The sequence below is a fragment of the Salibacter sp. genome (assembly GCF_031581065.1).
Taxonomy (GTDB): Bacteria; Bacteroidota; Bacteroidia; order Flavobacteriales_G; family Salibacteraceae; genus Salibacter.
The window spans coordinates 1-95,253 of sequence record NZ_JAVLBN010000005.1 but is presented as its reverse complement, the minus strand read 5'-3'; the positions used below and the strand labels follow the sequence as shown (position 1 = coordinate 95,253).

Annotated in this window: 85 protein-coding genes; 66 read left to right on the top strand and 19 right to left on the bottom strand. The window is 40.5% G+C overall.

Annotated elements, in window-relative coordinates; genetic code table 11:
- The 10 genes from RI557_RS02665 to RI557_RS02620 form a co-directional block, all read left to right on the top strand.
- Positions 1-2,121, top strand: a 2,121-nt coding sequence (locus tag RI557_RS02665) for a DUF4397 domain-containing protein (RefSeq protein ID WP_310681899.1), incomplete at its 5' end; no start/stop codon positions are given.
- A gap of 269 nt (positions 2,122-2,390) precedes the next feature.
- Positions 2,391-3,959: a hypothetical protein gene (locus tag RI557_RS02660; RefSeq protein WP_310681896.1), complete on the top strand. Its 1,569-nt coding sequence runs from the start codon at positions 2,391-2,393 to the stop codon at positions 3,957-3,959.
- Between the two features lie 83 nt (positions 3,960-4,042).
- Entirely contained in the window at positions 4,043-4,513 is a 471-nt protein-coding gene (rimP, locus tag RI557_RS02655) for a ribosome assembly cofactor RimP (protein WP_310668662.1), read from the top strand.
- A gap of 7 nt (positions 4,514-4,520) precedes the next feature.
- The gene (gene nusA / locus RI557_RS02650) at positions 4,521-5,756 is read left to right on the top strand and encodes a transcription termination factor NusA (protein ID WP_310668661.1); all 1,236 of its coding nucleotides are present in this window, start codon (positions 4,521-4,523) and stop codon (positions 5,754-5,756) included.
- A gap of 65 nt (positions 5,757-5,821) precedes the next feature.
- Complete coding sequence (gene infB / locus RI557_RS02645; protein ID WP_310681893.1) at positions 5,822-8,782, top strand: translation initiation factor IF-2; 2,961 nt, start codon at positions 5,822-5,824, stop codon at positions 8,780-8,782.
- Between the two features lie 207 nt (positions 8,783-8,989).
- Positions 8,990-9,289: a hypothetical protein gene (locus RI557_RS02640; protein ID WP_310668658.1), complete on the top strand. Its 300-nt coding sequence runs from the start codon at positions 8,990-8,992 to the stop codon at positions 9,287-9,289.
- A 34-nt stretch (positions 9,290-9,323) separates the two neighbouring features.
- Entirely contained in the window at positions 9,324-9,899 is a 576-nt protein-coding gene (gene lpcA, locus RI557_RS02635; RefSeq protein WP_310681891.1) for a D-sedoheptulose 7-phosphate isomerase, read from the top strand.
- A gap of 71 nt (positions 9,900-9,970) precedes the next feature.
- On the top strand, positions 9,971-11,503 hold the full coding sequence (locus RI557_RS02630) for a YifB family Mg chelatase-like AAA ATPase (RefSeq protein ID WP_310681888.1): 1,533 nt from the start codon (positions 9,971-9,973) through the stop codon (positions 11,501-11,503).
- 145 nt (positions 11,504-11,648) lie between these two features.
- The gene (locus tag RI557_RS02625; RefSeq protein WP_310667438.1) at positions 11,649-13,631 is read left to right on the top strand and encodes a hypothetical protein; all 1,983 of its coding nucleotides are present in this window, start codon (positions 11,649-11,651) and stop codon (positions 13,629-13,631) included.
- A 93-nt stretch (positions 13,632-13,724) separates the two neighbouring features.
- Positions 13,725-14,477, top strand: coding sequence for a glycosyltransferase family 2 protein (locus RI557_RS02620; RefSeq protein ID WP_310667437.1), 753 nt, complete (start codon positions 13,725-13,727; stop codon positions 14,475-14,477).
- On the opposite strand, the gene RI557_RS02615 is transcribed toward RI557_RS02620, so the two are convergent.
- Both RI557_RS02615 and RI557_RS02610 read right to left on the bottom strand, forming a co-directional pair.
- Positions 14,458-15,483: a glycosyltransferase family 9 protein gene (locus RI557_RS02615; RefSeq protein WP_310681885.1), complete on the bottom strand. Its 1,026-nt coding sequence runs from the start codon at positions 15,481-15,483 to the stop codon at positions 14,458-14,460. The two genes, RI557_RS02620 and RI557_RS02615, sit on opposite strands and share 20 nt — an antisense overlap.
- A gap of 54 nt (positions 15,484-15,537) precedes the next feature.
- Positions 15,538-16,641 carry a PorV/PorQ family protein gene (locus RI557_RS02610; protein ID WP_310667435.1) on the bottom strand — a complete coding sequence of 368 codons (1,104 nt, stop codon included), beginning with the start codon at positions 16,639-16,641 and terminating at the stop codon, positions 15,538-15,540.
- A gap of 68 nt (positions 16,642-16,709) precedes the next feature.
- Between RI557_RS02610 and RI557_RS02605 the strand changes: the two genes are divergently transcribed.
- The 8 genes from RI557_RS02605 (at position 16,710) to RI557_RS02570 (ending at position 22,465) form a co-directional block, all read left to right on the top strand.
- Positions 16,710-17,699: a cation diffusion facilitator family transporter gene (locus RI557_RS02605; RefSeq protein WP_310681883.1), complete on the top strand. Its 990-nt coding sequence runs from the start codon at positions 16,710-16,712 to the stop codon at positions 17,697-17,699.
- A gap of 14 nt (positions 17,700-17,713) precedes the next feature.
- Entirely contained in the window at positions 17,714-18,082 is a 369-nt protein-coding gene (locus RI557_RS02600; RefSeq protein WP_310667433.1) for a hypothetical protein, read from the top strand.
- A gap of 6 nt (positions 18,083-18,088) precedes the next feature.
- Complete coding sequence (locus tag RI557_RS02595) at positions 18,089-18,475, top strand: OB-fold protein (protein ID WP_310667432.1); 387 nt, start codon at positions 18,089-18,091, stop codon at positions 18,473-18,475.
- Positions 18,476-18,478: 3 nt separating this feature from the next.
- On the top strand, positions 18,479-19,024 hold the full coding sequence (locus tag RI557_RS02590; protein WP_310667431.1) for a YceI family protein: 546 nt from the start codon (positions 18,479-18,481) through the stop codon (positions 19,022-19,024).
- Entirely contained in the window at positions 19,021-19,929 is a 909-nt protein-coding gene (locus tag RI557_RS02585) for a DUF5777 family beta-barrel protein (RefSeq protein WP_310667430.1), read from the top strand. Before RI557_RS02590 ends, RI557_RS02585 begins: the two co-directional genes overlap by 4 nt.
- Before the next feature lie 36 nt (positions 19,930-19,965).
- Positions 19,966-20,838 (top strand): CDP-alcohol phosphatidyltransferase family protein, encoded by an 873-nt coding sequence (locus RI557_RS02580; RefSeq protein ID WP_310667429.1) that lies wholly within the window; start codon positions 19,966-19,968, stop codon positions 20,836-20,838.
- Between the two features lie 52 nt (positions 20,839-20,890).
- A complete protein-coding gene (gene purS / locus RI557_RS02575) occupies positions 20,891-21,151 on the top strand; it encodes a phosphoribosylformylglycinamidine synthase subunit PurS (protein ID WP_310667428.1) in 261 nt (86 codons plus the stop codon).
- Between the two features lie 198 nt (positions 21,152-21,349).
- Complete coding sequence (locus tag RI557_RS02570; protein WP_310681881.1) at positions 21,350-22,465, top strand: hypothetical protein; 1,116 nt, start codon at positions 21,350-21,352, stop codon at positions 22,463-22,465.
- Between the two features lie 13 nt (positions 22,466-22,478).
- Here the strand turns inward: RI557_RS02570 and secA are convergent, their stop codons facing one another.
- The 4 genes from secA to RI557_RS02550 form a co-directional block, all read right to left on the bottom strand.
- Positions 22,479-25,874 (bottom strand): preprotein translocase subunit SecA, encoded by a 3,396-nt coding sequence (gene secA / locus RI557_RS02565; protein ID WP_310681879.1) that lies wholly within the window; start codon positions 25,872-25,874, stop codon positions 22,479-22,481.
- Between the two features lie 190 nt (positions 25,875-26,064).
- Complete coding sequence (locus RI557_RS02560) at positions 26,065-26,286, bottom strand: DUF2795 domain-containing protein (RefSeq protein WP_151168724.1); 222 nt, start codon at positions 26,284-26,286, stop codon at positions 26,065-26,067.
- A 95-nt stretch (positions 26,287-26,381) separates the two neighbouring features.
- Positions 26,382-26,933: a cob(I)yrinic acid a,c-diamide adenosyltransferase gene (locus RI557_RS02555; RefSeq protein WP_310667425.1), complete on the bottom strand. Its 552-nt coding sequence runs from the start codon at positions 26,931-26,933 to the stop codon at positions 26,382-26,384.
- The gene (locus tag RI557_RS02550) at positions 26,930-27,625 is read right to left on the bottom strand and encodes an ABC transporter ATP-binding protein (protein ID WP_310667424.1); all 696 of its coding nucleotides are present in this window, start codon (positions 27,623-27,625) and stop codon (positions 26,930-26,932) included. The genes RI557_RS02555 and RI557_RS02550 overlap by 4 nt, the downstream gene beginning before the upstream one ends.
- 114 nt (positions 27,626-27,739) lie before the next feature.
- Between RI557_RS02550 and RI557_RS02545 the strand changes: the two genes are divergently transcribed.
- From RI557_RS02545 to RI557_RS02505, 9 genes are all read left to right on the top strand, one after another.
- The gene (locus RI557_RS02545) at positions 27,740-28,651 is read left to right on the top strand and encodes a DMT family transporter (protein ID WP_310681877.1); all 912 of its coding nucleotides are present in this window, start codon (positions 27,740-27,742) and stop codon (positions 28,649-28,651) included.
- 73 nt (positions 28,652-28,724) lie between these two features.
- Complete coding sequence (gene rplU, locus RI557_RS02540; RefSeq protein WP_310667422.1) at positions 28,725-29,312, top strand: 50S ribosomal protein L21; 588 nt, start codon at positions 28,725-28,727, stop codon at positions 29,310-29,312.
- Between the two features lie 20 nt (positions 29,313-29,332).
- Positions 29,333-29,590 carry a 50S ribosomal protein L27 gene (gene rpmA / locus RI557_RS02535; protein WP_310667421.1) on the top strand — a complete coding sequence of 86 codons (258 nt, stop codon included), beginning with the start codon at positions 29,333-29,335 and terminating at the stop codon, positions 29,588-29,590.
- Positions 29,591-29,708: 118 nt separating this feature from the next.
- Positions 29,709-30,977, top strand: a complete 1,269-nt coding sequence (gene serS / locus RI557_RS02530; protein ID WP_310667420.1) for a serine--tRNA ligase — start codon at positions 29,709-29,711, stop codon at positions 30,975-30,977.
- 4 nt (positions 30,978-30,981) lie between these two features.
- A complete protein-coding gene (locus RI557_RS02525) occupies positions 30,982-31,530 on the top strand; it encodes a hypothetical protein (RefSeq protein WP_310667419.1) in 549 nt (182 codons plus the stop codon).
- A 7-nt stretch (positions 31,531-31,537) separates the two neighbouring features.
- Positions 31,538-33,364 carry a tetratricopeptide repeat protein gene (locus RI557_RS02520; RefSeq protein ID WP_310681873.1) on the top strand — a complete coding sequence of 609 codons (1,827 nt, stop codon included), beginning with the start codon at positions 31,538-31,540 and terminating at the stop codon, positions 33,362-33,364.
- Positions 33,361-33,681 carry a DUF4286 family protein gene (locus RI557_RS02515; protein WP_310667417.1) on the top strand — a complete coding sequence of 107 codons (321 nt, stop codon included), beginning with the start codon at positions 33,361-33,363 and terminating at the stop codon, positions 33,679-33,681. Before RI557_RS02520 ends, RI557_RS02515 begins: the two co-directional genes overlap by 4 nt.
- The gene (rsmA, locus tag RI557_RS02510; protein ID WP_310667416.1) at positions 33,678-34,451 is read left to right on the top strand and encodes a 16S rRNA (adenine(1518)-N(6)/adenine(1519)-N(6))-dimethyltransferase RsmA; all 774 of its coding nucleotides are present in this window, start codon (positions 33,678-33,680) and stop codon (positions 34,449-34,451) included. The genes RI557_RS02515 and rsmA overlap by 4 nt, the downstream gene beginning before the upstream one ends.
- Positions 34,448-35,386, top strand: coding sequence for an NAD(P)-dependent oxidoreductase (locus RI557_RS02505; RefSeq protein ID WP_310681871.1), 939 nt, complete (start codon positions 34,448-34,450; stop codon positions 35,384-35,386). The genes rsmA and RI557_RS02505 overlap by 4 nt, the downstream gene beginning before the upstream one ends.
- 3 nt (positions 35,387-35,389) lie before the next feature.
- On the opposite strand, the gene RI557_RS02500 is transcribed toward RI557_RS02505, so the two are convergent.
- Positions 35,390-36,655 (bottom strand): aspartate kinase, encoded by a 1,266-nt coding sequence (locus tag RI557_RS02500; RefSeq protein WP_310681868.1) that lies wholly within the window; start codon positions 36,653-36,655, stop codon positions 35,390-35,392.
- Positions 36,656-36,767: 112 nt separating this feature from the next.
- On the opposite strand from RI557_RS02500, the gene RI557_RS02495 reads away from it, so the two are divergent.
- A complete protein-coding gene (locus RI557_RS02495) occupies positions 36,768-38,501 on the top strand; it encodes an OmpL47-type beta-barrel domain-containing protein (RefSeq protein WP_310681866.1) in 1,734 nt (577 codons plus the stop codon).
- Between the two features lie 36 nt (positions 38,502-38,537).
- Here the strand turns inward: RI557_RS02495 and RI557_RS02490 are convergent, their stop codons facing one another.
- Positions 38,538-38,993 carry a hypothetical protein gene (locus RI557_RS02490; RefSeq protein ID WP_310667412.1) on the bottom strand — a complete coding sequence of 152 codons (456 nt, stop codon included), beginning with the start codon at positions 38,991-38,993 and terminating at the stop codon, positions 38,538-38,540.
- Between the two features lie 272 nt (positions 38,994-39,265).
- On the opposite strand from RI557_RS02490, the gene RI557_RS02485 reads away from it, so the two are divergent.
- The 11 genes from RI557_RS02485 (at position 39,266) to queG (ending at position 53,777) form a co-directional block, all read left to right on the top strand.
- Positions 39,266-40,555 (top strand): c-type cytochrome, encoded by a 1,290-nt coding sequence (locus tag RI557_RS02485; protein WP_310681864.1) that lies wholly within the window; start codon positions 39,266-39,268, stop codon positions 40,553-40,555.
- Positions 40,556-40,583: 28 nt separating this feature from the next.
- Positions 40,584-43,871: a TAT-variant-translocated molybdopterin oxidoreductase gene (locus RI557_RS02480; protein ID WP_310681862.1), complete on the top strand. Its 3,288-nt coding sequence runs from the start codon at positions 40,584-40,586 to the stop codon at positions 43,869-43,871.
- Positions 43,872-43,908: 37 nt separating this feature from the next.
- Positions 43,909-45,315 carry an NrfD/PsrC family molybdoenzyme membrane anchor subunit gene (nrfD, locus tag RI557_RS02475; protein ID WP_310667409.1) on the top strand — a complete coding sequence of 469 codons (1,407 nt, stop codon included), beginning with the start codon at positions 43,909-43,911 and terminating at the stop codon, positions 45,313-45,315.
- A 13-nt stretch (positions 45,316-45,328) separates the two neighbouring features.
- On the top strand, positions 45,329-45,877 hold the full coding sequence (locus RI557_RS02470) for a DUF3341 domain-containing protein (RefSeq protein ID WP_310667408.1): 549 nt from the start codon (positions 45,329-45,331) through the stop codon (positions 45,875-45,877).
- 3 nt (positions 45,878-45,880) lie between these two features.
- Entirely contained in the window at positions 45,881-46,513 is a 633-nt protein-coding gene (locus RI557_RS02465) for a cytochrome c (RefSeq protein ID WP_310667407.1), read from the top strand.
- A gap of 28 nt (positions 46,514-46,541) precedes the next feature.
- Entirely contained in the window at positions 46,542-47,735 is a 1,194-nt protein-coding gene (locus RI557_RS02460) for a quinol:cytochrome C oxidoreductase (RefSeq protein WP_310681859.1), read from the top strand.
- Positions 47,736-47,752: 17 nt separating this feature from the next.
- On the top strand, positions 47,753-48,961 hold the full coding sequence (locus RI557_RS02455; protein ID WP_310667405.1) for a cytochrome c oxidase subunit II: 1,209 nt from the start codon (positions 47,753-47,755) through the stop codon (positions 48,959-48,961).
- Between the two features lie 19 nt (positions 48,962-48,980).
- Entirely contained in the window at positions 48,981-50,756 is a 1,776-nt protein-coding gene (locus tag RI557_RS02450; protein WP_310667404.1) for a cbb3-type cytochrome c oxidase subunit I, read from the top strand.
- Positions 50,757-50,784: 28 nt separating this feature from the next.
- On the top strand, positions 50,785-51,441 hold the full coding sequence (locus tag RI557_RS02445; RefSeq protein WP_310681856.1) for a hypothetical protein: 657 nt from the start codon (positions 50,785-50,787) through the stop codon (positions 51,439-51,441).
- A 351-nt stretch (positions 51,442-51,792) separates the two neighbouring features.
- Positions 51,793-52,815, top strand: a complete 1,023-nt coding sequence (gene ruvB, locus RI557_RS02440; RefSeq protein WP_310667402.1) for a Holliday junction branch migration DNA helicase RuvB — start codon at positions 51,793-51,795, stop codon at positions 52,813-52,815.
- On the top strand, positions 52,815-53,777 hold the full coding sequence (queG, locus tag RI557_RS02435; RefSeq protein ID WP_310667401.1) for a tRNA epoxyqueuosine(34) reductase QueG: 963 nt from the start codon (positions 52,815-52,817) through the stop codon (positions 53,775-53,777). Before ruvB ends, queG begins: the two co-directional genes overlap by 1 nt.
- Here queG and RI557_RS02430 read toward each other — a convergent pair.
- From RI557_RS02430 to RI557_RS02410, 5 genes are all read right to left on the bottom strand, one after another.
- Complete coding sequence (locus tag RI557_RS02430; RefSeq protein WP_310667400.1) at positions 53,726-54,382, bottom strand: porin family protein; 657 nt, start codon at positions 54,380-54,382, stop codon at positions 53,726-53,728. The genes queG and RI557_RS02430 overlap by 52 nt on opposite strands.
- Complete coding sequence (locus tag RI557_RS02425; RefSeq protein ID WP_310681844.1) at positions 54,379-55,290, bottom strand: Omp28-related outer membrane protein; 912 nt, start codon at positions 55,288-55,290, stop codon at positions 54,379-54,381. Before RI557_RS02425 ends, RI557_RS02430 begins: the two co-directional genes overlap by 4 nt.
- A gap of 3 nt (positions 55,291-55,293) precedes the next feature.
- Complete coding sequence (locus tag RI557_RS02420; protein ID WP_310667398.1) at positions 55,294-56,973, bottom strand: DUF6029 family protein; 1,680 nt, start codon at positions 56,971-56,973, stop codon at positions 55,294-55,296.
- Positions 56,974-57,000: 27 nt separating this feature from the next.
- On the bottom strand, positions 57,001-57,519 hold the full coding sequence (locus RI557_RS02415; RefSeq protein ID WP_310667397.1) for a TlpA disulfide reductase family protein: 519 nt from the start codon (positions 57,517-57,519) through the stop codon (positions 57,001-57,003).
- Between the two features lie 78 nt (positions 57,520-57,597).
- Positions 57,598-59,514: a T9SS-dependent choice-of-anchor J family protein gene (locus RI557_RS02410; protein WP_310681842.1), complete on the bottom strand. Its 1,917-nt coding sequence runs from the start codon at positions 59,512-59,514 to the stop codon at positions 57,598-57,600.
- A gap of 124 nt (positions 59,515-59,638) precedes the next feature.
- On the opposite strand from RI557_RS02410, the gene RI557_RS02405 reads away from it, so the two are divergent.
- Complete coding sequence (locus tag RI557_RS02405) at positions 59,639-60,346, top strand: T9SS type A sorting domain-containing protein (RefSeq protein WP_310667395.1); 708 nt, start codon at positions 59,639-59,641, stop codon at positions 60,344-60,346.
- A 264-nt stretch (positions 60,347-60,610) separates the two neighbouring features.
- Here the strand turns inward: RI557_RS02405 and RI557_RS02400 are convergent, their stop codons facing one another.
- Positions 60,611-62,632, bottom strand: a complete 2,022-nt coding sequence (locus RI557_RS02400) for a T9SS type A sorting domain-containing protein (protein WP_310667394.1) — start codon at positions 62,630-62,632, stop codon at positions 60,611-60,613.
- 53 nt (positions 62,633-62,685) lie between these two features.
- On the bottom strand, positions 62,686-63,375 hold the full coding sequence (locus RI557_RS02395) for an NAD-dependent deacylase (RefSeq protein WP_310681839.1): 690 nt from the start codon (positions 63,373-63,375) through the stop codon (positions 62,686-62,688).
- Between the two features lie 98 nt (positions 63,376-63,473).
- Here RI557_RS02395 and RI557_RS02390 point away from each other — a divergent pair, with 98 nt between their 5' ends.
- The 22 genes from RI557_RS02390 (at position 63,474) to RI557_RS02290 (ending at position 88,786) form a co-directional block, all read left to right on the top strand.
- Complete coding sequence (locus tag RI557_RS02390; protein WP_310667392.1) at positions 63,474-65,744, top strand: NADP-dependent malic enzyme; 2,271 nt, start codon at positions 63,474-63,476, stop codon at positions 65,742-65,744.
- Entirely contained in the window at positions 65,744-66,325 is a 582-nt protein-coding gene (ruvA, locus tag RI557_RS02385) for a Holliday junction branch migration protein RuvA (RefSeq protein ID WP_310667391.1), read from the top strand. Before RI557_RS02390 ends, ruvA begins: the two co-directional genes overlap by 1 nt.
- A 22-nt stretch (positions 66,326-66,347) precedes the next feature.
- Positions 66,348-73,697: a cell surface protein SprA gene (gene sprA, locus RI557_RS02380; protein WP_310681836.1), complete on the top strand. Its 7,350-nt coding sequence runs from the start codon at positions 66,348-66,350 to the stop codon at positions 73,695-73,697.
- 53 nt (positions 73,698-73,750) lie between these two features.
- A complete protein-coding gene (gene gcvH / locus RI557_RS02375; protein WP_310667389.1) occupies positions 73,751-74,131 on the top strand; it encodes a glycine cleavage system protein GcvH in 381 nt (126 codons plus the stop codon).
- Entirely contained in the window at positions 74,131-74,547 is a 417-nt protein-coding gene (locus RI557_RS02370; protein ID WP_310667388.1) for a VanZ family protein, read from the top strand. Before gcvH ends, RI557_RS02370 begins: the two co-directional genes overlap by 1 nt.
- Before the next feature lie 111 nt (positions 74,548-74,658).
- Entirely contained in the window at positions 74,659-75,327 is a 669-nt protein-coding gene (locus RI557_RS02365) for an energy transducer TonB (RefSeq protein ID WP_310667387.1), read from the top strand.
- Between the two features lie 98 nt (positions 75,328-75,425).
- Positions 75,426-76,145, top strand: a complete 720-nt coding sequence (locus RI557_RS02360; RefSeq protein ID WP_310667386.1) for a TonB family protein — start codon at positions 75,426-75,428, stop codon at positions 76,143-76,145.
- Positions 76,146-76,171: 26 nt separating this feature from the next.
- Positions 76,172-77,014, top strand: coding sequence for a deoxyribose-phosphate aldolase (gene deoC / locus RI557_RS02355; RefSeq protein WP_310681830.1), 843 nt, complete (start codon positions 76,172-76,174; stop codon positions 77,012-77,014).
- Positions 77,014-78,498, top strand: coding sequence for a hypothetical protein (locus RI557_RS02350; RefSeq protein WP_310681827.1), 1,485 nt, complete (start codon positions 77,014-77,016; stop codon positions 78,496-78,498). Before deoC ends, RI557_RS02350 begins: the two co-directional genes overlap by 1 nt.
- Positions 78,498-79,979 carry a hypothetical protein gene (locus tag RI557_RS02345; RefSeq protein WP_310667383.1) on the top strand — a complete coding sequence of 494 codons (1,482 nt, stop codon included), beginning with the start codon at positions 78,498-78,500 and terminating at the stop codon, positions 79,977-79,979. Before RI557_RS02350 ends, RI557_RS02345 begins: the two co-directional genes overlap by 1 nt.
- Before the next feature lie 49 nt (positions 79,980-80,028).
- Entirely contained in the window at positions 80,029-80,925 is an 897-nt protein-coding gene (gene cyoE, locus RI557_RS02340; protein ID WP_310681825.1) for a heme o synthase, read from the top strand.
- 4 nt (positions 80,926-80,929) lie between these two features.
- Positions 80,930-81,523, top strand: a complete 594-nt coding sequence (locus tag RI557_RS02335) for a cytochrome c oxidase subunit 3 (protein WP_310681822.1) — start codon at positions 80,930-80,932, stop codon at positions 81,521-81,523.
- Between the two features lie 33 nt (positions 81,524-81,556).
- Complete coding sequence (locus tag RI557_RS02330) at positions 81,557-82,435, top strand: cytochrome c oxidase subunit 3 (RefSeq protein ID WP_310667380.1); 879 nt, start codon at positions 81,557-81,559, stop codon at positions 82,433-82,435.
- 20 nt (positions 82,436-82,455) lie between these two features.
- A complete protein-coding gene (locus RI557_RS02325; protein WP_310681819.1) occupies positions 82,456-82,809 on the top strand; it encodes a cytochrome C oxidase subunit IV family protein in 354 nt (117 codons plus the stop codon).
- Positions 82,810-82,845: 36 nt separating this feature from the next.
- Positions 82,846-83,523, top strand: coding sequence for a hypothetical protein (locus RI557_RS02320; protein WP_310681816.1), 678 nt, complete (start codon positions 82,846-82,848; stop codon positions 83,521-83,523).
- Positions 83,510-84,025, top strand: a complete 516-nt coding sequence (locus RI557_RS02315) for a DUF420 domain-containing protein (protein ID WP_310681814.1) — start codon at positions 83,510-83,512, stop codon at positions 84,023-84,025. The genes RI557_RS02320 and RI557_RS02315 overlap by 14 nt, the downstream gene beginning before the upstream one ends.
- 1 nt (position 84,026) lies before the next feature.
- Complete coding sequence (locus tag RI557_RS02310) at positions 84,027-84,263, top strand: hypothetical protein (RefSeq protein WP_310667376.1); 237 nt, start codon at positions 84,027-84,029, stop codon at positions 84,261-84,263.
- Between the two features lie 113 nt (positions 84,264-84,376).
- Positions 84,377-85,804, top strand: coding sequence for a TolC family protein (locus tag RI557_RS02305; RefSeq protein WP_310681812.1), 1,428 nt, complete (start codon positions 84,377-84,379; stop codon positions 85,802-85,804).
- Positions 85,804-87,129, top strand: coding sequence for an efflux RND transporter periplasmic adaptor subunit (locus tag RI557_RS02300; protein WP_310681810.1), 1,326 nt, complete (start codon positions 85,804-85,806; stop codon positions 87,127-87,129). Before RI557_RS02305 ends, RI557_RS02300 begins: the two co-directional genes overlap by 1 nt.
- The gene (gene tsaB, locus RI557_RS02295; protein WP_310667373.1) at positions 87,126-87,806 is read left to right on the top strand and encodes a tRNA (adenosine(37)-N6)-threonylcarbamoyltransferase complex dimerization subunit type 1 TsaB; all 681 of its coding nucleotides are present in this window, start codon (positions 87,126-87,128) and stop codon (positions 87,804-87,806) included. Before RI557_RS02300 ends, tsaB begins: the two co-directional genes overlap by 4 nt.
- A 42-nt stretch (positions 87,807-87,848) precedes the next feature.
- Positions 87,849-88,016 carry a T9SS type A sorting domain-containing protein gene (locus RI557_RS11730; RefSeq protein ID WP_409079664.1) on the top strand — a complete coding sequence of 56 codons (168 nt, stop codon included), beginning with the start codon at positions 87,849-87,851 and terminating at the stop codon, positions 88,014-88,016.
- Positions 88,013-88,786: a hypothetical protein gene (locus tag RI557_RS02290; protein WP_310681807.1), complete on the top strand. Its 774-nt coding sequence runs from the start codon at positions 88,013-88,015 to the stop codon at positions 88,784-88,786. The genes RI557_RS11730 and RI557_RS02290 overlap by 4 nt, the downstream gene beginning before the upstream one ends.
- Before the next feature lie 61 nt (positions 88,787-88,847).
- On the opposite strand, the gene RI557_RS02285 is transcribed toward RI557_RS02290, so the two are convergent.
- Both RI557_RS02285 and RI557_RS02280 read right to left on the bottom strand, forming a co-directional pair.
- Positions 88,848-89,696, bottom strand: coding sequence for a hypothetical protein (locus RI557_RS02285; RefSeq protein WP_310669082.1), 849 nt, complete (start codon positions 89,694-89,696; stop codon positions 88,848-88,850).
- The gene (locus tag RI557_RS02280) at positions 89,693-91,711 is read right to left on the bottom strand and encodes a thioredoxin domain-containing protein (protein WP_310669081.1); all 2,019 of its coding nucleotides are present in this window, start codon (positions 91,709-91,711) and stop codon (positions 89,693-89,695) included. The genes RI557_RS02285 and RI557_RS02280 overlap by 4 nt, the downstream gene beginning before the upstream one ends.
- Before the next feature lie 132 nt (positions 91,712-91,843).
- On the opposite strand from RI557_RS02280, the gene RI557_RS02275 reads away from it, so the two are divergent.
- The 3 genes from RI557_RS02275 to RI557_RS02265 all read left to right on the top strand — a co-directional run bounded on the left by RI557_RS02275 (position 91,844) and on the right by RI557_RS02265 (position 93,073).
- Complete coding sequence (locus RI557_RS02275) at positions 91,844-92,086, top strand: hypothetical protein (RefSeq protein WP_310681805.1); 243 nt, start codon at positions 91,844-91,846, stop codon at positions 92,084-92,086.
- Between the two features lie 35 nt (positions 92,087-92,121).
- Positions 92,122-92,376: a type II toxin-antitoxin system RelE/ParE family toxin gene (locus RI557_RS02270; protein ID WP_310681802.1), complete on the top strand. Its 255-nt coding sequence runs from the start codon at positions 92,122-92,124 to the stop codon at positions 92,374-92,376.
- A 121-nt stretch (positions 92,377-92,497) separates the two neighbouring features.
- The gene (locus tag RI557_RS02265; RefSeq protein WP_310681799.1) at positions 92,498-93,073 is read left to right on the top strand and encodes a hypothetical protein; all 576 of its coding nucleotides are present in this window, start codon (positions 92,498-92,500) and stop codon (positions 93,071-93,073) included.
- Here the strand turns inward: RI557_RS02265 and RI557_RS02260 are convergent.
- Both RI557_RS02260 and RI557_RS02255 read right to left on the bottom strand, forming a co-directional pair.
- Entirely contained in the window at positions 93,061-93,552 is a 492-nt protein-coding gene (locus tag RI557_RS02260; RefSeq protein WP_310669077.1) for an LEA type 2 family protein, read from the bottom strand. The two genes, RI557_RS02265 and RI557_RS02260, sit on opposite strands and share 13 nt — an antisense overlap.
- Positions 93,553-94,941 carry a dipeptidase gene (locus RI557_RS02255; protein WP_310669076.1) on the bottom strand — a complete coding sequence of 463 codons (1,389 nt, stop codon included), beginning with the start codon at positions 94,939-94,941 and terminating at the stop codon, positions 93,553-93,555.
- A 57-nt stretch (positions 94,942-94,998) separates the two neighbouring features.
- Here RI557_RS02255 and RI557_RS02250 point away from each other — a divergent pair.
- Positions 94,999-95,253 (top strand): choice-of-anchor L domain-containing protein (locus RI557_RS02250; RefSeq protein WP_310681797.1); only part of this gene is annotated, 255 nt, incomplete at its 3' end.

Sequence of the window (95,253 nt, the reverse complement as noted above, 5' to 3'; positions counted from 1 at the left end):
AATGGATTAATTTCTCAAATGGGGTATTCAAACTTTGAGCCCTTTACAATTTCTATTTTTCCAACCGGTAGAGAGCAGGCAGCTAACCAAGGCTCTGGTGAAACTGATGTTTTGGCATTTCACGGAGCAACAGATGCTCCAACAGTTGATATAGCAGAAGTTGGAGTAGGAGCAGGAACTATTATTGATGATCTCAATTACGGAGATTATTCTGCCTCTTACCTATCATTGAACACAGATGATTATACACTTCAGGTCCAGGATCAGACAGGTGCTGTAACAGTTAGAGAGTACGCAGCTCCTCTTCAAACTTTAGGTTTAGAAGATTCTGCTTTAGTGGTCTTGGCCAGTGGATTTCTAGATCCATCAGCCAATAACAACGGTGAAAGTTTTGGCTTGTATGCTGCACTTCCTTCAGGAGGTCAGTTAATCGAATTGCCTATGTCAGCAGCTACAGCTCAGTTTGCGCACAACTCAGCAGATCAGGCTGCAGAAATTGTTGATATTTACCTTGTTGATCCGGTAGGTGTGACACTAGCCAAGTTAGATGATGTAACTTATCAATCTGCAACAGGATTCTTACCGGCTCCGGCAAGTATTGATAACTCTCTTGAATTAGAAGCAGTAGTTGCTCCCGATACAAGTACAAGTCCGGCAAGTGGTATTTACACTCAGGCAGTCACTCTCACGACTGATTCCAGTTACGTAGGAATCGCAAGTGGTATAGTTAGCGGTAGTGGATACACTCCTTCTCAACCATTCAATATCGACTTTTTTGAAGGCGCAAGAACGTCTTCTCAAAATGCCGGTGAGGTTGATGTATTAGTTTATCACGGGGCAACCGATGCACCAACAGTTGATGTTTTCGAAAATACTTTGGGAGCAACGATAGTTGACGATTTGAATTACGGAGATTTCCAGGGTTACATCAATGCACCTTTAGCCGATTTGGATCTGACCGTAAGAGACGGTAGTGGTTCAATTGATGTAAGGAATTTCAACGCTCCACTCGCAACACTTGGATTGGGTGACACAGCGTTAACAGTTGTAGCATCAGGGTTTTTAGATCCATCACAAAACTCTGATGGAGAAGAGTTTGGCCTCTTCGCAATCCTGCCGGAGGGAGGTCAGTTTGTTAGGTTGCCTATGCAAACTGCTGAGCTTCAAATCATCCACAACAGTGCAGATATGGCAGCAGAAACAGTCGATCTATACGCTGAAGGTCCAGCAGGAGAGCAAATGGGAAAAATTGATGATGTTTCTTTCAGAACCGCAACTCCATTCATGGAAGTGCCATCTGGAATTAATATTACCCTTCACGTAGCTGATGAAGCCAGCACAGATTTTTCAAATAGTATCTTTGATAAGGCCGTCACAATGAATGAAGGTAGTTCAAATATTATTGTAGCAAACGGAATCGTGAGTCAGTCTGGTTACACACCAGATGCTTCTCAAGCTGGATTTGATCTCTACCTCAATACCAATGCGAGAACTGAGGCAGCAAATTCAGGCGAAACAGATGTGCTTGTATTTCACGGTGCTACAGATGCTCCAACAGTTGATGTGGTTGAAGTTGATGCCGGAGCCGGCACTTTAGTTGATGATATCCAGTACGGTGACTATAGCTCTTACTTGGAAGTCGCAACTGCAGATTATCAATTGAATGTAACATCTTCTAATGGCCAAACTACAGTTGCCGGATACAGTGCGCCACTTTCAACGCTCAATTTACAGGATTCGGCAATTACAGTTCTCGCCTCAGGATTTTTAGATCCTAGTCAAAACAGCAATGGAGAAGCATTTGGATTGTGGGCTGCTCTTTCTGAAGGCGGTAACCTTGTAGAGTTGCCATCAGTGCCAACATCTGTTGATGAGGTGGTGAGTCAGGAAGATGTCTCAATTTATCCAAACCCGGCTGTTGATCAATTGACAATTGAGTTACCAAATGATAGGCAGGCTGAAGTTGAAATTTATGATATGGTAGGTTCAATGGTCAGATCCGAAAGATTGACATCGGCCAGGAACGTGGTTGACATGAGCGAACTACCTGCCGGCCAATACATTTATAGAATCAAGACAGAAAAAAATACGCTGAATGGAAAAGTGATGAAGATTAAGTAGGGTTGGTTTCTTTCATTTAGTGTTTTGGTTGGAGGGTGTATCAAAAGGCGTATTAAAGTTTAAAATTCGTTATGGAGTAAAATGTAAACACTCCTAAATCAGATTTTTAAATTTTAACGAATTGCCTTTTAATATCGAAAAATGATAAATTTTTCGGTATTGATACACCCTCTTTTTATTTTGACATTTTCATGTTCATGATATAATCAATTCACAGTTTTACGTTTCAATTAAGAACGTAAGTTTGAACCCAATATATTTTGATACTTATGAAAAAGGCAGCCCTTTTCTGTACATTGATTTTAATTTCAAGCCTGTCAATTGCCCAGCGAATTCAGGATTATGTCGATTATTACGACAAAGCTGAGGAGCACAAACGCAGCGAGGGAAAATACCTGAAAGGAAGAGAACACGGCACCTGGAAATTCTGGTATGAATCGGGTCAATTGCAGGAAGAGGCAAATTTTGAAAACGGCTATCGTCACGGTAAAAACGCCACCTATTATCCCGATGGTCAACAGGAGTTTTTAGGCTTTTTTGAATGGGGTGAGCGAGATAGCATCTTCAAAGCCTGGTATTCAAATGGTCAACTCAAAGAAGAAGGATATTACGCTAATGACTTGAGAGATGGAACCTGGAAATACTATTTCAAAGACGGTTCAATTAGAAAAATCGAAGAAAACGATACAGGGATCATTACAATTCAAAAGCTCGTGAGTGGAGAAGGTGAGGTTCTGATCAAAAATGGAAAGGGCACTTTAAAATACTACCACGAAAATGGTGAGCTAAAAGAAAAAGCAACCGTAAAAGAAGGTGTGAGAAATGGTGAAGCGAGCTATTATTACGAAAGCGGAGAACTCAAGTCAAAAGGTAGTTTCCGCGATGGTAGATTACACGGAGAGTGGAACTACCAGTATCCTGACGGAGAAAAATGGAAGGTCGAGACATATGAAAATGGTTTGCTGACAGGGCTGTTTAAGGCCTACTATCCTTCAGGTCAGCTCAAAATGGAAGGTCAGTTTTTGCGTGATAAACAGCACGGATTTTGGCAGTGGTATTACGAGGATGGAACCCTCAAACAAAAAGGATACCTCAAAAACAACAAACAAGACAGCACCTGGCATTTTTACTTTAAAAATGGCCAGTTAGATGCTACCGGAAAGTTTAAAAACGACATGCGAACCGGCACCTGGGAATCGTTTTACGCAACTGGTGAAAAATTTGCCGTAGGCGATTATTTGAAAGACAAAAAAGACAGTAGCTGGACACGATGGTGGAAAAACGGCAATGTTTGGACAACCGGAGATTTTGAAAAAGGAAAAGAACAAGGTGAGTGGTTTGCTTATTATGAAGATGGTCAAAAGGAGAGTCAGGGTTTTTATCAAGAAGGCAAAATGCATGGCAAGTGGGAGAGCTGGTTTCCCAATGGTCAAATCAAGTACCGCGGAGAAATGAATCAGGGCCTCAAACATGGAGAGTGGACTTACTGGTACAAAACCGGCCGAATAAGAGAAAAAGGCGAATACGAAAACGGGAAAGAAGCCGGGTGCTGGGAGTACTACTTTCCCAAAGGCAATATGAGCTCTGAAGGTTGTTTTAAAAACGGCCAAAAAACAGGCACCTGGAAATTTTACTTTCCATTTGGTCAATTGAAGAGAGAGCAGGATTTCAAATTTGGCCGGCCACACGGAAAAAGCAAACAATGGTACCAGGGAGAGCAATTGCTCAGCGAGACAGAATACAAGCGTGGATTACCGCATGGAACCTGGAAATTTTACAGTAAAGAAGGGAAACTCATCCGTGAAGTAAAATATAACAATGGAGAAAAGGTAAAATAATGTTTTTTAGAAATTTATCATTACATTTGCAGCGAATACAGGGAAGAGGGGCAGGACCCCTCTTTTTTATTATGTGAATTTTTGTGATTACAAAAGATAAAATAGAAGACATAGTAAATGACAAAGTCGCTGATGGCGATGTTTTTATTGTTGATATTTCGGTCGGAACCGGGAACAACATCAAAATAATCCTTGATTCAGATAGTGGGTTAGGTATTGATGAATGCGTGCAAATAAGCAGGCATGTTGAGCACACGCTCGATCGCGATGAAGAAGACTTTAAACTCGATGTTTCATCACCCGGTGTTGACGAAGGCTTAACCATGCCTCGTCAGTACAAAAAACATGTTGGTAGAACATTGAGAGTTTTGAGAGAGGGAGAAATCAAAAAAGTTGAAGGAGAGCTCGCTGAAGTTGGATCTGACCAAATAAAACTGGTGCAAAAAGAGAAAAAAAGAGTAGAAGGCCGCAAGAAAAAAGAGTGGGTCACTACAGAATACGATATACCTTTTAACGAAATAGAAGAAGCAAAAGTCATCGTGTCATTTAAATAATTGAACAATGAACACACAAGAAATAGTTGAATCGTTTTCGAACTTTAAAGAGTTCAAGAATATTGACCGCGTTACCATGATGAATATCCTCGAAGAGGTATTTAAGAACATGATCGCGAAAAAATACGGAGACGATGAAAATTTTGACGTAATTGTGAACCCAGATAAGGGTGATATTGAGATTTGGAGAAACCGCGTTGTTGTTGAAGACGGAGCGGTCGAAGATGATAATGCTGAAATCGAATACTCTAAAGCAATTCAAATTGAGCCCGACTTTGAAATAGGCGAAGAAGTAGCTGAAGAACTCAAGCTCGATTCATTTGGAAGAAGAAACATTTTGGCCATGCGTCAAAACCTCATTTCTAAAATCCACGAACTCGAGAAAGACAGTCTTTACAAGCTTTACAAAGACCGTGTTGGAGAAATTGTAACCGGTGAAGTTTACCAAATTTGGAAACGCGAGATTCTCGTACTGGATGATGAGGGAAATGAATTAATCCTTCCTAAATCAGAACAAATACCGTCAGATTTCTTCAAAAAAGGAGATGCTGTAAGAGCAGTTGTTTTGAAAGTTGACATGAAAAACAACAACCCGATCATCGTGCTTTCAAGAACATCACCTGTTTTCCTTGAAAGACTCTTTGAACTCGAAGTTCCTGAGATCTTTGACGGATTAATCACGATAAAAAATATCGTTCGCGAACCAGGCGAAAGAGCAAAAGTTGCTGTTGAGTCTTATGACGATCGCGTTGATCCTGTAGGAGCATGCGTTGGTATGAAAGGTTCAAGAATTCACGGAATCGTTCGTGAGTTACGCAATGAAAATATCGATGTGATCAACTACACAACGAACCCCTCATTGTACATTACACGTTCTTTGAGTCCGGCCAAAATTTCATCAATCAACATCAAAGAAGATGAAATGAGAGCAGATGTTTTCCTCAACCCTGACCAGGTTAGCCTGGCAATTGGAAAAGGAGGACATAATATCAAGCTGGCGAGTAAATTGACTGAATACGAAATTGATGTTTATCGCGAAAGCGATGAAGACCTCGATGATGTGAACCTCGATGAGTTTAACGATGAAATCGAAGGTTGGATCATTGACACCTTCAAGTCAATTGGTTTAGACACTGCCAAAAGTGTTTTGGAACTGTCTAAAGACGATCTCGTTCAAAGAACCGATTTGGAAGATGAGAGTATAGAAAACGTACTGAATATACTCAAAGCAGAATTTGAATAAACCTCAGGGTTACATAATTCAAGTAGAATCTGTTAATTTGTGCTAAATTTTTTTCGAGGTAATATATGGCAAACGCACCCAAAAGATTAAATAAAGTAGCGAAGGAGCTAAATGTTGGAATTGGTACGATCGTGGAATTCTTAGGAAAGAAGGGTCACGAAATCGAGGCAAAACCCACATCCAAGATTACTCCAGAGCTATATGAAATCCTGCTCGAGCAATTCATGCCCGATAAGGCGGCTAAAGAAAAGTCGCAGGAGCTAAAGAGCCAAAAAGAGGAGCGTACAACTATCAGCCTCGATGATGACGCCCAGGAAGAAATTGAAGAAGATGATGATTCTCAGGATGAGGTTCTCATAGAGAATATTGGCTCTGACGATGAAGAGGAAGAAAAACCTTCACAATCAGAACCGGAAAGTACTGAGTCAAAAACTGAACAGCCTGAACCGAAAGAAGAAGAAAGCGAGAAAGAAGCTGAAAAGCCTGAGGTGAAAGAAGAAGCTGATTCCGGTTCTGACAGTAAAAGTCAAGAGGACGATAACAAGCCTGAAATCGAGAAAGAAGAAAAACAACTCGGTGAAGATGGCCCTCGATTAGTGGGTAAAATCGACCTCGATGGAATGAACCTCAAAACTCGTCCTTCAAAATCTAAAAAGGATAAAGAGAAAGAGAAAAAAGAGAAAGAGGCAGAGAAAAAAGCCAAAGCTCAAAAAGAAGCTGATAAAAAAGAGCAGGAAAAAGCTGCTAAAAAAGCAAAAGAAGAAGAGGCGAAAGCAAAGAAAGAAGCAGAGCCTAAAAAGGAAGCAGAGTCTAAAAAGACTGAAGAGGATCCAAAAGAGGAAGAAGAAACCTCTAAAGGACCAGAGCATCACGAGACAAAATACGAAAAACTATCTGGCCCAAAGGTCATGGGGAAAATCAATTTACCCGAGAAACCAAAAAAGAAAAAGCCGGTAGCTTCGTCATCTGAACAAAAAGATACAGAAAAGCCCAAGAAGAAAAAACGCAGACGCATAAAAGCTAAAGGCGTTAATCCTGAAAAAGAAGCTCGTAAAGGCCGTAATAAAAAAGGAGGAAAACCTTCTTCTACTAATAAAAAACGTGGACCTAAGCACGAGCCTACTGAAGAGGAAATCCAAAAAGAAATTAAGGATACTTTAGCACGTCTCCAGGGCGGAAGCAAGAACAAAGGAGCTAAATTCAGAAAACAGCGTAGAGACGAGAAAGCTGAGCAGCGCGAAAAAGAGGCAGCACAACAGGAAGCTGAAAAGTCAACCCTAAAAGTAACAGAATTTGTTACCGCAAGTGAGTTGGCTAATATGATGGACGTTTCCGTGAATGAAGTTATCTCAGCATGTATGTCTTTAGGTATGATGGTTTCCATCAACCAACGCCTCGATGCTGAAACACTTTCTATCGTTGCTGAAGAGTTTGGCTATCAAACAGAAATAGTAAAACCAGAAATAGAAGAGGATGTTGTCCCTGAAGAAGAAGAGGAAGATCCCGATAAACTTGAACCGCGCTCACCAATTGTAACGGTGATGGGTCACGTTGACCACGGTAAAACATCTCTTCTCGATCATATTCGTAAAGAAAACGTAATTGCCGGTGAGGCCGGAGGTATTACTCAGCACATAGGGGCTTACAATGTAGAAATAGGCAGTGGAAAACACATCACTTTCCTCGATACTCCGGGTCACGAAGCCTTTACAGCCATGCGTGCTCGAGGTGCTCAAATCACCGATTTAGCCATTATCGTGATCGCAGCTGATGATAGTGTGATGCCCCAAACAAAAGAGGCGATTAATCACGCCCAGGCAGCAGGTGTGCCAATGGTATTTGCTTTCAACAAAATCGATAAGCCGGGAGCCAATACTGATAAAATTCGCGAAGAATTAGCCGGTATGGATATCCTCGTTGAAGATTGGGGCGGTAAATTCCAGGCTCAGGAAATATCAGCGAAACAAGGTGAGGGAATTGAAGATCTCCTCGAAAAAGTAACGCTTGAAGCTGATATTCTCGAACTCAAAGCGAATCCTGATCGCACCGCTACAGGTACAGTGATCGAAGCTGAACTCGATAAAGGTAGAGGTTATGTAACCACGCTACTCGTTCAGTCTGGAACACTCGAAGTTGGAGATACAATCGTTGCCGGAAGTCACTATTGTAAAGTGAGGGCAATGTTTGATGAACGCGGTCAAAAAATCGAAAAAGCCGGTCCATCACAACCGGTTTCAATGCTCGGTTTCAATGGTGCTCCTAATGCCGGTGACCGATTTGTCGAGTACAAAGAGGAGCGCGAAGCGAAAAATATTGCCAACAAACGCGAACAGCTACAACGCGAGCAGGGAATTCGAAGTCAAAAACACATTACGCTCGATGAAATTGGTAGACGACTAGCGATTGGAGACTTCCAGGAGCTCAATATCATTGTAAAAGGTGATGTTGACGGATCTGTTGAAGCAATTGCTGATTCATTACTGAAACTCTCAACTGATTCAATCCAGGTAAATGTAATCCATAAATCTGTTGGTCAAATCTCAGACTCTGACGTGCTACTTGCCAGTGCCTCTGATGCGATTATCGTAGGTTTCCAGGTAAGACCATCATCAACTGCGCGTAAATTAGCCGAGAAAGAGGAAATCGATATTCGTCTCTACTCTGTGATCTACGATGCAATTGAAGAAGTAAGAGCAGCGATGGAAGGTATGCTCAAGCCTAAGGTTGAAGAGAAAATTGTCGCCAATGTTGAAGTTCGCGAAACATTCAAGATCTCAAAAGTTGGTACAATTGCCGGTTGTTATGTAACAGAAGGTAAGATTACACGAAACACAAAAGTTCGATTGATCCGCGAGGGAGTTGTTATTTACGATGGTAAACTTGGCTCACTCAAGCGCTTCAAAGATGATGTTAAAGAGGTTGCAGCAGGTTATGAATGCGGACTCAACATCGAAAACTACAATGATATTAAAGTTGGTGATGTAGTTGAAGGCTACGAAGAAGTAGAAGTGAAACAAACACTGTAGTGAATCGTGCAAAATAGATAGTTGAAAACCTGCCGCCATGCGGTGGGTTTTCTTTTTTGGTCAGATCCAAACACACATCGGCCTGCTATTATTACGAGATGCTATTCGGTTCTGACCGATTTTTTCAACTTTTTAATAAACCAATAATTTGAAATGAGCCTTTATTGAGCTCAAAATGTTTCTTTTGCAATCGAAAAATAGATAAAAATGCAAAAACTACTCGGAACCTTTGTTGTAATAGTACTTTCTTTAGCGGCTTGTCATACTCCCAACTGGACAAAAACGACAGAGAAAGAGTTCGTTGAAAACTGTGTCAACTCAACGGCTGAAGCACTGGAATATGATGAAGCAAAACTTTACTGTGAGTGTGCTCTGGAGTACGCGAAAGAAAAATCTTCAAACCCTGAAGTAGCACGTGACATGAACGATGCAGATTATCAAAACATCAAAGAGCGTTGTTTTGACAGTGCGAAAGAAGAAGCAAAGAAACTGCGCGATGGAAAATAAGCTTTAACTTCTTACATTTGGAAAAAACAAGAACATGTCCCTAGCTTTTATAGAGTCGCAATTTCAAGAAGCAAAAAAAACGCTGGAGAACTTTATATCTAATCCTAAAAATGCTGAAAGTATTGAGCAATCTGCACAGTTAATGGTAGAAAGCATCAGTAAGGGAAGTAAAGTGATCAGTTGTGGAAATGGCGGCTCCATGAGCGATGCCATGCACTTTGCTGAAGAGCTCACAGGACGTTACCGCGATAACCGAAAATCGTTACCAGCAATTGCAATTTCAGATCCGGGATATTTGACCTGTGCTGGAAATGATTTTGGATACGATTTTGTCTTTTCTCGTTTCATTGAAGGAATGGGCCAAAAAGGAGATACGTTGCTAGCTATTTCCACATCTGGAAACTCGGCCAATGTAGTTAACGCAGCCAAAACGGCTCGGGAAAAAGGTATGAAAGTAGTGGCTCTGACCGGAAAAAAAGGCGGTGAACTTGTAAATCACTGTGATGTTGAGGTTCGCGTGCAGCACGAAGGCTATGCTGATCGCATACAGGAGATACACATCAAAATAATTCACTGCTTCATCGGGCTCATCGAAAAAGCGCTTATTTAGTAAGCTTTACCTTTATGATCTTTTAGTGTTTACACGATAATTGGTTATTATTGTAATAAACGCAATTACCTATGCTTGTAAAAACCTATGGATCTGCAGTGCAGGGTGTAGATGCTCAATCGATTACAATTGAGGTCAATATTGGAAAAGGTATCAACTTTTTTCTTGTTGGCTTACCCGATAATGCTGTAAAAGAAAGCCAAAAACGTATTGATGCTGCTCTCAAAAACAATGATTACAAGATACCTGGAAAAGGGATCACGATTAACATGGCACCGGCTGATATTAGGAAAGAAGGATCGGCCTATGATCTTCCTTTAGCAATTGGGATTCTCGCAGCCAGTGAACAAGTTAAACCGGAATCAGTAGGAGATTATGTCATCATGGGCGAACTTTCGCTCGATGGTGAATTAAGGCCTATCAAAGGTGCTTTACCAATTGCTATTCAAGCACGTAAAGAAGGCTTTAAAGGATTTATACTGCCTGAGCAAAACGCGCGAGAAGCGGCTATCGTGAATAACCTTGATGTTTACGGGGCAAAAAATATCAAAGAAGTAATTGACTTTTTTGATAAAGGTGAAGGCTTAGAACCTTTAGTGCTCAATACCCGAGAAGAATTCAGTAAAAACGTCAACCAGTTCGATCTCGATTTTCAGGATGTAAAGGGACAGGAAAGTGTGAAAAGAGCACTCGAAATATCTGCAGCAGGTAGTCACAATATTATTTTGATAGGACCACCGGGATGTGGAAAAACCATGTTGGCCAAGAGAATTCCCACAATACTACCGCCACTAACATTAGAAGAAGCCCTTGAAACAACAAAGATTCATTCAGTTTCCGGATATCTAGGTGAGAATACAGGGCTTTTAACAAGTAGGCCGTTTCGGCATCCACATCACACCGTGTCTGATGTTGCGCTTGTTGGTGGAGGCTCAAACCCAAAACCGGGAGAAATAAGTTTGGCACACAACGGAATTCTCTTTTTAGATGAACTACCTGAGTTTAAGCGGGCAGTCCTCGAAGTATTACGGCAACCCATTGAAGATGGAGTCGTAACGATTTCACGTGCTAAAATAACGGTGGATTATCCGGCCAGTTTTATGCTCGTAGCAAGTATGAACCCTTCTCCCAGTGGTGACTTTTATGATCCCGAAACTTCTAACGATAGCGAGCAGGCAGTTTTACGCTATCTCAATAAAGTATCGGGTCCACTTCTCGATAGGATTGATTTACATATTGAAGTGCAGCCTGTGCCATTTGAGAAATTGTCATCAAAACGAGCCGGTGAGTCGAGTGAGTCAATTAGAGAGCGAGTGGTGAAAGCCCGTGAATTGCAAATTGATCGCTTTCGGTCAGAACCAAATATTCACAACAACTCGCAACTAACACCCAAGTTGATGAAGAAACACTGCCAAATAGATGAAGCAGGTTCTCAATTATTGAAAAACGCGGTTGATAAATTTGGGTTGTCAGCGAGATCTTACAATAGAATTCTCAAGGTTTCTAGAACCATTGCAGACCTTGAGCAAAGCGAATCAATACAGCCTAATCACCTGGCTGAAGCAATTCAATACAGGTCTTTAGACAGAGAGGGCTGGGCTTAATAAGCGATCCCATAAAAGCTTAACACTCCCAATTTGGGAACGGTGATGTTTACTTCCCGTCTTTTAAAGCATTGATAAACAATTGGTTTGTGTTTATTCTTTAATTGGTACAGAACTTGAAAAGTATCAACAAAATTAATTTGCTATGAAAATCAAACAATTATTAATCGTTGCTATAGGAGTAGTTGCTTTTTGGAGTTGTGAGAAAGATGAGCCGGCTCAACAACCAACTTCTCCTAACTCTGGAGTAAACAACAATGTTGCAGAGATAAACGAACGCGTTACCATCAAAAACGAACCGATCGATATTTCTGGTAAACGTTATATTTCATCTGGTAAAAAAGGAAATTCAATTGATGCTATTTCGAGCACACAACCAACAGATTGTCAAACAGGTTGTACTCAAACAATATCAGGTGCCCAAAATGGGAATCTCAATATCAACAATAATCAGCATGTATGTATTACCAGCAGTGGTGTTTTTCAGGGAAATGTTAACTTAAATGGAGGTGTTCTTTCTGTTTGTGGGAATCTCACAGTTAACAACATCAACCTGAACAACGGTGCTAAGTTGATTATCAATGCTGGAGGTATTCTCAATATTTCAGGTGGACTCAACATCAACAATGGCAGCTATTTCGTGAACTATTCAAAAAGTGGTGTAAACATTAGCGGCCACATGAATAACAACGGAACAGTAGAGAATTATGGTGATGTTGATATTGCCGGTAATTATAACAATAACGGAAATTCAACGCTAATCAACACCTGTAGAATGGATATTGCCGGTAACTTCCACCAAAATGGAGATATGGATCATTTTGGTTTTCTCAACATTAACGGAACAGTACATTTCAATAATCCAACCGGAAATAACGATTTAAACGGTGGTTCATTAATAGCCTGCCAAAAAGTTTTTGTGAACACAACACTCAATGGCGTGGGTTCTGACTACAGCAAAATTGACGTTGCAGGACAAACAATCATTAATGGATCAGGAAATCTTACGGGACTTCTTGATATTTGTGACTCAACCGGTATTGATGTGAATAATGGTTCGTTTGGACCTAACGTTACTCAATGTGCTGCTTTTATTCCTTCAAGTGGAGATTGCAATCCTGGCAGCGGAGATGCACCTGAAGATGACTTCACATTAGTTGCTGATGTTGACGCGCCAACAACAAACGATGGCCGTAAATTGAGTGCTACATGTATCCAAATTATCGGTGACTACGCTTACGTTTCTTGGCACTTAAATGATGGTCCGCAAGACTATGCAGGGTTACTCGAAGTATACGACATCAGCAACCCAACAAATCCATCGATCATTACAACACTTTGGTCAGCTGATATTGATTTCAATCACCTTTATGCGAGTGATAACATGAACGGTAATAAAAGAAAGCTTTGGGCTATCGGTAGCCGTGACATTTATACCAGTAATCTTTCTTCACCTGCTTACTTAGGTAAGTTCACTTTGACAAACGAAATTTTCACAAATAATACGTTTGAAGAGTTTGATCTACCTTCTTATTCAGGTAACTCAGTGATTGAAAGAAACGGATTGTTGTATCTCGTTTCTGGTCAAACTGGCGGAGCTTTAACGACTATGGATACAGCTGGTGGTCCACTGACTACACAAGTTAGCAACGATCGCCTTAAGTACCTTGATTTCGATGGTAACAAGATGATCATGCTCAAGCAGGGCAATTCGAGTTCTGAGTTAATGGTTTACGATTTACCAAATCCAAACTTCTCAGCACCTACAGTTATTCAGGTTGGTCCAATTAATCCGGCTGATGGTAAAAACGTTGCTCATATTAACAACGGAAAAGTTTATGTTGCATCAGGCACATACGGACTTAAGGTTTTTGATGCTATTACAGGATCATCGTCTCCAATAGCTACTTTCAATCCTTCTGAAGGCGCTACAAACGGTGTGTCAACTGATGATGAATACATCTACGTTGCAAACGGTGAAAGCGGATTGCATATCTTGAATAAGAATGATGCAACTGCTGTTGGAAATTACAACTATGATGGATCTGCAAACTTTGTAGCATCAAAGTCTGACTTCATTTTCGTAGCAAATGGTACTGGTGGATTGAAAATCATTCACAAGAATTAAGAGACAGTTTCAGTCATTATTCTATAGCCCGGGAGATATCTTCCGGGCTTTTTTATTGACTTAATCGTATATATTTGCCGCAAACTTGAACCGATGGTTAACAATAAAAAGGTCGTAGTTGTAATGCCTGCTTACAACGCTTCAAGGACCCTTGAAAAAACCTATAACGAAATACCTCGAGACCTTGTTGACGAGGTTATTCTTGTTGATGACAGGAGCCAGGATAATACTTCAGAGCTTGCAAAAGATCTAGGGGTTGATCATATCATCACTCATCAAAAAAATAAAGGTTACGGTGGGAACCAGAAATCCTGCTACAATAAAGCTCTCGAAATTGGTGCTGATATTGTTATCATGGTTCACCCCGATTATCAATACACGCCTAAGTTGATTCCTTCAATGTGCTACATCATTGCAAATGATCTTTATCAGGTTGTGTTGGGGTCACGCATTTTGGGAAAAGGAGCTCTAAAAGGCGGCATGCCGATTTACAAGTACATTGCAAACAGAATTTTGACACTTACTCAAAACCTCTTGATGAATCAAAAGCTTTCAGAGTACCACACAGGCTATAGAGCGTTTTCTCGGGAAGTGCTGGAAAGTATTGATTTTGATGTGAATTCTGATGACTTTGTTTTCGATAATCAGATGTTGGCGCAAATTTGCTTTGCCGGTTATGAAATAGCTGAGGTGACTTGCCCTACAAAATACTTTGATGAAGCTTCATCGATCAATTTTAAGCGGTCTTCAGTTTACGGAATTGGAGTCCTTTGGACGTCATTGGCCTATCGTATCCAAAAAATAGGATTGACGAAATTTAGGATTTTCAGGCGTCCGGTTCGTTAGCTTTGGTCAGATCCAGAGCTTCCTCAACAGCTTGCCTTACTTCCTCAACATCGATTTTTTCCATTCCTTTAAACGGTGGCTTATACCACTTTTTATCACCCAGCTTGGAGTAGGGCCGATCCCAGCTGTCTTTTGGCTCAATGATTTTTGATCCGATCCCGGGCATGTAAGGATACATTCCAAACTCAGGAACTGTAGCACCCCAAATGGAAATAACGGGCTTTTTGAAAGCTGCAGCAATGTGCATTAAGCCGGTATCGTGTGAAATGACCACTTCAGCCTGCCTGACTAAACTAGCTGATTCGTTTATGCTCAGTTCTCCGCAGGTGTTTTTTATTTCATTTTCAGAACCTTGTTCAATTAGCCTGCCTGTTTCACTATCTTCTGGCCCACCGAGTAGTATGACGGGTAGTGGAAGCTTGTCACATATTTCAATGATTTTTGATGGAGGCATCACCTTTCCTACGTGTTGTCCGCCAATGGCAATAGCCACATATTGCTTTGAAAATGGTTCTGACAGTGAAGATTTATCGAGAAATTCGTCTTTTGGGATGAAATAATCCAGTCCTTTATTGTCGTTCTCAATTCCAAAAGCTTTTGTTGTGTCCATGTATCGATCAACGATGTGCTTTTTGGGCATCCTGTTGATCTTGAAATTTACATAGAGCCATTTTTCTATGTTATGTTTTTTGAAAGTGAATGCCAGAGTGCCTATTAGCCGTTTTACCTGTGCAGATCGAAGGTTGTTGTGTAAGTCAAAAATGTAGTCGTACCATACATCTTTGAGTTTATCAGCCACTTCACTGACTTTATTATCGATGTAAATCACTTCATCGAGGTAAGGGTTGGCTTTTACGATTGGTTCAAACTGTTTTTTGGTTATGAGGTGTACTTCTATGTTCCCTTCGTTGAGTTGTTGTTTGACACAACGGATAACGGGAGTTGTGAGCACGATGTCGCCAATGGAGCTAAACCTGATGATCAATACCCTTACTTTCGGATTCATACTACTCGATAAAAAGTTGGCGCGAAGCTAACAATTCTGGTTCTGACCATTAGCTTAATCGTGAATATGGAACTTGAGAGAAAAAACGTTTGAGTAGAGTAGTCCTGATGTTGAGCCAACATCGGTAAGGGCATAATCGATCGCTAAATCTCCCAGACCAAGAATATTGCGCAAGTAAAGTCCAACTCCCAGGTTTGGCTGGAAAGTTGTTTCCTTGTAGTTGCCTACTTCAGCTTTCACGCGTTGAAAATTGCCAACACCACCACGCAGGTAAATGAGTTTGTCGTAGCTGAACTCAAGTCCAAAGTGTGGATCAACACTCACAGGATCTGACTGAATAACCGTTTGGCGCTGTCCGTCAAAAGTGATATCAGCATTGAGTTCGGGGAGTAACCTGAATTTGTCGTTCCCAAAAAAGATTTTGTATCCACCGCCTACAATCAAGCGTGGAGGAGTGATTTCGAGATCGTTTTGTGGTAGTTCATTATCGGTTTGCAGGAAGACTTCTTTCGTGCGATCGTCAAGGCTGTAGCTCCAGGCGTTGAAGGTGGAGGTTACGTCTCGGGCAGAGGCACCAACAAGCCAGTTGCTATTTTCATACTTAACTCCCAGGTCAATGCCAAAACCCCAGGCCTCAGCAAAGTCGCCAATTTGACGGTGAATAATTTTAGCACTTCCCCCGGCTGATAAGCCTTCAACTTTCAACTTTTTAGCAAAGGAGATCAATGCTGCGTAATCAGCAGCAGAAAACTTTTCAATTCGGTTGTAATCGGGTTGGCCGGTATTGGGATCAATGAGGTTAACAGTGTTTTGTATATCGTCAACCCCAAACCGAATGAGTGATATGCCAATTACACCAGATTCAATAGGAATTGCTGCTGCTCCGTAATCGAAATTGGCAATGCCCGCAAAGTATTCAGAGTGCATGAGAGATCCCTGCACTTTTCCTGTTACACCTGTTAAACCGGCCGGGTTCCAGTATGCTGAATGAACATCGTTGCTCGATGCCACAACTGAGTTTGACATGCCAAGAGCCCGTGCTCCAACACCAATACTGAGGAATTCATTACTGTATTTTCTCGTTTCCTGAGCAAAATATGAAGTTGAAAATCCCAATATTGCGAGAAGAAATAAATATTTTAGAAAGGCATTTTTCATTTCGCGGGTGAGCAAATTTAAGTGAATAACTCATTTAGCTTAAAAAAATTGCCTTAATTGTAATTGAAGTGCGAGAAAAGAAGAACTTACATATTCAGGTAATTGTATTGCTGGTCGGAACCGGGCTTATGTTGATCAAGTTTGGTGCCTGGTGGATCAGTAATTCAAATGCGATTTTGACCGATGCTGTTGAAAGCATTGTCAATGTTATCGCAGCTGGTATTGGAGTTTATGCACTTTATTTATCCTCTCTGCCGCGTGATAAAAATCATCCTTATGGTCACGGGAAAGCTGAATTTTTATCAGCCGGTGTTGAGGGTAGTTTGGTTCTGACCGCAGGTGTTATCATGATTGTAAAATCAGTCTATGGGTTTACTGAAGAACGTGAATTGGGAGCAGTTGATTATGGCCTGTACATTGTGATTTTTGCTGGAGTCGTCAACCTGATTATGGGGCTAATTCTCAAAAAACGCGGTAAAAAAGTAAATTCACTTGCACTTGAATCGAGTGGGAATCATTTGCTCAGTGATGTGTATTCTACAATAGGTTTAGTGGTGGGGCTTATTTTGCTCTATTTTTTTCCCTATACATGGATTGATAATGCGCTCGCTATTATCTTTGGGGGAATAATTGCTTTCAGCGGATTTAAAATAGTGAGAAAATCTGTTGCAGGTATCATGGACGAAGCTGACGAACAACTTATCAACGAGCTTGTTCGTCATTTAAACAGGAATAGAAAGCCTGAATGGATCGATATCCATAACTTTAGAGTGGTGAAATATGGGGCAATGTTGCATATCGATTCACATTTGACCTTACCGTATTACTTCGATGTAGAGAGAATGCACGATGAAGTTGAACAGGTAAATAAGGTTGTGAATGATTTTGCCGGTGAAAAAGTAGAGATGTTTATTCATGTTGACCCCTGCATTGAGGAAGCCTGTGCTTATTGTTTAATTGAAGATTGCCCGGTTCGGAAACACGCATTTAAAGAAAAGATCGATTGGAATTATTCCAACGTTATAAAAAACCAAAAACACGCCTACCAAAAATCTTAAACGAAAATAAGAGAATGAACAAGTTTATCACGACTTTATGTCTTTTGGGGATAGTGTTTTTAATCGACTCGTGTGAATACAACAACGAAGAGGAGCTTTATCCAAAAAAAGAATCTTCGTCAAATTGCGATACAACCTCAATTACTTATGCCTCAGGAATAGAAACGATTATTTTGGATAATTGTGCGCTTTCTGGTTGTCATGATGGTAATTCTGGTCTGGCGACAATTAATGATTATTCTTCAGTAAAAAACTATGTCGATGATGGCTTGCTGGAACAGCGTGTTCTTGAAGAAAAAAGTATGCCGCCATCCGGCCCGTTGTCAACTTGCAACCAGCAAAAAATTAGGAGTTGGTTGATGGATGGAGCACCACAAAATTAAAGAGCTATGAAAAAGTTTTTAATCGCTTTGGTTATTGCCGTGTTAGTTGTTGCAGCTTATGGTATATACCAGTGGAACAAACCGCACCGTGATGTTGAAAACGAGGATACTAAACTCGTTTTGACTTCAGATTCTCTTCAGGCGTTTTACGGTCAGAGCCCGGATAGCGCCAAAAAGATGTTCCTCGATCAAGCTGTTGTGGTCACCGGTGAGGTTCAATCAATAGAGGGCGATAGCACGACAACAGTTTTGTTGCCCGGAGCAGCATGTAGCATGGAAAGTGATCAGCTGAAAATAAATAAAGGAGATAGAGTTAAGATAAAAGGAATTTGCACCGGGTATGACGATCTCTTTCAGGAGGTAAGAATAGATAGAGGTGTATTAATCAAATAAACTATGAAACAGTTATTAGTAATTGCATTTACTGTATTGTCAACAGTGGCTTACAGTCAAAAGTATTTCACGAGAAGTGGTGAAATAAGTTTTTACAGCTCAACACCGGTTGAAGATATAGAAGCTCACTCAAATTCAGCATCGAGTATTTTTGATGTTGAAACGGGAGCTGGTGAGTTTTCTGTCCCCATGAAATCCTTTCAATTTGAAAAGGCCCTCATGCAGGAGCACTTCAACGAAAACTATGTTGAGAGTGACGAGTACCCCAAAGGAACATTTAAAGGAAAGTTCACCAACATTGAAAACATAGATTTTTCTACAAAAGGCGAATATCCCGTAAATGTTGAAGGAAAACTCACGATTCATGGAGTCACCAAAGAAATTAAAACCAGTGGTTACTTCATTATTGACGATGGAATAAAAGGCGAAGCGCAGTTTACCGTGAGTCCGTCAGATTTTGATATAGAAATCCCGGATGTGGTTCGCGATAAAATCGCCAAAGTGATCAAGATTAAAGTATCCATGAATTACAAAGAGTTCAAGCGATGAAAAAAAAGCTAAACCTCTGCCTTGCAACGCTACTCATCTTTTCTGGAAATCTTCTCTTTTCTCAAAATGACACGAGCATGCTTTCCATGCTCGATCAGGAAGAAGAAACTGTTTATGTGGGATCAACTTATAAATCTACCCGAATTGTCAATTCGCATTCTCTCAAGTCAACCCCAAAAGGAGTTCTCGACTTTCGAATAGCACACCGTTTTGGATTTGTAAACACCGGGATTTACGAGATGTTTGGATTAGATCAGGCTACGATTCGTTTAGGGTTTGATTACGGTATTACAGACTGGTTGATGGTTGGTGTTGGAAGAAGCTCGTTTGATAAAACGTATGATGGCTTTGTCAGAGCCAAAATACTCCGCCAGTCAACAGGAGCGAAAGAAATGCCCATTTCACTCCAGTATTTAGCCACAACTGAAGTCAATACCCTCAAATGGGAAAATCCTGATCGCGACAACCTTTTTTCGTCCCGATTGGCTTACACCCATCAACTGATCATTGGGCGTAAATTTTCAAAATCGCTTACTCTGCAATTAATGCCAACTTTCGTCCACCGTAACTTAGTCGAAAATGAAGACCTGAGTAACGATGTGCTTGCCCTTGGTGGCGGGGGTCGTGTAAAAATAACGAATCGTGTGGCGATTACCGGTGAGTATTACTACGTTTTACCTGATCAGATCCAGGACTTTTACGAAAACTCAATCGCAATTGGTGTCGATATTGAAACTGGCGGACATGTTTTCCAACTTCACGTGACAAATTCTACTCCAATGGTTGAAAACGGATTCATTACACAAACAACAGGAAACCCACTCGATGGTGATATTCATTTTGGGTTCAATATTTCCAGAGTTTTTACAATCGTAAAACCAAAATCTTTCAGAAAATCTAAATAAGCTGGCAGGCAGAATGATTCGGCTATATTTGCAGCTATGAATTGGAGAGCTGCTATACCAAATTCGCTTACACTGAGTAATCTCGTTTGCGGTTGCCTCGGGATCATCGCTGCATTTGAAGCTGAAATGTTGTGGAGTACAGCGTTTATCCTTTTAGCAGCGATTTTTGACTTTTTTGATGGTATGGTTGCTCGTCTTCTAAAAGTGAGTGGCGAGTTAGGGAAACAACTCGATTCCCTCGCTGATGCTGTCACATTTGGTGTGTTGCCGGGTATTTTACTCTATCAGTGGATCAGTATTGGTTTTGGCGATTATTTTACTCCATTTTTCGAGCGCCCGCTCGATCATCAAATCCTGGAAGGACTCGGCTTGTTGGTAGCCGTTTTTTCGGTTCTGAGGTTAGCGATCTTCAATATCGATGAGCGACAGTCTGATGTATTTATAGGAGTTCCAACTCCTGCTAATGCAATTCTTATCAGCTCCTTTTCCATTATCATGGCCACTCAATATGGGCTCAACTTTTATAATCCGCTCGATACAGATGAAGCAATGAGCGCTTTGGTTCAGCTTCATTACTGGTGGCAACCGTATGACTTCCACCTGATTCTGCTTTTGTGGAATCCCTGGTTTCATATTGTGCTGGCAATCGTGAGCAGCATATTACTCGTTGCTCCTTTCCCGCTTCTCAATTTCAAATTCAAAAACCTCAAGTGGGAAGGACCTAATAAAGCACGTATCATTTTTATCGGGTTGGTGTTTCTGGCTCTGATCATGACCTGGTTGCCATACCAAAGTTGGTTTCGGGTTCCATATTATCCATATTTTGATTACACCATCATTCCCATTATTATACTTTTGTACATTATTTACTCGCTGATTATTCATCTCGTAAACAAAGCAAGACAATAAGTTACCTTTTGATAAGCGATTTGGAATCAGTTAAAAATTAAAATTTAAGGACATGAAATTTCAGGCTTCAATTGATGTAATGCCACATAAAGTAATTTTAGATCCGCAGGGAAAGGCTGTTTTGAGTGGTCTAAAAAACCTGGGTTTGAGTATGATGGATAATGTTCGCGTTGGAAAGCATATTACGCTTGAAGTAGAAGCTGATTCTAAGGCTGAGGCTGAAGAAAAAACTACTGAAGCTTGCGATAAGCTACTAGCGAACAAAATCATGGAATATTACGAGTTTGAAGTTGTTGAACTTCAAGAGGCGTAATTTTTTTGGTCAGATCCCCTATTGTGCTAAACTCCTGTGACTCCTTTCATTGTTCGTTTCACATCATGATTGATGTGTCATAACCTGGTCTCAAACTCACTTTGTTGACGATCTTCATTTGGCAGTTTCGAGCATACGATTTATTTTGCTTTCAATTTAGTAAGGAGCACACCCATGTGCCAGCCCTAACAGAAGGATATGCAAAAAGCACTTTTTGAAAAAGGTTCGTTTCAGTTGAAGCTAACAACTGAAGAAGTCCCTATCGATTTACAGCGTTTAATCGACAGTACTGTTCTTGGAACAAAAGGCCTTATCTATCGCCACGGTAGAGTAGAGGATCGTCTCAAATTTATGCATCATCCTTATCACCTGAGCCTGTACCGGGGTGAGAAAATGTTGGGAAATCTATCGCTCGCTCATTACGATACAAAAATGAGCTTTGGCATGGCCAATGCTTATTATATCCGGTATTTCGCTTTTGATAAAATCTTTAAAACGTCTTCACAGGAAAAGAAGAAACGTTCGAGCGATAATGTTTTTCGCAGGATTATTGCCAATATCATGACAAGACACCCGTCTGAACATGGTATTAACTACAACGAAACTACTGAAGCACCGGCTTATCACTATGCATATATTGAACCTGATAACATGCGTTCATTGCATCATGCAATGGGGTTTGACTTCCAAACTTCACGCAGGTTTGAAACAATTCCTTTTTCGCGATTAAAGCCCAAAAAGACGGTTGATTTTGAAGAGGTTATAGATGAAAAAGATCGCAGTGAAGTAAAAGAATTGCTCAGTCAATTTTACTCGGGTCATAACGGTGTTCACTTTGAATACCTTTTTCATCATGATAACTACTTTGTGGTGCGCGATGATGATGGAAAAATAATTGCCGGTTGCCAGGTTAATGACTGCATGTTTCATGTTGAAAATGTTGGTTCACCAATGTTCCAGGCAATTACTCGCGGACTCAAAATTACCGGTCTCGATAAAGCTGTTCTCGATATTGAAAACCTTCGTTTTCTCAGCTTTGACCATGTTTATACAACTCCCGGGAATGAAAAGTTTCTGATCAGGTTAATGGAGAGTTTGCTGGCTAAATTCAAACTGAAGTTTTCTCTACTTTGGTTTGACAGTGAAGATCCAACTCTTAAAATGCTGGTTAACTCAGGAAAGTTAGGTTGGGTGAGTAAAGTATATAAAGCAAGTCCAAATAATATTGTTACTCACAGTATCACACTAGATGAGGAACAAAAAAAGGCGCTCACTGAGCGCCCCTGGTTTATTGCAACTTTTGATATGACCTAATTTCTTTAGGTCACTATTCCTTAATTCTCCACTGTCCGCCTTTTAAGAGCGGTTCAGCTTGTTTGTATTTCACTTCTTTCTCTTCACCTGTAGTGAGATTAAGGACCGTTACTTTATCATTTCTGCCGTAAGTCTTTTCAGATTTAGCCGGTTGAGGTTTTGGTTGCTCTTTGTTTTGAGAAGGATCGTGATATTGCGGTCCTGATGACTGAGAAGGAAGTTCCTCTTTTTGTGTTTGCAGCTCAGGTTGTTTTTGCTTTTCCTGAACGCGGTTTCCTTCCTGTACAGGAGCATCCTCAGCCTGTGGCAAAGTAGCTTTCATCAGGAATGAGATCACTTCGCGACCCACTTTTTGCATGATTTGTTTGAACAATTCAAAAGACTCAAACTTGTAAATCAAAAGTGGATCTTTTTGTTCGTAAACGGCATTTTGAACCGATTGACGCAACTCGTCCATCTCGCGCAAGTGATCTTTCCAGTTGAGGTCGATCATTGCGAGTGTAACAGATTTTTCGAGAGCATTTACTAATTCAGTACCTTCAGTGTTATAGCTCTTTTCCAAATCAGCAACTACCTGAAGTGATTTTCTTCCATCAGTAAATGGAACGGCAATCGTCTTGTAGTTCGCTTTAGGATCTTCATGAACACGTTTAACCACAGGATAAACGATCTTGCTCATTTCCTCAGTTCGTTTTTGATAGTTGGCTACCGCTTTTTCAACGATGTGCTCAACGATGTCCTTCGGCTGCTTTTTGATGAACTCGTCTTCACTGATCGGACTTTCAATATGTAGAGAACTGATCAATTCAAGATTGAATCCATCAAAGTCTTTTGTCGCGTGATAATCGTAAACGATAGCTTCAACCAGCTCAACCATTGAATTGGCTATATCGAGCTTGAGTCGTTCACCGTAAAGTGCGTGTTTCCTGCGATCATAGATCACTTCACGCTGCTGGTTCATCACATCATCGTATTCGAGAAGCTTTTTACGAATACCAAAGTTGTTTTCTTCAACTTTCTTTTGAGCACGCTCAATGGAGTTTGAAATCATACGGTGCTGAATCACTTCTCCGTCCTGGTGTCCAAGCCTGTCCATCAGTTTCGCTATACGGTCAGATCCAAATAAACGCATCAAATTATCTTCGAGCGAAACAAAAAACTGAGATGAGCCCGGGTCACCCTGCCTACCGGCCCTACCACGTAACTGGCGGTCAACACGCCTTGATTCGTGACGCTCAGTACCAACAATTGCTAAACCACCGGCCTGGCGAGTTTCTTCAGTAAGCTTAATATCAGTACCACGACCTGCCATATTTGTGGCAATGGTTACTGTTTTTGGTTCACCTGCATTTTTAACAACTTCGGCCTCAGACTGGTGTTTTTTCGCGTTCAGAACCTGGTGCTCAATCTTGCGCATTTTCAACATCCGGCTGAGAAGCTCTGAAACCTCAACACTTGTGGTTCCGACCAAAATTGGTCTTCCTTCTTCTCTCAGGCGAATGACTTCTTCAATAACAGCGTTGAATTTTTCTCTGGCTGTTTTGTAGACAAGATCCTGCCTGTCATCGCGAATAACCGGTTTGTTCGTTGGAATTACCACTACATCGAGCTTGTAAATTTCCCAAAACTCACCGGCTTCTGTTTCAGCAGTACCGGTCATACCCGCAAGTTTGTTGTACATGCGGAAGTAATTTTGAAGCGTAACAGTTGCGTAAGTTTGAGTAGCGTCCTCAATTTTTACGTTTTCTTTCGCTTCAATCGCCTGGTGTAGCCCATCAGAGTATCTACGGCCATCCATGATACGGCCTGTTTGCTCGTCAACGATTTTAACCTGATTATCCATCACGACATATTCCACGTCTTTCTCGAACATGCAATACGCCTTGAGAAGCTTATCTACCGTGTGAACGCGCTCAGTTTTCACTGAAAAATCGTTCATTAACGCTTCTTTTTCCTCAACCTTTTCTTCATTTGGCTTTTCTGATTTCTCGATTTGAGAAAGCTCAGTAGCGATATCGGGTAAAATGAAGAAGTCTTTGTCGTCAGTGTTTGATGTTACAAGGTCGATTCCTTTTTCAGTGAGCTCAACAGAGTTTTGTTTTTCATCGATTACGAAGAAAAGCTCGTTATCGACAAACGGCATTTCTTTTCCCTGATCCTGTAGGTAATGGTTTTCAACTTTTTGCAGTTGCTGACGCATTCCCGGTTCGCTGAGGAACTTGATGAGTGCCTTGTTTTTGGGTAAACCGCGATAGGCTCTGAATAGGGAAAGCCTGCCTTCCTGGAGCATTTTACCAGCCGCTTTTTTGTCTTCAGTTTTATCAGCTTCGCTCAGTTTTTTCTTTGCCTCAGTGAGCAGGTTGTTCACGAGTTTGCGCTGTTCGCCAACGAGCTTTTCAACTTTTGGTTTGAGCTCGTCAAACATGTGTTGATCACCTTTTGGAGTTGGTCCTGAAATGATGAGTGGTGTCCTGGCTTCATCGATCAGAACCGAGTCAACTTCATCGACAATGGCGTAATTTGGTTTGCGCTGAACGAGATCCTCAGGCGAGTTAGCCATATTGTCACGTAGGTAGTCAAATCCAAATTCGTTGTTAGTTCCATAAGTGATATCAGCTTGGTAAGCTTTTCTACGCTCTTCAGAATTTGGTTGATGCCTGTCAACACAGTCGATTGATAATCCGTGAAACTCATAAAGAGGGCCCATCCATTCAGCATCCCTTCTTGCGAGGTAATCGTTTACTGTTACGAGGTGTACACCGCGTCCAGATAATGCGTTCAGGTAAACCGGAAGCGTAGCCACAAGCGTTTTACCTTCACCCGTTTGCATCTCAGCGATTTTACCCTGGTGCATAACGATACCGCCAATGACCTGAACCTCGTAGTGGATCATGTCCCAGGTGATTTTATTGCCTGCCGCATCCCAACTGTTATTCCAAATAGCCTTATCACCACTAATTTGGATTGAGTCACGGTTTTGAGCAAGCTCCTGATCGAATTCGCTGGCTGTTACTTCGATTGTTTCGTTTTCCTTAAATCGTTTTGCTGTTTCTCTTAAAACGGCAAAAGCTTCAGGTAAAATTTTGTTGAGGACATTGTCAATTTTTTTCGTGATATCCTCTTCAATTTTATCGATCTCGTTGTAGATGTCTTCTTTATCGAGAATATCTACTTCATCAGATTCTGCTTTTTCTTTGAGCTCAGTAATGTGTTTTTTTTCGTCTCTTATTTCTTCCTCAATGGTGGTTTTAAACTCAGTGGTCTTGGCTCTAAGTTCATCATTGCTCAAGCTATGCAGTTTAGAATATGCCTCTTCAACCTGTTTTACGATGGGGGTAATGGCTTTGATATCTTTTTCACTTTTCGTTCCAAAGATCTTCTGTATAGCCTTAGTGACCGTTTCTAACATATCGTGTTTTAATTATCAGTATTTGAATAGTAAAGTGGTTTTGCTGGAAAATGGCCCACAAAGTTAAGGTTATTCATCTGTTTAAATTTAATTTTTAAAAAGTCAGATCCACCTGCTTGAATAAAAAAGGGCCAAAACAAAAAAAGCCGTTTCGCGTGAAACGGCTCAGAGTATTATTAAGCAATGGCCATTAATATTCATCTTCATTGAAGAAAAAGTCTTCTTTGGTAGGATAATCTGGCCAAATTTCTTCTATAGTTTCATACTGCTCGCCCTCATCTTCAATTTCCTGAAGGTTTTCAACCACTTCGAGAGGAGCTCCTGTACGCAGTGCGTAATCGATTAGCTCATCCTTGGTTGCGGGCCATGGAGCATCTTCTAAATAGCTTGCAAGTTCTAGCGTCCAATACATAGTACAATTGTGTTAATTGTTAGGCATTTTCAAAACGCAAAAGTAGTTTTTTAAGTTACATGCACAATTGTTGTGCGAAAAAAGTCTAAAGCCTTCTATTTGCGAGGCTTCCAGGCTATTTCTTTTGCGTTTAATTGCTTTGCGGTGTACCTCGAAAGTACAAAAAAGTAATCGCTCAGTCGATTGACGTAAGGTTGAACGAGTGGTGGCGTAAATTCGTGTTCTGACAGTGAAATAACTCTTCTTTCAACTCTCCTGCAAACAGTTCTGCAAATATGCGATGTGGATACAGTGGTGTGTCCACCGGGCAGAATGAAGTTTTTCATTGGAGGTAGTTGCTCGTCCATGAAGTCCATTTCTTTTTCGAGAAAAGTGATATCCTCTTCTTTTAAATCGGGGAGTTTGGTCTCAGGACTTTCGTCAGGGTCTGTTGCCAGTGACGAACCTATTGTGAATAGGCGGTCCTGTATTTCTAGCAAGGTTTGATGAGTACGGTCATCAACTTTGCTGTCTCGCAGCATTCCTACCCATGAGTTGAGCTCGTCAACGGTGCCGTAAGCTTCTATGCGAACGTGGTCTTTTGTTACGCGTGTCCCGCCAATGAGTGAGGTTTGTCCTTTATCTCCTGACCTGGTATATATTTTCATTCTTTCTGATTTTGAACTGTGTCACTTTCAACTAATCCATCCATCAAACGAACGATTCGCCTTGCGTGTTGGGCAATGTCCTCTTCGTGCGTCACGAGAATTACGGTATTCCCATTTTGATGGATTTCATCGAATAACGCCATTATTTCATAAGATGTTTTGGAATCGAGGTTTCCTGTTGGCTCATCTGCCAAAATTATGGATGGTTTATTTACGAGTGCACGAGCTACTGCAACACGTTGGCGTTGCCCGCCAGAAAGCTCATTTGGCTTGTGATCCATGCGATCCTTTAAACCAACTAGTTCGAGAACTTCCTGAGCTCTTTCGTTTCGGTCAGATCGCTTCATGCCAGCATAAACGAGAGGCAGAGCTACGTTGTCAAGAGCCGAATACCGCGGGAGAAGGTTGAATGTTTGAAAAACAAAACCGATTTCCTTGTTGCGGATTTCTGCTAGCTCATCATCTGTCAATTGGCTTACTTGCTGGCTGTTTAAGATATACTCACCGCGAGTGGGGGTGTCTAAACAGCCCAAAATGTTCATGAGTGTTGATTTTCCAGAGCCTGAAGGCCCCATCAATGCAACGTACTCATTTTTGTCGATAGTCAAAGAAACAGATTGAAGCGCTTTTACGAGTTGGTTTCCAATACTGTATTCTCGTGCTATTTCCCTTACTTCAATGATTTTCTCCATATTGTGAACAAATGTAATGGGCTCTGACCGATAGAAAATAAAAAATACACAAGCGGTTGAAATAATGCTTAAGCGCATTGGAGTTGATTTGTTTCGGCTACTTTTGCGCGACTTATGAAAATCGATTTTAGCAATAAAGTAGTTCAGTGGGTAACGCTGATTTTCCTGGCCTTCATTTGGGGATCATCTTTCATCCTCATGAAGAAAGGACTCATTTCGTTTACTCCTGAAGAGATAGCTTCCTATCGAGTGTTTTGTGTGGCTCTTGTTCTTTCTCCATTTGCTGTGAAATACTTTGGTTATTTGAGAGGGAAGCGTTTTTGGGTGTTTTTCCTGGCCGGGATTTTTGGGAGTTTACTGCCGTATTTTTTGTTCGTAAAAGCGCAAACGAATATAGACAGTTCACTCAGTGGTATCCTCAACTCTACAACACCTATTTTTACATTGATACTCGCTGTTCTCGTTTTTAAACAAACGTTTAAGCCGATGAGTATTTTGGGGGTGATTGCCGGGTTTGTAGGTGCAGCCGGACTCATAGCTTTTAGGTCAGATTCATTTGATTTGGGGTCTTTTTCTCTGTACGCGATTTTACCTGTTATTGCAGCTTCGAGTTATGGTGTAAATGTGAACCTGATTAAAATGTATTTGCAGGATGTACGCCCAATGGCGGTTACCTCATTGTCTTTTTTTACAGTTGGAATAATCGCTGGAGTTTACCTTTTTGGATTTACTGATTTTGTCGATAAACTCGCTGTTGGTAGCACAGAAACGTACAAAAGTCTTGGCTTCGTGACAATTCTGGCAGTTGTTGGTACGGCTCTTTGCGTCTATATTTTCAATATGTTGATCAAAGAAACGAGTGCTTTATTTGCATCGAGTGTCACCTATATGATTCCGGTATTTGCTATCTTTTGGGGTGTACTTGACGGTGAAAACTTTAACGCGATACAGGCCGTTTTTGCAGCTGTTATTTTATTAGGTGTGAGCCTGATTAATAGCAATCGCAAATTTAAAAGGTCTAAGTAGTTGCTAACAAGGAGAAAATATTTATTTTTGCACCCCTTTTACAATAAAAAGTAACAGTTAAAATTTAATTGAGATGTACGCAATTGTAGAAATAGCAGGGCAGCAGTTTAAGGTTGAGAAAGATCAACAGCTCTTTGTACATCGTTTAGAGAATAAAGAAGGTGAAAGCGTATCTTTTGATCGCGTTCTTCTTATCGACAACGATGGAAAAGTGAATGTTGGCGCCCCAGCTATCAGCGGAGCTTCAGTTACCGCAAAAGTGCTCGAGCACATGAAAGGCGACAAAACAATCGTCTTTAAAAAGAAGCGCAGAAAAGGCTATAAGAAGAAAAAAGGCCATCGTCAGTATTTGACTTCAATCCAGGTTGAGTCAATCAGCGAAAAAGGCGGTGCCAAAAAAGCTGCTAAAGCTAAGCCGGCAGAAGAAAAGAAAGAAACTAAGGCTAAAAAAGAAGAGGGTTCTGAAAAGAAAGCTTCTACCGCCAAAAAGACTACTGCTAAGAAGTCGACTGGTGAGAAAAAGTCTACCTCTACTTCTGCTAAAAAGTCGACAAGTACTAAAAAGGCTTCAAAAGATTCAGCTAAGAAACCATCTTCTACAAAAGCTAAAAGTACTTCAACGAAGAAATCAACTTCAACTAAAAAAGAAGATAAAGAATAAAACAGTAAACCTCATTCATTATGGCACATAAAAAAGGTGTAGGTAGTACTAAAAACGGTCGCGAGTCGGAATCGAAACGACTCGGTGTTAAAATATATGGCGGACAAGATGCCAAAGCCGGGAATATCATCGTTCGTCAAAGAGGAACTAAACATCGTCCAGGTGAAAATGTAGGAATGGGTAAAGATCACACTCTTTTCGCATTGACCGATGGCGTTGTTAAATTTCAACGTAGAAAAGGAAATAAATCCTTCGTTTCTGTAGAAAATGAAGCGTAGTTGAAATAATTTATTTTTTGAGAAATCCCGGTCGCTTTGATCGGGATTTTTTTGTTTACACCCCCAAAGGGATTGGAATAACTCCTATTAATCTTAATTTTACAGCAAAATACTTACCATGCTTCAACTGAGCTATATCAGAGATAACGCAAAAGAAATCATCGAACGATTAAAAGTTAGAAACTTTGATGGTCAGGAGGTGATCGATAATATCGTGAGCCTGGATAAAGAGCGCAGAGAAACTCAAACGAAACTCGATACTGAACAGGGAGAGATGAACAAAATCTCCAAAAAAATAGGGGAGCTGTTCAAAGCTGGAAAACGAGATGAAGCAGAAGAGTACAAAGCCAAAACAGGTGAGCTCAAAGAAGCAGTAAAGGAACATCACACGAAGCTGAATGAGATTGACGAAAAGCTTCAGGAGTTGCTCTACCAGGTTCCGAATGTGCCTAACAAAATGGTTCCTGCCGGGAAAAGCGATGCTGACAATGAAATAATCGAAGAGATAGGCGAAAAGCCAACTTACGATTTTGAACCTAAGCCTCACTGGGATTTGGCAAAAGAGTTTGAATTAATCGATTTTGAGCTCGGTAATAAAATTACCGGTGCCGGATTTCCATTATACACAGGAAAAGGTGCCCGATTGCAAAGAGCGCTGAAAGAGTTTTTTCTCAATGAAGCGATTGAAGCCGGTTATGTTGAAGTAATGCCTCCGCTTCTCGTGAATGAGGATACAGGAAAGGGAACCGGTCAGCTTCCCGATAAGGAAGGGCAGATGTATCATACCGAGCTCGATCATCTCTTTCTCATTCCAACTGCTGAGGTTCCGATCACGAATATTTACCGCGATGTAATTATCAAAGAAAAGAAGTTCCCGATCAAGCATTGTGGCTACACACCATGTTTTAGACGTGAAGCCGGATCATACGGAAAAGACGTTCGCGGATTGAATCGCCTGCATCAGTTCGATAAAGTGGAAATCGTTCAGGTTACTCATCCTGATAAGTCTTATGAAGCTTTGGATGAAATGGTGAGTTACGTGCGCTCTATCATTGAAAAACTCGACTTGCCCTATCGCGTTGCCAGGCTTTGTGGCGGAGATTTAGGATTTACATCGGCCTTGACCTATGACATGGAGGTTTACAGTGCTGCTCAAGATAAATGGCTTGAAGTGAGTTCAATCTCAAATTTTGAAACATTCCAGGCCAACAGGCTAAAAGCGAGATTCAAAGATAAAAACGGAAAAATGCAGTTGGCTCATACACTCAACGGATCGGCACTTGCTTTTCCACGCATACTCGCTGCTATTTTAGAGAATAATCAAACAAAGGACGGAATAAAGATACCAAAAGCACTCGTGCCTTTTACAGGCTTTGATAAAATTTAAGAAGATGATAAAAACAACACTTTTTGCAGTTTTAGGGATTCTTGTGATGGCTTGCACTTCAAATGTAAACCAGGAGCAGATCAAAAAAATCGATAGTTTAATTGTAACGCTAGAGCATTCTCAAAAAAGAATGGATAGTCTCGATTTTGAAGAAATAGCTGAGAAGAAAGAAAAGATTGAGGAACACATACATTTTATCCAAAAGAATTACCGCGATACCATGTCAAAGTATTTAGCCGATAATTTGAGCGAGTACAAAATGACAGAGGAAGAGATCAAGAAAATAGTTCTCGACAATCGCGAGAAAGTTGAAATGGAACTCGAAAAGTCTATTGAACAACTTCAAAATTTGAAAGCTGATATCCGAAACAACCTGCTCGAGGAAGAACAGGCAAAAGCGTATTACGCTGATGAAGAAGATGCAGCAAAGAAGATGAATCAGGCAACAGATAAAGTTGTGAAATCGTACCATCGATCACAAAAAAGGTTTAAAATCTTTTACCCGGTTGCCGATTCACTCATTACACAACTCAACCGCAAGGGAATCCGTTAACTAATGCATGGTAAGATTTAGTATCATCCTTCTTCTGCTATTTGTCACGGTCAGAACCACAGTAGCTCAAACCCAGGACCGGCAGCTTGCCGATCAGTACTTTGCTGATGGCGAGTATAGCAAAGCAGCCATGTACTACGAAAAACTCTACGATGATACTGATCAGCCCTTTTATTTGAAAAGACTGGCACTTTGCCGATTCAATGTAGAAGATTACGATGAAGCAGAAAGCCTTCTGAAAAAGGCATCGCGTAAAATGCCTAACGATCTGGATTTATTGATCACCCTGGGGCAGGCTTACAAAAGACAAGATGACGATCGAAGAGCTCAAAAATCATGGGATGATGTTATCAAAGGGCTCGGCAACAACCGGAGTGAAATCATCAATGTAGCTGATAAGTTCACTAAAATTGGCGAATACCAGTACGCACTTCAGGCTTACGAAAAAGGCAAGAAAAACATACGAGGGTTTTACGTTTTCAATTCGCGAATAGCCGAGTTGTATGGCCAAATGGGCCAAAACGATAAAATGATAGAGCTCTACCTCGAGCTCATCGAGAAAAACCCATCCTATCAGCGGAGCGTTCAGGTGAGGTTGAGCAGAATCATCGACTTTGAAGAAGATCAAATGATCGTGGAAACGTTACGCCAGGAGTTGCTCAAGAAAGTTCAGGACAACCCTGATAAGCCCATTTTTGCGGAAATGTTGATTTGGATGTTTCTCCAGAAAAGTGATTTTTACGGAGCTTATGCCCAGGCTAAGGCCCTCGATCGCAGGCTTGATGAAAATGGGTCCAGACTCATGTCACTTGCCAATGTTGCGCGCAACAACAAAAAGTTTGATGTAGCTCGTGATGCACTTAAATACGTGGTCAAAAAAGGAAAAAAGAATCAGTATTACGATCGCGCTTTGCAGGAATATTTAACGGTAAGTAAACTGCACCTTGATTTTGATCCGCAAACCGCAACTGAAAAATACAGTCAATTAAAAGAAGAATACCTCGATGCTATCGGTCAATGGTCAGAACCTAACTTAATTGCATCGTCATCAATCGAACTGGCCGAGATTGAAGCATATCAGCTCAACGATCTCGACACGGCAATTTCGAGGCTTGAAAATAATTTGGATAACCTCACAATGAGCGATAGGAATGTGGCTCTGACCAAAATAAAGCTGGGCGATTTCCTGGTCGTGAAGAACCAGGTGTGGGATGCCGCGTTGTATTACATGCAAGCCGAAAAAGCTTTTAAATACGATGAGCTTGGAGACAGGGCGAAATTCAAAGCAGCCAAAATCTATTACTACACGGGAGAGTTTGATTATGCTCGATCACAGCTCGATGTATTGAAAGGATCAACATCAAAGCTGATCGCAAATGATGCCATGTATTTGTCAAATCTGATCAACGACAACTCAATCATCGACACAACTTTTAAACCCATGGAGATGTTTGCCCGTGCCGATTTACTCCTGGAACAAAAGAAGTTCTCTAAAGCATTTGCCACCCTCGATAGTATTGATGCTGAATACCCCGGTCATTCGCTCCAGGATGATATTTTGATGAAGCGCTATGAGCTCAATAAGAAAATGGGAGAATACCAGGAGTCGGCTCAAAACCTTGAAAAGCTTATCAAAAACTATTCAGATGATATTTTAGGGGATGATGCGCACTTCAAACTCGCTGAGCTTTACGAACATCATCTGAATAATGAAGACAGGGCACGCGAACTCTACCAAAAAATTTTAACAGATTACTCGGGGAGTTTGTACGTGGTTGAAGCGCGTAAGCGATTTAGGAAATTAAGAGGAGATTCAACAACTGAGGAATTATGATTATTTACAACGTAACGATTAAGATCGATAAAGAAGTAGAGAACGACTGGTACAAGTACATGGTTACTCAACACATTCCTGATGTAATGAGTACCGGTAAGTTTAAGGAGTACCGCCTGTCAAAAGTCATGGTTGATGATGGAGAAGGAACAAATTATTCTATCCAGTATTTGTGTTCTGATATGAAGACGCTGGAAGATTACCAAAACAACCATGCTCAATCGCTTCAGGAAGAGCACACTGAACGGTACAAAGATAAATTTGTAGCATTCAGAACCCTGCTCGAGGTCGTTGACCACAACTCAAAAATTGAATGACAAAACGCGTAAGACCAAAGAAGTTTTTAGGTCAGCACTTTCTCAAAGACCTTTCAGTAGCCCAACGAATTGCTGATTCTCTATCGCTCGATGGCTACAGTAGAGTTTTGGAAGTTGGGCCGGGAATGGGAGTTCTCACAAAGTATCTTTTAGAACGGCCTCTTGACCTCACCGTAATCGAACTCGATCGTGAATCGGTTCCATATTTAAGAAATCACTTTCCCCAGCTTGAAGAAAACATCATTGAAGGAGACTTTTTGCGTTTTCCGGTCGATCAGGTTTTCAAGGAACAATTTGCTTTAATCGGAAATTACCCGTACAATATTTCCAGTCAGATCCTTTTCAAAGCTCTGGAACACCGCGATTTGATTGTGGAAATTGGCGGAATGTTTCAGCGTGAAGTTGCCCAACGAGTAGCGTCAAAGCCGGGCTCAAAAGTTTATGGCGTCATCAGTGTATTGATTCAGGCTTACTATGATGTGGAATATTTGTTCACCGTTGATGAAGGAGCTTTTAATCCGCCACCAAAGGTCAAGTCTGGAGTTATCTTGTTGAGAAGGAAAGAAAATCAAAACTTAGGTTGTGATGAAAAGCTGTTCAAACGCATTGTGAAAATGGCTTTCAATCAGAGACGGAAAACGATTAGGAACTCACTTAAGGCTCTGACCGGAAAGGAATTTGAAAATGAATTTTTGAAACAACGCCCTGAACAACTATCGGTAGATGATTTTGTTAAATTAACCAGAGAAATAGAAAAACTACAGCTATGAATGTTTTATTTGTAGATACTGTTCACCCTGCTTTGTGGCAGGACTTAACAAAAAGCGGATTCAATTGTATTGATGGAACTTACTGGGATAGAGATGAGGTTTTGAGTGCTTTGAATGATGTTCAGGGTATTGTGATTAGGAGTAAGTTCAAGATCGATGAAGAGTTCCTCGAAAAAGCAAAAGACTTACGATTTATTGCCAGGAGTGGTTCTGGACTAGAAAACATAAACCTGGAATTGACTGATGAAAAAGGGGTTAAGGTTTTTAATTCACCAGAAGGCAACTGTGATGCAGTAGCTGAACATGCAATGGCGATGTTGCTTTCGCTCTTTACTAATTTGGTCAGATCCGATAGAGAAGTACGCGAAGGACATTGGTACCGCGAAGAAAACAGGGGTATAGAACTGGGAGGAAAAACGGTTGGAATCATCGGATACGGACACACGGGTCAGGCTTTTGCGAAGCGACTATCTTCATTTGGCTGTGAAGTACTGGCTTATGATAAATATAAAAGCGGTTTTGGATCTGACCATGTGAAAGAAGTATCGTATGAAGATATTCTAGAGAAATCAGACATCATCAGTTTTCATGTTCCATTGACTGAAGACACCCGTTACTTAGCTGATAGAAGGTTTTTTTCTCAATCGAGAAAAGCGGTTTATTTGATCAATACATCACGCGGAGAAATCGTCAATACTGATCACCTTGTTGAAGCACTAAAGGGAGGCTTGATTATGGGAGCTTGCCTTGATGTTTTAGAATATGAAAAGTCGAGCTTTGAAAACATCGATCACAAAAAGCTACCCGATTCATTTAAGCACCTGACCGAAAGTGATCAGGTAGTTTTGAGTCCGCACATAGCAGGCTGGACCTTTGAATCTTACGAGCGTCTTTCTACAGTTTTAGCTACTAAGATTTTAGCCGAGTATAAATAACTCTTACCTCATCAAAACGCGCAGTGTACTGCGCGTTTTTTGTTCCAGTAAGATTTTTCGATTTGAAGTGAGTTTTTTGAAAATCTCATCGTTAAAGTGCCTTATTGTTAAGAGCTCTAGCCCTTTATTGTAAAGGATTTGGTAACGTTTTGATAATTCTTCAATGAGCTCATTCAACTGAAATGAGTTTTCATCAATGCTTACAGAAAAGTTGATCGCAGAGTTTTGCATCATGTTGATCTTTACTCTGAATCGTGCAAATTCCTCAAAAATATCACTCAGGTGATCTTCAACGATGAAAGAAAAATCACGGGTAGAAATTGACACCAATCTTTGATCTGTCCGGATAATAAAAGATGGTACAGTGTCATCATTGCTGTTTGAGCTATCGATAAGTGTTCCAGGCTCACTGAAATTTTTAAAAGACCTCACGTAAAGTGGTATCTTTTTATTCTGAAGTGGCTGAATTGTTTTAGGGTGAATAACTGAAGCACCGTAGTAGGCCAACTCAATAGCCTCTTTGTAAGATATGTGATTTAAAAGAGTCGTTTCTTTAAAGTTTTTTGGATCTGCGTTGAGTACTCCCGGCACATCTTTCCAAATTGTGACACTCTGTGCCTGTAATGCGTAAGCAAAAATAGAAGCTGAATAGTCAGATCCCTCTCTACCGAGTGTGGTAGGGTTTAGCGCATCAGCCCCCGCAATGAAGCCCTGCGTTACAGCAACTGGTGAAGCCGAGTTATTCAAAAACTGAGCAATGGTATTTGCCACCTGAATCTCAGTTCTTTTCCAATCTACATTAGCTGATTTATATTGATAATCGGTTTTGATAATTTCGCGTGCATCAAACCATTGATTATCGATTTTTTGAGATCTGAGATATTCGCTGAAAATTTTGGTACTCAAAAGCTCACCGTATGGAACCAGTTGATCATATAGATAATCGGGCTTAGCCGTATTTCCATTATCAATTATTTCATAAACCTGTTCGCTCAATGACTCTATTTCATTGTGAATTTGGACTTCTGAATCAAAAAGGGCATTTATTATCTCGAGGTGATCATCAAGAATTTGTTTGAAAATAGCACGAGCATTCTTCCTGTTTTTTAAAACCTCAAAGAGCACACGCTCCATGGCGTTAGTCGTTTTACCCATCGCGCTCACCACAATGAGAAGAGGGCCACTGCCTTCTTCTCTTGCGATTTGTACAGCATTTTTAACCGACTCAGCATCTCTAACCGATGCACCTCCAAACTTGAAAACTCTCATACAACAAAAATGGAATAAGTTTAGGAAATAGAAATGTGTAAAAATTGAGCTATAGCTAATAAAATTCGGATAGTTTATTACTTTTATGCAGAATTTTGAAAAACCTTCATATATGAATATCAAAGGAATACTACTGGGAGCGGCTGGTTTGGTTATATCAGCCTCACTTTTTGCACAGTCAGAACCGAACAAGCCATCTTACGAAAATGTCGTATATCAGGCTAACGGGAATTATTATATTCAAAAATCTTTACCACTTTACCTAAAATTCTCAACCACCCCGGATGGAAAAAACTATCCTTTAAAAAGTAAAAGCCACCCTTCTGATGCGAATCCTTTGTATCTCGATACTGAAGGAATAAATTACATTAGGAGTAAATGGGCAGTTGACCCAGAAACCGGTGATCCGGTTAGGCCACAGCGTGAAGTCCTAATGGAAGTTTATGCTGATGGAATTTCTCCTCGCACAACATTGCGTTTTTCCGGAGCACCTAAGTATGTAAAAGGTGGAACCGTTTATTATGGAAAGGGGCTCAACTTTAGTTTGTCTGCCCGAGACGGTGTTTCTGGTGTAAAAGAAACACAGTATGCATTGGGTGGAGGTTACTCAAAGTATTCAAATGAAGTGGCGGCTAATAATGAAGGAGCTCAAACGCTGTATTATTACTCTGCAGATAATGTAGGAAATGCTGAAGATACACGTTCATCAGATTTTACTGTCGATTTATCGGCACCATCTTCAAGTCACTCTATTGATGGGATAACACACAATGAAAATATTCTGGCCCCAAGCACGGTATTCAATCTATCTTCTTCTGACAACTTAGCCGGAGTGAAGGTGACGCGTTATTCATTCGACAATGGATCTGACCGTAATTATCCCGGCAGAATTACAATGGCAGGTTTAAAGGATGGTAATCACACTTTGTATTACTATGCTGAGGATAATGTTGACAACACGGCAACTAAAAAGTCTTTTAAGTTTTACCTCGACAGAATTGCACCAGAAGTGAATTCTAAAGTTGTAGGTGATCAGTATAAAGGAAAGTATTTATATGTGTCACCTCGCACAAAAGTGAACTTGACTGCTAGCGACAATAAAGCCGGTGTGAAAAATATCTATTACCGTATTGATGGTGGTAACCGAAATACTTTTTCAAGTGACTTCAATATTCCAAATAAGCTGGGTACGCACAGTGTTAAGTACGATGCGAATGATAATGTTGAAAATCTTTCAACTAATCATTACTTAAATGTTTACATGGATAACAAGTCACCAGAGACTGGTATTAAATACGGCAATCCGCAATTCTTTGATCGCGACACACTATTTATCACAAGTGAAACGGAAGTGACACTTTTCAAAAGTGATGTTGGATCAGGGGTTAAATCTACAAAGTACAGTATTGACGGAGGTGGAGAGAAAGATTACTCTACTTTTACAATACCCGGTGAAGGCTATCATACCACTGCATTCTATTCTACTGATAATGTGAATAACAAAGAGTCGAAAAAGACGAGTAATGTATTTGTAGATAATACTGCTCCTGATATTTTCGTGAATTTCAGCATTGATCCTATCGGAAAGAAAGGTGACAAAAACATTTATCCTAATTACGTGAGGATGTATGTTGGAGCTACTGATAAGCACACTGGTACGAAACAACTTTTCTACTCAATTGATGGAGAGCCTCTACGTCAATACTCGAGTCCGCAAACACTTGATATCTCTGAGTTGAGCAGATTTAGAAAGAAGAAGAAGTATGAAGTGAAAGTTGTAGCTCGCGATATGCTGGGTAACGAATCTGAAGAAACTTTTGAATTCTACGTAGGCAGACAGGACTAAGCTTCTTTACATATTATACCAAACAGAAAAGGCATCTTAATCAGATGCCTTTTTGTTTTTTATATCGGTTGACTTTTTCTCTTTTTTATCGAGATCAGGAGGGTCAATCATGTCTTTTTTCACAAAAGCAAACGGATACTCTTTTTGTACTTCTATCAAAGCACCCTCAGCTTCAACTTTGGATCTGAAATTACCCACATTGATTTCAAAGTTAGGGTAGCTCCAAACTAAATTAGCCGGAATGTTAGGGAACTTTGAGCGAAATTCAAGTTGTTTTTCCCTGGCCTTTTGTTTGCTATTGGCTCCACTTCCTGAATAAACTTCAATTCTAAAGCCATCCATTTTCTTTTTCTCTAAAGTGTGTTGGTCGTAGTACCTTGATAGCTTATCGAGTTTTTCAGTAGTTTCTAAAGAAATAGAATCTTGATCGAGGTGAATTGTGTCTTTTATTTTTTGGTCAGATCCATTCCAATTGAGCGTATTTTGGGGCATAACGTCAATTGTGAAAAACAAAAAAACGGAAAAAAGCAATACCGAATATCTGGTAATTAACATGAGATGATTGTTTTAGTAAAGTTTGTAACGAAGAATGTTTAGCTAAAGTAAAATATTCATGATGAAAATATGTAATTTAGAAGGAGTCTAAATTAAATTCGAGTAATTCTTTTTTTTAGGCTTTGTTAACAGGAGTTAAGCCTTTCTGCTATTTTTGCCCTTAAAATCTAGGGAAGAAAAAGCCTATCAAAGGTCATAAATTATTGGTAATGAGTAGATTTTATTCTAAAATCGGCAATGTTAAGGTGATGATGCACGCATGCGTGCTTTCTTTATTTATAGCCTTATCACTTCAGGTGGAAGCCCAGGACGGCAAGAAGCTATTCAGAGGAAACTGTGCCTCGTGTCACAAGTTGGAAGGGAAGTTAGTAGGGCCGGCTTTGAGTGGCGTTCAGGATCGATGGGATAGTAAAGAAAATCTCATAGCCTGGATTCAAAACTCTCAGCAATACCTTTCTGATAACCCTGGTGATGATTATGCTCACGGTTTATATGAAGAGTATAACAAGTCGGTTATGCCGGCTATGCCGTTAGACGAAGCGCAGGTAAATGCGATTCTTGATTATATCGCTAATCCTTCAGCTGGTGAAGAAAAAGAAGCCGGTGGCGGAGAAAAACAAATGGTTGCTGCACAGGATTCGGGTGAGGATTACACACTCTACTGGATGCTTGGCTTCCTCGTGGTATTGCTTATCGTTATCAAGGTACTTCTCGATGTTAAGCGTTCAGTTAAACATCTACTTTATGATGTTAAAGGTGACGATGGATTTGAGAAAGACGGTGAGGTAAAAGATTTCAACTGGTCAACAAAAGACAGGTTGCAGCATTGGGCTGGTCGCAACAAGGTTGTAGTGGCGCTAATGGGTGTCGTAGTTCTTGTTGTGGTTCTGAATGTTGTTTGGCAGGGTCTTTTAGGAATTGGTGTTTATGAAGGATATGCTCCGGAGCAACCGATTAAATTCTCTCACAAAATTCACGCTGGCGACAACGAAATCTCTTGTGTTTATTGTCACCACGCAGCAGAAAAAGGAAAGCATTCTAATATTCCTTCAGCTATGCTTTGTATGAATTGCCACGAAGGTATTCAGGAAGGTAGCCGCTGGGGAACTGAAGAAATATCTAAGATATATGAAGCAGTAGGTTACAATACTGAAACTGCTGAATATGATAAGCCTAAAAAACCAATTAAGTGGGTTCGTATTCACAACCTCCCAGATCTTGCTTACTTCAATCACTCTCAGCACGTAGTGGCTGGTGAAATTGAGTGCCAGGAGTGTCATGGTCCGGTTGAAACTTACGATTACCCAATGAAACAATACGCACCGCTCACAATGGGCTGGTGTATTAACTGTCACCGCGAAACTGAAGTGAAGATGAATGGTAACGATTACTATGATGATCTTCATGCTGAACTTGTTGAGAAATACAAGGAAGAAGGAATTGATAAGTTTACGGTTGAACAGATCGGTGGTTTAGAATGTGCTAAGTGCCATTATTAATTATTATTGACTTTTAGTTTTACGCAATATGAGCAATTCAAGAACATACTGGAACAGTCTCGAGCAATACAACAACGATCCTGAGTTTGTTAAAAACGCACAACGGGAATTTGCTGAAGATTTACCGGTAGATGAATTCTTATCAAAAGAAGAGGCAAGCCAGTCTTCTACAACGAGAAGAGACTTTTTGAAATTTGTTGGCTTTAGCGTTGCAGCGGCAACAGTCGCTGCCTGTGAAACGCCAGTAACAAAGTCTATTCCTTATGTAGTGAAACCTGAGGAAATAGTTCCCGGTGTGGCTAATTATTACGCTTCAACATTTTTCGATGGTGTTGATTTCGCAAATGTTTTAGTAAAAACACGTGAAGGTCGACCAATTCATATTGAAGGAAACAAGCTTTCGCCAATCAATAAAGGCGGACTTCATGCGAGGGTAAACTCATCAGTTCTTTCACTCTACGATTCTGGCAGACTACAGGGGCCAACGCTAAAAGGTGAAAGTGCAAGCTGGGAGAAAGTGGATTCAGCAGTAGCTTCTAAATTGGACTCGGTCAGAGCCAATGGCGGAACTGTTCGATTCCTCACATCATCATACATCTCGCCATCAGGTAAGAAGGCAATTGGCAAATTGAAAGATAGTCTCGGTGAAAATGCTGATTTTAAATCAGTAACTTACGATGCTTATTCTTATGCTGGAATGCGTTACGCAAATGAGGAGAGTTTTGGAAAAGCAATGATCCCTCAATACCACTTTGATAAAGCTAAAGTGATTGTAAGTTTTGGAGCTGACTTCCTTACAAATTGGTTGTCACCAATTGAATTTGCTAAACAATATTCTGAAAGACGTAATCCGTCTAAAGACTGGATGAGTCGACATTATCAATTTGAATCTAACTTTTCAGTAACTGGTACTAATGCTGATGTAAGAGGTGCTGTGAAATCATCTCAACTTGGCCTCTCGGTTATTGCTCTTTACAATGAGCTTGCAAAGAAAGCCGGAGCAGCTACAGTTTCAATGAAAAAGTTTGATGACGATAATAACGTTTCAGACAAAATCAAAACGGCTGCAAATGAGTTGTGGTCTAATAAAGGCAATTCACTTGTAGTTTCAGGGTCTAACGATAAAGATACTCAGGTTGTGATCAACGCGATCAATGACTTGTTAGGCTCTTACGGCAAAACAATTGATCCTAAAACAGAAGTTTACCTCAAGCAAAGTGATGATAAAGCTTTTGTTGAATTGGTAAATGAATTGAAGAGCGGATCTGTAGATGTGTTGTTCATCAATGGTACAAACCCTGTTTACTCTGCACCCGCATCACTTGGTTTTGATAAAGCGCTTTCAAAGGCAGGAATGGCTGTATCGTTTGCTGACAGGCTTGAAGAGACAGCTTCAAGCTGTACTGTTAACGCTACTCCTCATCATTACCTCGAGTCATGGAATGACTTCAATCCTAAAAAAGGATTATACAGCATTTCTCAGCCTACTATACGCCCATTATTCAATACTCGCCAAATGGAAGATAGTATGTTATTGTGGGCTGGTGAAAAAGATACTTATTACGATTTCATTCGTAAAAACTGGGAAAAAGATCTGCTGTCTAAGCAATCTAAATATTCATACTTTGATTCATTCTGGAACTCGGCTGTACACGATGGCTTGATTGAAGTCGAAAGTTCTGCCGGTTCTGACAGTGAGGAAAACAGCTCAATGACGTTCAACGCTGATGTGGCTAAGAGCGCATCAGCGGTTTCTAACGCTTCAAAATCTTCAAACTGGGATGTTGAATTGTACATGGAAACATCAATGGGAGTTGGTAATCACGCTAATAACCCATGGCTGCAAGAACTTCCACACCCGGTAAGTAAAGTTACCTGGGATAACTACATTGCCATGAATCCTGAAGATATGATGGATGAAAATGGTAATGAGATTTATCCTATTAAAATTGCCGAAAAGTATCCTGCTAAAACAGCTAAGGTTACTGTAAACGGCAAAACTGTTGAGCTTCCTGTAATCGCACTTCCGGGTCAGCGTAAAGGAACAGTTTCAATCGCGCTTGGTTATGGTAGAACAAAAGCTGGTAAGGTTATCCTTCAGGGCGATCAAAAAGCCGGGGGCCAAAAAACAATTGGTGCTAACGTTTTCCCATTTGTTGAGGTTGTGAACGGAACAATGCAATACGTAGCTTCTGGTGCATCAATTGAACCTACAGGTACTGAGTATCCAATTGGTTCAACGCAAATTCACGATACCATGATGGGTAGAAAAATCGTGAATGAAACTTCATTGAAAACATATAACAAACACGGGAAAAGTGTTTGGAATCCTGATATTGAAATAGCGAATGCATACGGTAAAAAAACACCTGTGCAAAAGCTCGATATGTGGAATGATCATGATCTTAAGATTGGTCACCACTGGGGAATGACGATTGACCTAAATGCATGTATCGGTTGTGGTGCTTGTGTGATTGGTTGTAACTCTGAAAATAATGTGCCGGTTGTTGGAAAGGATGAAGTTCGCAGAACAAGAACGATGTCCTGGTTGAGAATTGACCGCTACTTCAGTTCAAACATGACGAAACCAAAAGCCAAAGAAGAAGGTGTTGGTAAAATCGACATGTACGCTGAGATGGAAGTTCCATCTGAGTACCCTGAAGCAGTTTATCAACCGGTAATGTGCCAGCACTGTAATCACGCTCCTTGTGAGACTGTTTGTCCGGTTGCTGCAACTACACACAGTAATGAGGGCCTTAACCAGATGACTTATAACCGTTGTATCGGTACACGTTACTGCGCGAATAACTGCCCATATAAAGTGCGTAGATTCAACTGGTTTAACTACAAAGCTGACTACAAATTCACTGGTGTTAATCCATCTCAGGATGATCTTGGTAAAATGGTACTAAACCCTGATGTTACGGTCAGAGCCAGAGGTGTTATGGAAAAATGCTCTTTCTGCGTTCAACGTATCCAGGATGGTAAACTCAACGCCAAAAAAGAAGGTCGTCCAGTAAAAGATGGAGAGGTTACAACTGCTTGTGCAACGGCATGTCCAACGAATGCTATTCAGTTTGGTGATCTCAATGACGACAATTCACAGGTGAATGAAATATCGAATTCTGACCGCTCATATAATCTCCTTCAGGAAATTGGAACTAAGCCTAATGTATTTTACATGACGAAAGTTCGCAATGTCGATGAAGAGCGAGTAAGTGAAGCTGTAAAAAGTCACGGTGGATCATCACACGGCCATGAAGGTGAAGGGTCACAAGGTCATGGTGAAAAAGAGCACAACGGACACGAAGCATAATTTGAATAAGTACATACATCATTAAATAGTGATATAGATGGTTAAAGAAGCAGAAGTACGGGAGCCGCTAATTTTAGGTAAGGATGTTACTTACCACAAGATTACGGAAGAAGTATGCGCTCCTGTAGAAGGGCGAGCAAATAAGTTATGGTGGTTTATATTCACCATGTCTTTACTCCTTGGTTTATGGGGCCTGGGTAGTATTACTTATACTATCGGCCGAGGTATTGGAGTATGGGGATTGAATACTACCGTTGGTTGGGCCTGGGATATTACCAACTTCGTATGGTGGGTTGGTATTGGTCACGCAGGAACGCTGATTTCAGCTGTGTTGTTGTTGTTCCGCCAGAAATGGAGAATGGCGATTAACCGTGCAGCTGAGGCAATGACAATTTTTGCCGTTATGATGGCTGCTTTGTTCCCTGGAATTCACATGGGACGTATTTGGATGTCATATTGGGTTCTTCCTATTCCAAACCAATTTGGTTCGCTATGGGTGAATTTTAACTCTCCACTCTTGTGGGATGTTTTTGCGATATCAACATACTTCTCTGTATCACTGGTGTTTTGGTATATTGGTCTTATTCCTGATTTCGCTACTATTCGTGACAGAGCTACAGGGCCAATTGCCAAGAAGATCTACTCTATTCTCAGTTTTGGATGGACAGGTAACGCAAAAGCGTGGATACGATTTGAGGAAGTTTCACTGGTTTTAGCCGGACTTGCAACTCCGCTTGTATTCTCTGTACACTCGATTGTATCAATGGACTTTGCAACCTCGGTTATTCCCGGATGGCACACGACAATATTCCCTCCTTACTTCGTTGCCGGTGCAATCTTCTCAGGGTTTGCTATGGTACAAACACTGCTCTTGATTTCGAGAAAAGTATTGAATTTTGAACGTTACATTACGATTCAGCATATTGAGTTGATGAATGTTGTAATTGTTGTTACAGGTTCTATGGTGGGTACAGCATATCTATCAGAGCTATTCATTTCGTGGTACTCAGGTGTTGAATACGAATCATACGCATTCCTCAATCGCGCAACTGGTCCATATGCATGGTCTTACTGGATTATGATGACCTGTAATGTAATTACTCCACAGTTTTTTTGGTTCAAAAAATTGAGAAGAAGTCTTACAGTATCATTTATTCTCTCGATTTTCGTAAACATCGGTATGTGGTTTGAGCGATTTGTGATTATTGTAACATCACTACACCGTGATTACATTCCATCAAACTGGTCCTGGTTTCACCCAACATGGGTTGATATTGGGGTTTTCGTTGGAACGATAGGTTTGTTCTTTACTTTATTCCTGCTCTTTACAAGGTTCTTCCCTGTATTGGCATTGAATGAATTGAAGAGTATTTTGAAAGTTTCTGGTGAATCTTACCGTGATGGTAACAAGCCTGAAAAAGAAAATGAAGAGTTAGCAGCTTAATTTGGATCTGACCATGACAAAAGAAAAATACTTATACGGTTTATACAACGATGATGAACTCCTGGTAGATGGCATCAAGCATGTTCAATCTAAGGGGATTAAGGTAAATGATGCTTATTCGCCATTTCCTGTTCACGGTTTAGAAGACGTTCTTGGAATTAAATGGACGAGATTAGCAATTGCTGCGTTCTTGTTTGGTCTTACCGGACTGGCGCTTTCTATGCTTGCCATCAATTATTTCATGATTATTGACTGGCCAATGAATATTGGTGGTAAGCCGAGTTTTAATTTCTATGAGAACCTGCCGGCTTTTGTGCCAATTATTTTTGAATTTACTGTATTGTGTGCAGCTCACGGTATGGCAATTACTTATTTCTTTAGAAATATGACATTTCCCGGAATGCCAGCACGTAATCCTCATCCAAGAACAACTGATGATCATTTTGCTGTGGAGATATCTCCTGAAGGAAATGAAATGTCTGTTGAAGATTTAAAGAGTGCTCTCAAGGAGACTGAGGTTGTTGAAATTTTTGAAAAAGAACGCATAACGAAATTTGTTTAGACTATGAAGCGAGTTCTCCTCATTTGTACAGTAGTTGTGGCTTTCGCTGGATGTTCAGATCCTCAAAGCCCAGGAATAGAGTATATGCCTGATATGTATCGCTCTCCTTCTATTGAAGCGTACGAAGAAGAAAAGCTCTTTGCTGATCACTCGGGAGCCAGAATGCCTGCAGAGGGATCTATTCCAAGAGGCTTTATGCCATATCAGTATGAGAATACAACTGAAGGGTATGAAAAGGCTGGTAAAGAGTTGAAGAATCCTCTTCCTTACAGTGAAGATTTGGTGAGTGAAGGGAAAGAGATTTATACTAATTTTTGTATTCAGTGTCATGGTAAAAAAGGACAGGGAGATGGTGCTGTAGCATCTAACCCAAAATGGCCTGGTCCCCCACCCGCTTATGATGGTGCCAGGCTTAAGGATTTACCAGCTGGTAAAATTTTCCATTCTATTACTTACGGTAAAGGTTTGATGGGACCTCATGCTTCTCAAATCAACAAAGAGGATCGTTGGAAGCTTGTTTATTATGTTCAAACTTTACAGGGTAAGGATTTGAAAGCTATGCAGGCTAAAGCTGGTTCTGACCAGAAGGAAGAAGAAAATAAAGAAGATAATAATACAGAGAATCAAGATGCTTAACAGCGTCTTATAAGTAAAAAAGTCAGTGATGGATCAATTCACATTTACAGATAAGTCTAAAAAACTTTTCATTGGATTAATCGCTGTTGGAGTAATTGCTACTCTTTACGGTATTTTCAGTGGTCAGGGTGCCAGAACCTGGACTAGTGCCATGATTAGTGGCTGGTTCTTTTTTGGTATTGCCTTAGCAGCAGTTTTTTTTATAGGTGTTAATAATGCAGCTCAGGCAGCATGGGGAGTCGTTTTGAAGCGCGTTTTTGAAGGTGTTTCGATGTTTATGCCTTACGGTACGCTTCTTTTGTTAATTGTTTTCCTGGGTGCAACATTCCATTGGAATCATATCTATCACTGGATGGATCAAACTTTATACGATCCTTCATCATCTCATTATGATGATATTATTGCCGGGAAAGAAGCTTACTTAAATCTTCCTTTTTGGTGGATTAGGGCTATCTTGCTTTTAGGAGTTTGGAACCTGTTTACATTCCTTTTTAGAAAACGTTCGCTTGTTGAGGATCAAGAAGGAAAAACGTCAAAATGGTTTAAAAAGAACTTAACTCTTGCCGCTATCTTCCTTGTATTCTTTGGATATACTATTCACATTGGATCCTGGGACTGGATAATGTCAGTTGATACTCACTGGTTCTCAACTCTTTTTGGATGGTATATATTCTCTGGTATTTGGGTTTCAGGTATCGTTATGGTGCTTTTAATTACGATCTTCCTTAAGAAGAATGGATACCTCAAAGAGGTTAATGACAGCCACATTCATGATATGGGTAAATGGGTATTTGCCATTTCGTTCTTGTGGACTTACCTGTGGTTTAGTCAGTTCATGTTAATCTGGTATTCTGACATTCCTGAGGAGGTAACTTATTTCCTTGTTAGACTCGAAGATTATGGTCTTACATTCTGGGGAATGGTTCTCATCAACTTTATTTTCCCAATGATCTTATTAATGTCAAAAGACATGAAACGAAATGCTGGTGTTCTTACGTTTGTAGGTGTAATAATTTTATTCGGTCACTGGATGGATTCTTACTTCTTGTTTACGCCAGGAGTTATGAAGGATCAAGGTGTTATTGGTCTTGTTGAGATAGGAATGATGCTCGGTTATTTAGGGTTGTTCTTGTTTGTTGTATTCAATCAATTGACTAAGGCACCGCTTGTAGTGAAGAAGCACGCATTTTTGGAAGAGAGTTTACATCACCATATCAATTAATAGAAAGCTAGAGAGAAATGAATTTTTTGATTATACTATTATCAGTTCTCGGTTTAATTGCTCTTATTCAACTTGTAAGAGTATTTGAAATTACTGGAAAACTAAGAGGTAACAATCAGGACGATATTGATTTCCAGGAGAATAAGCTAAGGGGAAAGCTCTGGTTATTGTTTGGTATTGCCTATTTTGGGTTTTTCATTTGGTTAGTATGGGAATACGGTGATGATCTGTTGCCTGTAGCTGCTTCAGAACACGGTGCTGTTATTGACAACGTTCTCAATTTTAACTGGATTATTCTTATTCTGGCTTTTGCGATTACTCACGTTTTACTATTCTACTTTGCCAGTAAATATTATTGGAAACCAAATCACAAAGCAGACTTTATTACCCACAGTACAAAGCTGGAGTTGATATGGACAACTTTTCCTGCAATTGTTTTGGCTGTTATTGTTATTTACGGGTTATCTGCCTGGAATGATATCACAGATGATGCTCCAGAAGATTCTATCAATATTGAACTCTATTCGAAGCAGTTTGCATGGGTAGCTCGTTATGCTGGAGAAGATAACAAGCTTGGTGAAGCAAACTACAATTTTATAGGTGGTTCTAACCAGTTGGGTTTGATCACTCCAGAAACCATTAAGGATAGAAAATCCACTCTTGAAGATGAAGTTATCAATATTGAAGCTGAATTAGCTAACGCCCCTGAAGGTGGAGCTAAGGAAGAAGAGCTTCAAGAGAATCTCGATAAAAAGGAAAGACAATTAGCAAAGATCATGACTTACGAAAGACAAAATGAAGTTGATCCTTTCGTAAATGCTGATGATGATAAGATCGTGAATATGGAGTTCCACATTCCGGTTAATAAACCCGTTAATTTCCAATTTCGCTCTCAGGATGTAATACACAGTGCTTACATGCCTCACTTTAGAGCTCAAATGAATTGTGTCCCTGGTACTAAAACACGTTTCCACTTCACTCCAACAATCACAACTGAAGAGATGCGAGAAAAAACAGGGAATGATGAATTTAACTATCTACTGTATTGCAATAAAATTTGTGGAGCGGCTCATTACAATATGCAAATGACTATTGTAGTTGAGTCACAGGAAGATTACGAGAAATGGCTTTCTGAACAATCTACTTTTACTAGTGTTGAGACTGCTCAAAGTAGGGAAGAAGAAAAGGAAGTAAGTGAAGAAGAAGTATTAGCAGAAAAAAATTAGAATTTAAAGATCTATTGTCATGAGTACTCAAGCGCACGCTGCAGAACATCACAAAGAATCATTCGTGTCTAAATACATCTTTAGCCACGATCATAAAATGATTGCCAAGCAGTTCCTTATAACAGGAATGGTAATGGCGACAATCGGAATGGCAATGTCTCTCTTATTTAGGCTGCAATTAGCATGGCCTGGAGAGAGTTTTAGCGCCCTCAATTTTTTCCTCGGAGACAAATGGGCTCCTGATGGTGTACTTGATCCCAATATGTATTTGGCACTGGGAACAATTCACGGAACCATTATGGTGTTTTTCCTTTTGACTGCCGGGTTGAGTGGTACATTCGCTAATTTACTCATTCCGCTTCAAATTGGTGCCAGAGATATGGCATCAGGATTTATGAACATGCTATCTTACTGGGGTTTCTTTATTTCTTCTGTAATCATGGTAGCGTCACTTTTCGTTGAGTCTGGACCAGCGAGTGCCGGTTGGACAGTTTACCCGCCACTCAGTGCTCTTCCGCAGGCAATGCCGGGCTCAGGCCTTGGAATGACACTTTGGTTAGTTTCAATGGTGTTCTTTATTGCGAGTCAGTTGATAGGTGGCCTTAACTACATTGTAACTGTAATCAATTTGAGAACAAAAGGAATGAAAATGACGAGACTCCCACTTACAATTTGGGCTATCCTCGTTACAGCCATTCTCGGATTGTTATCTTTCCCTGTTCTTTTTTCTGCTTCACTTCTATTACTTTTTGATCGCTCGTTTGGTACAGCATTTTACCTTTCAGATATTTACATCGCAGGCGAAGCACTCACACAAACAGGTGGGTCGCCAATCCTTTACCAGCACTTGTTCTGGTTCCTGGGACACCCTGAGGTTTACATCATTTTGCTTCCGGCACTTGGTTTGACATCTGAAGTAATTTCAACTAATGCTCGTAAACCGATTTTCGGATACAGAGCGATGGTAGGCTCTATCCTCGCAATTGGTTTCCTTTCTTTCATCGTATGGGGGCACCACATGTTTGTTACCGGAATGGATCCATTCATCGGAGCGGTATTTACATTTACAACACTATTGATTGCGATTCCATCAGCTGTTAAAGCGTTTAACTACATTACCACATTATGGAAAGGTAATATCCGCTTTACTCCGGCTATGATGTTCTCAATCGGTATGGTATCTACATTTATCTCTGGTGGATTGACGGGTATCATCCTTGCCGATTCAGCACTTGACATCAACTTACACGATACGTATTTTGTAGTAGCTCACTTCCACATTGTAATGGGACTATCAGCGGTGCTTGCAATGTTTGCAGGTGTTTATCACTGGTTCCCTAAAATGTATGGGAGAATGATGAACATGAAGTTGGGTTACGCCCACTTCTGGTTGACATTTATCTCTGGTTACGGAGTGTTCTTCCCAATGCACTTCTTCGGATTGGCCGGTGTGCCCAGACGTTACTACACGAATTCAGAATTCCCGATGTTTGATGTATTCATCGATCTCAATATCCTTATTACAGTATTTGCAATCATCGGTGGTTTTGCCCAGTTGTTATTCTTCTTCAACTTCTTCTATTCAATGGTTCGTGGGCCTAAGGCTAGTCAGAACCCATGGAAGTCGAACACACTTGAGTGGACAACGCCAGTTGAACACATTCATGGTAACTGGCCTGGTAAACTTCCTGAAGTTCACCGTTGGGCTTACGATTACAGCAAACCTGGAAAAGAAGATGACTTTGTTCCTCAAACAGTACCGCTTGAAGAAGGCGAAAAAGATGGCGAACATTAAGAGTCTATCGACATACAAAATCCTTAAAATGCCCTTTATTACAAAGGGCATTTTTTTTGTAATTTTATCTGTTCTATCGTTATCATGCTATTCTCAGCCTGATTTCTTTTCAAGTATCAGTGATGCTATTCGGTCAGATCCTAAACTCGATTTCAAAATAGATTCCCGTAATTCGTTTGTTGGATCTCGATATGCGCGAATTGTTGGTGTAAAGGTTGGTGCTAATTATGATGATGTGTTCAAAGTAGGCATCGGCTATAATATGCTTTTATCCGAGGTTAAAACTACCAGGATGATCACAAATAGTAGAGGGCAGAGTGAGGTCGTATCTGCTCGTTTTAGAATGCGTTACGTTTCGCCTTACGCAGAATACAACTTTTACAATGAAAGCCCTTTTCAGCTCAGTATTTTGGTTCTGACCGGTATTGGATCATCTAATTTTAATTATGAAGACATTTATGGCGTAGAATACTCAACATCTAAAAAAATCAATTTCATTTATGAGCCTTACATGCTGGGAGAGTTCAAACCATTCAAGTATGTAGGTTTTGGTGCAGGTGTTGGATATCGATTAATTGCTTCAGGAGATAAGTACACTCAAAGAAAAGTCAACTCACCAATTTATGTATTCAATCTCAAGATCTATTTTGACGAGATTTGGGACGATGTTACGATTGAAAAATAATCGTTGAATACTTTAACAGGGAAACTGTACCGCTTGTCGTAATAAACGATCACCCGATTTGATTTAATTTTATAGGGATATGATTTTCCCACTTCAAAACATTTATATCTTTTCGTACAATATGCTTTTGGCCTTGATGGCAGAAAAGGAATTACAATAAACATCACAAAAGGGGTGACAAGTATGCTCAATAAAAAGATTGTCCATACTGATAGCGACCTGGAGTTATTGATGAAAATTGCAACTACTCCGCATAAGAACAAATAAACAAACGGAACGACTAAGAACATGTCTGCAAATTTGATTGATGTAGTAAAAACGTAAAACGTTTAATATGTACTTTTGTTAATCATGAACGAGTATTTAAATGCTGAAGGCGATAGTTTAAGCCAAACAGATAAAGAGGTAGAGAAGGTGTTGAGGCCTAAATCATTCAGTGATTTTACAGGTCAGGGGAAAGTAGTGGAAAACCTTCAGGTGTTTGTTGAAGCCGCTCTTCAACGAGGTGAATCGCTCGATCATGTGCTTCTTCATGGTCCACCCGGACTGGGGAAAACAACTCTCGCCAATATTATTGCCCAGGAACTAGGGGTAGGAATAAAAATCACATCAGGGCCTGTGCTAGATAAACCCGGAGATTTAGCCGGCTTATTGACAAATCTGGAAGAGAACGATGTGCTTTTTATCGATGAAATACATCGTTTGAGTCCGGTTATTGAAGAGTTTTTGTACTCTGCAATGGAGGATTTTCAAATCGACATTATGATCGATACAGGTCCAAATGCAAGATCGGTACAAATTGAAGTCAATCCATTCACTTTGATTGGAGCTACTACACGATCAGGCTTACTTACATCTCCATTGAGAGCTCGGTTTGGGATAAACTCCAGGCTCAGCTATTACAATGCAGATTTGCTCGCCTCCATTGTCAAGAGATCCTCTTCAATACTCAATATTGATATCGACAATAAAGCCTCAATGGAAATTGCGAGGCGCTCACGGGGAACTCCAAGGATTGCTAATGCCTTGTTGCGCAGGGTTAGGGACTTTGCTCAAATTAAAGGTGATGGACACATTGATTTGGAAATTACAAAGTATTCTCTTGAATCATTGAATGTCGATAAGTACGGTCTCGATGAAATGGATAACCGCATTTTATCGACTATTATCGATAAGTTTAAAGGAGGTCCGGTTGGTATAAGTACAGTAGCCACAGCTGTTGGAGAAAATTCCGGAACCATAGAAGAAGTTTACGAACCATTTTTAATTCAGGAAGGTTTCATAGCCCGTACACCGCGTGGACGCGAAGCAACAGCTTTGGCTTTTGAACATTTAGGTCGCACCAAAAATAACGATCAGGGAAGTTTGTTTTGATGGATAAGAAGCAAGCTACAGCGATAATCAAGAGTAAGGCTCATGAGTTGGGTTTTATGTTTTGTGGCGTGTCGCGTGCGCAAAAGTTAGAAACTGAAGCTCGCAGGCTAGAGGATTGGCTCAATAAAAACCGTAATGGTGAAATGCAGTGGATGGAGAACCATTTTGAAAAACGCATTGACCCAACAAAGCTAGTACCCGGTTCAAAAAGTGTGGTTTCTGTCGCTATGAATTATTTTAATGGTCAGAACCGACAACCGGCCGATTCACCAAAAATCTCAAAATACGCCTATGGGCGAGATTATCACAAGGTTCTGAAAAAAAGGTTGAAACAACTCTTTCAATTCATCAACGAGGAAATTGGGGAAGTTGATGGACGTTTTTTTGTGGACTCAGCTCCTGTGATGGACAAAGCCTGGGCCAAAAGGAGTGGACTTGGCTGGCAGGGAAAAAACACGAACCTTATTTCACCAAAAGTTGGATCTTTTTTCTTTCTGGGTGAATTGATCATTGATTTAGAACTCGAGTACGATGGTGAAATTAAGGACTTTTGCGGCTCTTGCACGCGATGTTTGGATGCTTGCCCAACTGGAGCGCTAAACCCTGACAGGCCTTACGAAATAGAGGCTAATCGCTGTATTTCTTATTACACGATAGAACTCAAAGGAAGCCTGCCAGATGGGCTCAATAATCAATTCGAAAACTGGATGTTTGGCTGCGATATTTGTCAGGATGTTTGCCCGTGGAACAGGAAAAGCATTCCGCATGATGAGCCGGATTTCAATCCTAAAAGTGACTTACTCCAAATGACAGCAGCGGATTGGCAAAACCTGACGAAAGATGTGTTTGATGATATTTTTGCCGGCTCACCAGTGAAACGAACTGGTTTTGATGGGCTCAAGCGAAACATTCAATACGTTGCAGAATCTACAGGAGCACGATCAGATTTTAAGAATTCATAATTGATGGTAAACTGAGCTACAGTATTGTATGATCCTCCAAAAAAACCACCAAATCTGGGCCTGAATATTACTTCATTGGCTATAGGAAGGAAAGAACGTGAATAGCGAACATTCACAGCAAAGCGATCAGAAAGTGAATAAGTGAGTCCTAAATTAACAGCCAACTCAAAATCGTTAAATTCAAGAAAGGCCATCTGTTCTGATATAGGGCCATTTTCATCTTCCTGTGAACTCGACAAAAGTGTCCCGAAAGAAACTCCGGTCTCCCAGTTAAATTTACCCAATTTATAAGTAGCCATCACAGGCAGTTCGATGTAAGACAAATTAATCCTGTAGCTTTCAAATTTTCCTTTTTCAGGATCTGCCGGATCCCAACTCCCTTTTTGGATGTAGAGCATTTCGAGCTTTGCTCCAAATTTATCAGTGAATTGAGTTGAGACATAAGGGCCAGCAATAACTCCGGCCTTATCAAACCCTTTATATCCGTCACCGGCTATTTGCGTGCCGGCTACACCGCCTCTAATGCCGGCATTAAAGCGCGTGCCCTGGCTCTGACCGAGAAATGAGAAGCTAATTAAGACTGCTATGAAAAGTAATCTAATCACTCATTTGTCATTTTAAAAAGCTCAGAATGGATGATTTCATTCGTGTTAACCTCGGTGAGGTAAACTACAACTTCCATGTTGTTGGCTGTCCATTCTTCTGATACGTTTGTGCGCAGCTCATCTTGAGGAGTTTCTACGATGAATTGATCACCAACTTGAGCATCAGTAAAAATTGTTCTACCGGTACCGTTTCCCGGAAACCCATGTCTCAAAATGTGATTGTGCTCGTAGTTAGGTATTTTTGAAGGTGTTTTACGGTTGTCAATTTGCGGACCGATAATTCCGTTTTCCAGTAAAAATGCGTGAAGCCTAACCTCTCCGCTAACTGGCTGTAATACTTCTATCGTGGGGATTAATCGAAGGATTCTACTCTCTGTATTGTAGATACTTTGAACTTTCATGTCAAACCTTGGCTCCATGAATGATTGATCCTGAATCATTTGATCAATAGTGTTTTCCCATTGACGATAATCGGATAAGGGGTCATCATCATTGAAATAATCTGCACGATTAATCAATCCATTAGGAAAAGATCCAACTTTGAAATTATTACGCAAATAGTCTCCAGTTTCAGTCCTGAGATCTAAAGGGAACTCATCATCAGGTTCGCTAAAAAAACCAGTGTGAATAGCAACTGCAATTATTTCATTTGGATAATCGCCTTTCAATGAGTCTGCAATATCAGTTGCTTGAGGACAGTTAGGGCACTGAATGCCAGTAAAGTCCTCTAGAAGTATACGTCTCGAGTTTTCAATACTTGTGTCAGAGTAAACTGTATCATTAAACCTTATATCACCCGTTTCAGATATAAATGCTTCGAGGTGTTCGTAAGGATCATCAACTTTGTCGCAACTGTTAAGCGCAACAGTCAGAACCAAAATTACAGATATATAAAGTTTCTTCATCATAACTTAGAATGTTGTTGATACACTTATAGTAGCTCCATTTGATGCAGGAACTCTTCGGCATACACCGCCCACACAAAATATTCCTTCACGCTGTCTTCCGTAACCGAGTGTAATGCGCGTTGGACCTTGTATATATCCTACATTAACGTTAGGATAGTGAAGTCGTTTCTCTTCATCACTATTTCCATAGTTGTATTGATCCATTACTGAAACGAACCAGTGTGGAGAACGTGTATATTCGATAACAACGGTAGCCCAGTCTCCTTTATCCTGTTCGGTAAAGAGGCCTTGAAACTCTGTTCTAATCGCGTTTTTTGAATTGATTTTATAGAGTCCTTCAATAACTCCAAGATTTGCAACAACATTTGGAACTCCCGGTTTTCCTTCTATTACCTCCTGGTTGTAAACTAGGTGTTGATAGGTGACTTTTGTTTTCCACTTTTTACTTAATTTACGTGTTACCTCAATATTGAAATCACCAAAATATTGATCAATATCTCCATTTTCATCAGTGCCGGGTTTAAAGAGATTATAACGGTGTCCTGTTCTTTGACCTTCAAGATCCGGATCTACGTCTTCAACGGGAGTCCTTTCTACAGCTGTGGCAATAGAGTAATTTACATTAATTGAAGTTCCGTATTTACCTCCGTACCATGTTCCGCGTTTGAGTCGGCCAACAATATCAGCCTGGAATGCCATTTCACCATTTGGCTGTGTGGCATAAGGGTAGAGAGTTGCCATTAAGTTGTAGGTGTGCTGCTTGGTCAGAGCCGGGATGTAGTTGATGAACAAATCCTGGAATTGGGAGGAGTTGTTGCGATCTGACCGAAAGAACATGTTGTCTAATGTGTGAGCACTCAAATTGATTCCCAGTCCTTTTCTCGCGTATGACGCAGAAACAGATAACATTTCTCCGGTTTGATAGATGTAGCCGTTATCGGCATTGGGGTCGTTGAACTTGTAAGTATATTCACCGCTGAGTGAGAGTGTTTTGTGTTGTAGTAGGAATCGTCCACCGTAAGCTAATGTATTTTCAGGTAGTGTTAGATTGATGTTGTTATCTTCCTGATATTTGCTCACAACGCTACCTCCAAGTGTAATGCGTGTTGGTCCGTTCAGTACTGATCCTAAAAGTTCGTTCAGGTTTACTTCAGCATCACCGGCTCTAACAATTCCGGGGCCTTTATCGAAGTACCACCGTTGTTTTCCTATGAGAGCAGTTAAATAAACACCGTTTGTATTGTATTTCATTCGGGCACCGTCAAAAGCGTTATCGATTCCCAGTGATCGCTCTTCGTATGCTCTCAGGATCTGACCATTACCAAACTGTTCGTAAAAATTACCAACTGTAACGTCCAGGTCTCCAACAGAGTAGCCGGCATAGCGGTAAGTTAAGCCACTTCCTTCGTAGAGGGGGCTAAAACCCAAAAGTACATTCTGGTAGGTTTCGTAACGAACACCTGCTCTAAAATCACCTCTTGTATAATTGATATTACTAAATCCATTGAAAAGGATTTTCTCAGGGACTCGTGGCGTGCCAATATCAGGATCGTAAGTGTAATATTGTCCAATTCCTTCAAAGTTACCTGTAATTCTGCCTAAATCCTCCTGCTTGTTGAGCTGGGCATTGGTCAGAACCGGAAACAGAATTGCTGCTGCGAGGATCTTGAGAGGGGCCTTCATGACGATGTTTTTTTTAGTAGAGTTAGATTAATGTTCTAATTCTTCACCATTTGAAAGAGCTTGAACTAATCTGTACAGTTCTTCTTCATCACCTGGTTGGTAAGAGTTGTGATGCCAAACTACTTTACCATTACCATCGATTAAGAATGTGTGAGGCACGTTGTTGACGTTCATCGCTCTTTTAAAATCACCGTTAGGATCTAAAAGGACATCGTATTCCCATCCTTGTCCGTAAACATAAGTAGGGACCTTATTGATGTTTCTTGCATCATCGATTGAAACTGCTACAAGCTTGACGCCCGTTTCAGCCTGCCAGTCGGGGTACATGTCTCTAATTGAATTAAGCTCGCGTTTGCATGGACTGCACCATGTAGCCCAAAAAGAGATGATAATTGGGTCGCCACCATTTTGAATGACATCAGCCGTATTGACGTGTTCGAAGTCGAGGTTTTTGATTTTGACAGATGGCACCTCACGTCCTTTGATTTGAGCAAAGGATACAGATACAAATAAGAGTAATGCTGTGAGAGAAAGTAATCTTTTCATAACCGAGTTGATTTAAATAAAAACTGCCCGAAAAAGATCGGGCAGTTCATTATAAATTAGGCTGTAAATTTAGAAAATTTATTCAATAACTAATGGCTTTACAGTTCTTGCCCCATCATTTGAAGTAATTGATACATAATACATGCCACTATTCAAATCAGCAGTTTGAAGTTGAACAAGATTGTTGCCTTGTTGAACAGCAACACGTGGCATATTCATCACTTGTTTACCCGTAACATCGTAAACTGTAACATTGAACTCATCACTTTCAGAAGCAACGATACTCAACTTGGCGTTACCGTTTGTTGGGTTAGGGTAGAGGTTGAATGAATTGGATGTCTCCAACTTCTCAACAGATGATGGTCCGTTAGTGCTAACTTTTCTTTTGTTAGCGTTTACAATTTCACCTGTTGCTGTTTCAATAATCATTCCCACAGCAGTTAATTTTGAAGGATCATCAATATCACCTGCAATAGGCTCTTCAAATTCATGGACATTATAATCATTGGCAGTGATTGGAGAAGAAATACTTCCTGGTTCTCCGTTGTAGCCACCCATTAGCATACGGCCAACGTGATTATAAGTCATATCAGCTGCTGGAACAGGGTCAGGCATATTTTCATAACCGCCCATAGCTCCATTTGCTCCACCAGCATAGTAATTTACCTGAGCGTAGCCGCTTGAAGTACCTGTAACATCATCTTCCATAATAACAACTGCGTAACGGTATTCATCAGAGAGGTTAGCTGCAAACTGAGAAACTAAAATTACTTTAATATTGGAGTCTGTAGTAATGTATGCATCAGCAATGTCCATTTCGGCAAGTGCTAATCTATCCATAAATTGGTTGTAAGCAGACTCCATGTTATTTTGACTCACACCTGCTCCAAGAATTGAGCGATTAATGTGCATGCCAGGGAATCCGGTGAAAGCCGAGCCATTATCGTATTCTGTTACTACCATTGGGTCATTGTTGTGAACTGCAATACCAATAAAACCTTGATCAGCATAGTTATTGTACATATAGTTCATAGCTATTTCACCTCTAGGACACCATCCGCACCATGTGCCAGTTCCTTCTTCGATGACTACAGTATTGTCAGATTCAAACATCAGTCCAAAAACAGCAGAACCGGTGATCTCATTATTAGTGTTGTCTGCATCATTATCAACTGAAATTGATACATCAATGTTGTACGTTTCTCCTCCTGTTATGCTTAACTGATCAGAATGAGTAAAATCATACTCCTGATAAGAAGCAATTGACAATCCTGTAATATTATCAGTGTATGAGTTTGTTCCGTCTGTCCAGGTAACTTCAACAGAGTTGATTGTAGAGGATCCGTTATTTTTGATCGTTCCTGAAATATCAACAACATCACCATCTACACCTCTATCATTAATATCAACAGACTCCAAAGAAACCTCGACTGGAGCCAATGTTTTTACAGATATGTCATCAATGTTAAGTCTATACTGATCTGAAACGTTATGGTGTCTAAAAGCAACATAAATTGATTGACCTGCGTAAGAAGAAACATCAAGCGATCTAACCAAATATTCATCATTTGATGATCCAACTATTTCATTAAAGGTAGTGGAAGATGAGGTGAAATCATTCGTTGTGTTTCCAGTTGAAACATAAACGGTGTAATTTTCATCTGCCCAGTTTTGGTCTTGCCCTTTTACTAACCATGATAATGAAATCGTGCCAGAAGCATTAGATAGATCTATCGCTGGTGTGATCAGCCAGTTATCAGGTGTCAAAGGGCCTGTGCCACTTTGCCATGATTCAGATGTTGCAACATTACCCTGACCATCACCGTAGTCAGTAGTTAACCAGTCGTTACCATCGCCATCAGCATCTATCGATGTCATGTTTGAAGGTATGGCATTATTGGATGCTGAGGAGAAGTCCTCAAAATAATGTGTTGTTTGCCCCTGAGCAAATGAGAAAGCAACCATTAAAGCTCCATAGAGTAATAATTTCTTCATACATTTGAATTTTAGTAATTAATATTCAGCTAATATAATGTTATTTTTACTAATACATCAATTTGATTTTGATAAATCATTTCAACAAGTTTTTAATTATGTTGTATAAATAAATACAAGTGTTATGAAAAATTTAGTTTTAATTTTAGTTGCTGTTGCTTTCGTGAACATTTCATTTGCTCAGTTGACGTTTTCTTCCAAGGAGGTTTCTCTGCAGATGGAACCGGGCAAGGATAATAAAGCAACTATTGAAATATACAACAATACCATGTACGATATTGACATGGAGTGGGAATTAGTTTCTAATGATTTGGACGATAACTGGTCAATTCAGTTTTGTGAATGTAATACATGTTATACTAATGATTTTGCTCCTATTGACCAGGTTACTCAGGGTGGAATGTCTTGCCCAACAATGAGTTCTGGAGGGCCAAATGCTGCATGGTATTTGATAGTTGATCCCGGTTCAGAACCGCAAAAATACGCAGAGTGGAAAATTGTAGTTGAAAACATTACAGACAGAATATACGATACGCTGACATTTGCAGCTGAACCTGCTAATAGTGTAAATGCAGTGTCTTTGAGTGAAGAGGAAATATCTGTTTTTCCAAATCCAACTTCAGATATTGTAAATGTTCAGGTTCTAAACAATAAAAAATATGAATCAATTGAATATGATTTGTTTAACGTAGTTGGTAAACGGGTTAAATCTGGCCGCATAAATACGAGTCAATTTGAAATCTCAACAAGTGATTTAAACGGTGGAATTTACTTTTTAAATCTAAGAACTGCAGGAGAAGACTTACTGAACGAAAAATTAATTGTTAGATAATTAACGTTACTCAATTACCTGGAAAAGCCTGTTCTCATTTGAGGGCAGGCTTTTTTATTCCTCTTCCATTTTGATTGCAGGTATAACATAGATGTAAAAAGCTAAAAATAAAAGCACTTAGAATAGATGTATTCATTTTGTTTACTTGCGGTCATGTAGTTACATTTTTGTGTAACGCTATTTCAGGACGAGACACTTAAAGCAAAAAAAGCTGCCTCAGTTATGAGACAGCTTCTTTTTTTGAAATAATAAGTTAATTCAGAACTATTTAACAATAAGTCTTTTGACAGTTGTTTGACTATTATCTGATTTAATAGCAACTTGATACATTCCTGCCTCAAGAGACTCAGTTCTCAATAGTACTTGATTTGTGCCTTTATTGAGGCTTCTGTTCCCAGTATTTAATACTTCTTTTCCTGAAATATCATAAATAGTGATATTGATGGATTCTTGCTTTTCTGAAGTAATACTCAAGTTCGTATTTCCGCTCGTTGGATTTGGGAAAATTGAACTTTCTGAAAAAGAAGAAAGTTCTTCTTTTCCAACTGGTGTACCATTAATATTCAAGTTATCGATGTAAATGCAGTTACCTGCATCTGCTACAACTTTAACTCTGAACATTACATTCGGCTCCCCATCGTAAGCAGATAAATCTACTTCAGTTGAATCCCAATCAGCTTCTCTGGGGTAAAATACATTTTGATTGTCTGGACTAACAGTAGCGAGATTACTTCCTGAAGACGACCACGCTGATGACCAGGTTGCTCCACAATCAGTTGAAGCTTCAATGACTAGTTGACTGTTGTCATTTGCGCTCAATTGACCGTAGGCATAATCAAACTTCAACTTTGTGTTGACTGTTGATGAGAAGTCATAGTTATCTGAGATGATTGATGCTTCATCACCGGGTGGGAAAGAGTACATTCTAAACCTGTAAGAATTAGGGGAGTCTTCATAAGCTCCAAGATTCCATGTTACAGATGAACCACCAACCTGGTTATCTACAACATACATAGGTCTTCCATCACGGCTGTAGTCGTATAGCGATGGTGCTGTTGAGCCATTTTGACCACTTTCAAAGTCCTCATTGTAAGGAAGAGAATTGTCACTAGTCGCACGAATCACTTCAATATTATCAGGTTTAGCTAAAAATCCAGAAGCAGATGGGTTATAAAGTGAACCGTTATTAACATTTGAAGGCGCTGAAAATGCTATAGTGTTAGCCCCCTGGTTTAGGCTTATTCCGTTTACATTAATAACATCTGAACTTCCTGGAGCTATAGAACCTGAATAAGATGTGTTATTTGTGTTTCCGTTAACGCTGTAACTCATATCAAAGGATATAATAGTAGAGTTTCCGGTATTGCTGATATTAATTTGAGCATCAGTAGTTGAAGAACAGAAATCATCAACAGAAGAACTCGAAGTTAATTCCATATCCCAACTTAAATTAGATGGAATTAGAAATTCTTGTGTACCGGTGTAGATATTTTCTTGTCCGTCAGAGATAAATGCTGCAACTTCCATGTCTAATAAGCTTACTGGTAAACCGTGATAGCTATTAGGGATTGTGTATGTAATAGTCGAGTCCCAAAAGGTGTTTTGACTTGTGTTGTTTAAGTCAACTCCCCATTGTCCTGTCAGCAACTCTCTCAACATATGCATGTGATTATAATCGCCATCAGGATACTTCATTTCTGGATAGAAATTTCCACCATCAATTTGAGGACCTTTAACATTGTTTTGAAGAAGTGCGATGTTTAGTTTGTCAGGACTATTTGTTGAGCCAGTATAATAAACTTCAACAAGGAGCGTCATCTCTCTCGTAGCTGTATCTAAGGATGCATCAATAGCAATGTTTACAGGAGACGTTTCTCCGAGTATTTCAGTTGCTGCACTCTCCCATTCACCTCTACTCATAGCGCTACCACCGGCTTGATAATCAACGTTTAAAGTGTCGTTTCTATTTGCGGAACCTGCCGGGTAACCAGTAACAGCAGCCTGATTGTCAATAGCTGCTCCCCAAGGAGTTTTGTAAGGTGGGTTGTTTGGAGCAAAAGATCCAACGTGAATGTTCATCAAAACAACATCACTTGGATTGCTGTCTTTTATTTCTTGAGCTCTTTTATGCCCGTCAGGACAAAACTGACAATTAACTCCTGTGTATTCTTCAAGGACGAAGTTTTTGTTCTCTGGATTTGTGCTAACTATTGTTTGACTTTTTGCAGAAAAAGTCATCAAGCTAACAGCGAACAGACTAGCTGCAGTGTAAAAAATTCTGTTCATAAAGTTTTAATTTTAAGGTTAATAATTGGGTGAAATTAGTCAATAATATTGAATTAACTTATTTTTTTGATTAATTCATTCATCCCAATGCTGGCTTTTTCTTTGATAACCGTTAAATTTGGGTTAGGCCACGGTTCGCCTTGAGGGTCAATGTAATATATTTCGCAGTCTGGATTGCATACGTCAACCAAACCCGCTGCCGGATAAACCTGAAGTGAAGTACCTACCACAATCATCAAATCAGCTTTTTGAACCTCCTCCATCGCTTCGCTCATTGCAGGTACCGCTTCGCCAAACCAAACCACATGAGGCCGTAATTGAGAACCATCAGGTGCTTTGTCGCCTAAGTTTATATCCTTTCCTTTCAGATCCACAATCACCGTTTCATCAACACTGCTCCGGCCTTTGTCAAGCTCTCCGTGTAAATGAAGTACTCTCTCAGATCCCGCTCGCTCGTGCAAATTGTCTACATTTTGAGTGATGACAGTAGTGTCAAACATCTCATCCAGTTCTGCTATTTTGTAATGCGCCTCGTTGGGCTCAACCTCGTAGAGTTGTCGCCTCCTTTGATTGTAGAAATCGAGCACTTTCTTCGGGTTCTGACCAAAAGCTTGTGGAGTTGCTACCTCTTCAATACTGTGTTTTTCCCAAAGGCCGCCCGAGTCGCGGAATGTACTAATACCACTCTCGGCACTCATGCCGGCTCCTGAAAACACAACCAACTTTCTTTTTCTATCACTCATGGTGCTAATTTACAAGATGATCGCGAAACAGAGAAAAGTCTCGTGCTTGTGTGTGATCATTTCTTATTTTTACGCCCATTTTTGCGAATCTTTTCATTATGGTAAAAATCAGAAAACAAGAAGCTCTCGATTATCACTCTCAGGGGAAACCCGGGAAAATTGAGGTAATTCCAAGCAAGCCTTACAACTCACAACGCGATTTATCACTCGCATATTCGCCAGGTGTTGCTGAGCCCTGTAAAGAGATACACGAAGATCCTGAGAAAGTGTTTAAATACACTGCTAAAGCAAATTTAGTGGCTGTAATCAGTAACGGCACAGCTGTGCTGGGACTTGGAGATATTGGTCCAGAAGCATCAAAACCTGTTATGGAAGGAAAAGGGTTGCTCTTCAAGATTTTCTCTGACATTGATGTTTTTGATATAGAAGTTGACACGAAAGATGTTGACGAGTTTGTGAAAACGGTCAAAAATATAGCACCAACTTTTGGAGGGATTAATCTCGAAGACATCAAAGCTCCTGAAGCTTTTGATATTGAGCAAAAACTCAAAGAAGAGCTCGATATACCGGTTATGCACGATGACCAGCACGGGACTGCGATTATTTCCGGAGCCGCTCTACTGAATGCACTTGAACTGGCTGAGAAAAAGATTGAGGAAGTTAAAATTGTGGTGAATGGTGCCGGAGCATCGGCAATATCCTGTGCCAAGCTCTACCAGTCGATGGGAGCAAAGCCAGGAAATATAATGATGCTCGATAGTAAAGGTGTTATTCGGTCAGATCGCGATGACTTATCGTCTCATAAGAGATTATTTGCTCGAGATACAAAACTGGAAACGCTCGAAGATGCCATGAAAGGAGCTGATGTGTTCCTCGGCCTATCAACTGGGAATATCGTTTCACAAGACATGGTCAAAAGTATGGCTGATAATCCGGTTGTTTTTGCACTCGCCAATCCTGAGCCTGAAATACCGTACAACAAAGCAATGGCAGCCCGAAAAGATATCATCATGGCTACCGGGCGATCTGATAACCCCAACCAGGTTAATAATGTCCTCGGTTTCCCATTTATCTTTAGAGGAGCTCTCGATGTTCGCGCTAAAGCGATCAATGAAGAAATGAAACTCGCGGCTGTTCACGCTCTGGCAGAGCTTGCAAAAGAAACTGTTCCGGATGAAGTGAACGAAGCTTACAATATGCGCGGACTATCATTTGGGCGGGATTACATTATTCCCAAACCTCTTGATTTTAGATTGATCACATCAGTTGCTCCGGCAGTTGCTGAAGCAGCTATCAAAAGTGGTGTGGCCAGAACTGAAATCAAAGATTGGGATAAGTATCGCGAAGATTTGAGAAGGCGCCTCGGCCTTGATAATAAACTGGTAAGTAGTATAGTTCAGCGAGCTAAGAGCGATCCGCAACGCGTAGTTTTTGCTGAAGCTGATCACTATAAAATACTAAAAGCGGCACAAATCATCAGTGATGAAGGGATTGCTGAGCCGATTCTTCTCGGTAAAAAAGAAAAAATAGAATCAATGGCTGATGAATTCGCCATTGAAATCAGTGACCTTGAGATCATCGATCCTCGTGAAAACGACATGCAGGAGAAACGAGAAGAATTTGCTGATATTTACTACGAAAAGCGCAAGAGAAAAGGAGTTACACTTTATGAGTCGCAAAAGTTGATGCGTGAACGAAACTACTTTGCAGCGGCAATGGTTGAGACGGGAAATGCTGATGCTGCAATTTCGGGTCTGACCAGAAATTACCCGCAAACGATTAGGCCTGCTCTCCAAATGTTAGGCAGGGCACCGGGAGTATCCAAGATTGCCGGAATGTTTGTGCTCATAACAAAAAGAGGGCCGTTGTTCCTTGCCGATACAACTGTGAACTACAATCCAACAGCTAGAGAGCTCGCTGATATTGTCGTGATGGTTCATCACGCAGTAAAAAGGTTGCGTGTGCAGCCCAATATTGCGATGCTCAGTTACAGCAACTTTGGTTCATCAAAAAGCCCTGAGGCAGTGAAAATGGCTGAAGCTGTAGAGATATTACACGATGAACACCCTGAGATTTTAGTGGATGGAGAAATTCAGGCAAACTTTGCATTGGATAATGAATTGTCAAAAGATATTTTCCCTTTTTCACAACTAAAAGATAAAAACGTAAATACGTTGATTTTCCCTACACTTTCAGCAGGGAATATAGCGTATAAATTAATTCAGGACATGGCTGCATCAGATTCGATAGGGCCAATCCTTCTGGGACTCAAAAAACCTTTCCATGTATTGCAAATGGGAAGCTCAGTCCGTGAGATTGTCAATATGGTAACCATAGCCGCAGCTGAGGCACAAACGAGAAAAATGTAATGATTACTCATTTAAACGGAACCCTCATTGAGAAAAACCCATCTTACCTTGTTATAGAATGTAATGGTGTGGGATATATGGTGCATATCTCGCTCCACACTTTTGGTCAGATCCCTGATAGTGGTAAATGCAGGGTGATGACCTACATGCAGGTGAGAGAAGACGAGCACAAACTATTTGGATTTGCTCAAAATGGAGAACGTGAAATTTTTAAGCAACTGATAAGTGTATCGGGAGTGGGAGCTTCTACAGCTCAAACAATGTTGTCTTCTATGGGCCCCGATCAGGTTACAAACGCAATTCTTAATGAAGAAGCCAAAACTCTCCAGTCTATCAAAGGAATAGGTGGAAAAACAGCTCAACGTGTGATTGTTGATTTAAAGGACAAACTGGCCAGGTTAGCAGATGAATTAGAATTTTCTGGTTCAGAACACAATACCACAAAACAAGAGGCGTTATCTGCCTTAACCGCGCTCGGATTTGACCGTAAATCGGCTGAGAAATCGATAGATAAGGTTCTGAAAAACAGTGATGAACTAAGCGTTGAGGAGTTAGTGAAGCAAGCTCTTAAGAGTTTGTAATCGAAAAGCACATTGGGGTTTGTTGGAGAGAATTTCTAGTGAAAATAGAATAAGGCTATTCGTGTTTTTTCTCATTAGCCTAATTGCTGCGTTGACGGATGTCGTCATAGCAGATGATATTCCTATGCCTCAGGTTCAGCCCGCTGATAGTAATGATAACGATACGGTTCCCAATCTTAAGTATCCTATAAAAGATCAAAGTAATACTCCATTTAATCAGGATTATACCCCAATGGATCTCGATGATCCCAGTAACATTAAAAAGGAGCTCATCTACGATCCCGAAACAGGGAAGTATTACTACAAACAAAAACTTGGGAACAGTCTTAATTACCGTCCTGAAAACTACATGACCTTTGACGAGTACCGCAACTACAAAGACAAAGAAGCTACGAGTAAGTACTGGTCAGATAAAGTTGCGGCCGAGAATGAATTCAACAAGGAAGGTGGTTTTGAAGTTCCTGACATCAAGGTTGAGAATAAAACATTTGATCGAATTTTTGGGGGGAATACGATTGATATTAGACCATCAGGATCGGCAGAGTTGATCTTTGGTGTCAATGTTTCCAAGACTGAAAACCCGGCCTTACCAGAACGTCAACGAAGAATTTCAACTTTCGATTTTGATCAGCGAATTCAGCTCAACGTAATAGGTAACATAGGCGATAAACTAAAGCTCACAACAAACTACAATACTGAAGCGACTTTTAGCTTTGAGAATCAGGTGAAACTCGACTACACGGCTTACGAAGACGATATCATTCAAAAAATCGAAGCCGGTAATATTTCAATGCCTTTGAATAGTACGCTTATCCAGGGATCTCAGAGTTTATTTGGATTTAAGACACAACTCAAATTTGGCCGACTGACTGTTACCCCTTTCTTCTCACAACAGCGCGGTAAAAAGAAGAATATTACAGTTGAAGGAGGGGCGCAGGTGACAGAATTTGAAATCAAAGCTGATAATTATGAAGACAACAAGCACTTCTTTGTCAGTCACTTTTTTCGCGACAACTACGAAGACGCCACAAGTAGCCCGCCTTATGTAACGTCAAAAGCAAATATTACCAAAATTGAAGTTTGGGTTACGAACACGAACAACAGAGTTCAAAACGTCCGTAATATTCTCGCATTCCAGGATTTGGGTGAATCTAATCGCAACAGGCTTTACGATGGATCAGGTAATGTTCAAATACTTTCACAAACAGGAGTTGATGATAACAGAGCAAACTCCCTTTATGAAAATGTAAAAGACGTTCCGCAGGTTCGTCAATTTCTCAATGCCAACCAATATCTCGATGGGCAGGGGTATGAAGCTCGTGTCGATTACCATAAAGTAGGATTAGCCCGCAAACTCGATCAGTCAGAATTCACTTATCACCCACAGCTCGGTTATATCTCAGTCAATCAAAAACTGCAACCCAATCAGGTTTTAGCTGTCGCATTTCAGTACTCTTATCAAGGGCGAACCTATCAGGTTGGTGAGTTCTCAACTGATGTAAATGGAGATCAGCCGCTCATGCTCAAAATGCTGAAGAGTACTGAACTCAGAACCGATGTGCCGATGTGGGATCTGATGATGAAAAACGTTTACTCACTCAGCGCATACCAGGTTCAGAGCAATGAATTTAAGCTCAATGTGTGGTACCTCGATCGCGATAGAGGAGTTGAAACGAACTTCATCGATGACGGGCCTGCTGATGTAAACGGAAGGCCTTTGATACAAGTACTCGGGCTCGATAAATTGGATGTCAACAAAAAACCAAACCCCGATGGTGTTTTCGATTTCCTCACTTTTCAGAACCAGTATGTGCCAACGATAAACCCCGATAATGGTCGTATTTACTTTCCAACTCTTGAGCCGTTTGGTCAAACAATTAGAGAGAAAATGGGAACGAAAGAACTGGGAGACCTGTACGCATTTGACTCTTTGTACACGGTGCCAAGGGAGATTGCAAAAGTTTCTTTTCCTGATAAAAACCGCTTTACGATTAAAGGAGAATTCCAGAGTTCATCGAGTAATGAAATTGCGCTGAATGCTCTTAACGTGCCTGAAGGATCTGTAAAAGTGACTGCCGGGGGACGCGAGCTGGTAGAAAACCAGGACTATACAGTTGATTACACACTTGGGCGAGTGAAAATACTGAATGAAGGACTTTTAGAAAGTGGAACACCAATTAATATTTCTTTGGAGAGTAATGCCTCTTTTAATGTGCAAACACAAACTTTGTTCGGGTCGCGATTTGATTATAAAGTGAGTGAAGACCTCATGTTTGGTGGTACAATCATGAACCTAACTGAGCGCCCTGTAACAAGGAAAACGAATGTTTACGAAGAGCCGATGTCGAACACGGTTTATGGCCTCGATGGTACATACAGGACAGATGCTCCATTTCTCACAAAATTTGTCGATAATATCCCATTCCTCGATACCAAGGAAAAATCCTCAATTCAGGTTAGTGGTGAATTTGCTCAGTTAATTCCAGGCCACAACAAGGCAATTGGAGATGAAGGGAGTTCTTATATCGATGACTTTGAGGGTAGTCAAACCACTATTGATTTGCGTTCGCGAACGATGTGGTCACTGGCCAGTGTTCCACAGGGACAGCCTGATCTTTTCCCCGAAGCTGAGTTGACCAACAACCTAGCAACTAACTTCAACCGCGCCTTACTGGCCTGGTATACGATTGACCCATTATTCTGGCGAAATGACGCACGAACCCCTGATCACATTGCCGATGATGAGGATATGCAATCAAACCACTTCATGAGACAGGTTCCGCTCGATGAGGTTTTCCCTAACAGACAAGCTGCAAACGCACAGTTCAACAATATTCCAACATTTGACCTGGCCTTTTACCCGAGCGAAAAAGGTCCTTACAACTACGATGTTGATGGAACCGATAGAAATGGTAATCAATATGGTTTTGGAGTAGAACAAGGAGCTAACGGAGGAGTGAGACTGAAAAGACCAGAGCGTAGATGGGCAGGAATACAAAGGCCAATTATCCAGCAGGACTTCAACAGTGCCAATGTCGAATACATTCAGTTTTGGGTAATGGACCCATTCAACGAAGATTACGAATACGGATCTGACAATGGTAAGCTTTACATCAACCTGGGAACGATCTCTGAAGACATTCAAAAAGATGGTCAAATCATCTACGAAAACCTTATTGATACTGAAGACAGGCCGGCTAATCGGGTTCTGACCGAGCAGTACACATCAGCTTACGGCCGTTTTACACCGGGTCAGCGTTACGTGAATGGATTCGACAATAACCCCGATGCTCGAAACAACCAGGACATCGGCCTCGATGGTTTGCGCAATGATGAAGAACAGGTGTTTTTTGAAAGTTACATCAACGAACTCACCACACTCATCCCGGGAGCTAATGTGAGTGACCCCTCAAGTGATGACTTCCTTTACTACCAGGGTGATGAGCTGGATAATCAACAAGCCAATATTCTAGAGCGCTACAAGTACTTCAATAATCACGATGGAAATTCCCCAATAGCAGGTCAGTCAGGAGATGCTGCAATCGGTTCAACTCGCCCTGATGCTGAGGATATCAACGATGACAACAACCTCGATGATATTGAAAATTACTGGCAGTATTCAGTTGACATTTCACCGCAGGAAGTAAACCCTAACAATGTGGGCGATAATTACATTACCGATATGCTGGAAACAACGGTTACCACAACTAATGGTCAGAGCCGTAACATCCGTTGGTACCAGTTTCGCATACCGTTAGATGAAGGAACACCAATCGGGAATATCAAAGACTTTCGATCAATCCGCTTTATGCGGATGTTCATGAGAGGGTTTAGCAATCCGGTTGTGATGCGTTTTGCCAGGCTGGAGCTCGTTCGTGGAGAATGGAGACGTTTTGATGGAAGTTTGCAGGAGCCGGGAGATTACCTCGTGGAAGATGAAAATACAGAGTTTGTTGTGCAAGCCGTAAACTTTGAGGAAAACAGTGAAAGAACACCGGTCAATTATGTGATTCCGCCAGATATTGAGCGTGAAATAAACATCGGAACTACCAACCAGCAGCAATTGAATGAGCAATCGCTCGAAGTAGCCGTTTGCGATTTGAAAGACGGTGAGGCAAGGGCTGCTTACCGTCAAATGGACCTCGATCTTTTGTCTTACGGAAAAATAAAAATGTTTGTCCACGGTGAGTCTCGTGATCAGGCAAACCCAATTGAAAATGATGAGGTAACCGTTTTCATGCGTTTGGGAACTGACTTTGAAAATAACTATTACGAGTATGAAATTCCATTGAAAATTACGCCACCCGGAGTTTACAATTCAGATGATGACGCAGCAAAAAGAAGAGTTTGGCCAGAAGCGAACAACTTTGAAGTAGATTTTGATGCTTTGAAACGGGCTAAAACGAACAGGAACCGTACTTCAAATAGTAATCCAAACTCTGTCAACAACCAATCGCGCTTTGAATACAATGATGGTAAAGCCACAATTTACGTGAAAGGGAATCCCAACCTTGCCACGGTTAAAACCATTATGATCGGTATTCGGAACCCTAAAGCTCAGCCGGGATCTGAAGATGACGGAATGCCAAAGTGTGCAACAGTTTGGTTCAATGAGTTGAGGTTGAGTGAATTTAACGACCAGGCAGGATGGGCCGCAATTGGTAGAATGAATGCTCAACTTGCAGATTTTGCGACAGTTGCTGTTTCAGGGCAAATGAGTACACCGGGCTGGGGAACAATTGAGCAAAAAGTTAGTGAGAGACAGCGCGAAACAATTCAGCAGTTCGATGTATCTTCAAACATGTCACTCGGTAAATTCTTTGGTAAAAAATCAGGAATCAAAATTCCGGCTTATGTCGGTTATCAGGAATATGTCAGCAGACCTCAATTTGCGCCTCTCGCTCCAGATATTGAATTTGATGATTACGTCAACGAATCTTATCCCGATGGAGATAAACAGGATTCGGTAAGGAGAGTTCAGGAAACAAGGCGTATTAGGCGTAGTGTTAACCTAACAAATGTAAGGAAAGAGAAAACAAACCCTCAAAAGAAATCGCGATTCTATGACATATCCAATTTCTCAGCAACGCTTTCTTATTCTGAAGACTTTGAACGAGATTTCAATACCGAATACGACAGGACGAAACGATACAGGGGAGGTATAACCTATAACCATTCCTTTGATCCTGAAAACATTAAGCCATTTAACAAGATTAACTTCTTGCGGAAAAGTAAATACTTGCGACTGATAAGGGACTTTAATTTCTATTTACTCCCCAAGCAAGTTTCATTCTCAACTAATTTTGACAGGAGATACAACGAGCGCAAGGTTAGAAACAACCAGCCTGATATCACCGCTGATATGCCTCCATTTTACAACAAATCGTTCAACTGGAATCGCAACTATTCCATGCGCTGGGATCTGACCAGATCACTGAAGCTCGATTTTCAGGCGAATAACCAGGCTTTGATCGAAGAACCCAGAGGTGCAGTGAATAAAGATGTTTATGCTGAACAATATGATCAATGGAAAGACTCGGTTTGGACAGCAATCAAAGACTTTGGAACCAATACGCGATACAACCATCAAATAGGGTTAAATTACAGTCTTCCGCTAAGCAAAATACCGGCATTGGACTGGATTAATAGTAGCGCTCGTTATAACGCAACGTACAATTGGGATAGAGCACCATTTGCAGCCGATTCTTTAGGGAATACTATTCAGAACACACGTCAGGTTTCAATCAATGCCTCGTTCAACTTCCTCTCGCTTTACAACAAGGTGAAATTCCTGCGAGAAATCAATAGGAAAGCACAACTTGCACAGCGCGAAAAACAACGCGATCAAAGAGGAAGGGGGAGAAGGCAAACACAAAACGATACAACAGATAAAAAAGACGACAATAAACTCTCAATATTAGAGCACGCTGTTAAGTCATTGATGATGTTTAAAAACGCATCAGCATCTTATTCACGAAACCAGGGTGTAATGTTGCCAGGGTATAGCCCCGAACACAGAATACTGGGAATGAACCCTAATTTCTCAGCACCGGGAGCCGGATTTATTGTAGGACAACAAGACAATTTTGGTGATGATGGATTGAATTTTCTCGATCACGCTCAACAAAAGGGCTGGCTTGTCCAGGAGGATGCGTTTAATCAAATGTATAGTGAGACCTACTCTGAACGATTCAACTATAGACTCACAATGGAGCCCGTCAAGGATCTTAGGGTAGAACTTACAGGTAACTATGATGAGTCCAGGAACTTCTCTACCTACAACCGTTGGTATGATACATTGATTTACGAAGATGGAACTGAAGCCTATGACTTATTCAATCGCGAGTCACCCATCACAACAGGTAATTTTAGCAGAACATTTTTCTCTTTCCCAACATCGTTTATTCAGGATAATGACCAATATGTAAATGAAGCTTTTCAAAACTTCTCTGATTTCAGAACCGATGTCTCAAGGCGTTTGTCTGCCGAAAACCCATACACGAGTCCTGATACCGAATTTGAAGGAGATAGTGTTCAAACATCTCAGGAATTTTACCAGGGTTATGGCCCCACACACCCTGAGGTTCTCATACCGGCATTCATGGCAGCTTACTCAGGAAAAGAAGCAAAAGATGTCAACCTCAATCCATTTAGTAAAACACCAATGCCCAACTGGCGATTAACCTATACAGGACTGAGTAAACTTAAAGCGCTCAAAAAATGGTTTAAGTCAGTAACATTGAGCCATGCTTATCAATCGACATTCAGTATAGCCAGTTACCGAACAAATATCCTCTATGAAGATCCTGAAGGAGTAGGGTTTACCTCTGTTAGAGATCCGGTGAATGGAGTGAATATTGTCCCTCAAAACGAATACAGAACCGTGACAATTCAGGAATCTTTTAGTCCACTCATCAATATCGATATGAGTTGGAAAAACAGCTTGATCACAAGATTTGAAGTGCGTTTTGATAGAAGCTTGTCATTGAGCATTGCCAATGCTCAAATTACAGAAACACGCGGGCAAGAGTACACTGTAGGGCTAGGGTACACATTTGACCAAATCAAAATTCCGTTCACGTTGCCATCGAAACAGGATAAGATTAAAAGTGACCTCAGGACACGTGCAGATTTCTCAATCAGGAACAATTATACAATCCTCCGCAAACTTGAAACAGATGTTAGACCAAACGAGCCCACCGGAGGCCAGCGAATCATGTCAATCAAGCTCACAGCAGATTATTCGCTGAGTAAAAACCTCAATATTCGTCTATTCTTCGATAGAGTTGTCAATACACCGGTTATTTCACTTGCTTATCCAACAGCCAATACCAACGCGGGTTTGAGCATTCGTTTTACCATTACCGGCTAATAAAGTTTGAGAAAAGCAGGAAATGAATTTATTTTGGCGCAAAATCAAGTTATATGAATTTCCCTGAAGAATTAAAGTACACAAAAGATCACGAGTGGATCAAAGTTGATGGTGACGTGGCAATTGTAGGTATTACTGATTATGCACAAAGCGAATTAGGTGATATTGTTTACGTTGAAGTTGAAACCGAAGGCGAAGAACTCGATAGAGAAGAAGTCTTTGGAACTATAGAAGCTGTAAAAACAGTTTCTGATCTGTTCATGCCTGTTTCCGGTGAGGTTGTAGAATTTAATGAATCACTTGAAGACGATCCCGAAACTGTAAATAACGATCCCTACAATGACGGCTGGATCATCAAAATCAAAATGAGTAACTCAAGTGAACTCGATGATCTTATCTCAGCAAGTGATTATAAAGAAGAAGTAAACGCGTAATGCTCCACAAGCTTGAGGTGTATAAGTACGCCTTTTTAACTGCATTATTCATAGCTGTTTTGAGTATGTTCCCGGGCGGGCAAACTCCTAAAGTCAGTATTGAAGGACTCGATAAAATTATCCACTTTATCATGTACTTCGTGCTTATGTGGTTTTTAATTCAGGCAAACATCAAGCAAGTAATTATTCCAAAACTCAAGGGTAGAGCAATTTTGATCAGTACTATAGTTACTGTACTTTACGGAGTTGTAATAGAAATCATACAGGGCACAGTACTTGTTGGTAGAAGTTTCGAATGGTTTGATATCCTGGCAAATGTGACAGGAACAATTTCAGGGATTGGCGCTTTTTTAGCCGTTTTTGGAAAACCTGAATATTATATAATTAGGCGCTGTAAGAGCAATATTGAGCAATAAAGCGAAATATGTTTTCGTTTTTGATAACATGGAATTGATAAACATGAGCGGTATTTCACGTTTGTTTAAAACAGAAATATTAATTTAGCCGCTCAAGAATAAAGGACTACTATGGAAAAAAAGAAAAATCCGGAAGTCGATATCAATAAAAAGCGAAACCTATTCTTTTTTGTGGGTTTTGTTTTTGCGCTCGGCATGGTACTCGTTGCCTTTGAGTGGAAAATATTTGAGCAGACTAAAACTGAATTAGGTCAACTCAATATTCAAAATGAGGAAGAAGAAATGATTCCTATTACTCAGCGTAAACCGCCACCACCGCCACCACCACCAAAGCAACAAGTCATTGAAATTGTAGATGACGATGAAGAGATTGAAGAAGAGCTGGAAATCGAATCAACTGAAATTGATGAAGACGCAATGGTTGAGTTCGAGGAGATGCCTGAAGAAGAGGTGGTAGAAGAACCTGAAATTTTCCAGGTAGTTGAGGATCCACCAGAATTCCCGGGTGGAGAAGAGGAGCTTTTCAAATACCTCGGTAAATCAATTCAATACCCGCCAATGGCAAAAGATGCCGGTGTATCAGGTGTTGTTTATGTGACTTTCGTAGTAAACGAAGATGGATCGATCAGCGATGTTGAAGTACTTCGCGGTATTGGAGCCGGCTGTGATAAAGAAGCCATTAGAGTTGTTGAAAATATGCCCAAATGGAAACCGGGTAAACAACGTGGAAAATCAGTTAAAGTACAATTTAACTTGCCAATCCGCTTTACACTTAGATAGATTCGACTTAGTTCATATATTCAAGGCTACTCAACGTTGAGTAGCCTTTTTTATTGTCGTAATATTCCTGGAAGGTAGGCGTTTATAAAGAAAACGCTATGCTAAAATCAAGAAATTCTTTCAGGAAACTAAACAGGAAAAGACCATTCTTTTTTCTAATTGGTCTTATCGTTGCCACCTCTGTTTCTCTCGTAGCTTTTGAATACAGGGTAGAGGAATTCATACCCATTGATCTGGGAGGCGTTGAAGAAACCGATATTGAAGATGTGATGATACCAATCACATATAAAACCGAAGAAGTACCGGAAATTAAAAAAACAAACAAAACAAAGCCGGAACCAAAACCACAACCTGTTAAAAAGAGTCCACGGTCAGAGCCGGATCCGACCAGAGAGGTCCCCGAAATTAAATTGCCTGATCCCGGCACTTTTGATTTGCCAGAAAAAACAGAGAAAGAGGGTCCGTTTGTGCAGGTTGAACAAATGCCTGTATTTGGTGATTGTAAAGCCGGACTCAGTGAAGCTTCAAAAAAAGCCTGCACGGATAAAAATATTTTCAAATTTTTGAGTGAGAACATAACAGTACCTGAAGTAATCAAAGATATTGGTGCCAGTAGTACAGTTTACGTAAGTTTTGTAGTAAATGAAAATGGAAGTGTTAGCGATGTTAAGGTTCTCAATAAAGAGCGGGTTCACCCCTCATTAGTTAAAGAGGCTGTTAGTACGATAGAATCAATGGATAACTGGAAAGCTGGTTTTCAGGGTGGAAAAGCAGTGAAGGTTCTCTACAGAATTCCAATTAAATTTACAGTGCGCTAAATAAGAATCATTCTTACATTTGAGGCATGGAAAGCGATAGTGTAAGAAAAGCAGTTGAAATAGCTAAAGACATTAAAGAATCGCCAGTGTCGCTCAATACAGAGCAACTGGCTTTTTTATTTTCAGCAATTGATCTCACAACTTTAAATAACCACGACAACGATGAATCGGTGAAGGCATTTTGTGAAAAGGTCAACGATTTTGATGCGCCAAAGTACAACCTTCCCTATTTAGCTGCTGTTTGTGTTTTTCCAAACTTTATTGCTACAGCCAAAAAAACACTTGTCAACTCTGCTATTCAGCTCGCTTGCGTAACCGGGAACTTTCCAACCGGTCAAACATTTCCTTTAATGAAAGTCATAGAAACACAAAAAGCGGTTGAAGATGGCGCTTCTGAAATTGATATGGTGATCAACCGCGGTTACACGGTCAATAATGAATTCAGTTTAATTGAAAAGGAAGTAAGCGAAGTGAAATCGGCATGTGATGGTGCACGACTTAAAGTGATTTTGGAAACGAGCGATTTCTCAGATGATATGAAGCTTTACAGTGCTTCAATGGCAGCACTCAAGGGCGGAGCTGATTTTCTCAAAACATCTACAGGAAAAACCAATGAAGGAGCAACACTTCACAAAGGAGCGATTTTGTGCGCTGCTATAAAAGATCATGCAACAAAGTGGGGGATGCAAACCGGAGTGAAATTCTCGGGCGGAATTCGCACTTCTGAAGATGCCCAGCGATACGTAAGGCTGGTTCACGAAATTCTTGGTAAAGACTGGATTACTCCCACGTTTTTCAGAATTGGAGCCAGCAGCCTGGCGGGCAAGGTTCTGACCGATATGGATAAAAATATTTCGCATTCATTTTAATGAGCTTTAAACACATAGTCATATCGTCTGTTTTTTTGTTGGGGTCTTTGAGTGTGAAAGCTCAATCTTACATTCTCAATCAGAACCACACTTTCAATAAACAGTGGCAAAGTGTGTTGTATTTTGAACCTAATTATACGCACTTTGGCAGCTCACTTCCATCGATGGATTTTGAATCGAAGAAGCGAGTTGACAGTATTAAACTGGCGCGTGCGGGAGTGAAGGAACGCAAAACATGGTTTGGACGAAAACTGCTTGTTGAGCCTTTTGTTAAAGTTGATACAGGTGATTTCTATATGGAAATTAATCCGGCAGTAAACGGGAAGTTTGGCAGGGACTTAAACGATAAAACAGACGAAACGCTTTACACCAATACGCGCGGTGTTTTTCTTCAGGGCCACCTGACTGATAAGGTCAGTTTTTACTCATCATTCTACGAGAATCAATCTTTCTTTCCGCAGTACATGGACAGCGTGATTCGCAGTTATTCAGTAGTCCCTGGAGAAGGTCGCTATAAAGGCTTTAAGGATGGCGGATTTGATTATGCTATGGCGAGCGGAGTGGTGCAGTTTAAACCTACAAAGTGGCTGGGAGCTGCAATTGGTCACGACAGGTTAAACTACAGGCACGGATATCGTTCTTTGTTCCTTTCAGATCATTTGATGAACTACCCGTTTATGAAACTCAAAACCACATTGTTGGGAGGTGTTGTGAATTATGAAACTGTGGTTACGTGGTTTCAGGAGTCGAGAAGAACACCAGATGTGGGTCCGGCTGAGGATGTCTTGATTCGCAAAAACGGAAACTTCCACTACTTGAGTTTTAAGCCCTCACAGCATTTTGAATTGGGTGTTTTTGAAGGGAGTATCTTCAAAACCTGGGATGACTTAACAGGAAAGCAAGTTTTCAATTATGGAATCGTGAATCCCTTACCCTTTTACAATTACACGATGGCGGAGGACTCTCCGGATATTTATGGCATTATTGGAGCGCAATTCTCAACTTATTTTCTACAAAGTACACAGGTTTATGGTCAGATCGCGACTGATGAAAATGGTGGATCAGGTTTTCAGTTAGGAGCCAGCTATAATTATGAAGGGTTGTTTACGCTGGGGCTTGAATACAACAAAACGAAAGAACTTTATAGGGCTTCAAATGGCAATGATGGTTTGCCTGAAGAGTACCGCTATGCCGATTATCAACATTTTAATCAGCCATTAGGTAATGCCTGGGGAGGAGACACTGAAGAACTCATCGCCAGATTACAGTTTCAGTACAAGAGGTTTTTGATCCGCACTCAAATAAATTACTCAACTGATAATGATAATGAGAAAAGAATTTTGAGAGGTAATGTTGGGTATATTTTGAACCCCAGTTACAATGCTCACTTCTACGTTGGCGGACTAATGCATTCACAATACAATACCGAGTGGCTGAGTTTTGGTTTTAAAACTGCATTGCGGAGTAATTATTTAGATTTTTGATGAAGAGGTTTTTACTGATCATATCGCTTTTGGTTTCCATCGGGCTCAATGCTCAAAATGAGCAGGCTTTTGAGTACAAGTGGAAAACTATGCAGGAGACAGATTCGATGGGATCTGACCGCCACACGTTTGCGAATTATCACTCTTTTACTCGAGGTGTTTCAGGATCTGACCGTGAAAAAAATAACATTTCCATTCTTCCGGTTCTCGAATTAGGAGGCGATACGAATACTGCTTTTTTAGGTGCCGGAGTGCAATTTCACGGGAGAGTAAAAGATAAATTTGGATATTCGGTTACCGGGCTTTTCAATTATTACAAAACGTGGGAAGATCACGGTTTTAAAGCTTTTAGCGATTTGGGAGTTGTGCCCGGTGTGGGCAGATTGCACAAAAATACAGATGACGAGTACTGGTCATTTTACGGTCAGGGAAAGCTGACTTACAGGCCAATAGAGTACATTGATTTAGAGTTAGGGCGTGGAAAACACCATTTTGGCGAAGGTTACCGCTCTTTGTTTCAAAGTGATTACGCTTCTCCGGCAGAGTATTTCAAAATCACATCCACATTTTGGCGCATTCAATACACCAATCTGTGGCAGCGATTGCAACACGTAAACTTTGTAGATGTTGAAGAAGGTGAATGGCGCGCTGAAGATAAATGGACCACAACACACATCTTCGATTTCAAGGCCAGTAAACGAATTTCATTTCAGCTTTTTGAGACTGTAATTTGGCAAAATGGAGAAGGAGAAGTGCATCGCGGGTTTGATCCAAATTATCTCAATCCAATGATTTTTTATCGTCCGGTTGAGTTTTCTATTGGCTCTCCTGATAATGTGATGATAGGAGCCGGGATGAGCTATTTTGCATCCAGGGAAATCAAGCTGTACGGACAACTTCTACTCGATGAGTTTTTGCTCAAAGAAATTAGAGCGCGAGAAGGTTGGTGGGGGAATAAATATGCCGGCCAAATTGGGATAAAAAGTTACAATTCACTCGGGATTGACGGACTTCTTCTATTAGGAGAATTCAATGCTGTGAGGCCGTTTACATACGCGCACGGAGCAGCAGTTCAAAGTTACGGAAACCTGAATCAACCACTCGCACATCCCTTTGGTGCAAATTTTTATGAAGTGTTGGCACTTGCCGCTTATCGAGAAGAAAGATTCTTTTTCCAAAGTAAATTCAGCTGGAAAAAACAAGGCTTGAGCACGAGTGAAAATGTTGGAGAGGATATTTTCACGAGCTATTTCATCAATCGACAGCGCGATAGAGGTTTTGAAATAGGAGAGGGAGAATCCTATTCTTATGCAATTGCCGAGATGAGAGCCCAGTATTTGCTATCGCCCGATATGAACCTATGGCTACAGGCTCTCGTAAATGTTAAGATAGCGTTGAGTAATCATTCTGATGATGCCATGTTTAAAGTTGGAATAAAGTCAGCAATATTTAATCGCTATTACGATACTCAACTGAGATAAATTTTGCCCGCTTAAATGCGCGGCTTATTTTTGCACCACAATTTTAGTAGTGAGTCAAACAAATTCAAATACACTTTCGGTCAGAGCCGTACTAAGCGAAAAAGCGTCAGCATACGTAGCCTTTACGAAATTCAGGTTGGCATCGTTAGTCGTTTTTTCAGCTTCAGTCAGTTATTTTTTTGCAGCTGATGCAATCAACTGGGGCAAATTCACAGCTCTCGTTATCGGTGGCTTTTTAGTGACAGGGGCATCAAACGGCTTCAATCAAATCATTGAAAAAGATCTCGATAAACTCATGTCGAGGACCAAAAACAGACCTTTACCCACAGGAAAGATGACGATCAACGAAGGTCTTTGGCTTTCTCTCATCATGGGAGCAGTAGGAATTAGCTTATTGTGGTTTGTCTTAAATCCGTTGAGCGGGCTCTTAGGTGCGCTTGCACTCATACTTTATGCCGGAATTTACACCCCTCTCAAGAGGAAAACATCATTTGCTGTTTTTGTTGGAGCATTTCCCGGAGCTATTCCGCCAATGTTAGGCTACATTGCCGAGACGGGCCAGTTTGGGTTAATCCCCGGAATCTTATTCGCAATACAATTTGTTTGGCAATTCCCGCATTTTTGGGCCATCGCATGGAAAGCTGATGATGATTATCGCAGAGCAGGCTTTCATCTACTTCCGTCTCCTGGCGGAAAAGACAAGTCGTCAGCAATGCAAGCTTTCGTCTATGCAATGTTCCTGATACCAATCAGCTTACTGCCGTTTTATTTTGGTGTAACCGGAGTTGTATCAGCTATCATCGCGATAATTTTAGGCGCTTATTACGCCTATTACGCTTTCAAACTTTACAAAACAGTTGATGATAAAGCAGCGACAAAACTAATGTTTGCCTCATTTGTTTATCTGCCTGTTGTACAAGTAGCTTTATGGCTAGATAAAATTTAACAAGATGGAATATTCAGAATACGCAGGAGAGATAGAAGATCAGGAGAAGAAGGAAACGAGGCGGAAGTCGGCAAAACCTTTACTTTGGGTAGGAATGGTTGGCATTTTGATGGCTTTTGCCGGTTTGACGAGTGCGTATTTAATCCGCCATTCTGATTCTGATTGGGTTTCATTCGAGTTGCCAGATTCCTTTTTTATTAGCACTGCTTCAATTTTATTGAGCAGCATCGCTTTGATTTTATCAAAAAGAGCTGTCAAAAAAGGTAATCTCAGTCAGGTTAAACAGTTTGTAGGGCTGAGTCTTATTTTTGGGCTAGGCTTTGTGGTAGCTCAATTTTACAGCTACGGAGTACTCGTTGAGAACGGACATTACTTCACAGGAAGTAATATTTCTTCCTCTTTTTTATACGTTTTAACAGGATTTCACCTGGCTCACGTAATTTCAGGAATCATCGTGTTAATCGTACTTTTGGTTCGTTCGTTAATGGAAAAATATACTGCTGAAGAGCATCTCGGATTGTCATTGGGAGCAACTTACTGGCATTTTTTAGATGTTCTCTGGATATATTTACTGTTATTTTTACTATTTATTCGTTAACATTGCAGCAACTTCAACTCGAAATCTAAAAAGATGGCCGCAGAAGCATCAAAACCAATTGATTCAAAAGTATTGTGGGGCGGAGGAAGATCCCCATTTAGTGTAAGTTACGGAAAATTAATGATGTGGTTTTTCCTCATCTCCGATGCGTTAACCTTTGGTGGTTTTCTGGGAGCTTTGGGATTTGCTCGTCACAAATTTGAAGCCGTTTGGCCTGTTACTGAACAAATTTTTTATCACTTCCCTTTTGTTCCGCACGATGTTCATTTGCCGCTTCTCTATGTTGCGTTAATGACTTTTATTCTCATTGTGAGTTCTGTAACAATGGTGTTAGCTGTTGAAGCCGGTCACAGGATGGATAAAAAAGGTGTTACAAAATGGTTGGCTCTCACAGTAGTTGGCGGTTTTATTTTCCTCGGTTCACAGGCATGGGAGTGGTCAACATTTATTCACGGATCTGACCATGGTGTTTATAAATTGAACAGTGGTTTTACTACAGAGTTAGTCACAAGCGGGGGTGAAAAAACTACTGCTGATTTAGGCAGTGGAGTAGTTGCTGAAATACAGGCTGACGAATCACTATTAATCAAAAATGGCGAGTTTATCGGATCAACAGTAACCGGTGAAGATGCTGAGGCTATTAAGTCAACGGCCGAATTTGTTCACGGTGCAAGTCTTACAAGAAATGAATACGGTCACCAATTATACGCTGATTTCTTCTTCTTTATTACAGGTTTCCACGGTACTCACGTGTTGAGTGGTGTGATTTTGAATCTCGTAATTTTAATCAACGTGATCAAGGGTGTTTACCATAAACGAGGTCACTATGAAATGGTTGAAAAGTCTGGTCTTTACTGGCACTTTGTTGACCTTGTTTGGGTTTTCGTATTTACATTCTTTTATCTTGTTTAAGGTTTTTAAAGCGCATTACGATGGAAAGAGATGATGTTATAGAATATTCCCTTTACAACCACCACAATGAGGAGGAAGGGAAAAAGATTCGCAAAAATATTTACTTGGTGACAATCATTTTATCGGTTGTCACGATCGTTGAAGTTCTCATGGGGGTTCTACTACCTAAAGCTGCTTTAGGAATGAATTCTACTGCGTGGGAGATGGTGAAACTGGGCTATGTGATTTTAACGCTCCTCAAGGCAGGATATATCGTTGTGATCTTCATGCACCTTGGCGATGAAAGGAAATCATTGAAATGGGCGATTTTAGCGCCTTACGCTCTCTTTATCCTTTACTTGCTCTACATTCTACTGGTAGAAGCAAGCGCGTAAAATAAATTATACAACATTTAAACTCTTTAGAGTTCTATGTCTCGTAAAACAAAGCAGGGTCTCATACTATTAGCTATTTTGGTGATGCCCTCGCTTTTCTATGTGGTGTTATCATCTGGAGAACACGACATTGGCGGAATGCCTTATTACGGTCCCAGAGAAGCCGATCCAAACTCGGAGATAAAAAAAGGTGTTCCTGACACGATCTATTATTCCCTGCCATCATATCCTGATAGTAAAACTGCTGATGGTGCTGGTTTTGATTGGTCTTCAATAGAGGGGCAAATCAAAGTTGTTTCATTTGCTCATCCTGATGATGAGGGTTTTAGGGTGATGGAGCAAATGCAAACTGTTTTTGAACGCTTCAGCGACAAAGAACAGGTTGACCTTCTTACATTCTTTCTGGGAGAGACACTCAACGATTCTACTGTAACTGCTTTGCGCGAAGGCTATTCTCCCAATAACAAAAATTGGAGATTATTAAAATCTGAAAGTGCTAAAACTTTTGCACTCGAAGGTTTGTTAATTGAATCTGAATCGAACCTGGAAATTGACTGGTATAACACCATTGTACTTGTCGATCAGAATAATCACATCAGAGGTTATTACGATGGATTGCAATACGTTGAGACGAAAGCTTTAATGGATGGCATAAAATCATTGCGATTTGTGGAGTACAGGCCTGTAAAAATGGAAGAGGATGAAGGAGAATAAGAATGTTGTGAGGTTTATTTGGGTATTTACAGTTGTTGTTTATGCCCTTGTTATCATTTTACACGAATTGCCACAGGCTGATTACGAGCCGGCTTTTGTCAGTGCATTACCCATGTTAAACGCTGTAATTAACGGGACGTGTTTCTTTTTGCTCATTGCCGCACTCGTAGCAGTCAAAAGAAAGAATATCGCTCTCCACAAAGCTTTTAACACCACGGCTATGGCTTTGAGTGTGATTTTTTTGCTTTCCTATGTCACCAACCACTATTTTTCAGGCGATACCAAATATGCCGGAGAATACGCAACGCTTTTTTACTTTATTCTCATCACTCATATTGCCCTTGCCGGGATTTCACTTCCCTTCATCCTGTTATCCTATTATCGTGGTCTCACAGGTAATATTCAGCGACACAAGCGTCTGGTAAGGTTTACTTATCCAATTTGGCTCTATGTAACTTTAACAGGTGTTTTGGTGTATATTTTCTTAGCTCCATTTTACTGAGATGAAAAAAGTAATTCTATTTACCGTTCTTATCGTTTTGGCTCTGTTTTGGTCAGAGCCTAACATTGCCCAGTGCTCAATGTGCCGGGCTGTTGTGGAAAATAACGACAGTAACATTGGGCAGGGACTAAACAATGGAATTCTCTATTTGATGGGGTTTCCTTACATCATGATTATGGCAGTTGGAATACTCCTATTCAGGAAGTTTTCAAAAGATCACAAACAAGCGGCTGCATAAATAGCAATCCCTTCTATCAGGAATATTTACCTGTAATATTTTCATAGCGCAATTCCCCAAAAAAACGATCAGTAATATGAAAGGCTATTTACTTTTGTCATAAATAGCTTAACATGAAAAGAACTGTCCTGATTTTACTTTTCTCGTCAATTTCATTTTTGACGTTTAGTCAGCAAGAAGAAAAAGTTTGGACTCTACGCCAATGTATCGATTATGCCATCGAAAATAACCTCCAGGTAGAGCAGAGCAGGCTAAATGTGAAATCGAACGAACAAGGCCAGCTAAATGCTTACGGAGACCTTTTGCCAAGTGTCAATGGACAAGCTTCCCATTCATACAATTTTGGACAAACAATTGACCCTTACACCAACACGTTTGCTAACGACTGGACACAGTCTAACAACTTTAGAATTGGTGCTAACTGGACGCTCTTCAATGGGATGCGAAACATCAATAACGTCAAGAAAAACCAACTTGATGTGATGGCGAGCAAGCAGGCTCTTGAAACGGCCGAAAATGAAATTTCGCTCCAGGTCACAAGCGCTTTCATGGATGTACTGTTTAATCGCGAACAACTGAAAGTTGCCCAATCTCAACTGGAAATTACAAGAGAACAAACTGAGCGTACCAGAAAACTCTACAATGCAGGAAGCGTTGCACAAGGAGAGTTGCTCAACATAGAGGCACAGTTAGCACAGGAAGAAGTCAATAAAATTAACAGAGAAAATAACTTGAACCTGGCCGTTTTGAGTTTGAAACAATTGTTGCGCATTCCATCGTCAGAACCATTTGAAATCGTTTCACCTGAAACTTTCGATGCTGATCAACTCCAAATGCCCAACCAGTCACAATCGATCATTGAAACGGCTCTGAATAATTACCCGAGTATTCAACAGAGAGAAACAGAAGTGGAAAGTGCCGAGATGCAAATTTCACTTGCAAAGGGGATGCTTAGTCCAACAATTTCGTTATCAGGCGGATTAGCAACGGGGTACTCCGGCTTGCGGACAGAGGTTGTTTCTGTGCAGCCGGGCAGTCCAAGAGAAATAGGTTATGTGAGCGGATCTAATCAACCTGTTCTAACTCAAACGTTCAATCAGGAGTTGAGAGATGTGCCCTTTTTTGATCAGTTAGACAACAACCTCAATAGGAATGTTGGTTTTTCTATGTCGATTCCTATTTTCAATAACTTCTCAACGCTTACATCCATCAACCGTGCTGAGATTCAGCGCGACATGGCTCAAACAAGACTCAAACAGGAAAAACAAACGGTTACGCAAGATATTGAACGCGCTTATGCTGATGCAATGGCTTCATTCAAACGTTACCAGGCTTCTAAGAAAAGTGTTCAGTCTCTCGAGACTGCTTTTGATTACTCTGAGAAAAGGTTTGATGTTGGTATGATCAACGCAGTTGATTACAACACTGCAAAAAATAATCTTACCCAGGCTAAGGCTGATCTATTGCGCGCTAAATACGAGTACCTGTTCAGGTTGAAAGTTCTCGACTTTTACCAGGGAAATCAAATCGCATTTGAATAATGAAAAAGAAAAAATACTGGATAATAGGCGGAGTCATTTTGATAATACTTATTGTTTTGGCAGTTTGGAAAAGCCAAAACACTGATGACAGCAAACCTGTTCTTTCTGAGGAAGCTAAGGTTCGTAATATCATTGAAAAGGTTTCCGCTAACGGAAAAATACAGCCTGAAAAAAGCGTTGATATTTCCCCTGAAGTTCCAGGTGAAATTATCGAGCTACCGATAAAAGAAGGGCAAAAAGTCAAAAAAGGTGATTTACTCGCCAAGATCAACCCTGATATTTACATAGCTGCTGTCAACAGGGCTGAGGCATCTTTGAATTCTTCATTGGCAAATGCAGCTAATTCAAGAGCCCGGCTGGAACAGGCTAAAGCGAGGTTGATCAATGCCAGGAATATCTACAACCGACAAAAGAAATTATTTGACGATGGGGTGATTTCTCAGCAGGAATTCGATCAAACAAAAGCTGACTACGATATTGCTGTTGCTGAGAAAAATGCAGCACAGGAATCACTCCAGGCAGCAAACTACAATGCGAAAAGTGCTGAGGCCAGTGTGAAAGAAGCCAGGGACAATCTCGAACGCACAACGATCAAGGCACCAATTGACGGAACTGTAGCCGGTTTACAGGTTGAGCAAGGCGAGCGAGTAGTAGGTACTGCTCAAATGTCGGGTACAAAGATGATGTTGGTGGCGGATCTGACCGAAATGGAAGTGAATGTCGAGGTAAATGAAAGCGATATCGTTCGCGTGAAACTTGGAGATGAGGCTGAAATTGAAGTTGATGCCTACACAAACCGAACCTTTAAAGGAGTTGTGACTGAAATTTCAAATGCGAGTAGTGAATCAGCTTCATCAAGTGGTAGTCAGCTCACTGTCTTTGAAGTGAAAGTTCGAATACTCAGGGATTCATACGAGGATCTGGTAGATCAGGAAAATCCGCATTTGTCTCCTTTCAGACCCGGAATGAACGCATCAGTTGAGATTTTTACTGATAAAGCAGAAGATGTGTTGGCCGTTCCTATTCAGGCTGTAACAGTAAGACCGGATTCTTCAACTGAAGTGAGAAAAACATATGAACTCAAACTGGATGAAGTAGATGAAGATAAACTTCGTGAATGTGTTTTTCTTATCGAGGATGGAAAAGCAGTTAAGAAATTTGTTGAGACAGGGATTCAGGACAATAAGTTTATCGAAATAAGGAGCGGACTTGAAGAAGGTCAAACAGTGGTTACAGGCCCTTATTCTCTTATTTCAAAAGAACTTACTGATGGTGATGCGGTATCGACTAAATCTAAAATGGAAGTTTACAAGAAGGAAGAATGATACAACTCCTGAATATTGATACTGCTACTGATATTTGTTCAGTCTCCGTTTCAAGAGATGATCAGGTTCTTTGTTACCGCGATCTCAATGAAGGTTATTCCCATGCAGAGAAACTCGGAGATTTGATCAATGAAGTTTTAGAAGAGGAAAACCTCAATTATTCTGATCTGAATGCAATTGCAGTCAATATTGGCCCGGGTTCTTATACGGGGCTCAGAATTGGTGTTAGCACTGTTAAAGGATTGGCTTATGCGATGAAAATTCCTGTGATTGGAATCAACTCGTTAGAGGCACTCGCAAATCATCCTCATTTACAAGCTTCAACAGATGACTTAATCGTTCCCATGATCGATGCCAGGAGAATGGAAGTTTACACGGCAACTTATCAAAATGGTAGTCTGATTGATGACTTGAGATCATTGGTTTTAAAGGAGGATTCACTCGATCATTTAGGAGATAAAACGATTCATGTTTTGGGGAATGGAGCTGCTAAAACCAAAGAGTTGTTTGCGGCTAAAGAAAACGTGATAATTCATCAGGATCTTCTATCAACCTCGCGCGGAATTGTTCAACCAGCAGTACGCAAGTACAAGGAGAAGACCTTTGAGGATACAGCTTATTTTGAACCTTACTACCTCAAAGAGTTTGTAGCCGGAAAACCCAAAAAGCGGTTTTAGAAGTTTGTTATTAGGCTATTTGATTTTGATTATTTAAAAAGGTTGAATAATTTAGGTGTATTATACCTACAGAGCAAGCTAGTTATAGAGGATGAAATTAGAAGTAATGGGAAAATCGATGTTTCGGGATTAAAGCCCGGCATGTACATAGTTAAAATTATTGACGGGAAAAACAACTCGCTAACAATCAAAAAATTAACCATAATATGATTTTTAAAAAACAAATAACTGTTTTACTCATGGGCTTGTTTATCCTGGTCGGCTGTAAGAAAGACAAGCCTGAGTGCCAGGATCCTAAAAATCCTAATTGTGATAATTATGACCCTTGCCTTTCAAAGTCACCAGCCAATGCAGATTTCACTATTTCTGAAGTTCACCAAATAGTGACTCCAAAACCTGAGGAAGTGGATACTCTAATTGAAGTAGATACAGCTCATCGTTTTCATTTTGTTGAATTTACTCCTGTTCAGGAAAGTTACGACAGCTTAAAATGGATTGTGGGAGCTGAAACACTGAGAACCCATACAGTAAGAAGAAAGGGCTTTCCTCCCAATCAAAATGTTTCCATCAAGCTCTATGTTTACAAAAAGCCGAATAAAACTTGTTTTCCAAACGCTCCTCAGGTTGATAGTGTTATCAATACTTTTTACAGTGCAAGTGAGCGAGTTTATCAAGAAAAAAAGTATAGAGGCATCAGGCAAAGTAATCCCAATGATACGGTTACTTTTTACATGACTTCAAATAAAACGTGGGTAGGAATCCATCCTTATTGTGAATTTGTTCCAAGCGCCATAGATTCTTATGGGTATAAATATTTTTTCTTTACTAGTGCCAGAGTAAGTACTGGAGATCATAATTGTCATGGCCTTCAAGCGTATGGCTATGCTGAGGGGGATTCTGTTTTTGTCGACTTTTCGTACATTCCTCCTGATATAGGTGAATATGTCCATGATTACTTTAAGGGAGTAGCTGTTGAGTGACATTATTGCTAAAATAGCCATCAAATAAAGTAATTCTAGTATAGAATTTAGCAGGAAGCCTCTAATAAAAAGTGTAATCGAACTCGATTATTGTAATCCTGTTTGTGGATTCTTCCTTAGAGATTCGAGCATCTAGAATTCCTTTTTTGTATAAATATTCATGATGACGAATTAACTCATTATTTTCAAAAATATTAATTTGATCAATTTTTTTGTTTTTGTAAATGAATTGATATTTAGTGGTTTTAGTCTCACCTAACTGGGTTGTTTCAATTACACTAACGGCTTCAATCCGCGAATTTTGATACTCCCAACTGTATTCGATGCGTTTTTTAGAAGCGTAGTAGTCCTTGATGTATAGAATGAGCTCTCCGTTTTTATTCCGCTTTTTCAAAACGCGATAAACACGATTTCCCATATCATCATAGGAAATTTGCTGAAACGTTTTATCGTCATATTTTTTGTTTGTAAAGGAATACTTTTCAGGTTCGTAGTAATATTTTGCGGGTCGCGTGATGAACGCCTTATCGACTTTATTTCGAGTGTACTGGTATTGATAGATATACGGACCAAAAAGATCGACTTCACGCTTTTTGATCAACTGGCTGCGATCGTTGTATTCGAGGTCAATTCGGATGCTGTCAGATGATCGCCACCTTTTAGAGCGAAAGGTCTTCAGGTTTCCGTTTCGGTAAAATTTAAAATACAGTGATTCACCAGTCCGCTTGATCGGGTAGTATTCATCTTTTTGTGAGATTTTAGCCCTGATCGTTTTGATGTCGTGGGAAGCGATAAATTGCGGATCGAAATTCTCAAACCGGTCAGAGTGATGGAGGGAGTCCCATTGCATCTGGATCTGACCATGACACGTAAAAGCCGTAAACCACAATGCAGCGATTGCCGTTATCAACCGATTTGCTCGAGTGCTTCTTCTACTTTTTCTACTGGTAATTTGCATGTGAAATCGCGGCAAACATAGATGAATGACTTGCCTTCTACAAGGCGATCGCGCAATAATGGAAGATCAGATTTTCCTTCACCTCCTGTAATGATGCAATTTGGTAAAAAGTGCTGAGTAATTTCGTTTCGCAGTTCATGACTTTTTTCTCCCGTGATGGCAATCTCGTTGAATGGGAAAATAAACTGAGTCATCAACAGAGCCCAGTTGCTGTAAGCGCCACCATATTTGACAACTTCATTTTGAACATTGTTGAGCATTGTTTCTGCCGTTGTGCGGTAAATTCCGTTGTCGAGCAGTTTTCCCAGCTTGTAGAGGTTGTGTGCCATTGTAGAGTTTCCGGCCGGAATCACGTTATCCTGCGTTTCCATTTTTTGAACAACCAGGTTGTTTTCCTTTGAATCGTTCACGTAAAACATGCCGGTTTCTTTGTTTTGGAAATTACTCATAGCGTATTGCGTGAGCTTTTTTGCAAGATGTAACCAGTTTTCTTCAAATGTGGCTTCGTGTAATTTGATAAATGCTTCAATGGTAAAAGCGTAATCTTCTAAATAACCAATAATGCGTGATTTTCCATTTTTATAGCTGTGCCACAAACTGCCGTCATCATTTAATTGATGTATTAAAAACTCACTGTTTTTCAGAGCCAGATCCAGAAAACGTTTTTCGTCAAAAGCTGTATAAGCATCCACCAGCCCGGCTGTTGTCATGGCATTCCAGGAGGTCAGAGACTTATCGTCTAAGCCCGGCTTTTCGCGTTTTTCTCTTTCAGCTAATAGCTTTTCGTTCAGATCCTTTTCCTTTTGCTGAACATCTTTGAGTGTAATGCCGTGTTCATTTGCAAAGTCCTGGTCAGATCCCGATCGCAGCAAAATGAAGTTGCCATCCTCCCAGTGTCCGCGTTCATTGATGTTGTAGTACGATTTGGTAAACTCGAATTCTTCAGCAGATAATAGTTTTTTTAATTCAACTTCAGTCCAGATGTAGTACTTTCCTTCCTCGCCTTCACTATCGGCATCGAGGGCAGAGTAGAAGGCTCCGCTTTTTGTATCGAACATTTCGCGTTCGAGAAAATCGACCGTTTGATAAATAACTTTTTTGAAGTCTGGGTTTTGAAAACTGAGCCAGGCTTTTGAGAAAAGACTCAATAATTGTCCATTATCGTAGAGCATCTTTTCAAAATGCGGAACTTTCCAGGTTTCATCTACTGAGTAGCGGGCAAAACCACCGCCAATTTGGTCGTAAATTCCGCCCTGGGCCATTTTGCTCAGTGTATTGTGAACGTGCTTTTTGAGTTCGTTGTCTTTTGATAAAAAAGCATAATGCAAAAAGAACTGATAGTTAATCGGCATTGGAAATTTGGGAGCTTGTTTTTCTCCTCCCCAAACCGGATCGAACTTAGCGCGCCAACGCTGAACCATCGCCTCGATGGATTCTTTGTGAAATAATGGCTCAGCCGGATTCATTTCTACCATCCCCGCAGCTTTTACACCCTGGGTTAGCTTTGTGGCAAATTCTTCGAGTTGCTCATGGTTCTGACCGAATTCACTTGCAACCTTTTTAAGTACATTGATCCAGTGTTCTTTTGGGAAGTAAGTTCCTCCGTAAAACGGACGAGAATCGGGGAGTGCAAAGCAGTTCAGCGGCCAGCCGCCCTGTCCGCTCACTAACTGAACAGCATCCATGTAGAGGTGGTCCACATCAGGGTGTTCCTCACGATCTACTTTCACGCAAATGAAATTATCGTTCATGATTTTGGCTACCTGTTCATCTTCAAATGATTCGTGTTCCATGACGTGGCACCAGTGACAACTGGAGTAGCCAATACTGATGAGCAAAGGCTTGTTTTCCTTTTTTGCCAGCTCGAGTGTTTCATCATTCCACGGCCTCCAATTGACCGGATTGTGAGCGTGCTGGAGTAAATAAGGGCTACTTTCGTTGATGAGATCATTTGTATGCTTTGCCATGCTTTTCTTTTTTGCGTTCGTTGATTGAAGTAGATTTTACGCGAAAATAGGTATATTAGGTTCCTTAAAATGTGTTGTGGTATATTGTGAAACTAGTTTGAAATATCTAAATTGATCATAATTTGAAGAAATATGGCTACTGTAGATAAATTACGAAATGATTTAATTGATAAGATCTTAACTATTAGAAATAAAGATATTCTTATCGCTCTTAATAAGTTGGTTTCATCCGGTTCAACAGATGCTGATATTATTGAACTTACAGATGAGCAAAGAGAATTGCTTCAAATGAGCGATGATGATATCAAAAATGATCGTCTGATTTCTCAGGAAGCAATGGATAAGCGTAACAGACAATGGCTTAACGAAATATAGTTTGGACACGTACGGCTGATATTCAGTTTGTTGGGGTGCTTGAATACTGGGTAAAAAGAAATAAATCAAAGAGGTATTCAAGAAGGTTAATTAAGCTTGTTAATCAACGAACTAAACAAATAGCTGATAATCCATTCATATTTAAGTCTGCTAACTTTAAAGATACGAGAGTTGCTTCATTGGGTAACTTTAGTATTTTCTTTAAGGTAACACATAATGTTGTTTATATAACAGCTTTTTGGGATAATCGTCAAGATCCTAGTAAATTACTAAAGATTTTAAAAGGTTAAAAAATAGTGCTGGCTGTTTATGAATCCTTCTTGTTTAGCTCATAAAACACTTTCAAAAACAATAATCAGAACATAAAACAAGATAGGGATGTTTTAAATAAGTGTATTCTATTTCAATGCTTTGAAAGAAATTCAAAAACATAAAAAAAGGAAGGCCAGCTTTCAGAATAAGCCGGTTGAAGATCAAATTCGAAAAGGAGAATGGCACTGGTCGCACACGTTGATGTTGATTGGCTTGTTCATCGGATTTGGATCAGTTGTTTGGTTGGCAAATCAAACGATTATTACTCTGTGGGAAATCTCTCGTTATTTGTTATTTGCCTGTTGTTTTTTACTTGTTATTCCTTACAGGATTTACCGCGATAAATTTCAACTTGAGCGGTTGGAAGTCATACTGGTAAACGTCCTGGGAATTGGGCCGATTTTGATAGCTGTGTTGCTGGCGTTGAATTTTTTGGTTCTGACCGAGCGTGAAGTTGTTACTTATGATGTTGAATCTGTAAATGTGCTGAAATCAGGGTTCTCTTATGGTAATGTGAGATTAGAGTTCAAAAACGGGGAAATGAGTGATCAAATCAGTTTGCGCACCTTTGATGTCAATAATTATCCAAAAGCTCGTTACGCTAAAACCGCGACCTATGAAATAGGCCACGGAATATTGGGCTACGATGTTGTGCGCGATATTCAGTTTAACTGAAACTTGCTCAAATCTACTTTTTCTTTGTGTTCAACCGGGAAGCTTTTCTTGAGAAACAAGCAACATTTTCCCGTTACTTCTCCTTTAACACCCACTTCAATTCCGCCCGTTAAAGCAGCCAGGAACATGCCGCCAAGCTGTTCTGTAATAGCTTCTTTGAGTGTTGTTTTCAGATGAACAGTCACCGTTTGTTTGCTATCGCCCTCAATTTTTAAATTTTGATCGAGTTGGGTATTGCCCAGTTCATTGCCGTTGAGCGAAATATCAAGGTCAGATCCGGTGATCGTGAAACTCGATCTATTGGGGTTCATCACGGTCAGATCCAACGAAAAGTAGAGTTCACTTTCTTTCAGATCCTTGATCTTGAAGTTTTCCACCTTTTGAACTTCAACCTCTTCGAACTTCATGCAACCCAAAGTTGCAACACTGATGATAAGCATTGCAACGATGAGCTGAATATTTGAATGGATTGCTTTCATTTACTTTTTCAGTTTGCTGTACTGATCGTAAAAGTGGACAATTGTTTCAATACCGCGGTTGAAGTTCCAAACTCCGTAGTTTTCATTGGGGCTGTGAATAGCATCTGAGTTGAGCCCGAATCCGAGGAGAATGCTTTTCATTTTGAGCGTTTCTTCAAACAACGCAACAATTGGAATAGATCCACCGGATCTCAGTGGAATAGGCGTTTTGTTAAACGTTTGTTCCATCGCTTTTGAAGCAGCTTCGTATTCTACCATATCGATTGGAGAAACATAAGGTGTTCCACCGTGGAGGTAATTGACATCTACTGTGACGTAATCTGGAGCTATATTGTTAAGATGCTCTCCAATCAGTTTTGTGATTTTCTCAGGAGATTGGTTTGGTACGAGTCGCATCGATATTTTTGCGTGAGCTTCTGATGGAATGATCGTCTTTGCTCCCGGCTTTGTATAACCGCCCCAAATTCCGTTAATGTCAAGTGTGGGTCTGATCGATTGCCTCTCCAGGGTAGAATATCCTTTTTCGCCCCATACTTCTTTTATGCCGAGTGCTTTTTTGTATTCCTCGATGTCAAACGGAGCATCAGCCATAGCATCGCGTTCTTCTTGCGGTAAATCCTGAACATCATCATAGAATCCGGGAATCGTGATGTGGTTATTTTCATCGTGCAAGTCAGCGATGATGCGTGATAAGATATTGATCGGATTGGCAACTGCACCGCCATAGAGTCCTGAGTGTAAGTCACGGTTCGGACCAGTAACTTTTACCTCCACATAGCTCATTCCTCTCAACCCTGTTGTGATGGAAGGAGTTTCTTTGCTGAGCATAGAAGTGTCAGAGATCAAAATGACATCACCGCTCAGTTTTTCTTTGTTGGCGTTGAGGAACTCTGGTAAACTCGGTGATCCTACTTCTTCTTCACCCTCAATCATGAACTTGACATTACAGGGCAATTCGTCATTCTGGATCATTGCTTCGAGCGCCTTTACGTGCATGAACATTTGGCCTTTGTCATCACAGGCACCGCGAGCGTAAATAGCCCCTTCGGGATGCGTTTCCGTTTTTTTGATAACCGGCTCAAATGGATCAGTATCCCAAAGTTCAACCGGATCTGCTGGTTGAACATCGTAATGTCCGTAAACCACGACAGTAGGCTTAGCCGGATCGATGATCTTTTCAGCATAAACCACGGGATGACCTTTAGTTTCACAAATTTCAGCTTTGTCAACTCCTGCTTTTTCTAAGCTGTTTTTCACAGCTTTAGCAGCCGATATCACATCATTTTTGTAATTTTCGTCCGTACTTACGCTCGGTATGCGTAATAAATCGAATAATTCGTTTAAAAAACGGTCCTTGTTTTGAGAAATGTAACTTAACGTATTGTTCATAGAGGCAACCTTTTAGGATACAAACGTCTTATTTTTTTGAGAGATATAGGAGAAATTATGAGAAGAATATTGAGTTTAGCGTTACTTTTTAGTTTAGTAACTCATGTTTATGGTCAGTTGACTGTAAATAATAATCCTCCTTATGCTACGCCTCAGGATTGGGTTCAGAATATACTTTTAGGTCAGGGTGTGACCGTTTCTAATGTTACTTACACTGGAGCAACGAATGCTTGCGGTTTTTTTGATGGCTCAAATATGCCAATGAATAATATTGGACTTGATAGTGGGCTGTTAATGACTTCTGGTACAATT

Excerpts from the sequence above, each read along its gene's own strand:
- nusA (WP_310668661.1), top strand. The coding sequence starts at position 4,521 with ATGAACACACAAGAAATAGTTGAATCGTTTTCGAACTTTAAAGAGTTC.
- RI557_RS02560 (WP_151168724.1), bottom strand. The coding sequence starts at position 26,286 with ATGTATTGGACGCTAGAACTTGCAAGCTATTTAGAAGATGCTCCATGG.
- RI557_RS02615 (WP_310681885.1), bottom strand. The coding sequence starts at position 15,483 with ATGAATCCGAAAGTAAGGGTATTGATCATCAGGTTTAGCTCCATTGGC.
- purS (WP_310667428.1), top strand. The coding sequence starts at position 20,891 with ATGAAATTTCAGGCTTCAATTGATGTAATGCCACATAAAGTAATTTTA.
- RI557_RS02405 (WP_310667395.1), top strand. The coding sequence starts at position 59,639 with ATGAAAAATTTAGTTTTAATTTTAGTTGCTGTTGCTTTCGTGAACATT.
- RI557_RS02600 (WP_310667433.1), top strand. The coding sequence starts at position 17,714 with ATGAACAAGTTTATCACGACTTTATGTCTTTTGGGGATAGTGTTTTTA.
- RI557_RS02415 (WP_310667397.1), bottom strand. The coding sequence starts at position 57,519 with ATGAAAAGATTACTTTCTCTCACAGCATTACTCTTATTTGTATCTGTA.
- RI557_RS02630 (WP_310681888.1), top strand. The coding sequence starts at position 9,971 with ATGCTTGTAAAAACCTATGGATCTGCAGTGCAGGGTGTAGATGCTCAA.
- RI557_RS02570 (WP_310681881.1), top strand. The coding sequence starts at position 21,350 with ATGCAAAAAGCACTTTTTGAAAAAGGTTCGTTTCAGTTGAAGCTAACA.
- RI557_RS02460 (WP_310681859.1), top strand. The coding sequence starts at position 46,542 with ATGGATCAATTCACATTTACAGATAAGTCTAAAAAACTTTTCATTGGA.
- infB (WP_310681893.1), top strand. The coding sequence starts at position 5,822 with ATGGCAAACGCACCCAAAAGATTAAATAAAGTAGCGAAGGAGCTAAAT.
- secA (WP_310681879.1), bottom strand. The coding sequence starts at position 25,874 with ATGTTAGAAACGGTCACTAAGGCTATACAGAAGATCTTTGGAACGAAA.
- lpcA (WP_310681891.1), top strand. The coding sequence starts at position 9,324 with ATGTCCCTAGCTTTTATAGAGTCGCAATTTCAAGAAGCAAAAAAAACG.
- RI557_RS02275 (WP_310681805.1), top strand. The coding sequence starts at position 91,844 with ATGGCTACTGTAGATAAATTACGAAATGATTTAATTGATAAGATCTTA.
- RI557_RS02395 (WP_310681839.1), bottom strand. The coding sequence starts at position 63,375 with ATGAGTGATAGAAAAAGAAAGTTGGTTGTGTTTTCAGGAGCCGGCATG.
- RI557_RS02320 (WP_310681816.1), top strand. The coding sequence starts at position 82,846 with ATGTCTCGTAAAACAAAGCAGGGTCTCATACTATTAGCTATTTTGGTG.
- RI557_RS02280 (WP_310669081.1), bottom strand. The coding sequence starts at position 91,711 with ATGGCAAAGCATACAAATGATCTCATCAACGAAAGTAGCCCTTATTTA.
- gcvH (WP_310667389.1), top strand. The coding sequence starts at position 73,751 with ATGAATTTCCCTGAAGAATTAAAGTACACAAAAGATCACGAGTGGATC.
- ruvB (WP_310667402.1), top strand. The coding sequence starts at position 51,793 with ATGAACGAGTATTTAAATGCTGAAGGCGATAGTTTAAGCCAAACAGAT.
- RI557_RS02580 (WP_310667429.1), top strand. The coding sequence starts at position 19,966 with ATGAATTGGAGAGCTGCTATACCAAATTCGCTTACACTGAGTAATCTC.
- nrfD (WP_310667409.1), top strand. The coding sequence starts at position 43,909 with ATGGTTAAAGAAGCAGAAGTACGGGAGCCGCTAATTTTAGGTAAGGAT.
- RI557_RS02425 (WP_310681844.1), bottom strand. The coding sequence starts at position 55,290 with ATGATGAAGAAACTTTATATATCTGTAATTTTGGTTCTGACTGTTGCG.
- RI557_RS02585 (WP_310667430.1), top strand. The coding sequence starts at position 19,021 with ATGAAAAAAAAGCTAAACCTCTGCCTTGCAACGCTACTCATCTTTTCT.
- RI557_RS02410 (WP_310681842.1), bottom strand. The coding sequence starts at position 59,514 with ATGAAGAAATTATTACTCTATGGAGCTTTAATGGTTGCTTTCTCATTT.
- RI557_RS02310 (WP_310667376.1), top strand. The coding sequence starts at position 84,027 with ATGAAAAAAGTAATTCTATTTACCGTTCTTATCGTTTTGGCTCTGTTT.
- RI557_RS02300 (WP_310681810.1), top strand. The coding sequence starts at position 85,804 with ATGAAAAAGAAAAAATACTGGATAATAGGCGGAGTCATTTTGATAATA.
- RI557_RS02325 (WP_310681819.1), top strand. The coding sequence starts at position 82,456 with ATGGAAAGAGATGATGTTATAGAATATTCCCTTTACAACCACCACAAT.
- deoC (WP_310681830.1), top strand. The coding sequence starts at position 76,172 with ATGGAAAGCGATAGTGTAAGAAAAGCAGTTGAAATAGCTAAAGACATT.
- RI557_RS02470 (WP_310667408.1), top strand. The coding sequence starts at position 45,329 with ATGACAAAAGAAAAATACTTATACGGTTTATACAACGATGATGAACTC.
- RI557_RS02555 (WP_310667425.1), bottom strand. The coding sequence starts at position 26,933 with ATGAAAATATATACCAGGTCAGGAGATAAAGGACAAACCTCACTCATT.
- RI557_RS02480 (WP_310681862.1), top strand. The coding sequence starts at position 40,584 with ATGAGCAATTCAAGAACATACTGGAACAGTCTCGAGCAATACAACAAC.
- RI557_RS02610 (WP_310667435.1), bottom strand. The coding sequence starts at position 16,641 with ATGAAAAATGCCTTTCTAAAATATTTATTTCTTCTCGCAATATTGGGA.
- ruvA (WP_310667391.1), top strand. The coding sequence starts at position 65,744 with ATGATTACTCATTTAAACGGAACCCTCATTGAGAAAAACCCATCTTAC.
- RI557_RS02420 (WP_310667398.1), bottom strand. The coding sequence starts at position 56,973 with ATGAAGGCCCCTCTCAAGATCCTCGCAGCAGCAATTCTGTTTCCGGTT.
- RI557_RS02525 (WP_310667419.1), top strand. The coding sequence starts at position 30,982 with ATGATAAAAACAACACTTTTTGCAGTTTTAGGGATTCTTGTGATGGCT.
- RI557_RS02305 (WP_310681812.1), top strand. The coding sequence starts at position 84,377 with ATGAAAAGAACTGTCCTGATTTTACTTTTCTCGTCAATTTCATTTTTG.
- rsmA (WP_310667416.1), top strand. The coding sequence starts at position 33,678 with ATGACAAAACGCGTAAGACCAAAGAAGTTTTTAGGTCAGCACTTTCTC.
- RI557_RS02315 (WP_310681814.1), top strand. The coding sequence starts at position 83,510 with ATGAAGGAGAATAAGAATGTTGTGAGGTTTATTTGGGTATTTACAGTT.
- rplU (WP_310667422.1), top strand. The coding sequence starts at position 28,725 with ATGTACGCAATTGTAGAAATAGCAGGGCAGCAGTTTAAGGTTGAGAAA.
- serS (WP_310667420.1), top strand. The coding sequence starts at position 29,709 with ATGCTTCAACTGAGCTATATCAGAGATAACGCAAAAGAAATCATCGAA.
- RI557_RS02255 (WP_310669076.1), bottom strand. The coding sequence starts at position 94,941 with ATGAACAATACGTTAAGTTACATTTCTCAAAACAAGGACCGTTTTTTA.
- RI557_RS02345 (WP_310667383.1), top strand. The coding sequence starts at position 78,498 with ATGAAGAGGTTTTTACTGATCATATCGCTTTTGGTTTCCATCGGGCTC.
- RI557_RS02485 (WP_310681864.1), top strand. The coding sequence starts at position 39,266 with ATGAGTAGATTTTATTCTAAAATCGGCAATGTTAAGGTGATGATGCAC.
- RI557_RS02330 (WP_310667380.1), top strand. The coding sequence starts at position 81,557 with ATGGCCGCAGAAGCATCAAAACCAATTGATTCAAAAGTATTGTGGGGC.
- RI557_RS02495 (WP_310681866.1), top strand. The coding sequence starts at position 36,768 with ATGAATATCAAAGGAATACTACTGGGAGCGGCTGGTTTGGTTATATCA.
- tsaB (WP_310667373.1), top strand. The coding sequence starts at position 87,126 with ATGATACAACTCCTGAATATTGATACTGCTACTGATATTTGTTCAGTC.
- RI557_RS02335 (WP_310681822.1), top strand. The coding sequence starts at position 80,930 with ATGGAATATTCAGAATACGCAGGAGAGATAGAAGATCAGGAGAAGAAG.
- rpmA (WP_310667421.1), top strand. The coding sequence starts at position 29,333 with ATGGCACATAAAAAAGGTGTAGGTAGTACTAAAAACGGTCGCGAGTCG.
- RI557_RS02595 (WP_310667432.1), top strand. The coding sequence starts at position 18,089 with ATGAAAAAGTTTTTAATCGCTTTGGTTATTGCCGTGTTAGTTGTTGCA.
- RI557_RS02455 (WP_310667405.1), top strand. The coding sequence starts at position 47,753 with ATGAATTTTTTGATTATACTATTATCAGTTCTCGGTTTAATTGCTCTT.
- RI557_RS02400 (WP_310667394.1), bottom strand. The coding sequence starts at position 62,632 with ATGAACAGAATTTTTTACACTGCAGCTAGTCTGTTCGCTGTTAGCTTG.
- RI557_RS02505 (WP_310681871.1), top strand. The coding sequence starts at position 34,448 with ATGAATGTTTTATTTGTAGATACTGTTCACCCTGCTTTGTGGCAGGAC.
- RI557_RS02390 (WP_310667392.1), top strand. The coding sequence starts at position 63,474 with ATGGTAAAAATCAGAAAACAAGAAGCTCTCGATTATCACTCTCAGGGG.
- RI557_RS02445 (WP_310681856.1), top strand. The coding sequence starts at position 50,785 with ATGCCCTTTATTACAAAGGGCATTTTTTTTGTAATTTTATCTGTTCTA.
- RI557_RS02500 (WP_310681868.1), bottom strand. The coding sequence starts at position 36,655 with ATGAGAGTTTTCAAGTTTGGAGGTGCATCGGTTAGAGATGCTGAGTCG.
- RI557_RS02640 (WP_310668658.1), top strand. The coding sequence starts at position 8,990 with ATGCAAAAACTACTCGGAACCTTTGTTGTAATAGTACTTTCTTTAGCG.
- RI557_RS02490 (WP_310667412.1), bottom strand. The coding sequence starts at position 38,993 with ATGCCCCAAAATACGCTCAATTGGAATGGATCTGACCAAAAAATAAAA.
- RI557_RS02370 (WP_310667388.1), top strand. The coding sequence starts at position 74,131 with ATGCTCCACAAGCTTGAGGTGTATAAGTACGCCTTTTTAACTGCATTA.
- RI557_RS02465 (WP_310667407.1), top strand. The coding sequence starts at position 45,881 with ATGAAGCGAGTTCTCCTCATTTGTACAGTAGTTGTGGCTTTCGCTGGA.
- RI557_RS02515 (WP_310667417.1), top strand. The coding sequence starts at position 33,361 with ATGATTATTTACAACGTAACGATTAAGATCGATAAAGAAGTAGAGAAC.
- RI557_RS02660 (WP_310681896.1), top strand. The coding sequence starts at position 2,391 with ATGAAAAAGGCAGCCCTTTTCTGTACATTGATTTTAATTTCAAGCCTG.
- RI557_RS02360 (WP_310667386.1), top strand. The coding sequence starts at position 75,426 with ATGCTAAAATCAAGAAATTCTTTCAGGAAACTAAACAGGAAAAGACCA.
- RI557_RS02625 (WP_310667438.1), top strand. The coding sequence starts at position 11,649 with ATGAAAATCAAACAATTATTAATCGTTGCTATAGGAGTAGTTGCTTTT.
- RI557_RS02620 (WP_310667437.1), top strand. The coding sequence starts at position 13,725 with ATGGTTAACAATAAAAAGGTCGTAGTTGTAATGCCTGCTTACAACGCT.
- RI557_RS02545 (WP_310681877.1), top strand. The coding sequence starts at position 27,740 with ATGAAAATCGATTTTAGCAATAAAGTAGTTCAGTGGGTAACGCTGATT.
- queG (WP_310667401.1), top strand. The coding sequence starts at position 52,815 with ATGGATAAGAAGCAAGCTACAGCGATAATCAAGAGTAAGGCTCATGAG.
- RI557_RS02550 (WP_310667424.1), bottom strand. The coding sequence starts at position 27,625 with ATGGAGAAAATCATTGAAGTAAGGGAAATAGCACGAGAATACAGTATT.
- RI557_RS02450 (WP_310667404.1), top strand. The coding sequence starts at position 48,981 with ATGAGTACTCAAGCGCACGCTGCAGAACATCACAAAGAATCATTCGTG.
- RI557_RS02365 (WP_310667387.1), top strand. The coding sequence starts at position 74,659 with ATGGAAAAAAAGAAAAATCCGGAAGTCGATATCAATAAAAAGCGAAAC.
- RI557_RS02590 (WP_310667431.1), top strand. The coding sequence starts at position 18,479 with ATGAAACAGTTATTAGTAATTGCATTTACTGTATTGTCAACAGTGGCT.
- RI557_RS02350 (WP_310681827.1), top strand. The coding sequence starts at position 77,014 with ATGAGCTTTAAACACATAGTCATATCGTCTGTTTTTTTGTTGGGGTCT.
- RI557_RS02260 (WP_310669077.1), bottom strand. The coding sequence starts at position 93,552 with ATGAAAGCAATCCATTCAAATATTCAGCTCATCGTTGCAATGCTTATC.
- RI557_RS02520 (WP_310681873.1), top strand. The coding sequence starts at position 31,538 with ATGGTAAGATTTAGTATCATCCTTCTTCTGCTATTTGTCACGGTCAGA.
- RI557_RS02290 (WP_310681807.1), top strand. The coding sequence starts at position 88,013 with ATGATTTTTAAAAAACAAATAACTGTTTTACTCATGGGCTTGTTTATC.